The sequence below is a fragment of the Actinoplanes sp. NPDC051346 genome (assembly GCF_040682215.1).
Lineage (GTDB): Bacteria > Actinomycetota > Actinomycetes > Mycobacteriales > Micromonosporaceae > Actinoplanes.
Window position 1 is genome coordinate 225,759 of sequence record NZ_JBFBAJ010000010.1, and the last position, 89,272, is coordinate 315,030.

76 protein-coding genes and 10 pseudogenes are annotated in these 89,272 nt (G+C 68.4%); 39 read left to right on the forward strand and 47 right to left on the reverse strand.

All coding sequences use genetic code 11. The annotated features are described in order from the left end of the window. Positions 1–73 precede the first annotated feature (73 nt). Entirely contained in the window at positions 74–790 is a 717-nt protein-coding gene (locus AB0M36_RS25060) for a GAF and ANTAR domain-containing protein (RefSeq protein WP_364161444.1), read from the forward strand. Between the two features lie 37 nt (positions 791–827). After that, positions 828–1,559 (forward strand): GAF and ANTAR domain-containing protein, encoded by a 732-nt coding sequence (locus tag AB0M36_RS25065; RefSeq protein WP_364161446.1) that lies wholly within the window; start codon positions 828–830, stop codon positions 1,557–1,559. A 101-nt stretch (positions 1,560–1,660) separates the two neighbouring features. Here AB0M36_RS25065 and AB0M36_RS25070 read toward each other — a convergent pair whose 3' ends face one another. From AB0M36_RS25070 to AB0M36_RS25080, 3 genes are all read right to left on the reverse strand, one after another. After that, positions 1,661–1,858, reverse strand: a complete 198-nt coding sequence (locus tag AB0M36_RS25070) for a hypothetical protein (protein ID WP_364161448.1) — start codon at positions 1,856–1,858, stop codon at positions 1,661–1,663. A gap of 505 nt (positions 1,859–2,363) precedes the next feature. Then, positions 2,364–2,819 (reverse strand): universal stress protein, encoded by a 456-nt coding sequence (locus AB0M36_RS25075; protein WP_364161450.1) that lies wholly within the window; start codon positions 2,817–2,819, stop codon positions 2,364–2,366. A gap of 127 nt (positions 2,820–2,946) precedes the next feature. Continuing rightward, positions 2,947–3,444 (reverse strand): hypothetical protein, encoded by a 498-nt coding sequence (locus AB0M36_RS25080; protein ID WP_364161452.1) that lies wholly within the window; start codon positions 3,442–3,444, stop codon positions 2,947–2,949. Positions 3,445–4,010: 566 nt separating this feature from the next. Here AB0M36_RS25080 and AB0M36_RS25085 point away from each other — a divergent pair. From AB0M36_RS25085 to AB0M36_RS25130, 10 genes and pseudogenes are all read left to right on the forward strand, one after another. Beyond that, positions 4,011–4,838 carry a slipin family protein gene (locus tag AB0M36_RS25085; protein ID WP_364161454.1) on the forward strand — a complete coding sequence of 276 codons (828 nt, stop codon included), beginning with the start codon at positions 4,011–4,013 and terminating at the stop codon, positions 4,836–4,838. Beyond that, positions 4,838–7,243, forward strand: a complete 2,406-nt coding sequence (locus tag AB0M36_RS25090; RefSeq protein ID WP_364161456.1) for a phosphoketolase family protein — start codon at positions 4,838–4,840, stop codon at positions 7,241–7,243. The genes AB0M36_RS25085 and AB0M36_RS25090 overlap by 1 nt, the downstream gene beginning before the upstream one ends. A gap of 38 nt (positions 7,244–7,281) precedes the next feature. Beyond that, the gene (locus AB0M36_RS25095; RefSeq protein WP_364161458.1) at positions 7,282–8,283 is read left to right on the forward strand and encodes a nitroreductase; all 1,002 of its coding nucleotides are present in this window, start codon (positions 7,282–7,284) and stop codon (positions 8,281–8,283) included. Between the two features lie 67 nt (positions 8,284–8,350). After that, positions 8,351–11,065 (forward strand): cation-translocating P-type ATPase, encoded by a 2,715-nt coding sequence (locus tag AB0M36_RS25100; protein ID WP_364161460.1) that lies wholly within the window; start codon positions 8,351–8,353, stop codon positions 11,063–11,065. Positions 11,066–11,076: 11 nt separating this feature from the next. After that, positions 11,077–11,409, forward strand: coding sequence for a cupin domain-containing protein (locus AB0M36_RS25105; protein ID WP_364161462.1), 333 nt, complete (start codon positions 11,077–11,079; stop codon positions 11,407–11,409). 43 nt (positions 11,410–11,452) lie between these two features. After that, positions 11,453–11,692 carry a universal stress protein gene (locus tag AB0M36_RS25110; protein WP_364161464.1) on the forward strand — a complete coding sequence of 80 codons (240 nt, stop codon included), beginning with the start codon at positions 11,453–11,455 and terminating at the stop codon, positions 11,690–11,692. Next, positions 11,653–12,450 (forward strand): annotated as a pseudogene (locus AB0M36_RS25115) (universal stress protein); the annotation flags it as partial. The gene AB0M36_RS25110 and the pseudogene AB0M36_RS25115, both read left to right, overlap by 40 nt. Next, positions 12,432–12,893, forward strand: coding sequence for a hypothetical protein (locus tag AB0M36_RS25120; protein WP_364161466.1), 462 nt, complete (start codon positions 12,432–12,434; stop codon positions 12,891–12,893). The pseudogene AB0M36_RS25115 and the gene AB0M36_RS25120, both read left to right, overlap by 19 nt. A gap of 539 nt (positions 12,894–13,432) precedes the next feature. Beyond that, positions 13,433–14,206 (forward strand): ATP-binding protein, encoded by a 774-nt coding sequence (locus AB0M36_RS25125; protein WP_364161468.1) that lies wholly within the window; start codon positions 13,433–13,435, stop codon positions 14,204–14,206. 311 nt (positions 14,207–14,517) lie between these two features. Beyond that, positions 14,518–14,853, forward strand: coding sequence for an STAS domain-containing protein (locus tag AB0M36_RS25130; RefSeq protein ID WP_364161470.1), 336 nt, complete (start codon positions 14,518–14,520; stop codon positions 14,851–14,853). Positions 14,854–15,443: 590 nt separating this feature from the next. Here AB0M36_RS25130 and AB0M36_RS25135 read toward each other — a convergent pair. From AB0M36_RS25135 to AB0M36_RS25145, 3 genes are all read right to left on the reverse strand, one after another. Further along, positions 15,444–15,755 carry a hypothetical protein gene (locus AB0M36_RS25135; RefSeq protein WP_364161472.1) on the reverse strand — a complete coding sequence of 104 codons (312 nt, stop codon included), beginning with the start codon at positions 15,753–15,755 and terminating at the stop codon, positions 15,444–15,446. A 557-nt stretch (positions 15,756–16,312) separates the two neighbouring features. Continuing rightward, a complete protein-coding gene (locus tag AB0M36_RS25140) occupies positions 16,313–17,113 on the reverse strand; it encodes a LuxR C-terminal-related transcriptional regulator (protein ID WP_364161474.1) in 801 nt (266 codons plus the stop codon). A 169-nt stretch (positions 17,114–17,282) separates the two neighbouring features. Continuing rightward, positions 17,283–18,056: a hypothetical protein gene (locus tag AB0M36_RS25145; RefSeq protein WP_364161476.1), complete on the reverse strand. Its 774-nt coding sequence runs from the start codon at positions 18,054–18,056 to the stop codon at positions 17,283–17,285. 282 nt (positions 18,057–18,338) lie between these two features. On the opposite strand from AB0M36_RS25145, the gene AB0M36_RS25150 reads away from it, so the two are divergent. The 3 genes from AB0M36_RS25150 to AB0M36_RS25160 all read left to right on the forward strand — a co-directional run bounded on the left by AB0M36_RS25150 (position 18,339) and on the right by AB0M36_RS25160 (position 20,839). After that, positions 18,339–18,743 (forward strand): hypothetical protein, encoded by a 405-nt coding sequence (locus AB0M36_RS25150; protein WP_364161478.1) that lies wholly within the window; start codon positions 18,339–18,341, stop codon positions 18,741–18,743. A 643-nt stretch (positions 18,744–19,386) separates the two neighbouring features. After that, on the forward strand, positions 19,387–20,199 hold the full coding sequence (locus tag AB0M36_RS25155) for a hypothetical protein (RefSeq protein WP_364161480.1): 813 nt from the start codon (positions 19,387–19,389) through the stop codon (positions 20,197–20,199). A gap of 172 nt (positions 20,200–20,371) precedes the next feature. Further along, on the forward strand, positions 20,372–20,839 hold the full coding sequence (locus AB0M36_RS25160; protein WP_364161482.1) for an NUDIX domain-containing protein: 468 nt from the start codon (positions 20,372–20,374) through the stop codon (positions 20,837–20,839). Positions 20,840–20,927: 88 nt separating this feature from the next. Here the strand turns inward: AB0M36_RS25160 and AB0M36_RS25165 are convergent, their stop codons facing one another. The 3 genes from AB0M36_RS25165 to AB0M36_RS25175 all read right to left on the reverse strand — a co-directional run bounded on the left by AB0M36_RS25165 (position 20,928) and on the right by AB0M36_RS25175 (position 22,243). Then, positions 20,928–21,089 (reverse strand): hypothetical protein, encoded by a 162-nt coding sequence (locus AB0M36_RS25165; protein ID WP_364161484.1) that lies wholly within the window; start codon positions 21,087–21,089, stop codon positions 20,928–20,930. A 255-nt stretch (positions 21,090–21,344) separates the two neighbouring features. Then, positions 21,345–21,698 carry a transposase family protein gene (locus AB0M36_RS25170; RefSeq protein WP_364161486.1) on the reverse strand — a complete coding sequence of 118 codons (354 nt, stop codon included), beginning with the start codon at positions 21,696–21,698 and terminating at the stop codon, positions 21,345–21,347. Further along, positions 21,632–22,243 carry a transposase family protein gene (locus tag AB0M36_RS25175; RefSeq protein ID WP_364161488.1) on the reverse strand — a complete coding sequence of 204 codons (612 nt, stop codon included), beginning with the start codon at positions 22,241–22,243 and terminating at the stop codon, positions 21,632–21,634. Before AB0M36_RS25175 ends, AB0M36_RS25170 begins: the two co-directional genes overlap by 67 nt. A gap of 706 nt (positions 22,244–22,949) precedes the next feature. On the opposite strand from AB0M36_RS25175, the gene AB0M36_RS25180 reads away from it, so the two are divergent. After that, entirely contained in the window at positions 22,950–23,402 is a 453-nt protein-coding gene (locus AB0M36_RS25180) for a hypothetical protein (protein ID WP_364161490.1), read from the forward strand. A 175-nt stretch (positions 23,403–23,577) separates the two neighbouring features. Here AB0M36_RS25180 and AB0M36_RS25185 read toward each other — a convergent pair whose 3' ends face one another. After that, positions 23,578–25,137 (reverse strand): EAL domain-containing protein, encoded by a 1,560-nt coding sequence (locus AB0M36_RS25185; protein ID WP_364161492.1) that lies wholly within the window; start codon positions 25,135–25,137, stop codon positions 23,578–23,580. 399 nt (positions 25,138–25,536) lie between these two features. On the opposite strand from AB0M36_RS25185, the gene AB0M36_RS25190 reads away from it, so the two are divergent. Continuing rightward, positions 25,537–26,274: a transposase family protein gene (locus AB0M36_RS25190; RefSeq protein WP_364161494.1), complete on the forward strand. Its 738-nt coding sequence runs from the start codon at positions 25,537–25,539 to the stop codon at positions 26,272–26,274. A 20-nt stretch (positions 26,275–26,294) separates the two neighbouring features. On the opposite strand, the gene AB0M36_RS25195 is transcribed toward AB0M36_RS25190, so the two are convergent. From AB0M36_RS25195 to AB0M36_RS25205, 3 genes are all read right to left on the reverse strand, one after another. Next, the gene (locus AB0M36_RS25195; RefSeq protein ID WP_364161496.1) at positions 26,295–26,678 is read right to left on the reverse strand and encodes a zinc ribbon domain-containing protein; all 384 of its coding nucleotides are present in this window, start codon (positions 26,676–26,678) and stop codon (positions 26,295–26,297) included. Positions 26,679–26,754: 76 nt separating this feature from the next. Continuing rightward, entirely contained in the window at positions 26,755–27,018 is a 264-nt protein-coding gene (locus AB0M36_RS25200; protein ID WP_364161498.1) for a recombinase family protein, read from the reverse strand. Positions 27,019–27,040: 22 nt separating this feature from the next. Next, entirely contained in the window at positions 27,041–27,280 is a 240-nt protein-coding gene (locus AB0M36_RS25205; protein ID WP_364161650.1) for a hypothetical protein, read from the reverse strand. Here AB0M36_RS25205 and AB0M36_RS25210 point away from each other — a divergent pair. Further along, positions 27,233–27,387, forward strand: a pseudogene (locus AB0M36_RS25210) (ADP-ribosylation/crystallin J1); the annotation flags it as partial. The gene AB0M36_RS25205 and the pseudogene AB0M36_RS25210 overlap by 48 nt on opposite strands. Before the next feature lie 353 nt (positions 27,388–27,740). On the opposite strand, the gene AB0M36_RS25215 reads toward AB0M36_RS25210, so the two are convergent. Then, positions 27,741–34,832, reverse strand: a complete 7,092-nt coding sequence (locus AB0M36_RS25215) for an RHS repeat-associated core domain-containing protein (RefSeq protein ID WP_364161500.1) — start codon at positions 34,830–34,832, stop codon at positions 27,741–27,743. Between the two features lie 809 nt (positions 34,833–35,641). Next, positions 35,642–36,967, reverse strand: coding sequence for a recombinase family protein (locus AB0M36_RS25220; RefSeq protein WP_364161502.1), 1,326 nt, complete (start codon positions 36,965–36,967; stop codon positions 35,642–35,644). 940 nt (positions 36,968–37,907) lie between these two features. Between AB0M36_RS25220 and AB0M36_RS25225 the strand changes: the two genes are divergently transcribed. Both AB0M36_RS25225 and AB0M36_RS25230 read left to right on the forward strand, forming a co-directional pair. Next, positions 37,908–38,135 carry a hypothetical protein gene (locus AB0M36_RS25225; protein ID WP_364161504.1) on the forward strand — a complete coding sequence of 76 codons (228 nt, stop codon included), beginning with the start codon at positions 37,908–37,910 and terminating at the stop codon, positions 38,133–38,135. Positions 38,136–38,493: 358 nt separating this feature from the next. Then, complete coding sequence (locus tag AB0M36_RS25230; protein WP_364161506.1) at positions 38,494–39,168, forward strand: hypothetical protein; 675 nt, start codon at positions 38,494–38,496, stop codon at positions 39,166–39,168. A gap of 581 nt (positions 39,169–39,749) precedes the next feature. Here AB0M36_RS25230 and AB0M36_RS25235 read toward each other — a convergent pair. The 6 genes from AB0M36_RS25235 to AB0M36_RS25260 form a co-directional block, all read right to left on the reverse strand. Beyond that, positions 39,750–40,622: a recombinase family protein gene (locus AB0M36_RS25235; RefSeq protein ID WP_364161630.1), complete on the reverse strand. Its 873-nt coding sequence runs from the start codon at positions 40,620–40,622 to the stop codon at positions 39,750–39,752. A 39-nt stretch (positions 40,623–40,661) separates the two neighbouring features. Next, a complete protein-coding gene (locus tag AB0M36_RS25240) occupies positions 40,662–41,981 on the reverse strand; it encodes a PLP-dependent aminotransferase family protein (RefSeq protein ID WP_364161508.1) in 1,320 nt (439 codons plus the stop codon). A gap of 3 nt (positions 41,982–41,984) precedes the next feature. Continuing rightward, the gene (locus tag AB0M36_RS25245) at positions 41,985–43,106 is read right to left on the reverse strand and encodes an alpha-hydroxy acid oxidase (protein ID WP_364161510.1); all 1,122 of its coding nucleotides are present in this window, start codon (positions 43,104–43,106) and stop codon (positions 41,985–41,987) included. Continuing rightward, positions 43,099–44,085 (reverse strand): alpha/beta hydrolase, encoded by a 987-nt coding sequence (locus tag AB0M36_RS25250; RefSeq protein WP_364161512.1) that lies wholly within the window; start codon positions 44,083–44,085, stop codon positions 43,099–43,101. Before AB0M36_RS25250 ends, AB0M36_RS25245 begins: the two co-directional genes overlap by 8 nt. 9 nt (positions 44,086–44,094) lie before the next feature. After that, positions 44,095–45,312 (reverse strand): cytochrome P450, encoded by a 1,218-nt coding sequence (locus AB0M36_RS25255; RefSeq protein WP_364161633.1) that lies wholly within the window; start codon positions 45,310–45,312, stop codon positions 44,095–44,097. Positions 45,313–45,374: 62 nt separating this feature from the next. Next, positions 45,375–46,658, reverse strand: coding sequence for an SGNH/GDSL hydrolase family protein (locus tag AB0M36_RS25260; protein WP_364161636.1), 1,284 nt, complete (start codon positions 46,656–46,658; stop codon positions 45,375–45,377). Positions 46,659–47,015: 357 nt separating this feature from the next. On the opposite strand from AB0M36_RS25260, the gene AB0M36_RS25265 reads away from it, so the two are divergent. From AB0M36_RS25265 to AB0M36_RS25275, 3 genes are all read left to right on the forward strand, one after another. Beyond that, positions 47,016–48,563 carry an AMP-binding protein gene (locus tag AB0M36_RS25265; RefSeq protein WP_364161516.1) on the forward strand — a complete coding sequence of 516 codons (1,548 nt, stop codon included), beginning with the start codon at positions 47,016–47,018 and terminating at the stop codon, positions 48,561–48,563. Continuing rightward, complete coding sequence (locus tag AB0M36_RS25270; RefSeq protein ID WP_364161518.1) at positions 48,560–49,783, forward strand: MFS transporter; 1,224 nt, start codon at positions 48,560–48,562, stop codon at positions 49,781–49,783. Before AB0M36_RS25265 ends, AB0M36_RS25270 begins: the two co-directional genes overlap by 4 nt. Positions 49,784–49,972: 189 nt before the next feature. Next, the gene (locus AB0M36_RS25275; RefSeq protein ID WP_364161520.1) at positions 49,973–50,653 is read left to right on the forward strand and encodes an SGNH/GDSL hydrolase family protein; all 681 of its coding nucleotides are present in this window, start codon (positions 49,973–49,975) and stop codon (positions 50,651–50,653) included. 134 nt (positions 50,654–50,787) lie between these two features. Here AB0M36_RS25275 and AB0M36_RS25280 read toward each other — a convergent pair whose 3' ends face one another. From AB0M36_RS25280 to AB0M36_RS25335, 12 genes and pseudogenes are all read right to left on the reverse strand, one after another. Beyond that, entirely contained in the window at positions 50,788–52,146 is a 1,359-nt protein-coding gene (locus tag AB0M36_RS25280; protein ID WP_364161523.1) for a hypothetical protein, read from the reverse strand. After that, complete coding sequence (locus AB0M36_RS25285; RefSeq protein ID WP_364161525.1) at positions 52,143–53,117, reverse strand: transketolase C-terminal domain-containing protein; 975 nt, start codon at positions 53,115–53,117, stop codon at positions 52,143–52,145. Before AB0M36_RS25285 ends, AB0M36_RS25280 begins: the two co-directional genes overlap by 4 nt. Further along, on the reverse strand, positions 53,117–54,088 hold the full coding sequence (locus tag AB0M36_RS25290; RefSeq protein WP_364161527.1) for a thiamine pyrophosphate-dependent dehydrogenase E1 component subunit alpha: 972 nt from the start codon (positions 54,086–54,088) through the stop codon (positions 53,117–53,119). The genes AB0M36_RS25285 and AB0M36_RS25290 overlap by 1 nt, the downstream gene beginning before the upstream one ends. 17 nt (positions 54,089–54,105) lie before the next feature. After that, positions 54,106–54,264, reverse strand: a pseudogene (locus AB0M36_RS25295) (DUF3050 domain-containing protein); the annotation flags it as partial. Positions 54,265–54,266: 2 nt separating this feature from the next. Continuing rightward, complete coding sequence (locus tag AB0M36_RS25300; RefSeq protein ID WP_364161529.1) at positions 54,267–55,190, reverse strand: phytanoyl-CoA dioxygenase family protein; 924 nt, start codon at positions 55,188–55,190, stop codon at positions 54,267–54,269. After that, positions 55,187–56,308, reverse strand: a complete 1,122-nt coding sequence (gene hppD / locus AB0M36_RS25305) for a 4-hydroxyphenylpyruvate dioxygenase (protein WP_364161531.1) — start codon at positions 56,306–56,308, stop codon at positions 55,187–55,189. The genes AB0M36_RS25300 and hppD overlap by 4 nt, the downstream gene beginning before the upstream one ends. A 68-nt stretch (positions 56,309–56,376) precedes the next feature. Next, positions 56,377–57,636 (reverse strand): beta-ketoacyl-[acyl-carrier-protein] synthase family protein, encoded by a 1,260-nt coding sequence (locus AB0M36_RS25310; protein WP_364161533.1) that lies wholly within the window; start codon positions 57,634–57,636, stop codon positions 56,377–56,379. Further along, positions 57,633–59,249, reverse strand: a complete 1,617-nt coding sequence (locus tag AB0M36_RS25315) for a class I adenylate-forming enzyme family protein (protein WP_364161535.1) — start codon at positions 59,247–59,249, stop codon at positions 57,633–57,635. Before AB0M36_RS25315 ends, AB0M36_RS25310 begins: the two co-directional genes overlap by 4 nt. After that, a complete protein-coding gene (locus tag AB0M36_RS25320; RefSeq protein WP_364161537.1) occupies positions 59,246–59,764 on the reverse strand; it encodes a beta-ketoacyl synthase chain length factor in 519 nt (172 codons plus the stop codon). Before AB0M36_RS25320 ends, AB0M36_RS25315 begins: the two co-directional genes overlap by 4 nt. After that, positions 59,761–60,990, reverse strand: a complete 1,230-nt coding sequence (locus tag AB0M36_RS25325; protein WP_364161539.1) for a beta-ketoacyl synthase N-terminal-like domain-containing protein — start codon at positions 60,988–60,990, stop codon at positions 59,761–59,763. The genes AB0M36_RS25320 and AB0M36_RS25325 overlap by 4 nt, the downstream gene beginning before the upstream one ends. Beyond that, positions 60,983–61,228, reverse strand: coding sequence for an acyl carrier protein (locus tag AB0M36_RS25330; protein WP_364161541.1), 246 nt, complete (start codon positions 61,226–61,228; stop codon positions 60,983–60,985). Before AB0M36_RS25330 ends, AB0M36_RS25325 begins: the two co-directional genes overlap by 8 nt. Beyond that, positions 61,228–61,494, reverse strand: coding sequence for an acyl carrier protein (locus AB0M36_RS25335; RefSeq protein WP_364161543.1), 267 nt, complete (start codon positions 61,492–61,494; stop codon positions 61,228–61,230). Before AB0M36_RS25335 ends, AB0M36_RS25330 begins: the two co-directional genes overlap by 1 nt. Positions 61,495–61,511: 17 nt before the next feature. Between AB0M36_RS25335 and AB0M36_RS25340 the strand changes: the two genes are divergently transcribed. Then, positions 61,512–62,117: a 4'-phosphopantetheinyl transferase superfamily protein gene (locus AB0M36_RS25340; protein ID WP_364161545.1), complete on the forward strand. Its 606-nt coding sequence runs from the start codon at positions 61,512–61,514 to the stop codon at positions 62,115–62,117. A gap of 35 nt (positions 62,118–62,152) precedes the next feature. Here AB0M36_RS25340 and AB0M36_RS25345 read toward each other — a convergent pair whose 3' ends face one another. Both AB0M36_RS25345 and AB0M36_RS25350 read right to left on the reverse strand, forming a co-directional pair. Next, positions 62,153–63,544 (reverse strand): AMP-binding protein, encoded by a 1,392-nt coding sequence (locus AB0M36_RS25345; RefSeq protein WP_364161547.1) that lies wholly within the window; start codon positions 63,542–63,544, stop codon positions 62,153–62,155. A gap of 840 nt (positions 63,545–64,384) precedes the next feature. Further along, a pseudogene (locus AB0M36_RS25350) lies at positions 64,385–64,685 on the reverse strand (EAL domain-containing protein); the annotation flags it as partial. A 15-nt stretch (positions 64,686–64,700) separates the two neighbouring features. Here AB0M36_RS25350 and AB0M36_RS25355 point away from each other — a divergent pair. After that, positions 64,701–65,021 (forward strand): hypothetical protein, encoded by a 321-nt coding sequence (locus AB0M36_RS25355; protein WP_364161549.1) that lies wholly within the window; start codon positions 64,701–64,703, stop codon positions 65,019–65,021. Positions 65,022–65,576: 555 nt separating this feature from the next. Here AB0M36_RS25355 and AB0M36_RS25360 read toward each other — a convergent pair. Then, positions 65,577–66,152, reverse strand: a pseudogene (locus tag AB0M36_RS25360) (IS110 family transposase); the annotation flags it as partial. A 368-nt stretch (positions 66,153–66,520) separates the two neighbouring features. Here AB0M36_RS25360 and AB0M36_RS25365 point away from each other — a divergent pair. After that, on the forward strand, positions 66,521–67,114 hold the full coding sequence (locus AB0M36_RS25365; protein WP_364161551.1) for an EAL domain-containing protein: 594 nt from the start codon (positions 66,521–66,523) through the stop codon (positions 67,112–67,114). A 76-nt stretch (positions 67,115–67,190) separates the two neighbouring features. Here AB0M36_RS25365 and AB0M36_RS25370 read toward each other — a convergent pair. The 3 genes and pseudogenes from AB0M36_RS25370 to AB0M36_RS25380 form a co-directional block, all read right to left on the reverse strand. Next, positions 67,191–67,368, reverse strand: a pseudogene (locus AB0M36_RS25370) (ISL3 family transposase); the annotation flags it as partial. 670 nt (positions 67,369–68,038) lie between these two features. Continuing rightward, a complete protein-coding gene (locus tag AB0M36_RS25375; RefSeq protein WP_364161553.1) occupies positions 68,039–70,426 on the reverse strand; it encodes an FtsX-like permease family protein in 2,388 nt (795 codons plus the stop codon). Further along, complete coding sequence (locus AB0M36_RS25380) at positions 70,426–71,154, reverse strand: ABC transporter ATP-binding protein (RefSeq protein ID WP_364161639.1); 729 nt, start codon at positions 71,152–71,154, stop codon at positions 70,426–70,428. Before AB0M36_RS25380 ends, AB0M36_RS25375 begins: the two co-directional genes overlap by 1 nt. Before the next feature lie 225 nt (positions 71,155–71,379). Here AB0M36_RS25380 and AB0M36_RS25385 point away from each other — a divergent pair, with 225 nt between their 5' ends. The 3 genes and pseudogenes from AB0M36_RS25385 to AB0M36_RS25395 all read left to right on the forward strand — a co-directional run. Continuing rightward, positions 71,380–72,576: a sensor domain-containing protein gene (locus AB0M36_RS25385; protein WP_364161642.1), complete on the forward strand. Its 1,197-nt coding sequence runs from the start codon at positions 71,380–71,382 to the stop codon at positions 72,574–72,576. Beyond that, the gene (locus tag AB0M36_RS25390; protein ID WP_364161555.1) at positions 72,561–73,208 is read left to right on the forward strand and encodes a response regulator transcription factor; all 648 of its coding nucleotides are present in this window, start codon (positions 72,561–72,563) and stop codon (positions 73,206–73,208) included. Before AB0M36_RS25385 ends, AB0M36_RS25390 begins: the two co-directional genes overlap by 16 nt. Positions 73,209–73,301: 93 nt before the next feature. Further along, positions 73,302–73,427, forward strand: a pseudogene (locus AB0M36_RS25395) (MbtH family protein); the annotation flags it as partial. A 274-nt stretch (positions 73,428–73,701) separates the two neighbouring features. On the opposite strand, the pseudogene AB0M36_RS25400 reads toward AB0M36_RS25395, so the two are convergent. From AB0M36_RS25400 to AB0M36_RS25410, 3 genes and pseudogenes are all read right to left on the reverse strand, one after another. After that, positions 73,702–73,890: pseudogene (locus tag AB0M36_RS25400) on the reverse strand (purine phosphorylase); the annotation flags it as partial. A 444-nt stretch (positions 73,891–74,334) separates the two neighbouring features. Next, the gene (locus AB0M36_RS25405) at positions 74,335–74,685 is read right to left on the reverse strand and encodes a hypothetical protein (protein ID WP_364161557.1); all 351 of its coding nucleotides are present in this window, start codon (positions 74,683–74,685) and stop codon (positions 74,335–74,337) included. Positions 74,686–74,696: 11 nt separating this feature from the next. After that, positions 74,697–75,221 (reverse strand): hypothetical protein, encoded by a 525-nt coding sequence (locus AB0M36_RS25410; RefSeq protein ID WP_364161559.1) that lies wholly within the window; start codon positions 75,219–75,221, stop codon positions 74,697–74,699. Between the two features lie 299 nt (positions 75,222–75,520). Between AB0M36_RS25410 and AB0M36_RS25415 the strand changes: the two genes are divergently transcribed. The 3 genes from AB0M36_RS25415 to AB0M36_RS25425 are packed head-to-tail and all read left to right on the forward strand — an operon-like array spanning position 75,521 to position 81,340. Continuing rightward, on the forward strand, positions 75,521–77,566 hold the full coding sequence (locus tag AB0M36_RS25415; protein WP_364161561.1) for a helix-turn-helix transcriptional regulator: 2,046 nt from the start codon (positions 75,521–75,523) through the stop codon (positions 77,564–77,566). Further along, entirely contained in the window at positions 77,559–78,209 is a 651-nt protein-coding gene (locus tag AB0M36_RS25420) for a hypothetical protein (RefSeq protein ID WP_364161563.1), read from the forward strand. Before AB0M36_RS25415 ends, AB0M36_RS25420 begins: the two co-directional genes overlap by 8 nt. Next, the gene (locus tag AB0M36_RS25425) at positions 78,209–81,340 is read left to right on the forward strand and encodes a DUF87 domain-containing protein (RefSeq protein ID WP_364161644.1); all 3,132 of its coding nucleotides are present in this window, start codon (positions 78,209–78,211) and stop codon (positions 81,338–81,340) included. The genes AB0M36_RS25420 and AB0M36_RS25425 overlap by 1 nt, the downstream gene beginning before the upstream one ends. 255 nt (positions 81,341–81,595) lie before the next feature. Here AB0M36_RS25425 and AB0M36_RS25430 read toward each other — a convergent pair whose 3' ends face one another. From AB0M36_RS25430 to AB0M36_RS25440, 3 genes and pseudogenes are all read right to left on the reverse strand, one after another. Beyond that, positions 81,596–81,925: a hypothetical protein gene (locus AB0M36_RS25430; protein WP_364161653.1), complete on the reverse strand. Its 330-nt coding sequence runs from the start codon at positions 81,923–81,925 to the stop codon at positions 81,596–81,598. A gap of 46 nt (positions 81,926–81,971) precedes the next feature. Further along, positions 81,972–82,394, reverse strand: a pseudogene (locus tag AB0M36_RS25435) (hypothetical protein); the annotation flags it as partial. Positions 82,395–82,883: 489 nt separating this feature from the next. Beyond that, the gene (locus AB0M36_RS25440) at positions 82,884–83,126 is read right to left on the reverse strand and encodes a hypothetical protein (RefSeq protein ID WP_364161565.1); all 243 of its coding nucleotides are present in this window, start codon (positions 83,124–83,126) and stop codon (positions 82,884–82,886) included. Between the two features lie 360 nt (positions 83,127–83,486). Between AB0M36_RS25440 and AB0M36_RS25445 the strand changes: the two genes are divergently transcribed. Beyond that, a complete protein-coding gene (locus AB0M36_RS25445) occupies positions 83,487–84,167 on the forward strand; it encodes a hypothetical protein (RefSeq protein ID WP_364161567.1) in 681 nt (226 codons plus the stop codon). Positions 84,168–84,185: 18 nt separating this feature from the next. Here the strand turns inward: AB0M36_RS25445 and AB0M36_RS25450 are convergent, their stop codons facing one another. Continuing rightward, the gene (locus tag AB0M36_RS25450; RefSeq protein WP_364161569.1) at positions 84,186–84,320 is read right to left on the reverse strand and encodes a hypothetical protein; all 135 of its coding nucleotides are present in this window, start codon (positions 84,318–84,320) and stop codon (positions 84,186–84,188) included. Positions 84,321–84,801: 481 nt separating this feature from the next. Here AB0M36_RS25450 and AB0M36_RS25455 point away from each other — a divergent pair, with 481 nt between their 5' ends. The 5 genes from AB0M36_RS25455 to AB0M36_RS25475 all read left to right on the forward strand — a co-directional run bounded on the left by AB0M36_RS25455 (position 84,802) and on the right by AB0M36_RS25475 (position 88,621). Beyond that, positions 84,802–85,680 (forward strand): hypothetical protein, encoded by an 879-nt coding sequence (locus AB0M36_RS25455; RefSeq protein ID WP_364161571.1) that lies wholly within the window; start codon positions 84,802–84,804, stop codon positions 85,678–85,680. A gap of 20 nt (positions 85,681–85,700) precedes the next feature. Further along, positions 85,701–85,967 carry a MoaD/ThiS family protein gene (locus AB0M36_RS25460; RefSeq protein WP_364161573.1) on the forward strand — a complete coding sequence of 89 codons (267 nt, stop codon included), beginning with the start codon at positions 85,701–85,703 and terminating at the stop codon, positions 85,965–85,967. A 50-nt stretch (positions 85,968–86,017) separates the two neighbouring features. Further along, complete coding sequence (locus tag AB0M36_RS25465) at positions 86,018–86,599, forward strand: TetR/AcrR family transcriptional regulator (RefSeq protein WP_364161575.1); 582 nt, start codon at positions 86,018–86,020, stop codon at positions 86,597–86,599. Between the two features lie 1,003 nt (positions 86,600–87,602). After that, entirely contained in the window at positions 87,603–88,058 is a 456-nt protein-coding gene (locus AB0M36_RS25470; RefSeq protein WP_364161577.1) for a hypothetical protein, read from the forward strand. Next, on the forward strand, positions 88,046–88,621 hold the full coding sequence (locus tag AB0M36_RS25475) for a DUF1697 domain-containing protein (protein ID WP_364161579.1): 576 nt from the start codon (positions 88,046–88,048) through the stop codon (positions 88,619–88,621). Before AB0M36_RS25470 ends, AB0M36_RS25475 begins: the two co-directional genes overlap by 13 nt. A 170-nt stretch (positions 88,622–88,791) precedes the next feature. Here AB0M36_RS25475 and AB0M36_RS25480 read toward each other — a convergent pair. Further along, positions 88,792–89,070: pseudogene (locus AB0M36_RS25480) on the reverse strand (transposase family protein); the annotation flags it as partial. A 2-nt stretch (positions 89,071–89,072) separates the two neighbouring features. Here AB0M36_RS25480 and AB0M36_RS25485 point away from each other — a divergent pair. Then, positions 89,073–89,272: hypothetical protein (locus AB0M36_RS25485; protein WP_364161581.1), on the forward strand; the 200-nt coding region annotated here is incomplete at its 3' end.

Consider the following 89,272-nt stretch of genomic DNA (forward strand, 5'->3'; position numbering starts at 1 on the left):
CGCGCACAGCGGTGTCCCCGCCGCCTCGGCGGCGTGTCGCCGTGTCAGCAGGGCGCAGCCTCCGGTGGCCACCATGGATGATCGCGCCGCCAGGATCCGCACCCTGATCGAGGGGGAGCCGCCCTCGCCGGGCAACCCCGGGGCGCTGCTGCGCCGGGCGTGTACCGCCGCCGCGGACACGTTGACCGCCTCGGGCGCCGGGATCAGCATGATGACCGAGGCAGGAGCACGTGGAATCTACGCCGCGTCCGATCCGCTGACCGAGCACATGGAAGAGCTGCAGTTCGTCCTCGGTGAAGGACCCTGCTGGGACGCGTTCGCCTCCCGGCGGCCGGTGCTGATACCTGACCTGGACCGCGAGTCACCGGCACGCTGGCCGATGTACACCCCGGCCGCCCACGACAGCGGCATCCGGGCGGTCTTCTCGTTCCCGCTGCAGATGGGCGCCGTACGCCTCGGGGTCCTCGACGTGTTCCGGAAACGGTCCGGGCCGTTGACCGGCGATGAGCTCGTCACCGCGCTCACCTTCGCGGAGGTGACCATGACGGCGCTGCTCGACCAGCACGAAGACGCCGCGACGAAGGGCCTCGAAGGCGACCTCGCCGAAACGGTCGAGCACCGCGCCGAGTTGTTCCAAGCCCAGGGCATGGTCATGGTCCAACTGGGGGTACCCATCGGTGAGGCCTCGGCGCGGATAAGGGCGTACGCGTACGCGCACGGACGCCGCCTCGACGACGTGGCCCGCGACGTGGTCGAGCGCAGACTCCATTTCGACCGGGACCTGCCATGACCGCACACTCGACCGCCAGCCAGCCCGGGAGGCAGGCATGATCACCGTATCCGCGCACAAGCTGGCGAAGATCTTCGTCGAGATCGCCGACACCCTCGTCGACGAGTTCGACCTGATCGACTACATGCAGACACTCACCGAACGCGTCACCGAGCTGACCGACGCGGCCGCCGCTGGCATGCTGCTCGCCGACCACCATGGCCGACTGGAATTCATCGCCGGCTCGGACGAAAACGTCACCCTGCTGGAACTATTCCAATTGCAGAACGAGGAAGGGCCCTGCCTGGACGCGTTCCACAGCGGCGAGCCCGTCGTCAATATCAGCCTCGGCGAGGCGGGTGCCCGGTGGCCCCGCTTCGCGCCACACGCCGCGGCAGCCGGTTTCCAGTCGGTGCACGCCTTCCCGATGCGGCTACGCCGGCAGGTGATCGGGGCGTTGAACGTCTTCGGAGACACCCCGGGCAGCGACTTCGAAGATGACGACGCCGCGATCATGCAAGCCCTGGCCGACGCAGCCACCATCGGCCTGCTGCAGGAACGCGCCATCACCCGCAGCGAGGCACTCACCGAGCAACTGCAAGGCGCCCTGAACAGCCGGATCATCATCGAACAGGCCAAGGGCGCCGTCGCGCAGGCCGCCGGGATCAGCATCGACGACGCGTTCACCGCCATCCGCGGCTACGCCCGCAGACACAACCGCCGACTGACCGAGGTTGCTCACAGCATCGTCACCGACCCACAAACCCTGCAACAGATCCTTACGCCATAGCCACCAAGGTCCGCCGACCGGGCGCATCTCTTGATGCCCACTGACATGGGCGCCTCACCTGCGCCGAGCCCCGCGGCTGCTCCGGAAGATCGTGGGATCGCTCATGATCGTGACGCCACGACGTCGCCGGGCGCCATCGCGTCCAGATCGATACCGAGCATCCGCAGCAGCGAGGCATTCTTGTCGGTGTCGATGAGCCCGGGGAATTCCCGGTCGACCCAGTCCGCTCGGGCGTGCAGTTGCCGGAAGCGCAGATCCGCTGTGACTCTGGCCTTGTCCACGTACGCGGGTGCAGTCATGTCTTTGTCCTTGCTGTATGCGGTGGTGGCAGACCTGCCAGGCGTGGTGGGCTGGCCACCACGGCGACGGCGAATGCCGGGGTTCCGCCGGCCCAGGCGAGACCGGCGGCACCCGCTAGCAGGATCGCTAGCGGCTGGGTGAACTGCGACAGCAGCTCGCCGGGCCAGCGCCGGCCGGTGCGCCAGGCCAGCTTCGTTGGGCCCGTACACGAGCGCGCCGGGCGGCTTTGCGACCAGCACAGCTAACCCGTGCGGTGAGATGCGCTGGTCCCGGAACAGTTCGGTGAAGGGCTCCCGCGCGTTCACCTCGGTACCGGCGCCGCCGGCCGCGATGATGCTCCCGGGTGCTGTCGTTGATGCGGTCATCGTCGAGGGCCCCCTCCACATGCCGGTAACGAACGATGCTGGCCTGCTTCGGCCAGAGCCGGTAACGAACGATGCTGGCCTGCTTCGGCCAGGGCCGGCATCGCATCCAGCGGAAGCGGGCCGACCCCCATCGCCGCGCCTATCCGGGAATGACGACCGTGGGGCACGTGGCGTGCTGGACGCAGTGCTGGCTGACCGAACCGAGCAGCATCCCGGCGAAGGCACCGTGACCGCGGCTGCCGAGGACCATCAGTTGGGCTCCCTTGGCGGCAGCCAACAGGACCTGCGCCGCCGGCCCTTCGACGACCCGGGTGGTGACCTGCACCGGGTAGTTTTCCCCGCCGAGCACCTGCGCCACCGTCTCGGCCAGAGCCTTCTCGGCGTACCTTGCGATGTCGACTTCGTCGATCCCGGTAGGCGTCCACCCGTAGGCGTAGGCGTACATGGGCGGCACCTGCCACACAGTGACGGCCTCGACGGTGGCGCCGGTCAGCCGCGCGTGGGCGAGCGCCCACCGCAGCGCTTCTCTGGCGCCGGCCGAGTTGTCGACGCCGACGACGATGCGGTGGTCGTGTACCTGTTCCTGATCGATCATGACAGACTCCGGAGATGAGGAACCCGCCGCTCGGCAGGGCGGGCTCGATGAAGGCGGTGGAACGGCGAGACCAAGCACGGAACGGCATGCGCGGTCCGGGCGCGCGGACCGCGCACGCCGATCGGGTCTACGTCAGCCAGGTGTTGCGCCGCACGAGCGGGAGCCCTGCCCACTGGCGGCCGAATCCCCAGGTCGTTCCGGTGCCGAGTAAGGCTAGGAGGACCAGTACAGCGGCGTAGACGAGGTGGTCGTCCATGAACGGGTTGGTGTCCGGTGGAAGGACGGCGGTCCACATCAGCACGGTCAGCAACGCGCCGGCGGCGGCGATCCGCATGCCGATGCCGAGCATCAGCGCCACGCCGATACCGAGCAGGCCGGTCATGAACAGCACGTCGACGACGGCGTTCCCGGCAATCGAGTGGTAGAAGCCGGCGAACGGGCCGGTCGCGGCCTTGCCGAGGAGCCCTACGGTGGGGCTGCCCCCGTCCAGCCACGCGTTCGCGGCGACGGTGCCGCGCCCGAGGTCGAACAGTTTGTCGAGGAATGCCCACAGGAACACCCAGCCGAGCGCGAGGCGGATGCCGGCCAGCAGGTACCGCGTCGCGGTAGCCGTTCGTCCGGTCATCGAGAATACGGTCTCCGGTACGGCGACCGAATGCCTTGCGCCCTGTTCCGGCTGCTCCGTGGCCGCCAGAGGGTTGGCCGGAGCAGAGGTTCCGTGATCATTGGCGATGTTGACCATCGCGCTCACATTCCTTCAGGTGTTCATGACGCATGATTGCGGCGCGTCCAGCGCGATCACGGATGGATCGGACAGCGGCGCTGCCTACTCAGGGTCTGCAACCGCGTCCTGTGCGGGCTTCAACGCGCCGTAGGTGAGAGTGAGTCGGAGAGGTCATCCACGATTGGTCGGAGACATCGAAGGCGGCGGAGGGCTCACGCCACCGGGGTCCCGGGCGACACTTTTCAATGTACTCTCACTTCGCCGGGCCTGCCGAGCCGGACGACGCCCTCCAGCGAATGGTGTGAACAGGGCGTACGGTAGAGGTGTCGCCCTGGACCCTCGGTGGCCGGTAGTTGGCCGTTGCGGGCATCTCGGCGTTTCTTCGCCTCCGCAGCGATCGGGTGCGTTCCTCGCTCAAACTTTTCTCGGGCACGACTATCCGGCTGCGGCCGAAGTCAGGATCCTCCATGTCATCCCTGTGGATCGCCGTCTTCATCTTTTTGATCCTCGCCCTCGCCGCGCTCGCCCTGAAGGTCGTCAAACAGTACGAACAGGGAGTCCTGTTCCGCCTCGGCCGGGTCATCGGCATCCGGCAGGCCGGCCTCACCGTGATCATCCCGTTCGTCGACGTGCTGCACCGGGTGAGCCTGCGCATCGTCACCATGCCGATCCAGTCACAGGGCATCATCACTCGCGACAACGTCAGCGTCGACGTCTCCGCCGTCGCCTACTACCGGGTCGTCGACGTCAAGAAGTCCGTCATCGCGATCGAGAACGTCGGCGCCGCGATCAACCAGATCGCCCAGACCACCCTGCGCAAAGTCGTCGGTCAGCACACCCTCGACGAGACGCTGTCCGAGACCGACCGGATCAACGTGAACATCCGGGAGATCCTCGACGTCGCGACGGAGGAATGGGGCGTCGTGGTCACCCTGGTCGAGCTCAAGGACATCCAGCTGCCGGAAAGCATGAAACGCGCCATGGCCCGCCAAGCCGAGGCCGAGCGGGAGAAGCGCGCGAAGATCATCGCCGCTGAGGGCGAAGCGCTCGCCGCCGACGCGCTCGGCTCCGCCGCGGACATCATGATGGCGCATCCGCTGGCGCTGCAGCTGCGTAACCTGCAAACCCTCGTCGAGCTCGGCGTGGACAAGAACAGCACCGTGGTGTTCCCGGCCCCGCTGATGAGCACCATCGGTGAACTCGGCACCTTCCTCGCCCGCGAGAACGCCGCGGCAACCACTACACCGCCCACGGTGCCGCTCAACGGCCAGCCCTGGCCGACGAAGGCGTCCTGATGACGGTGACCCGCATCGCCCCCCTGGTCGACACCTGCACCCTGTATGTGGCGCAGGGTGAGCCGCTCGGCGCCGTCGAGCTGCACCGCATCGACGCGTATTGGCGGGCCGCGAATTATCTGTCCGTCGGGCAGATCTATCTGATGGGTAACCCGCTGCTGCGCGAGCCGCTGCAACCTGCCCAGGTCAAACCGCGGTTGCTCGGCCATTGGGGCACCACGCCCGGCCTGAACCTGCTGTACGCCCACCTGTCGCGGATCATCGCCGCCCACGGCCGGGAGGTCATCTACGTGACCGGGCCGGGCCACGGCGGGCCCGGCCTTGTGGCGAACACCTGGCTGGAAGGCACGTACTCCGAGGTCTATCCGCGGATCTCGCAGGACACGATCGGCATGCAGCGGCTGTTCACCCAGTTCTCGTTCCCCGGTGGCGTCCCGTCACATGTCGCGCCGGAGACACCCGGATCGCTCCACGAGGGCGGCGAACTCGGCTACTCGCTGTCGCACGCCTACGGCGCCGCGCTGGACAACCCTGACCTCGTCGTGGCGTGCGTGATCGGCGATGGTGAGGCCGAGACCGGCCCGCTGGCGGCGTCCTGGCACTCGAACAAGTTCCTAGACCCGGTCGGTGACGGCGCCGTCTTGCCGATCCTGCACCTCAACGGCTACAAGATCGCAAACCCGACCATCCTCGCTCGTATCGGCGACGACGAGCTAGCGGCGCTATTCACCGGGTACGGCCACAAGCCCTACCTCGTCGCCGGCGACGACCCCGGCGCCGTTCACCAGCTGCTCGCCGCCACCCTCGACACCGTCTTCGACGAGATCGCCGAGATTCAGCGGGCCGCCCGCGAGGACGGCGTCACCGACCGGCCACGGTGGCCGATGATCGTGCTGCGTACCCCCAAGGGGTGGACCGGACCGAAGGTCGTCGACGGCCTGCCGGTGGAGGGCACATGGCGCGCCCACCAGGTCCCCCTGACGTCGGCCCGCGACGACGACGCCCACCTCGACGCACTCCATGCCTGGATGCGGTCCTACCGGCCCGAGGAACTATTCGGCGCCGACGGCGCGCCGCAGTCCTGGGTGGTCGACTGGCTGCCCCAGGGCGAGTTGCGCATGTCGGCGAACCCGCACACCAACGGCGGCCGCTTCCCCCAAGACCTGGAATTGCCCGACTTCCGCGACCACGCGGTCAAAGCCGGCGAAACCGCTGAAGCCACCCGGGTCCTCGGCGGCTGGCTGCGCGACGTCATGGCAGCGAACGCCGAGTACCGCAACTTCCGGCTGGTCGGCCCCGACGAGACCGAATCGAACCGGCTCGGCGCGGTCCTCGACACCACCGGCAAGGCGTGGCAAGCCCGCGTCGACGAGGTGGACCAACATCTGGACCGGCACGGCCGGGTCATGGAGATCCTCTCCGAGACCACCTGCCAGGGTTGGTTGGAGGGTTACCTGCTCACCGGCCGGCACGGGCTGTTCTCCTGCTACGAGGCGTTCGTCCACATCGTCGACTCGATGGTCAACCAGCACGCCAAGTGGCTCAAGACCACCCGGCACCTCGGCTGGCGCAAGCCCGTCCCGTCGCTGAACTACCTGCTCACCTCGCACGTCTGGCGCCAGGACCACAACGGCACCTCCCATCAGGACCCCGGATTCATCGACCACGTCGTCAACAAGAAGGCCGAAGTCGTCCGGGTCTACCTGCCGCCGGACGCCAACACCCTGCTCTCGGTCACCGACCACTGCCTACGCAGCCGTGACTACGTCAACGTCATCGTCGCCGGTAAACAGCCGGCTCCGACCTGGTTGGCCATGGACGACGCCGTCCTGCACTGCGCCCGCGGCCTCGGCATCTGGGACTGGGCGAGCAACGACGCCGGTGACCCCGACGTTGTTCTGGCCGCCGCCGGCGACGTCCCCACCGGCGAGATCCTCGCCGCCACCGACCTGCTCCGGCACAACCTACCTGACCTCAAGATACGGGTGGTCAACGTCGTCGACCTGATGCGACTGCAACCCGAGTCCGAGCACCCGCACGGCCTGCCGGACCCGGAGTTCGACGCCATCTTCACCACCGACCGGCCGGTCATCCTGGCCTACCACGGCTACCCCTGGCTGATCCACCGACTCACCTACCGGCGCACCAACCACCCCAACCTGCACGTCCGCGGCTACAAGGAAGAGGGCACGACGACCACGCCGTTCGACATGCTCGTCGTCAACGACATGGACCGCTTCCACCTCGTCATGGACGTCATCGACCGGGTCCCCGGCCTCGGCCGGCAAGCGGCCCTGCTTCGTCAGCAGATGGTCGACAAACGTACCGAACACCGCGCCTACGTCCGCCGTACCGGTGAAGACCTGCCCGAGATCCGCGACTGGGTCTGGGCGCCCACGCCGTGACCCGGCCCGCCGTTCAGCCTTCCAGGAGGGAATCCGCCATGACCGCCGACGCTGCGATCCGGGCCGCCGACACCCGCGCCGAGGCTCGGGCCCTGTCCGCCGCGGCCACCACCGCGGGCCACGCCCCGTCGATCCACAACACCCAACCGTGGCGCTGGCGCCTTACCGACAACCAACTGGACCTCTACCTCGACCACAGCCGTGGCCTGGAGGTCACCGACCCCGACTCCCGCCTCGCCATCCTGAGTTGCGGCGCCGCCCTGCACCACGCCCTGGTCAGCCTCGCCGCCGCCGGCTGGCACACTCTGCTCGCCCGCCTGCCGAACCCCGCGCACCCCGACCACCTCGCGCAGCTACGCCTCGACCACCGGATCCCGGTCATTCCCACAGCGATACGGCACCTGCAGACCATCGGCCTACGGCACACCGACCGCCGACCAACGCTCGCCGCCCCGATCGACGCCGACAAGCTGCACGCCATCGTCGCGGCCGTCGAATCCGCCGGGGCCGGACTGCACCTGCTGCGCCCCGACCAGGTGTATGACGTAGCTTCTGCCGCCGACCACGCCCAGCGCGCCGAGGCCGAGGACATCGCCTGGCGGGCCGAGCTCGGCTACTGGGCCGGCGGCACCCGCCCACGGGGCAGCGGCATCCCGGACGCCGCCATCGGCGACCGAGCCCCGCAGACCACCGTGCCCGGCCGCGACTTCGGACACCACGGCGACCTACCCATCTCCGACGCGCACGAGAACGCCGCCGCATTCGCCATCCTCTACGGACCGGAGGACGACAAGCTCGACTGGCTGCGCGCCGGCGAGGCACTCTCCGCCGCCTGGCTCACCGCCACCGAACTCGGCCTGTCGGTGCTGCCGCTGAGCGCCACGATCGAAGTGGCCGTCACCCGGGAACGCATGCGGGGCCTGCTCTCCGGCCTCGGCCATCCGCACCTCGTGCTGCGCTTCGCCACCAACGATCCAGCCGGCACCGCCGCCCCGCACACACCGCGGCTACCCACTGAGCAGGTGATCGAGCGAGCCTGAGCCGCTGAGGACACCACTCGACCCATACGGGTCGTCATCACCATCGCGACAAGGCGGCGATCGAGACATGACCGTACCGAAGCTGCATGCCTCACCGGAACTGGCCGGCGCCCCCGGCCCGCGCGGAGAGCCCGGGGCTGCTGGCCCCTCTTCGTCCGATGCCGTCGGCCTGTCGTCAGGTGAAGCCGCGGCGCGGTTGGCCCGCGACGGCGGCAACGTACTGCCGGCACCGCGACCGGTACCGCTGTGGCGACGGATCGTCACGCAGCTGCGGGATCCGCTGGTGCTGGTTCTGCTCGCGGCGGCCGGGTTCACTCTGGCGACCGCCGACTTCACCGACGCGGCGGTCATCCTGCTGGTCATCGTCGTCAACACCACCGTCGGCGTGCTGCAGGAGATCAAGGCCGAGCGGGCCATCACCGCCCTGTCGGCCCTGACCGCACCGGCCGCGCGGGCGGTCCGCGACGGGAGGCAACGCGAAGTTCCCGCCGCCGACCTCGTGGGCGGCGACCTGCTGGTCCTCGCGGAAGGTGACGTCGTGCCCGCGGACGCGTACGTCGTGGAGTCGGTCGCCCTGCTCGTCGACGAGGCCGCGCTGACCGGGGAATCCGTGCCCGTCGACAAGTCCGCTGCCGCCGCCACGGAAATGGTGGCGTCCGCGGCGACGGTGGTTTCGGCCGGCACCGTTGTCGTGCGGGGCCGTGGACATGCCGTCATCACCGCCACCGGTGCGGCCAGCGCCATGGGTCGCATCGCCGCCATGCTGGTCACCAAGCCCGGACTGACGCCGTTGCAGCGGCGCCTGGCCGGCGTGGGCCGGCAACTCGCCGTCGGTGCCTTGCTGCTCTGCACGGTGGTGCTAGCCCTCGGCCTGGTGCGGGGACAGCCCTGGCAACTGATGATCGTCATCGCGGTCAGCCTGGTGGTGGCCGCCGTGCCGGAGTCCCTGCCGGCCGTGGTCACCCTCAGCCTGGCCCTGGGCGCACGCCGCATGACCGCCCGCAACGCCGTGATCCGCAGGTTGCCCGCGGTGGAGACCCTCGGCTCGGTAACGGTGCTGGCCACCGACAAGACCGGCACCCTCACCGAAGGCACCATGGTCGTCCGCCAGTTGTGGACGACCCAGGGCGACGCATCCGTCAGCGGCTCCGGGTTCGCCCCTGATGGGCAGATCCACCGCGATGGGAACATCATCACGCCGGAGCAGGCACCCGACCTCGTGGAACTGGTGCGGGCGACGGTGCTGTGCAGCGACGCGTCGCTGCGAGCGCCCGGCTCGGACAACGACGACTGGCTCGCCGTCGGCGACCCCACCGAAGCCGCGCTGCTGAGTACCGGTGGCAAACTCGGCATCGACGTCGACGCGTTACACCAGGAGGTACCCCGGCAGGGTGAAGCGCCGTTCGACAGCGACCGCAAACGGATGAGCACCGCGCACCGGCTACCCGACGGCCGCATCCAGATCCTCTGCAAGGGCGCCCCGGAGGCACTGCTGAACCCGGCCGTCCTCACCGACGATCCCGACATGCTGCGTCAGGCCACCGACCGCGCCGAGACGTTGGCCGAGGGTGGGTTCCGGGTCCTCGCCGTGGCCCAGGCCGAGCGCGACACCGTCCCCGACGATGCCGCGGGCTATGAGCAGGGTCTGCGGCTGCTGGGCCTCGTCGCGATCCTCGACCCGCCGCGCGCCTCCGCGGCCGCCACCATCGCCGCGTGCCGCGACGCCGGCATCGCCCCGGTCCTGATCACCGGCGACCATCCCGCCACCGCCGCCGCAATCGCCGCCGACCTCGGCATCATCTCCGCCGGCGACGAGGTGGTCGACTGCCGTACCACCGACCCCGGCCCGGCCGCCGCGCGCGGCGTGCGGGTCTTCGCCCGCGCCACCCCGCAGCAGAAGGTCGCCATCATCGATGCCCTGCGCGACGCCGGTGAGGTCGTCGCGATGACCGGCGACGGCGTCAACGACGGACCCGCGCTGCACCGCGCCGACATCGGCGTGGCCATGGGCAGACGCGGCACTGAAGTCGCCCGGCAAGCCGCCGACCTGGTCCTCGCCGACGACGAACTCGCCACCGTCGTCGCCGCCGCGGAGGAGGGCCGCCGCGTCTACGCCAACATCCGCCGCTTCCTGCTGTACGCCCTGTCCGGCGGCGCCGCCGAGGTCGCCGTGATGCTCGCCGGCCCCTTCGTAGGCCTCGCGGTGCCGCTGCTGCCCGCCCAGATCCTCTGGATCAACCTGGTCACCCACGGGGTGCCGGGCCTCGCCATGGGCAGTGAACCCGCCGACCCGGCCGCGATGCGCCGACCGCCCCGCCCACCAGCCGAGACGGTGCTCGGCGCCGGACTGTGGCAACGCATCCTGCGCGTCGGTACGGTCATCTCCGCTGTCACCATCGGCGTCGGGATGTGGGCACACGCCACCGACCGCCCCTGGCAGACGCTGACATTCCTCGCCTTGGGCCTCACCCAGCTCGCCGTCGCCCTGGGATCACGCGCCCACCCCGGCACAGCGGCCAACCCCATGCTGTTCGCCGCCGTCGGCGCCGCTCTGCTGCTGCAACTCGCCGCCATCTATACCCCGCTACTGCGTCAGCTGCTCGGCACCGAACCGGTCACCGCCGCCGACCTGCTGATCGTCGCGGCTGTCTCCACCCTCGGCTACGCCGCCATCCGCCTCGACCGCCGCATCCACCCGACACCGCCCGCACCGGGTAAGGCCGGGAAGCCGCTCCGGCATCTCCGGAACCGGGCTGAGCCACCACCTGTACGACGACCTTGACAGGACATCCCATGCAGAAGTCTTCCCTGACCGCACTGGCCCGCGACCAGCTCGAGCTCGCGCACACCTCCTCCAGCGGCCGCAGCAGCTCCACTGTCTACGGCGGCCACGAGCACCAGCTTCGCCAGACGGTGATCGCGCTGACCGCCGGCAAGACGCTCCACGAGCACGAGAACCCCGGCGAGGCCACCGTCCACGTCCTGCACGGCCGGGTCCGGCTCGGCGCCGGCGAGACGTCATGGGACGGCGCACCCGGCGACCTGCTGATCGTGCCGGAGTGCCGGCACACGCTGGAGGCGCTCGAGGATGCCGCGGTGCTGCTCACCGTCTCCAAGCGCTCATGACCGCGTCGGAGCATCCATCAGACGAACCATCGGAAGGCAAACCATGACCAGCGCACCCATCCTCGTCGGTGTCGACGGGTCCGGCTGCAGCCTCGTCGCGGTCGACCTGGCAGTCCTGGAGGCCGCACTCCGCGGGCTTCCGCTCCGCATCGTGTACTGCGACCCTGGGCCGACCACCCCGCCTGGGCGCACAACGACACACCGGCGGGCGACCTTCCGTCCGCCCCGCGACAGGTTGTCCGGGCGGCCACCGACCGGGCGGCCACCGGCGAGGTGCCGGTAACAGGCGAAGTCCTGGCCGGGAACCCGACCACCGTCCTGATCCGCGAATCAGCCCACGCGCACGTCCTCGTGCTGGGACACCGAGGCCGGGGCGGCTTCTCCGCGCTGCTGCTCGGCTCGGTCGCGGCGACGGTGGCCGCACACGCCGCCTGCCCGGTCCTGATCACTCGCGGGATGCCGCCGACCAGAGGTGAGGTCCTGGTCGGTCTGGACGGCTCGCCAGCCGACGACGCCGCAGTCGGTTTCGCCTTCCATGAAGCGGCGCTGCGCAACGCGGACCTTCGGGCCCTCTACGCATCGAACGAACCGAACCTTACCGGCCCGCCGTGATGTTCCACGACGACGCCGCATCCGAACAGGACCGGATGCCGACCGAGGCACTATCGAGCTGGTCGCAGAAGTACCCCCAAGGTGGTGGCGCACCGACAACTGGTGACCGGCCGAGCGGCGCAAGAGCTGGTCACCGCCAGCGAGCACGCCCTACTCGTCGTGCTCAGCGCCCGCGGAAGCGGCGGGCTACCCGGCCGGCGCCTCGGCTCGGTCAGCCACGCCGTTCTGCACCATGTGGCATGCCCGGTTGTAGTCGTGCACCATACACCCCCACGACAGGGGACCAGGCGACCTGAACGCGCCTCCCCGGCTCCGCACTCGAGCCGCAAGTCAGCCACGCCTTGTGCGCGTACTGTCAGGGGTGTCTCCGCCCTGGACCCCGGCGCCTTTCCTCACGGCAGGGGTCGGCCATGGAAGCTTTCCAGGTAGTAATCTCACCCGACGTCATCGATGTCCTGCGTCATGAGCACGAGCAGATCCGACAGCTGTGCATCGACGTACAAGGGGCCGGGCCCGACCGGAAGAGGCGCCCGCTCGCCGCCCTGCGACAAGCCGTCCACCTGCACCAGATCGGCGAACTCACCGTTGCGCACCCGACCGTACGCAACAGCAGCCCGAACGGCGACACCATCGGCCTCGCCTGTCAGGTGAGGGGTGAACAGCTCGAACGGTCCCTCACCGAGCTCGGCCGACTCGGCGTCGAGCACCCTGACTTCGACGCCGGATTCGCGGCCTTGTCCGACGCGCTGCGCGACCACGCGGCGGAACAGGAAAGAGACGAGTTTCCGCTGCTGCGCCGCTACGTGCCCACGCAACGGCTGCACATGATGGCCAGCGCGATGCGGGACATCCGAACCATGGCCCTCGACTGAGACACGCCGCCCACCCGCAAGGGGACGTAGAATCGATCTCGCGAATCGACGGACCGGAGCCTATGGTACGCAGGTTGCGGAACTGGTTGACCAGCGGCGGGCGTTCGTCGGCGACGGGAGACTCGTAGTGCGCCGCTTGGCACGCGTCAAGATTGACCCGGAATGGGTGACACCTTCCGAGAAGTTGCCGGTCTATCATCAATACCCAGCGGGACGCACTCGCCTCGTCACCGCTTGCTACTCCAGACCACTGGTAGCGCACCACCGTCCCAGGTGGGTCTTGGAGTAGCCGTGACCGTCGATACTCGTCTCACTCGGTGCGTGCCGCACCTCTCGTCGCGGGCCTGCACTCGCCCTGGCAACGGCGCTGTTGCTCGAACCACCGACTCCGACTGCGTGGACCGGCTGGTCGAGAGCGTCACCATCGGCGACAGGGCCGCGTCCGGCGCTGTGGGCGGCACCCCGTGACCGCGCAACCGTCAAATGCTGAACCCCGGAACCCTCCGTACCTGTTTCCCCATGGCCACCACGCCGCGCCGGTGCAGATCACCGCGGACTTCGCCACCGCGGTGGTCGAGCTGAGTGTGCACGGCCGCTGGTCACAGCGCCTCGGCATGGACGTCTCCGCCGCAATCCGCAATTGCCTGGCCGAGCCGCCATCGGCGATCATCGCCGACCTGCACGACCTGGGCGATCCAGACGGGACGAGCATGCCGACATGGTTGGCCGCCCGCCGCGCGGCTGTCGTGCAGCAACCTCCGGTGCAGCTCGCGTTGTGCCTACCCACCACGGCGGGCCTGGACCGCCGGTTACGACGCGCCGGCGCCCACCAACATCTGCCTCTGTTCGCGACCATGCTCGAGGCCCGAGCCGTCGTCACGGCCCGGTTGCCGGTGGCGGAGCAGATGCAGACCCGGCTGCCCGCTCAGATGAGGTCCGCCCGTACCGCCCGTGACCTGGTCACCCGGGCGTGCGGCAGGTGGCACCTGCCGCGGCTGCTGCTCCGCGCCCGGTTGGTCATGTCCGAACTCGTGGCCAACGCCGTCGAACACGCCGGCACCGACATCTGGATCAGCGTGTCGCAACGCGGCACCGGACTACACCTGGCCGTGGGCGACGGTGTCGCCGACCTGCCACGGCTAAGGCACCCGGCGCCCGGCACTGCTCAGACGAGGTTGCCAGAACGAGGGTGGGGATTGCGGCTGGTGCATCTCGGCGCCGCTGCCTGGGGCGCCATGCCCGTCCCTGGGGGCAAGGTCGTCTGGGCCACCGTCCGCCCTCGCCACGACGATGTGGCTCAGACCGTTCTTTAGCAGATAGCCGCCGAGGACCAGCTTCGACCGGGCCGGTCGAGCGGTCCCTCCCGGAAATGCGCGGGACCAGCGCTCCAGTGACCGGGCACCATCCGGTGACATCCGGCCTGTCGCTCCGGATCAGTTCCCACACACGGTCCTGGTCTGCGTTACCGCGCTCCTCGTGGTGGTCGAAGCGGGATGCGCAGGGCTGGCATTCACCGGTCATGACTGGGGACCTCACGTCCGCCTCGGCACCGCCATGACGAGTTCAGACCCGGCACCACAGACGCCGGCATCCCACCGATGCTCGGGCTAGTTACCCCAGCGCTATGCAGGTGGCGGCCGCTCACCACCCAACCACCAATTCGGCCGTTCTGGTGTTGCGTGGCTCCCTAGACATTGACACCGCCCCGTCGCTGAAGGCGAACCTCAATCGGCTCGTCGAACGGCCCAGCCCTCGCATCGTCGTCGACCTGTCAGGCCTCGATTTCTGCGATTCCATGGGTGTCGGCGTGCTGGTGACGGCCCACGGTCGCGCCATGGAACGCGGCGGATGGGTGCGGCTCGCCGCCCCATCGCCCTTCCTGCGGCGCCTGCTCGACACACTCGGGCTGAGCGACTATCTATCTCTGCACCCCGATGTGGAAACTGCACTCAAGGATTGATGCTGACGGCGATGCAGCAAGCGCCAACGAATGTGCTGACCTGCACGATATTCCAGCAATGCCGCGACTGTTCGGGTGATTGTCAACGGCCACTCAGATCTCCCCGTAAACGGCCAGTTGTTTTCCCCGCTGTGTGACAGGTGATTGCAGCTGACAACCCTCGTACCGACCGACAAAGAAATTGCCGAGCTGACCGCAGCAGCCTCACCAGAAGACTGCGTCTTCCACGGCCGGAGCGGCGGCCGCAACTTCCGAGCCAGTCGGAACGAGGCGGCAGTGTCGAGGATCGGTGGCTTGGTGCAGCCTGAATCAGGGGCAGGGGTTCGTGAAATGGCGCTCGATCTTTTTAGATTGGATGCACTGCCGCGATCCGCGCTGCTGGCCTGCCATACCGCCAGCCGCTCAGCACAAGCGGCGCCGTAACTTCGGCGGAAGCGAGAGGCAGTCCAGCCGGCTTCGAGTCCCGTGCGGCCGGCACTAAATCGGTACCCGTGAGGTGTTGGCCACTCGCCGCCATCCAAGCGGCAGGAACTGCCAGAACGGGCCAGTAGTTTCACCTGCCAGTTCGTCGAGGGCCCGGTCGCCGATCGCTACGCGCGGGCCCGGACCTGCGTGGTCGACGGCTGATCAGCCGGGCCGTTGACGGCACCGGGGCTAGAGAACGACACCGAAGGCGCCGCAGGCTGGGAAGACACAGGTGGCGGCCACTGCGATGCCGTGATCTGCGCTCCGGTGACGGGCGGCGTGGGCGAGATCTGGTCGAGCAAGCGCTGCGCCATAGAGGCGTCGACTTCGAGGTCAGCGCTGATACGAACATCGGCGGCGGTCGCCAGGTCCACGACGTCGTCGCTGGTGAACGCATCAGCTCCGAGAGTGCTCAGCCGCCGCGCGAACTCCTGCATGTTAATCATCTGCAGCCTCAGCCTCGGGTTGCTATTGATCCACCGTAACCCCCGCCTCGGTCGGCGGTTCCCCCACCCACCGCCCGGGCTACTGCGGCCAACAGCGATGCCAGCTGCTCGGCGGTCCCCCATCTCTTCGGCGAGCCGATCGCGCACGGAGGCCGGCAGGGCCGCCACACTCTGTCCAACCCATGCTGGTCCGATACGCGCGGAAAAGTCGAGTTGGGTGCGTTCGAGAAGGTGATTCTACGCGGCCGCCCAGCAGCCGCGAAGGCCCGCGGCCCATGGCGGAGACAGCCTTCTGGTTTAGAGGTGCTACTCCCTATTTCAGATGCCTTCACCTGGCCGGAGTGCCACACTGCCGCCAGTGGAGAGCGTTCGGCACGCGACGTGCGGGAATACACTGAGCGTCCCTTTCCGGCTGGTGGAACTGCCATGAAACTTCAGAGCGATGTTCGGAGTGGAACCGGCTGAATGGCGTGTACCCGGTAACTCAATCTGTCGGTCGGCGTCGTCTCTTGTATTGCTGACGTAAGGACGAAAATCCAAGTTGTTGATTATCTGGAAATAAGGCCAATATCATGGGCGAGCAATACGGAACTCAGTCGGTCCTGCGTGCCGAGCTTGCGGTATAGCTTTTCCTGATGCTTAGTTACCGTACGGACGGTTATTCCCAGCCTCCGTGCTATCGCTTTGGCAGTAAGCCCTTCGGCCAACAAACCCAACACCGTTAGCTCGCGCGGGGTGACGCCAACGTCATCAGCTGGCATATTAACGGTAGGAAGCTCGCCGCTCTGACGCCCAATCCGAGACTCATGGAGCTTCTGCAACTCAGACGAATGTCGATCAATCCGAATTAGTAGAGCTTGTATCCGCTGGGCCAACTCCCGATCGGAAAAGGAAAAGTTTCGTCCTGATTTGCTGACAAGAAAGGCACGCAGCTCACCCCCGGCGGCGGGAACTGGAAGCGCTAACTGACGGCTTAACCCTAGTTGCGATCGGAGTTCGCTGCCGGTTGCGCTATTCCGCCAAGTTCGTTCCCCCACGAAATCATGAACGGTGGCAGGGGTCAGATTCCGCGTCGCTGAATAATAACGGGCAATGGGATGACGTGGCATATGCGTGTCTAACAGCGACTGCAGCGGCACCCTTTCTATTACTTCAGGCGAAAAGGCTTCCAGCTTGGCCGTGTTGATTTCAAGATCTACGCCTCGGTACAACCATGAGGCGTCGCCATGCAGCGCATCGGCGAGTTCCCTCGCCACAAGAGACCACCACGCAGGAGGGTTGGGGCAGTCCAACAATGCCATTATAAGATCAAGAATCTTCCTGTAGCCGCGGGCCGACATCTCACTCATGCCGATAGCATCCACCGCACGGAAGATCTTTTCTACGGGCCCTTCCTAATGTCAACGCCGCAGTCGGCCTTATCTCGGACAAAGTCCGCGGGCCTCACCTGGCAAGACGCCCAACCTAGCGCAGTCACTACTGCGCACAAGGTTGTAACTGCTTTGACGCTTTGAAAGTCTACGCAGTTTCCCACCTGGGCCGTGGATCAGGATGCCCAGACGGCAGGGGATTGATCTTGTCGCTGTCCCACGTTATCCGTTGATCTCGGCTGATGCGCATCGTCTCGAGATCGCTGTCCGCGACGAGTGCATCAATGCAGTCTTGACTCCCGCCTATGTAGGTCGTGAGGAGATTGACGTCGGTCGCTACACACCATGTGCGGTCCTCCGGCCACCACAGGTTGGCGCGCTGGTCCCACGGATTGGCGGCAAGCGAAGTGGTGGCAGCGGAGAGCGACCCAGAAAACAAAAGCATGCGTCGACCGGGTAGCTCCACCTTAGGCAGCTCGTCCGGTGACACTGCGAGCGCTCCCCAGCCCTCCCAGACCGCGAACCAGCAGTCTTGCGGCCCACGGGTCTGCTCGGTAAGTACGTCAGCTAGACGGGCGGCCTGGCGCAACGGCATCGAGCCTTGCGAGGGTGCCTGATCCCAAAGGCCAGGCTGGCTGTCCTGCGTCAAGAAGCGCCACGCTCCGGTGATGCTGGCCCACTCCATCGCTGGATGTGGTTGCCGCTGGTTGGCGAGGGCTACGACCGTCCAGCGCACCTCCTCTTTTTGCGCGCCCAGCAGGCGGTACGCCGGGTGGAAGATCCGCCCAAACGCCTCGAAGCCCTGCGGAATGAGCGAGCAGACCGTCTGCGCGGAGAAGGGCTGGACCCCGTCCACTATCCAGTCGCCGGGGTGCACGTCGTGGCTCAGCGTGAGGCTTCCGATATCCGGTGGGTTTTCCATGTAGGCAAGTTTGGCTGATACGGACCCCTTGAGGCGATCCTTTGTACGTAGTTCTTCCCATACCGCGATCACTGAACGGGGGGGCAGGCTGCGACGTAGCCGACGGACCCCCCGTCGGCATAGGCTGAGGAGGTCAAGTTGATAGGAGAATGGATCAAGAAGGGGTCTTCGGTCAGCGCGACCCTACTGGCTGTTCTACTTACGGCCTGCGGGCTCACGGCCAGCATTTCTACCGCCAGCCCTGCCAGTGCTGCGTCGCATGGACATCTTGAAGCATCGCCAGTGCCCCGCACCGCGACGATCAGAATTGTCGCATCCAGCGTGACCGAAGCCTCGGCAGCGGGTACGGTCCGCAATCAGGTCGAGATCATCTGCGACTTGCGTGTCGACTATCCACACAAATCTTCACATGTGCCCGGTACAGTGAATGTGGTCGGCAATGTCAACTGCACCGCTCCGGTGTCGGCAATCTATATGGCGGTCGGGCTCGCCCGTAACGGCTCCTTGGTTTCGGTCACCAATTACAGTAACAGCGGCCAGGCCTCTCTTCGAGGAAACACAGCGACCGCTTGTGTTAATGGCGCATATCAGGGAGTTGAGTCCGTGACCGTAGTCTTCCCGCCGGGATTCACGCCGCCGACGGCGAGCGGTACTGCATTGAGTCCCGGAGTCAGTATTGTCTGCTGATTCGAGCCAATCCTATGTCAACATGCGCGTAGTTCGGCTCAATGGGTCGGACTGAAGGAGCCCGCTCGAGGGTTGCCCAGTTCGTCGGTGGCGAGCTGGGCAACCGCATGCGGTGGGTGTTGCACCGCAGACCAGACCTGACCAGACTTCTCGAAGAACCGAGTAGATACGATCTCAGATCATTACGATACGTCACGCAGTTCATGAGTCCCGACAGGTTCCCCGCCGATCCCCGAGTCTCATGATGTCCGTGACAGAGGTCCTGAGGATTGCGACGGCGCGTTCGCCTCGGGCACGGATGGGGGGCGTCGGCCTTTTGCAGCCCTCTGCCGGCGAGTTGGCAGCTCGGCCGTGGGAGGATTCCAGGCTTCAGCCCGGTGAACGCGGTTGAGTCGGCCAGTATGCCTGGACCTGGCTGGAGGCACGGCGAATGCTCATCCGCGTGAGGCCCGCTGCGGCAACTCGTGGCAACGGAACCCCAGCCCCAACGTTGTCGCAGGTAGGTGCGGGTCCACCTCCCGGTCTTCAATCCGGTGGTGCCAAACGGTGAAAATGCCAAACCTCATGAGCATGATCCGTTTACTCTCAAGCCGCGACGTGCGCGCGCCTGTGCCGGCGAGCTCCCTATCTGGATAATGCCTGCATGTCGCATGTCGATCTCACCGTTGATGGATGGCTTGCCCTCTCCGATGCTGGTGCTGACGGCGTTGCCGCCGCTATCGCTCGTGACGTCGGGGCTGCGCTGGTGTCGATCAGCGCCCACAGCTACGTCGGCCGGAGTGGGCGGATGGCACTGTTCGAGCGTGACGGCATCCGGTACGCGTTGGTGCCCGGCGGCACGGTGGAGCTCGGTTGCGATCCTGCACGGTTCGTTCCCACCTCTCGCCAACTACAAGATTTCGCGGAGGCGGTAGCTGCGTACTCGGTACCCGAGCCGATCCACCGATTCCTGGCCGAACAGATGTCCCCCGCGCGCTGGGCAACCCTGCCGGCTCGGCTGGTCGCTGTGCGCTCGGTTGACGCCGACTGGCTGTTGACCGCCGAGCATGACGGCACCGACGACCACGAATCCGTTATGGCCCGGCTGGAGTGGCGAGGCCTGCGGCCGCCCACGCCGGACGAGTGGGAATACGACTGCGGTGCCGGAGCGACCACGCTGTTCCGCTGGGGCGACGAATACCCTGACAGCGAGCCCTACGGTGATGTCCCGCTGATCCAGAATCCCAACTTCTTCGGCCTCGTCATCGGCGATGACCCGTACCGGACGGAATTCACCACCGACCCAACAGTGCTATGCGGCGGTGACGGCGGCAGCGCGCTGTGCGGCGGCTATGGCGGGTTTTTGTCCTGGATCACCCTGGCCACCGCCTACCGCGACCCGGCCCTGGCCGAGACCATCTACGAGGGCTATCTCGTCGGCGAAACGCCACTGCGCCCCGTCCTGCCAATGCCTTGATTAGCCACGCTCATTTGCCGCCGATAACGCGCGGCCTTCGGGGCGTGCCCGGCCCGGGCGGGATGCGGCAGGTCATAAACACTGCATTTTGCTGCCAGGTGTTGACGGTCGCGGACGCGCGTGTCGTGGTTGCTCGATGCCGAGAGTCACGCCGGACCGCTACGGTGCTCCGATGGGAATTTCCCCGCACCTGGCCCGGCTGCGGTCGATGATCGGCCACGAGTTGATCCTGCTGCCGTCGGTATCGGTCATCGTGGTCGACGAGCAAGCGCGGCTCCTGCTGGTACGTCATGCTGGGCAACGCGACGGGTGGGCGGTGCCCGGCGGCGCGGTCGACGTCGGCGAATCCCCGGCCCAGGCAGCCGTGCGAGAGATCCGCGAGGAAACCGGCCTCCACATCAACCGGCTACGGCTGCTGGATACTCTCGGCGGTCCGGACTACGAGGTGACCTATCCCAACGGCGACCGAGTCGCCTACGTCACCGCTGTCTACCAGGCAGGTATCGCTGGCGGGGCGCCGGTTCCCGACCATGAGGAGATCAGCGAGCTGGACTGGTTCGCCCCGGCGCAGCTGCCTGGAGTCGATCTCAACCCGTTCACCCGGGCGCTGCTGCGGACCACCGGCTACCTCTCCACCTGACCGCGGCTAAACGACACGACGCGATGCACCCGCGTGTCTACACCACCCGGAGCTGCCGCGGTTCGGGCACCGATGGACGGCGGGGCCGTCACTTTCCGTCCGAGCTCCACACGCGCTCGAAGTCGGTGTCCGTAATCTCGAAGTCGCTCCAATCATCGCGGGAGTCGTAGAGGCTCGCTTCGCCGAGACCGCCGGCGCGGTCCTCCTGGTGACTGGGGCCGTAGCGCAGAACGGGGCCCGCGTCGTACATCTCGACCTGGCGAACGGGCAGCCGTCATCGCCGACCTCGAAGTACCAGACTGAGTGGCCCCAGCAGTCGAATTCATCGCCTCGGGTCTCGTCCCAACGACGGCGATAGAAGCGATTCGGCACGGCGGAAGAGTACCGCCGCGCGACGTCCTTTGCCGCAGATATGGCGCGCGGTGGCCGGGGACTGCATAACGCAGCGTTACGACCTTGTTCCCAATTGCGGATAGGGCATGAGCTGCGGAGACGTGGTTTCTGGTTACCAGGTGAGGCCGGAGGAGCGGTCGGATACGAGTCCAGCGACGGCGTTGATGGTGTCGGGTAGTAGTTCACGCCGGCCGGTGAAGCGTTGCAGCACCCGCCACCACTTGTGCTCGGCGATGGCGTGTTCGACCGGGATGCGCTGTGACGACTGTGCCGTGCGGGCGATCTGCCACTCGGTGTGACGTTCGGCAGGGGCGTTGGGCCGCGGCTCGAGCGGTGGGGCGCTCACTTGGTCGGGATGGTCGCGGGCCAAACCCTGATAGCCGGCATCGACGAGCAGATTCACCGTCGGATACAGCTCGAGTAGCGCCTCGATGCCTTCGGTGCGTGCGGCCGTGCTGTCGTGCATCGCCCGGGCCGGGTACTGCCGCACCACAGCGTCGCGCCGTGTTCGTCAGCGGCCACGGTCGTCTTGACGGTGTTCTGTTTCAGCTTGCCGGACACGAACGCCTTACGCCCGCAGCGCCCGGACCGGGGCCGGCGGACGCGGATCTCGGTGGCGTCCAGCCGCACCGTCACGCCCTCGGCCGCAGCATAGGCGAACACATCGGCCAGGGTGTGCAGCCGGACCCCGGACGGCACCGCGTAGCCACGCCCGGCCAGCAGCGGTCGGACCTGTCCGATCGCCCGGGTGATCGTGGACCGGTCGACCCCGAACACCACCGCGATCGCCTCATGCGGCAGACCCAGCCGCAGGTGGGCCAGGGTCACCAGGAGTCGGTCGGTGAACCGCAACGTGGGTCGGCGTCCAGCGCCGGCTGCCCGGCGGCGGCGCCCGCCCCGACCTGTGTGCAGCCGGCCTTCCCTGCTGGCCTGCCATACCGGGCGCAGCTCGGCTACCAGCAGGTGCAGATGCCGGCGGGAGATGCCGGTAAACGCGTGATGGCTGAACACTCGACGAGCCCACCGCATCGACACCGGCAGATCATCGCACCCACCTTCAAGGCCGAACCGGCGTATCTACTGTGCACAAGATCGTTACTGCGGCCGCTGGTGGGTCGCCGGCGGATGGGCCATCGAGGCGTTCACGAATTCTCCGCGTCGGCACGACGACCTGGACCCCAGCATCGCGCGTTCCGACGTCGGAGCGTTGCGCCAGCACCTGTCCGGGCGGCTTGACGTCTGGGCGGCGGACGATGGTGCCCTTCGCCCCCTCGTTGGCCAGAACGACCCGCTCCCTGCGACGTGCGGCAATCTATGGTTGCGGGCCAGCGGCGCGGATCCCTGGGAATACGATGTCATCCTCATGGACGTCACCTCGACGAGGTGGACGTTCAAGCGCTATGCCCGAATCAGCCTCCCGCTCGACGAGATTCTTTGGACCCGACAAGGCATCCCCTACCTCCGGCCGGAGATTCAGTTGCTCTACAAGGCCCCGGGCCTCAGACCGAAGGACCAGGCGGACTTCGAAGCCTGCCTGCACCTTTTTGAACCGGGCCCTCGGGCGTGGCTCCGGTCGGCGTTGGGCATCGCTCACCCGGGTCACCCGTGGCTGGCCCACCTCTAGGTCAAGAGCGGGCGATCGCCCGTCTCCGGCGCGGTGCTGCGCTGGTGGCCGCCTCGGGCGGAACGCTGCTGGTCCTGCTTCGGCGCCGGCGGCGTGAGCTTCCACCCGCTCGGGGCGCTGCTGGCCTTCCCCTCCGCGATCACTTACACGTTCTACATCCTGGTCGCCGATACCGCTGTGCACCGGCTGGCACCGGTGGTGCTGTCCGCGCTGGTGATGACCGGCACCGCGGCCAGCCTGGGCGTCCATGCGGTGTTCACCGGCGGAGTCGACCTCGACTTCGAGGCGTCGGGATGGTTCTGGCTCGGCCATATCGCCATGAAGTCCACGGTGGTGGCGATGCTGGCGGCGAAAACCCTGACCTCGGTACAGCTCGGCGGCGGCGCTCTGGTGCTGTCCTCGGTCGCTCTCCTTCAACTCCGCCGCACCCGGGCACGCCCTCCGGCTCAGCTCGTTGCAGAACCCGACCGATCCGCCTCGAGGAGGCCAGCGAGTGCTCGAGCCGGTCGGAACGGCTCCACGGAACCGACTGCGGTAGTGCCGTAGACCGCCGGTACTCGCCGACCCGAGCTCACCGACTTCCGGCGCGGCACGCCACATCGAGCCCCTGCTCTAACGATCTCGTGCGCAATGGCTGGATCGTGTGACCTGCCCGCGTTGAAGCCGGCTGGGGTCGAACAACGTGCCGTCGACGGCAACGCCGCGGTGGAGCGGCGTGCGGTTACCGACCGCAGGTGGGGCAACGGTGGTGGCCGGGCTCCGGTCGCTGGTCGTCAGCGGCTGGGTTGCGGGTGTCGGCGACCGTTGGATCGGTGGGCGCGCTGCCCGTGTCGGGGCCGAGGTGACCCGTGGGGTAGGAGAGGTCGGTGAAGATGCCACGGAACTGCTCCGGCGGTACCGGCGGACTCCACAGGTAGCCCTGGGCCAGGTCGCAGCCGAGGTCGGCGAGGTACTGGCGTTGTTCCTCGGTCTCGATGCCCTCGGCGACGACGGTCAGACCGAACGCCCGGGCCAGCGCGAGGACGCTGTTGACGATCGCTTCGTCGCCGGTGTCCTTGCCCACGCCTTCCACGAAACTGCGGTCGATCTTCAACGTGTCGACCGGCATCTGCTTGAGGTAGGCCAGAGAGCTGTACCCGGTGCCGAAGTCGTCGATCGCCAGTGCCAGGCCGAGGGACTTCAGTTCGGTGAGCGACCGGATCGCCTGTTCCGGGTTGTCGATCAGAGCGCTCTCGGTGATCTCCAGAACGAGTCGGCTCGGTTCCAGGCCGGCGGCGCACAGTGCCTCGGCGACGGTTTCGACGATGTGTTCGTTCGCGAGCTGGCGGGCCGACAGGTTCACCGCCACGTGCATGTCTGCCGGCCAGGTCGCCGCCTCCCGGCAGGCGGCGCGTACCACCCACCGGCCGACGTCGACGATCAGGCCGCTCGCCTCCGCGTACGGGATGAACTCGGCGGGCGACACCCGGCCGCGGTGGGGGTGTTGCCAGCGGATGAGTGCCTCCGCGCCGGTCACCCGACCGCTGCCCGGTTCGACGACAGGCTGGTAGACGACGGCGAACTGCTCGCCACTGAGGGCGTCGAGCAGTTCGTTGTGCAGGCGACGGTCGGCGTCGTACTGGATCAACCGCAACGTGCCGGAACGTAGGTCCCTGCGTTGCAGGACGCTCTGCACCAGCCGGGTGGTGCCGTCGGCACGGATGATGCGGTGGGTCAGGGTCTGGTCCACGCCGGGATTGTTCAGCACCTGGACGGCCGCCTCGATGCAGGCGGGCGCGTCGCCCGGGTGTACCAGGGTGAGCAGGTCGCGGCCGATGAGATCGGCCGCCGCGCACCCGTAGAGCTCCTCGACCATCCCCTCGACGACGCGGATCCTGTCTCCACCGTCACAGTCGACGCGTAGCCACGGCACCTCGACGGACAGGTCGATCGGGGTCGGCGGTCCAGCCACCTCGACCGTGCAGACCATGGCGTTGGTGTCCGGATCGTTCAACAGGTTCAGGTACCGCAGGCGGAGCGGCGTCCACTGGTCGACGCCACGATGCCGGATCGTCGCCTCGTGAACCGTGCCGGGTTCGAGCAGGGCGGATCTGTATGCGCTAGCGATTTGCGGCCGGTCCGCCTCGTGCACCCGGCCCAGGTCGCCGGTCCAGACCGGGCTGACCACCGCGTCACCCGCCCAGTCCGGCAGGGGGACCGGTCGCCGGTCGGCGCCGGCCACGCGGACCTGCCGCCCGGCGATGAACGTCCGCAGGGCGTCGGCAGTCCATCCGGTCGACATGTCCTACTCATCGGCAGCTACCTGGTCCCGTTGAGGGTATCCGGCCACGGTTCGGCGTTGTCGGGCCGGTGAACGCCGACGGGTGGCATGGGCGATGCTGCTGGCCCGTGCCGGTGACGAACGCGGTCGTGCCGTCGAATGCACCGGGCCGTCGGCGGCCGTCTTGATCTAGGATAGGGCGGTGTGTGACCGGCCGGTCGTCTGGTAGATCATCTTTGGGTGTCGATGCGGTGGGCTCGTCGGGTGTTGTCTCATCCGGCGTTCACGGGAGTATCCCGGCGGCATCTGTATTTGCTGGTCACCGAGCTGCGACCGTAGTGGTCGGCCGCTCGTGAGGGCCGGCTGCACATTCGTCGTGGTCGCGGACGACGTCGGGCTGCCGGTGCTGGTCGACGGGCGGTGCTGCGATTCACCGACCGGGTGGTGGCCACGTTGGCGTACTTGCGTCTGGGTGTGTCGCACGAGGCGTTGGCGGTCGCGTTCGGCGTGGACCGTTCGACGGTGACCCGGGCGATCGGGCAGATCCGGCCGCTGTTGGCCGACCGCGGCTGCGCGGTGGCGACTGGAGTGCGGTTGCGCACCCTGGCAGATGTGTTCGTCTACGCCGCCGCCGAGGGTGTCACGCTGCGGATAGACGCCACCGAGATCCGGGTCCGTCGTCCACGCAGTGGCCGGGGCGGGCGCAAGGCGTTCGTGTCCGGCAAGGCGAAGCAGAACACGATCAAGACCACGGTGGTCAGTGATGAGCGCGGTGCGATCCTGTGGTGCGGGGCGCACCGTCCGGGCCGGGTCCATGACGCCACCGCCGTCAGGATCGAGGGCACTGACATGCTCCTGCGGCATCATCCGACGGTGCACGTCCTGGTCGATGCCAGCTACCCGGGTCTAGCCAGAGACCATCCCAACCAGCTCACCGCGCCACCGGCGAAGCTACGGCCGGGAGCCTGGCCCGAGTTTCAGGCCCGCTACGAACAAGAGCGGAAAGCCCAGTCCTCGCAACGGATCGCGGTCGAACACACCATCGCCAAACTGAAGTGGTGGCGTCCGCTGCAGCGCTACACCGGCCGCCGCGAACTACTCCCCGAAACGATCGACGCCATCGCCGGGATCATCTCCGACCGGATCCACACCTGGTAACCAAGCCGAATCACCGCAGCTCAAAACACCGCACTATTGCGCACGAGATCGTAAAACCATGCAACACCCCAATCTTCGCGGGTGTTGCGTTGATCTGTTGAATCCGCCCACGATGATGATCTTCCGTTGACGCAACAGTCCGGCAAGTTCATCAGGTATGAGTGCTTCGGGTCGGCGCCAATGTGATGGGCGAACTGGATGCGTGCCTGCTCCAGAACCTGTTCCTCGCGTAGGTAGAGCGTCTTGGCGCGACCTGGCTGGACATCGCTGCCGCTGGTGCGACCGTGTCGGCAGCGGTAGCCGGCCCGGCCGTGCACCCACTGGCCTTCCAGGCGACGCCGGCACAACCCGCAGATCACCAGACCGGTGGGCTGGTAGCGGCGCGGGTTGCCGTCGTCCGGCATGTCGAGGGCGCTGATCCGTTGAGCGCGCAGGAGTCCTGCTCGCTGACCAGCTCCGGGTGCACCACGACCGTGGAGATCACCCACTGGTCGCGCTGGTTCCAGTGATGCGACGGCTTGCGACCGGGCGACCGACTGGTCTTGTCTCCCGGGTCTCGTGATGGTCAATGCCCTGCCGGTTCCACACCTGACGGCCGGTATAGCGCGGGTTGCCCAGGATCGCCGCGACCGTGCGCACGGTCCACGCCGTACCGCTGCGATGCCGGTTGCGGGCCCGGTCATGCGCCGACGGCGGCGGCACACCGTTCGCGTTCAAGGTCCGCGATCCCCGCCACACTGCCACCGGCTAGTCTTTGCGCAAACATTCACCGCACCGTGGGCGCGGTCTCCGGATCCGGATCGAGGCGGTGCAACCTCCTCCCCCACCGGGCGTGTGCTGAGTTCGGGTGCGGACCCGCGTCCACGAGCCGGTACCCGTAGGGAGGTCGGCCACCCAGGTGCCGGTCCTGGTCGCGGGCTTGGGCCAGCATCGCCGCCGTGGTCCGGAACCGTGTGCGACCCGATTCGAGGTTCGCCGCTCGTTCCTCGACCGGTACGAGGTTCATCAGGCCGGCGGTCACACGATCCTGGAGTATTGGATCCCGCCGAAGACCTGGACGAACTCAACGCCAACATCGTCGGCTCGATCGCCGTCGTCGCCGAGTACCGCTGAGCCCTCGCCGCCGTGCCGCCGATCAAACCCGCTGATCGACGGCACGGCACCGAATCACAGTGAGCGACGGCGCGGACACAGCGGCACGATAGTTAAATCGATCTTGGCGATATCTGACTCGCCGTTGCGCTTTACAACGAACCGATCGTGCGAGTCGGATCGGGGGAGGACTTGTCCGTATGAATCAGTATTAGCTGAGCGGTTTCGGGCTCCAGATTCGAATTCTGTGGCGCCCCAACGGTCTGCCGGGAACCAGGTCGAGGGGCTCGGGGCAGGTACCGCTGTGTGGCGTGATGCCGGCGGGCGGTGGATCGCGGCGACGCGGGAGCTTCTGCCCGCCCCCTGCGCCCACCTCACCACTGGGCGGCGGCGCAGTAGTTGACGGTCATCTTTGCTTCGCTACGGAGACCGGCCACCTCGGCAAGGTTGAACTCAAGGCCGAGGTCACCGCCCTCGTCGGCCTTCACACAGAACGCTAGCAAGCATGCCTTGGCTTCGGCGTGCGGCGAGTCGATTTCGCCAAACGGACCCTTGGTGATCCGTCGCGACAACTTCCCGCTGAGACCCGTCCCGGCGACCTCGGTACCCACCTCGGCCTGGAAGGTCCAGACGCCGCCGGCGTCCAGTTCCGCGAAAGGATCAATATCTAGCGACGCGCCGATGCCCGCGCCACCTTCCCAGGAGAATGAGAAGCCTTCGCTGGTGACGACGATTTTGACGCCCACGTACAGCATGTAGCCAGCGCCCAGCTCGACAGATGCGGTGCCGGTGCGGTCCGCACGGTTCACCGGGTCACCGCCCGCGTAGGCATAGAGGTTTGCCTGCCCACTCTTGAATCCGATCGGATCTTTCGCCGTCCACCGCCCTCTGTCCGGGTCGTAGTCGCGAGCGCCGTGCTGCACGAGGCCGGTAGCAGGATCGTAGAGGCCGCCAGCGAAGCCGAATGGTTGGAAGCCGGGTTGCGTGTCGCGGATGACGCGGCCCCAAGGGTCGTAGTCCATGTGTTGGGTGATGTCGCCGGTGGCGCTGTCGATGATGAGGCGGGGGCTGCCGAGGTGGTCGGCGACGATGCGGTAGGTGCGTCCGCCTCTGACCATGCACCCCGGTGCACCGTCGAAGTCTCCGTAGACGAAGCGGGTAACGACCTGGTTATTCGTGTCAAGTTCGGCGAGAGGGTGGAGTTGACCATCGTAAAGGAGAGCGGAGGTACGGGCGCCGTTGACGAGTCGGGCGACTCGGCGCCCGGTTGCGTCGAGGAGATAGTCGACACGGGTCGTGCCGGGCACTTCAGCCCAGATAAGGCGACCCAGGCCGTCGTGGCCGTAGCGGGTTGTGTCATCGGCGGGCGTCGAGATTCCCGTAAGTTCGCCCTCTGGCCCGTATGTCAGGGTGAGGTCCCCGTATGTGAGTGCTCGATCTTGGTCGTCGTAGATGGCGGTGAGCGTGGTGCCGTTGGTCGTGACGCCGGTCCGGTTGCCGTTGCTGTCGTAGTCATACGTCATGGTGGTGCCGTCGAAGGTGGCCGACTGCAGGCGACCCCGCTGGTCATAGTCGTAGGTGGTCAGATGGGTGGTTCCGGCAATGGTTTCCTGCCTACTCTTGATGCGCCCGAGAAGGTCACGGACGTAGGTGACGGCGTAGAGCTCCGTCGCGTTGTGTGCCACGCGGTGGCTGCTGAGCTCGCCGAATAGGTTGTGTTCCCAGGTGTCGGTGATGCCGCCCAGGGTTGCGCCGGTGCGTAGGCCGGTAGCGGGGTCGGTGCGGACCCTAAGGTCGCCGGCCTTGGTGAGAATGCCGTCGGCGTCGCGGACGATCCGAATTGGGGTTTCGTCACCGACCTGCTGTGCGACGACTAGGAATCTCGTGTCATAGACGTACTGGAGAGTGCCGACGACCGGTCCGGACCAGGTCACCCGGGTGGGAAGGGCGCCATCGTATTCGTAGGCCACCGTAATGCCATCCCCGGTGGTGGCGGAGGCAAGGTGGCGGGTTCCGTTGAGGTAGCCGTACTGGATCGTGTCCGTGCCGCCGGTGATGGTGCTGAGTCGTCCCGCTTCGTCGTAGTTGAGATCGGTGATCCGTCCGCCGGGACGTATGACGTGGGTGAGTTGACGGTCGGCGTCGCGGGTCAGCACGGTGGGCTCTGGTGCTGTCGGGATCGGCGGTGGCTGGTATGCGGCCAGGCGGCCGTTCGGGTCGTACTGGAACGTGTGGGTTGGCCGCCCGGGTGGGGTGACGGTGGTGATGTTTCCGGCGCTGTCGTATCCGAGTCGGGTGACGGTACCGTCGGGCACGGTAATAGTGGTGATGCGGCCCGCTGCATCGTGGTTGAGCGTGGTGGTCCGCCCGAGCGGATCGACGATTTCACTTGGAGTGTCTTGGGGCGAGTACCGGAAGAGCCATGTACGTAGATCGCCATCTGCGCCCCTGGTCACGGACGTTGGCCGTCCGCGAGGGTCGTAGTCGATGGTGAGCGGCATTAGCTGACCAGCGTGGACGATCTTCACATGCCCGAGGGCGTCCAGGGTGATGGTTCCCGTGCGACCTGCTGGCGAGGTAGCCGTGTAAGTACGGGCGGCGGCATCGAAGCGAGTTGTGAGCGTGTGTCCAGAGACAGTGATCCGATCGGTCAGCGCTAACAGGCTCAGCGGGTTCTGCGGGTCAGTGAGGGCGACAGTTCGGTCCGCCGCGACGCGTCGCATTAGGCCGCTGGGGGTCGTGGCCGTCCTCTCGGTGAGTAGCGGAGCCTGCATCTTCCATCGTGGATCGGGTCCGATCCGCTCGCTGTAAACCATCCCATCCGGGCGGGTCATGGAGCGAGACCCATCCATGTTGAGGTCATGGACGGACTCGTTCTCGCCGCAGCAGCGACTGATGCGTCGCTCGCCGCCGATCGCTGTGCGTTCGACCCGGTGGCGTGCCTCGCGCAGGAGCGGGGACAGGACAGTGACAGCGAAACCCTGATCGTCCTCAGTCCTGGCCAGCATGATCGATTTTCCGGTCACGTCGGTATCACGGATGAGACGGCCCTCCGGGTCGTAGCCGTAGCTCGACGCCGCGCCGGTGGGGTCGGTGAGTTCGGTCAGCAGGCCGCCGCTGTCGTAGCCGAGGGTGGTTGCGGCTTGTGTCGGATCGGTGACTCGAGCGAGATATCCGGCGGCGTTGATTTCCAGTTGGGTGCGCGTGCCATCCGGGGTGGTGATCGCGGTGGCGGTGCCGTCTGGGTTGCGTTCGATTCGGGTGTTGTTGCCGTCGCGGTCGCTGATGGCGGCGAGTCTGCCGTGCTGGTCGTAGTGGAATCGCCGCGTGATGGTGCCGGTGAGCGTGTCGTGGGTTTGGAGGTGTCGGCCGCCCGCGTCGAAGACGTACGCCTCGCTGCCGTCTTCGGCTGGCACGAGTTGCGTCAACGAGGCGTCTGCGATCGAGTTGCCGCTGGCGGCCATGGGTGCGGTTCGGATCCGGCGAATCCGGTTGCTGCCCTGCTCGGCGATGTGGAAGCTGCCCTCCGGATCAACGGCTACTGCCACCGGCATGAACAGTTGAGCTGCGGCGGCCGGTCCGCCGTCGCCGTTGACGCCGTGACTGCCGGTTCCCGCGATGGTGGTGATCGTTCCGTCTGTACCGACTCGGCGCACTCGTTGGCCGTTGAGCTCCGCGATGTAGAGACTGCCGTCGGGTGCGATTGCCACGCCGTACGGGGAATATAGCTGGGCGGCTTCGGCCGGCCCGCCGTCGCCGCTGAAACCCGCGGCTCCCGTTCCCGCGATCGTGGTCATGACTCCGTCCGGACCGATCCGACGCACCTTCGATCGGCCGGTCTCGGCGATGTAGACGCTGCCGTCTTTGCCGACGGCCACGCCGTGCGGCGAGTTCAGTCGTGACTCGGCGGCCGGCTCATCGTCGTCGACGCCGACGCCCGCTCCGGCGATCGTGGTGATGACTCCATCCGTGCCGACCCGGCGCACCCGGCTCGTGACGTAGTCGGCGAAGTACAGGCTGCCATCCGCACCGACGGCCACGCCATGCGGCGAGTGCAACTGGGCCTCGGTGGCCGGTCCGCCGTCGCCGCCGGTCCCGGGCACTCCTGTTCCGGCGATCGTGGTGATGATCCCGTCCGTGCCGACCCGGCGCACCCGGTGATTGCTTCCGTCCGTGATGTGCACGCTGCCATCCAGGGCCGTGGCCACGCCGCGAGGGTGATTGAGCTGGGCAGCGGTGGCGGGGCCACCGTCGCCGCCAAAGCCGGCGACTCCCGTTCCGGCGATCGTGGTGATGATCCCGTCGGGGCCGACTCGACGCACGCGGTTGTTCATCGCATCCGCGATGCAGTAGCTGCCGTCCGCGCTGAACGCCAGGCCGTACGGCACGCCGAAATCGGCCTGAGCGGCAGGGCCGCCGTCGCCGCTGAAGCCTCCCGTGCCAATTCCAGCGACCGTGGTGATGACAAAACCACTGGAGGCGGCCTGCCGGTGGGTGCCGTCACCCAGATGCAGGATCTCCTGATTCGGGTCGAAGGTGTGGTGGATATCCAGCGTCCAGCCGCCAAGTCCCTCAGCCCGCGGCGCGGTCCAAAAGTCGAGGACTCCACGCCACCGCTGATTGAGAGTGATCTCCTGTCGATCTCTGGCTCCGATCATGACGACATTGCCACCACCACCACCTGAACCGGAATAGACGGCGAAGGCGCGGCTGAACTCCCCGAACTCGCCGGGTGGCAGGTACACGGCGTTGTAGACGTATCCCAGGTTGGTAACAACGGGATGCGCCCCTTGCAGCGCCCGACCGAAGGCATCGGTGCGGTCGAAGACGAGCGTGTGCCGCTGGTTGGGTGCCGCGGGGAATGTTCGTTTGGTTTCCCGGCCAGCCACGTGGGCGGTGAGTTCGATACGTAGCAGGTTCGGTGGTATCGCCGGACCACTCAACGCCATGGTCAGGCTCCGCGTCTGACCGTGCACCCGGTCGCTGGCGTAACACAGTGTGAAGGGGGTTCCCGCGACGGGGATCTGCTCGCGTAGGACCTGGTTGTGCAGGTCGAGGATGGAGCCCCCGGATTGTTCACAGGCATCGGGCAGATGCAAAGGCAGGGGTTCTGGCTGGTCGGGGGCGGTGTCTTCGTTCAGGAGACCGTAAGGCCAGTTGTAGTCCCACGGCTGGGTGAAGTGCGGCAGCGGGATGCGCCACAGTTGCTGACCCGGCGAGTACAGCTGCGCGAGGTGAGTTCGTTCCTGCTCAGTGATGCCCAGTGCCGCCAACACGTCTGAATCATCGGCGAGGTTGTCGCCTGTGACGTCGAGGTCGGCGAGCCCGGACGTGATCGCCAGCACGGTGAGAACGCGACCGTTATCGGCCGGTATCCACTGGCCTGTGGCCCGAACGTAGCTGCCGGTAGGCACAATGCCGCCGGCTGGGAAGCCCAGGAAGTTCTCTGTGTAGGAGATCAACGGCGGCTCGAATCGCACCTCAACGGCGCCCGATTCGATGGCCTCGTCGACGCTGTACTCGATGGCATAGGTGTAGCCGGAGGTCGGCGGCAGCGGGCTGGGCATGCCGAGCGGTCCCCGGTCGCCAACCGTGAACTCGGTCGGTCGCACGTGCAGAGTCGACAGCGGCTGTTCCCGGCCGTCGGGGAACACCATGGTCGCCCGAGTGCCCGCCGGTATCAGCACCGTCGCCTGTCGCGTTCCGGAGTGATCCGTGGCGGTGCTGCCACGCACGACCTGCATACCGGCCTGGACGGACAGGTCGATCGCGGTGACCGCCGAGCCGACGGGTAGCAGGCACACCTCCGGGATCTCGACGTAGTCCTGCCACGGGACATCGGCGGGCCGATGCGCGAGCAGGTGGTCGGCCTTGGTGTAGGTCACGGTGAGCCGACCGCCGCCGTTGACTACCACATCGAATCGGCCGTCAGCGCGGCTCAGAGTCTGCCCGAATTCCGGGTGATCGAGGATGGCCACGGTCACCCCCGGCAATGGGTTGCCGTCGGGGGTGATCACTCGGCCGCGTAGGACCGCGGCACGCCGCGGCTGGATCGTGCCCGGTTCGACGCCAGTCTGAATCGGGTTCAGGCCGGTGTGCAGAAACGCGGTCGCATCGACCAGGCTGGTTATCGTGGTGGCAGGTAGGGGCGGCGCCACGGTGGCCGGGTCTGGCGGCAGCGCGCTCTGCACCGCCACTTTCGCTGCTGCGCTCACGTTTTCCGCTTGGTCGATGGAGACAACGTCCAAAGTGTCGCCCGGCAGGGTTTCGACCCGACAGGTGAAGGCGCCTTGGGCGGTCGCAGTCACCTCCGCCGCGTTCCCGGTGCGGGTGTTCGTCACCCGGACACGTACGTTCGGCTCCACGCAGCCATCTCCACCGGCAACTGAGGCAGAGCCGTCGGCCTCAATGGTGACGGTGATCCGCGTCGTGTCCGGGGAGGCCGGCGCGGCCGTGTCCAGGGATACCGTCATTTGTCGTTCGCCGCGGACCCCGGTTGCTGTCGCGATGGCAACCACGGCCAGGGTGTTGGTTCCCTCGGTGAGGGCGACCTCGGTGGTGAATCGGTGGTTAGCGTCCAGGCCGATTGGCTGACCGTTGAGCCTTACCTTCGCGGCTTCGCTGACCTGGCCGGTGATCGGCTGCTGGGGCTGGTTGGTAACCCGACCCGCCGATGGAGTATCGATGGAGATCGTGACGGGGCGGGCCTCCGTACGGAGCCGGACGCTGAACGCCGGCCCGACGTCCTGGCGATCCGGCCGACGCCCCGCCTCCCGGCTTTCGGCGAGTAGCGGTTGGCCCTTGTAGTCGGCGGTGAAGTAGACATCCGCGGTGCCCGGCTCCGACTTCACCTCTGGAACGGGGGTTCGCTTGAAAGCCGCCGGTTCGTAATCGATACGGAACCACCCATCATCATCGGTGAGACCGGTGCCCAGTGGGTCATCCTGGACCAAGTCAAAGTCGAAGGCCTTCACCCGCGCGCCCACTATGGGCGCGGCACCGTCGCTGGCGCTCAGCCGTCCGGTGATCACGTAGGCAGCGAGGCGAGCCCGCAGCTGTGTCCATGTCGGCGCCGGGATGGCATATCGCCAGTCCGCTCGTGCCTGGTTGTCATCCTGCTGCCAGACGGGGCTCAGCGTCACGACGATGCACTCCACTGCGCTGGTGGTTGCAGGTTCCGCTTGCCGTCCCGGCGGTGACGACGGACGCAACCCCACCTCCAGTAGGCCGCCGTCATAGACGGTCGTGTCGGAACTGAAGTCGAATTCGACCTTGCCGTCGTCGTCGGTAACGGCCTCGACGACGAGGTGGTCCGGTCTTGCCTCCGCTTCTCTGGAACCGAGAGTGCTGAATACCCCAGACGGGTGACCGGAGGGCCGGTAGAGCCGGACCGTGGCGCCAGCCAGCGGCTCGCGGTATTCCTGGCCGACGAGGGCATCCACTTGGCCGGTCAGCACGTATCTCATGCGAGTACCCCACTCTGCTTGTGGGTGTCCGCCCCGTTTGTGGCGGGGTGTGACGCCGACGGCCAACACAGCACCAGCCCACGCAAAGGACAGAGGTCCGATGAGGCGATGCACCTCGGCCGTGCGGCGGTGGCAACTGGCGCATTTGATCCGTGGAGATGTTGTATTGGGTCGCCAATGCCGATAGGAATCAGCAGTAATGAGCGTATCGGTCGCCACAAACGCCCCGACAGTCAGATTCACGACAACGCACTCTTCTCGGCTAAATGAGTGCTTCCATGCCACCTATCTGGCACCACGACTTGAGGCGCACAGGTCCAGGATGAGCACCGTTGACTACCTGAGGCCTGCCAACGCCTGGCCCTCACCAAACTTCGCCTAGCCGGGCGGCCCGTCCATGGCGCGTGCTGCACGTCCCACATCGTGCCCGACCCGCTCCTGCGGGCAAGGGAGCGACGATCCCGATCGGCCGGAGCCAGTGCGAGCCCTCGGCGTCAAGACGATCAGGATCCCCGCTCTGACTCCTTGCCCTCGGACCTCCAGTCGGGCCTTGCGGCGGCCGTGCAGCGCGCCGTGGCGGCCCGGCGGACCCACTTGCGCACCGAGGTCTCGGAGGCGGCCGAAGAGAACCGGATACCGGACAAGGCAACCCGGACGGTTCGAACAGTGGCGCGATGACGCCGTTGCTCGTCAGTCTCAAGAACCTCGATTGCCACAGGAACCACCTCGCGAGCCCTGCTCAGCCGAGGTGAAACCCCGTGGATGTCGCTCCCTCGAGGGATGGTCCACGAGAGGAAGAAGGGTAGGATTTAGTACATGAACACTGATGCCTTGTGGCATCGGTGCCACAGGTGGGGGTTCAAGTCCCCCCTCGGACACACATTAAGCACACGGCCGAGATCGGAAGACACGATCTCGGCCTTCAGTGTTTTCGCACCCGGCTTGTAGGTCATCCTAAGCCCGATGCGGCTGTAGAGCTCCGCCTTGTCGCGGGGGTCAGCCTCCCGGAGGACGCCGAGCAAGCTGCCGAGCCCGTCCACGATCGCCGCGATCTGATCTTCGTTGAGACGCTGGGGTGGCGCCGCGCTCACGGTGAGGGCGGCTGAAGCGGTCGCCCGAATGGTGGACGTCTCGCGGATCCAGCCGGCGATCAAGGCGGGGTCGCTGCCCGCTTCCAGCGCGGCCCGGTAGCGCTCGATCTTGGCGTCGCAGTCGGCCATCGTTCGCCGAAGCTGTGCGGTCTCGTCTTGGGCGCGGTGTGCGATGAGTTGGGCGCGGTAGTGGGCGTCGGCGAGGCTGCGCAGGTTGGCAGTGAGCGTGCTGCCGGTCAGTTCCCGGCGGAGAAAGCGGTCGACCGGGTCGGCGATTGTGTCTTCGCGCAGGTAGAGCACCGCTGGGTGCGCGACCTCGTGCTGGCGGACGAAGTCGCGGGACGCCTTGCAGCGGTAGTACAGCCGGCCGTGATTCGGGTTGCCGACCATGCTGCGGCCACAGAGACCGCACGTGATGAGACCGCGGAAGAGATACGGTCGCACGCTGCGACGGGGCGCTCGGCTGACCTGGCCGGTGGTGTCACGGGACCTGGTCTTTCCCTGTGCCTGCTCGTAGAGCTCGGCGGTGATGATCGGTGTGTGCGATTCCTGCTGGGACCACACCCACTCGCTGCGGTCGTTCCATCGTTGCTTGTTCTCGTGGCCGAGCGCGATGTCCTCGACATCGATCAGGACTTCGTCGGTGCGTTGCTTGTTCCAGACCTGGCGGCCGGTGTAGCGCGGGTTCAAGAGGATGGCGCGGACCGCGGTCGTCTCCCAGACCTCGGTATGGCGGTGCGGGTTGCGCCGGCGGTCGTAGACGGACGGGCACGGGATGCCGTCCTGCGTCAGACCTCGGGCGATCGTGGTCATGCCGCGTCCGGCGGTGTATTCCTCGAAGATCCGCTTGACGACCGGCGCGGTGACCGGGTCGGGTTCGAGTCTGTGTAGCCGCTTACCCTCGGCGGCCTTGCCGGGGTTGGGGTGCGGCCCGGCGTCGGCGAGCTGGTAGCCGTAGGGCGGACGTCCGCCAAGGAACCGGCCCTCCAACTCCGTCTGCGCCTTCATCGCCGACGCCAACACGCCGGTGCTCGTACACAACACGGACTGCGATCACATTGCCCTTGGCCTCGAAGACGTAGATGGCGAACCAGCATTGTTCGAGTTCGCAATGGAGCGCGAAGCATTGACACACAGAGAATGGCCAGGCAACGAAATGTGGTACGACAAACTTAAGAGCTACCTGAGCAGCGGCTCGAACAAGCGAATCTCATTCAACCTTGATGGAATCGTAGATCCTGTCGCCTCGGCACGCGCGGGAGCCGGTGTTGATCCAAGCATGTATGAGAACTTGACGAACTGGGAGTTGCATCAGGTAAGCCAAAGCCTGGACGCCTGGAGTCGAATTACATTCTATCGAGGAGGCAGCGTTGTCCCGAACCCATTCAAATAATACCGCCGATCCGTTCACCTCTAATCGCAGATTCAAGCTCTGGCGATACGGCATCGGTCACTCCCAGCTGCTACTACGCTCGATACCGTTCGAGGGGAAGCGGTGTCTCGATGTCCACTTCGAGAGCGTTGCCTGGATAAGCCTGCCGACTACTTTCGATGGCGTCGAGCTCAGACTAGGTTCTGCCACTGACCAGGATCTACCAAGGGGAGCCGCCGACTTGATCGATGAGAAGAACCCCTTATTGGTAAAGATTTCGCCACAAAGCCAGAGGACTTTCGGGTTTGTTATTTGCGGTCGAGTTGAGGCGGCCTACACAGCGTGGAGTCCAACGGCCGCCGATCTTGACAGCGAGCAAGAGATCGTCTGGAGCCTTCGCAAGAGCTGATGAGAAGTCGGCTGCTGGTCACGTGACTTCGAGGATCGAGGCGCCAGCCGACGTCCTGACCGGGACTACCGTCATCCTCTGCGACGTCAGCGGGTCCGCCGCGGTAGACGACGAATTAGACCACCGCCGTATCGGAAGCGGCCGTCAACGGACAGTTCGTCCGACCCACCAGGCAGGGCGCGCACCGGCTCAGCCAGCTCGACTTGACCATTGGCAACGGCCCTGATGTGGCCCGCTTCTTCTCGGCTGTGCTGGCTGACTTCCGATCGACAGGAGCAACCGACTGGGAGAACGGCACGCTTGATCATTTCCTCGATGGCCTAACGGCGTATGCCGACGCCCGTGTCGCCGAAGCGCCTGATCTTGATAGAGAGCAAGCCTCCTGGCGCTTGTTTGCCGCGATGGTTCAGGCCGCAACCGGGCATGAGTAGCGCACCACCCTGCCGCGTCGACCGCGGTGGCGCATGGGTTGAAGTGACGCACCGTGAGCTATGACTGTCGTCCCTGCTCCCGAGCAAACCACTGACATTCCCGACGATCGTGTGCTTCGTGCGGCGGTGGCCGCGTACACCTAGGCCCTTACCAGTCATCCTTGTCCGCGCTGGTTGCGACGAGGAGTCCGAGCCTGGCTGGGGCGCGGCGGAAATAGACTACCTCGACGCGCTTGACGCGGAGCAATTTCGTCAAGCTCGGCAGCTGATGGTGTGTGAATCTCATCGCTGACCATCCTTCGAGGTGTTTCCTGAAGCGGTGGGACCGCGAACCGGCAGACACACATGGCTGCAAGCATTGATCGACACCCCGTTCAGACCGCATATCCTGCTGACGGTCGCGTTCACGGTGGTATGCCTGGGGGTGCCGGGCCTTCGCGCGCTCGATCAGCTGGTGACGAGGGCCCACGAGGTCACGGAACAGCGACAACGCGGCGACATCCACCTCGACGCCATGAGGACGATGAACGCCACTGTGACGCGCTTCCTGACGCTGCTCGACGACTACCTAACCTCCGAACAGGACCGCCAGCCTGGCCGCGATGTCCTCGACGCTGCGCTCTATGAGGTGGAGAAAAGCGAAGGCGAATACGAGGCACGCGTCCTCACCCTGCACTTCTCGGAGATGTTTGCCGTCTCCGACTTCGCGAAGGCATGGGCCGAATGTCGTAAGGTGCTTCAAAACGACATGCTCTTACGGGGCGACCACCAGGGGGAAGAGGGCGCGGCGAACCGGGCCAAGCTTCGGGCGCTGTCGTACGACATCCGCCAGGCCACCAACAAACTGTCGGACGCCACGAGCCGGGTCGTGGCCGAGCGGAAGAGATCCGCACAGGAGGAGTACAGGTCGGCCTGGATCCACCTAACAGCAGTGGCTATCGCTGGCCTGCTGCTCGAGGCGGTGCTAGTGATCTGCGTCGTGACAGTGAGACAGCGAAAATCCGTCCGTCCGCAGCAAATCGGTCGAGAATGATGCGGTGCCGCTGCACGGCTACCGCGGGTTAGCGCACAAGTCACGTCGCCCAATACCGGCGGGCCGACCTCTACCAACGCTAGTGGTATCTCACCACGACTGAGCGAGACCAAACTGGCGCTCAGAGCCAGCCTGCGCGACAACGGATCCTGCCTCGATGGGCTCGGTCGGCGAACCTACGACAACGCGCTGATGGAGAACTTCTGGTCGACCCTGAAGATCGAACTGGTCTACCCCACAGCTGGTGGACCCACGACGAAGCCGAGAACGCGATCTTCAATACATCGACGGCTGGTACAAACACCCGCCACATCCAACGCGAACTCGGCCACCTCAGCCCAGACGAATACGAGTACGCCCGGCACGCAGACCGGGCCAGATAACCTCACGCCTGCCCCGACCGGAGGCAGGTCACCGGTCTCTCCATCAAAGCGGGGGCAGGTCCCCCTGACCACCGGAACGCTTGAGCCCGGAAGGGCTAGATCCGCGCTGAGTTACGGTCCGGCACGCTAGCTCCCTGGCACGATCACCGTGTGCTTACCTTGAGTGTTGAGCCTCGGACACGTTAACCCCCACCAAAGTCATTCACGTTTAGCGGATGGTTTTGGTGGGGGTTTTTCGCTGCCTGCCGCGGAATGCTCAGTCCGGTAAGAACTGGTTGGCCGGTCTCGCCCACGTCGTCCGCGGTCTCGGCGGGTTGGGCTTCCGCCGGCGTCGAGGATGATGCTGACCGGCGTGCACACGATCGTAATCCCGTCGACCCGCAACCCTCGGACAAGGTCCCGCAGTCCCACGTCGTCGGGGTCGACGCCCACGAGATGCGCGTACTGGACCCGGGCCTGCGCCACGATCTGATCCTGACGCACGTACAGCACCTTCGCCCGCTCCAACTCGACGTCACTCGCGCTGGTGTAGCCGTGCCGGCATCGGTACCGGGCCCGGCCGTGCGCCCAATGCCCCTCCAACCGCCGCCCGCACAACCCACAGATCACTATGCCGGTCAATTGATAGCGGTCGGTGCTTCCGTCATCCGCCAGCGGGAGCGCGCTGACCTGCTGCACACGCAGGAAGTCAGCGTCCCTGACAAGCGCCGGATGCGCGCCCGGCGGCGAGAACTCCCACTGCTCGCGCGGATTCCAGCACCGCGCCGGCTTACTCCCCCGCGGCCGGCTCGACTTGTCCTCCGGCCGCACCTCGTGATGATCGATCCGCTGCCGGCGCCACACCTGCCGCCCCGTACACCGCGGATTAGCCAGGATCGCCGCGACCGTCCGCAACGTCCAGGCCGCGCCGCTGCGGTGCGGATTCCGCGCCGGATCGGGCGCCGAGGGCGACGGCACACCCCGCGCATTGAGGGTGCGGGCGATCCCGGCAACGCTGTACCCGGCGAGACGCTGCGCAAAGACCCACCGCACCTGCTCCGCCGTGACCGGATCCGGATCCGGCCGCAGCAGACGCCGGCCCCACCGGGCATGCTGCGAGTGTTCCTCCCGTCACCGCGCGGGGGCCGGCATGCGGTCGAGTTCATCGGCGACGAGGGCCGCGAGGCGGTCCAGGCCGAGGTCGATCTGGTCCAGGGTGACCGCGCTGACCGACAGCCGCAGTGCGCCGACCGGCGTCGCGTCGTCGTAGAAGTGTGCCATCGGCGTCCAGAGCACCCCGTACCGTTCGGCGGAGCGACGCAGCAGCGCGTCATCGACCCGGAACGGCACGCTGAGCACCACGAAGAAGCCGCCGCCCGGGGCGGTCCAGGTCACTACGGAGGGCGGCGGGAAGCGCCGCTCCAGGCCGGCGAGCAGATGCCGCAGGTTGCGCGCGTACGCCGCCCGCTCCCGGAGGTTGGCGGTCACCAGCGAGCCGTCGTGCTCCAGCAACGCGCCGCCGATCATCGCTTGGGCCAGGGCGGAGGTGTTCACCGTGACCATACTTTTGATCTTGGCGAGCTGGTCGGCGAGCAGGCCGACAGTGCCGTCGACGCCGGCCACCCGCTGATCGGCCACCAGGTAGCCGACCCGGGCGCCCGGCAGCACCGTCTTGGCGAACGAGCCGAGGTAGACCACCCGACGTCGGGTGTCCAGCGCCTTCAACGTCGGCAGCCGGTCCTGGTCCCCGGCCGGGAAGAGACCGTACGGGTTGTCCTCGATCAGCAGCAGCTCCTGCTCGGCGGCCAGGTCGAGCAGCCGCCGCCGGTCGTCCAGACCGATGCTGACGCCGGAGGGGTTGGCGAAGTCCGGCATCACATAGCAGGCCCGGGGGCGCAGCCCCTCGTCCCTGGCCCGGCGAGCCTGCTCGGCCAGGTCGACCAGGTCGACCCCGGTCGGGCCGCCGGCCACGGGGCGCACCGGCAGGTCGACGAGGCGGGCCGCGCCGGTCAGCCCCACGTACGTGGGGGCGACGGCGAGCAGCACGTCGCGCGGCCCGGCGCGCAGCGCCCGCAACACCAGGAACATCGCCTCCTGGCAGCCGACGGTGACGACCACCGCCTCCGAGTCGACCTGCACGCCCTCGTCCACGGCCAGGTTGCGGGCGACGAGGTGGTGCACGATGCCCTTGGTGCGCCCGTACTGGAACAGGGTGCGCCGCGCTTGTGCCGGACTCTGGCCCTGGTCCTCGACGAGGTGGCGGCGGAACCGCTCCAGCCACCGCCGCGGCGCGTCGTCGTCGAAGAACTCTTCGTACGGCCGGCCGGCGGCGAGCGACACCGCGTCCGGCCAGTGCTGGGCGACTTCGTTCAGGAAGTTCATCGAGTTCAGGGCAGGGTCGTCGACCGCCGGGTGCAGGTCGGCGACGGTCAGGTCCACCAGTGTGTCCACGGCTCAACCTCCGGTCACGGTACGCAGTCGTCGGGCCTCGGCCGGGTCGGCGCAGCCGCTGAGGGTCAGCGCGTCGCGCCACTCGGCGGCGAGCAGGGCCAGCGCGGTCTCCACCCCGCCCCGGCCACCGGCGGCGAGCGCCCACAGCAGGGGCCGGCCGAGCAGCACCCCGGCAGCGCCGAGGGCGAGGGCCCGCAGCACGTCGCCACCGCCGCGTACGCCGCTGTCCAGCCATACCTCGGCACGGCCGTCGACGGCAGCCACCACCTCGGGCAGCATGCTGACGCTGGCCGGCGCCCCGTCGAGCTGCCGCCCGCCGTGGTTGGAGACGACCACCGCGTCCACCCCGGTCTGCACCGCCCGCACCGCGTCGCGCCGATCGAGGATGCCCTTGACCAGTAGCGGCAGCGCGGTCCGGGCGCGCAGCCACTCCAGGTCGCTCCAGCTCAGCGCCGGGGCGAAGAGCGCGCCGGTGTGCGCGGCGATCGCGGAGACCCCCGGGGTGCCGGCGTGGGCCAGTTCGTCCCGGCCCCGGGGCAGGTTCGCGGCCGTGACATGGGCCGGCAGCGCGAAGGCGTTGCGTACGTCGCGCAGCCGCCGACCCAGCACCGGCACGTCGACGGTCACCATCAGCGCGGCACTGCCGGCGGCGGTGGCGCGGTCGAGCAGGTCCGCGACGAGGCCCCGGTCGCGCAGCCAGTAGAGCTGGAACCACAGTGGGCCGTCGGTCGCGGCGGCGACCTCCTCGATCGAGACGCTGCTCAGCGTGCTCAGCGTGTAGGGCAGGCCGGCGGCGCCGGCGGCCGCAGCGAGCGCCGCCTCGCCGTCGGGGTGCAGCAGTTTCTGGTACGCCATCGGCGCGACCGCCACCGGCATGGCCTGCTCACGGCCGAGCAGACTCGCTCCGATGCGCGGGCTGCCCGCCCCGGTGAGTACCCGGGGCAGCACGGCGACCCGGTCCAGGGCGGCCCGGTTGGCGGCCCGGGTGATCTCGGCACCGCTGCCGCCGTCGACGAAGTCCCAGATCTCCGGAGCGAGTACGTCCCGCGCCAGCGCGGCGAAGTCGGCGAGGCAAGCCGGCGGGCCCGCGGTGGACGGCGCCGGAATGTCACCCGGGTCAGTCATCGGCCGGTCCTCCCGTCACCGTGGCCGCCGACCACCCGACGTCGGTATCGGGCAGGGCGAAACACTCGCGGAGGAAGGCCGCCGCCTCGGCCTGCGCGCGTCGGCCGGCGTCGAAAACGCCCGGCATGGCGAAGAAGCCATGGATCATCCCGTCGTGGCGGCTGGTCCGGGCCGGCACGCCTGCCTCGCGCAACCGCTGACCGTAACGCTCCCCCTGCTCGCACAGCGGGTCGTGTTCGGCGGTCACGACCAGAGCCGGCGGCAGACCGGCGAGGTCGTCGGCGAGCAGCGGCGAGGCGAGCGGATGGGTCACGTCTGCCGGGTCGGGCAGATAGTGGCCCCGGTACCAGGCCACGGAGTGCTGGTTGAACAGCATCGGGTCCTCGTCGGCGGCCGGCTGCCGGTCGGCCCGCTGGTCGGTGTTCGGGTAGACCAGCAGCTGGCCGGCGAGGCGGGGGCCGTCCGCGCGGGCCAGCAGGGTGACCGCGGCGGCGAGGTTGCCGCCCGCGCTGTCGCCCCCGACGACCAGCCGGCGCGGATCCGCCCCGAAATCGGCGGGGTGCGCGGCGATCCATGCGGTGGCGGCGTGGCAGTCGTGCACGGCCGCCGGGAACGGGTGTTCGGGAGCGAGCCGGTAGCCCACCGTCACCACCTGGCAGGGCGTGGCGTTGGCCAGCCTCCGGCAGATCCCGTCGGCGGTGTCGACGCTGCCGAGCGTCCACCCGCCGCCGAAGAAGTAGAGCAGGGTGGGCATCGGGCCGTCGCCGGCCGGCCGGTACACGCGCACCGGGATGTCCCCGGCGGGACCGGGCACCTGCGTGTCGCGCACCTGGCGCACCGGCTCGACGTCCCCACCGCCGGCGCGGATCGCGGCGAGGTCGGCGGCGCGGGCCTCGGCGAGGGTACGGGTGTACAACGGCGGGATGCCGGCCGCCGCCCGCGCGGCCCGGTACGCCACCACCTGGGGGTCGAGGGGCATGTCGGGCTCCTATCCGCCGGTCGAGACGAAGAGCTTGTCGATACCGCGCAGGAAGAGGCTCCCGCTGTAGACCGGCGTACGGGTGACCGCCAGGTCGGGAAAGCGGGCGAGGAGCCGGGGCAACGCCACCGTCCCCTCCAGCCGGGATACCGCCGCACCGAGGCAGTAATGCACGCCGACACCGAAGGCGAGCGAGGCCGGGCCGGACCGGCGCGCATCGAAGCGGTCGGGGTCGGGGAACCGGTGCGGGTCACGGTTGGCTCCGGCGATGATCAGCAGCACGTTCTCCCCCTGCCGCACCGGCACCCCGCCGAGGTCGGTGTCGTGCGGGGCGGCCCGGGCCAGGAAGTGCACCGGATTCTGCATGCGCAGCACCTCGTCGACGCAGCCGCGGGCCAACGCGGCGTCCCCGGGCAGCGACGCGACCGTGTCCGGGTGGGCCAGCAGCAGCGGCAGTCCGTTGCTGAACAGGTAGGCGGTGGTCCCGAAGCTGGCGTTGAACAGCACGATGAGATTACCGATCAGCTCGTCCTCGGTCAGCTCGACCTCGCCGGAGTCGAGCGCCTCGACCAGCCCGCTGATCAGGTCCTCGCCGGGGCAGCGGCGACGATGGGCGATCAGGTCACGGTAGAACGCCGTCAGTTCCTCGGCGGCCTGGTTGGCCCGGTCGAGGCGTTCGGAGGTCTTGCCGGCCACGTCCAAGAACTCGTCGATCCACGCCACACGCTGCCGGTACCAGGCCAGCTCCGCCTCGGGCAGGCCGATGAAGTCAGCCATCACCAACGCCGGCACCGGGTGTGCGAAGCCGGCCACGAAGTCCACCTCGGCGCCGCCCGCACCGGCCTCGGCGATCCGGTCCAGCATGCTGTCGACCACCCGGACGACCACCGGCTCCAGCGCACCCAGCCGGCGCGGAGTGAAGGTCTTCGCGAACACCGCCCGCATCCGGGTGTGCTCCGGTGGATCGGTGAACATCATCGAGGACATGAAGGTACGCAGGATCGGCTGCGCCTGCCAGCCCGGCGCGGCCCCCTTGCGCCACTCGGGGTCGCGCAGCACGGAGCCGACCAGGTCGTATCCGACGGCGACGGCAACGACGGTGCGGTGCTCGGGCCGGTCCCGGATCGCGCTGACGGGACCCAGCGCGTGCAGGGCCGCGTACCAGGGATAGGGGTTCTGCCGCCCAGGCTCGCTGTAGAGCCCGGACAGGATCTCGTCGACGTCCACGGTGGTGCTTCCTCCCAGGAACGGACGGCGGGGCGGCGGGTCGTCCGGCCGCCCCACCGGTGTCACAGACCGAGCAGACGCAGCGGTACGGCGTCCGCCATCGCCTTGTTGCCGGCGTCGTTCGGGTGGATGTGGTCGCCCGAGTCGTACGCCGGCAGCAGTCGGCTGGGCTGGGCCGGGTCGCGCAGCACCGCATCGAAGTCGAGCAGGCCGTCGAACTCGGCCGCGCCCTGGCCGCGGAGCCAGGCGTTGACCGCCTGCCGGGTCGCGTCCTTCTCCGGCGTCCACACGCCCGGGTTACCGTGCCCCTCGTACGGGGTGAGCGTCGCGGCGAGGCTACGCAGGCCACGCGCCTTGGTCTGCCGGTTGATCTGCCGCAGCGCGGTGATGATGTTCTCGGCGGAGTCGTCGGACATCCAGATGTCGTTGATGCCGAGGTGGGTCACCAGAGTCTTCACCCCGGTCTGCGGGAAGACATCCTCGTTGAGCCGGGCGAGGGCGTTCGGTCCCAGCTCGGGGTAACCGGGGAACCCGCCCGCGCCGGGCTCGGGCCCCTCGTGGTTGAGTCGGTTGCCAGCCAGGCTCAGGTTGAGCACACCGGGGGTGTTCACCTCCGGGCGGGCGACGACCAGCCGATCCGCGAGCAGGTCCGGCCAGCGCTTGTGGGCGTTGACGGTGCTGCCGTTGCCGTCGCCGATCGAGTCGCCGAGCACCACGACCGCGCCCGGGCTGTGCCGCCGCTGCACGTCGAGACCGGAGAGGAACATCCAGCAACAGTTGGGCCGGATGGTGAATCCGGCGCCGTCGGCGGTGGTGGTCAGGTCCTTGGCCCCGATGAACGTGGTGACCTTGGACTGGCCGTGGAAGGTGACCAGGCCGGTGAGCACCGGGAAGTGCAGGGTGACGATCAGTTCCTCCTGCTCCTGGACCCGGAAGTGCAGCGGGTCGCTGAGCAGTTCGGCGCCCTTGTTCATGGTGGCCGAGGTGGACCCGCCGAAGGTCAGCTCGCGCAGCGTGGCCGCGTCGATGTCGGACCGGTCGTCGGGCGTGCCGTTGTTCGGGCGGGCCACGGTGGCGTGCCCGACCTTGACGGCTTGCTCGCCGTAGAGGTTGGTCAGCCGCACCCGCAGCCGGTCGCCGCCGACCGTGGTGCGCACGGTCATCCGGATGCTCTGGTCGTTCAGGCCGGTGTAGGTGAGGCCGGCGGTGTTGCCGCGGGTGACCGCGGTGGCCCAGGTGCCCGCCCACTCCGCCCGCGGCGGACGGGTGCGCTCGGCGGCCGAGGGGCCGGCACTGGCTGTTATGGCTGGGGCGCTCACGACCAGCAGCGCAGCCGTGGAAGCTATGACGTGCCATCGTTTCGGGGTCGACATGGAACCTCCATCTGGGGCAGCCCAGGGCCGGCCCATGATCGCCCCGGCCCAGGCAATGGACGGAACCTAGCCGGAGGCTCTGACGAGCGTCAATCAACCTGATCGACATGATCAGATGTCCACTGTGTGGACTCCGCCGCCGTTCGGCTCTGTCCGTCGGCCCCGCCGCGTGCTTAGGCTCGAACGTGGCGGCGGTGCGGTCACCCTCTCGCGTGCGCCGGCGCGTCCGGGAATCGGTCCGCCCGCACGCCTCGGTCGGCCGGTCGCTGCGGGCGCCTGACGCAGGCCGCCGCGACGTTGACCACCACGCATCGACTGGGGGCCCGCACGATGACCGATCGGCCGACGACGTACGTGCACGACGCGCTGGAGCTGTTCGCCGGCTTCGGCGAGCGGGAGGCACTGGTCGGCGACGGCCGCCGGCTCAGCTACGCGGAGGTCGTCGCCGAGGTACGCGGCCTGGCCGGGGCACTCACCGCGCACGGCGTACGGCCCGGCGCGGCGGTGCTGGTCATGCTCGGCAACACCGTGCAGGCCCCGCTGCTCCAGCTCGCCCTGCACCTGCTCGGCTGCCGGACGATGTGGATCGCTCCGGTCACCTCGCGCCGCGAGATCGACGATTTCGCGCGTCGGGCCCGCCCCGACGTGTTCGTGCACGACGCCGACGACGACCTCGGCGCGCAGATCGCCGCCGCGCTGCCCGGCGTCCCGGTGCTGCGGCTCGGCGTGGAGCTGACCCCGGCCCCGGGCGGAGCACTGCCCGCTGCGGTGCCCGCACCCGAGTCGATCCTGCAGACCAGCGGCACCACTGGCACTCCCAAACTGGTGCACCACCGGGAGAGCTTCTACCGGCAGGTGCTCGCCCTGGCCACCGGGTTCCGCGCGGCCGGCCCCCCGCTGCTACGGCACCTGTCGCACTCGCCGATGTGGCTGGCCAGCGGCCAGATCACCACGCTGTTCAACCTTTTCACCGGCGGAGTGCTGTTCCTGCGCCAGCAGTGGGACCCGGCAGCGTTCGTCCACTCCGTCGAGGCCGAACGGCTCACCTCCACCTTCCTCACCCCGCCGATGCTCTATGAGGTGCTCGACCATCCGGCGCTGGTCGGGGCGGACTTCTCCACCATGGTCATGTTGAACGTGGGTGCCGGGCCCGCCGCGCCCGCCCGGCTGCGTCAGGCGATCGCCCGGTTCGGCGCGTGTCTGCGCATCGTGTACGGCCTCAGCGAGGCAGTAGTGATCTGTGCGCTGCCCGACCTCACCGACGATCCGGAGCATCCGGAACGGCTGCGCTCGTGCGGCCGGCCGTACGGCGACGTCACGGTGCAGATCCGTGACACCGACGGGCGGGTCCTGCCGGCCGGCGCGGACGGCGAGGTGTGGGTGCGCACCGCCCTCAGCTTCCACGGCTACCACGGCCAGCCCGAACTGACCGCCGAGACCCTGGTCGACGGCTGGGTGCGTACCCGCGACATCGGCCATCTCGACGCCGACGGCTTCCTGTACCTGGTCGACCGGCTGCAGGACCGGATCCTCACCCGGCAGCGCAGCTGGCCGATCTACTCCCGCCCGATCGAGGACGTCCTCGCCGCGCATCCCGAGGTGCGCGCCGCCGCCGTGATCGGCGTGAGCGACCCAGTGGCCGGTGAGCTGCCGTACGCGTACGTGGTCACCGTTCCCGGCGCGTCGGTCACCGGGGATGAGCTGATCACGCTGGTGACCGCGGAGCTGAGTGACACCTGGGCCCCCGGCGGGGTGGAGTTCGTCGACGCGCTTCCGCTCAACCGTGCGGCCAAGGTGGACAAGCAGGCCCTGCGCGCCCGGTACGCCGCCGGGCAACCGGGCAAGGCGGAGGTCGCGGCGACCGGTGCCACGCCGTGACCCCGCGTCGGGAACTCTACGTCCTGGTCGGCGCCGACCTGATCTCCAACCTGGGCAGCCGCATCTCCCTGGTGGCGATCCCCTGGCTGGTGCTGGAGACCACCGGAAGCCCGGCCCGGATGGGCGTGGTGGCGGCGGCGGAAGCCCTGCCGTACCTGCTCTCCAGCGCGCTCGCCGCCCCGTGGGCCGACCGGTTCGGCGTACGGCGCACGTCGATCGTGGCGGACGCGGCGAGCGCGGCGGTCGTGGCGTTGGTGGCGCTCGCGCCCTGGCTCGGATTCGGCGCCCTCGTGGCACTGGTCGCGGTGGCCGGCGGGCTGCGCGGCATCGGCGACCGGGTCAAGCACGTCATGTTCCGCCCGGCCGCCCTGCGCGCCGGGGTGCCACTGATCCGGCTGACCAGCGCGTACGACGGCCTGGTCCGCGGGGTGTCGCTCTTCGGCGCGGTGCTCGGCGGGCTGCTGATCGACGGGGTCGGGGTGACCAGGGCGATCGGGATCAACGCGGGCACCTTCGCACTCTGCGCCCTGCTGATCGCCGTCGCGGGCCGCCGGAGCGCCCCTACGGAGCAGGCTCCCCGGGAGAGCTACCTGCGGGCGCTGCGCGGCGGTTTCGCCTATCTGCGCACCGACCGTACGTTGCTGGCGATGTTGTTGGTGATCTCGGCACTGAACCTGTTCGCCAATGCCAGCGTCGCGGTCTACATCCCGCTCTGGGTGGCCGAGGTCTTCGGCGACCCGACCGGATTCGGCCTGGTGCTGGGGGTCTTCGCCGGAGGAGCGCTGCTCGGCAACCTGATCTTCACGGTCGCCGGGCCGCGGCTGCCCCGTCGGATGACGTTCGCGGTGGGAGCGGCGGTCAGCGGCGCCCCCCGGCTGCTCGCGTTGGCGCTCAGCGACGACCTGGCCGTCGTGCTCACCGTGACCTTCCTGTCCGGGGTGGGGATCGCCGCGGTCAACCCGCTGCTCGGCGCGGCGCTCTACGAGCGCGTGCCGGAGGCGCTGCAGACCCGGGTGATCGGCATCTCCGGATCGCTGGCGTTCCTGGGTCTGCCGGTGGGAGCCCTGCTGGGCGGCTGGACCGCCGCCGGTCTTGGACTGGTGCCGGCACTGTGGGTGATGGCGGCGGCGTGCCTGGTGCTGACCGGGACGCCACTGCTGGTCGGCGGGCCGCGCGTGGGTGGGCGCACCCCGGAGCCGACGGCCTCCGGTCAGCGCTGACGGCGCCATTCCGACGGCAGCCGTGGCGGTGTGCCCCGGCGGCGCCCGCCCGGGCATCGACGCCGGTGCGGCCGGCCGCACTACCCATCGTCGCCGATCGCCCCCGCCCTGACCGCGCTGCACCATCGGGCGTCCCCGACGTCCGCCGGTCATCTGGCTGGCGGACGGCAGGACCGGTACCGTTCCGACATGCCATCGACGCTGAGCGAAGTGACGGATCCGTTCTGCCTACGCGCCGGCGAGAGCGCCGACCTGCTCGGCGGCCATCCCTGGCGCAGGTTCGTGGTGCTCGGCGACAGCGTCGCCGAGGGGCTGTGCGAACCCGTCGCCGGGTACAGCGAGCTGCAGTGGGCCGACCGGATCGCCGCCGAGCTGCGCGCGGTCGCTCCCGCGCTGGCGTATCTCAACCTGGGCCGGCGCGGCCTGCGGGCGCACGAGGTACGCGCGCGCCAACTGGACGACGCTCTGGGCTTCGCCCCCGACCTGGCGCTGGTGGTGTGCGGTGGCAACGACGCCTTCCGGACGTCGTTCGTACCGGCGGAGGTGGACGTCGAGGTGGCCGCGATGATCACACCGTTGCGGCAGGCGGGCGCGGACGTGCTCACGGTCGGGATGTTCGACGTCTCGCACAGCCCGGCGGTGCCGCCCGCGGTGCGGCCCGGACTCGGCGAGCGAATGCGGTTGCTGTCCACACACACCCGGGCTCTGGCGGCCCGGCTCGGCTGTCTGCACGTCCACCTCACCGACCATCCGGCGGTGGCCGATCCGACGCTCTACAGCGGTGACGGCCGGCACGGCAGCGCCCGCAGCGACGCCATCGCCGCCGCGGAGACGGTACGCCGGCTCGGCGCGCATCTCGCCGGGCACTGACCGGCCCGGGCGCACCCGCCTCACCCCTGCGCGCGGCTCCGCGCCCCACCCACCCTGCACCGTGGCCGGGTGGCGGACCGGGACGACACCGACGGCGAGTCAGGTGCCCGGCCCGGTCTCGCCGCCGGGATCGGTCAGTCGATGAGCAGGACACCGGTGAGCAGGACTCCGCGCGCCAGGTTGAGCACTCCCTCGCTGCCGGGGTAGCCGACCCGGGCCAGCGCGCCGGAGCCGGTGCGGCCGAACAGATACGGGGCGATGCTGTACGGAACGTCGTCGGTGACCACCTCACCGGTCCCGATCTCCACGAAGTCCATCGCCACCCGATCGGCTGGCACGTACGCCTGCAGGATGTCGCCGCCCCGGGCGATCGCCGCGCGCACCCCATCGGCCCATGCCTCCGGGCTCAACTCCGGGCCGATCAGCACGTCGTGGCCGGCGGAACCGTCGGCCGGCTTGGCGACCAGGTGTGCCTGCTCGGCGAGAGCCCGGTCGAGCTCGGCGGCGGTCAGCGCCGCGGTGCAGGGGACGTAGCGACGGATCAGCGCCTGATCGTCGGCGGGAAGCTGGTCGATGTCCTCGTACAGCCAGGAAAAGTTGATCTTGTTGCCGAGCAGCCAGGCGGCGGCGCTGACGAACATCGGCAGAGTCCCGGCCGTCAACGCCCCGGACACCGCGTCCAGGCCGGCGCTCGGGGTGACCCGGTTGGGCACGAAGAGCCGGAACAGCGCGTCCACCGGCGCACCGTCCACCACCAACCGCTTCGCGTCGTCCAGCCGGGCCGTGGCGACCGGCGCGATGACCAGGTCGATGCCGAACCGGGCGGCCCGCGGGATCAGCGGCGACAGGATCCGGATGAAGGCGGCGGGGTCGTCCAGGCCCGGATAGTCGGCATCGAAATCCATCAGCAGGGCTACTCGGGCCCCATTGGCCAGCCCCAGCTCGTCACGGATTGCCAGGAAACGTCGGTCCAGGAGGGAGGGTGCGGGTCGAGCCGAGATCCCGTCGAGCAGGCCGCGCTGCCGGTACAGCGCGGCGAACCGCTCGATGACCGTGTCGGCGTCGAAACCCCCACCCAGACTGCTGTCGATGTTGTACTCGACGATCTTCGGCTCGCCGCCGGAGATCAGCACATCCGGGCGGTACGCCGCCAGCAGCGCCTCGGTCAGTGGCTCCTGCTCGTCGAGCAGCCGGGTGTCGCCCGGTGGCACGCCGAGCAGCGCCCGCAGCTCCCCCGCCGTCTCGGCCCGCCGCCGGCAGGCGTCCAGGATGAGCTGAGCGATCCGGTCGCAGACCTCGTTGAGTTCCCGGAACGAGTCGGCGGTCAGCACCGGCGGCCGGGCCAGCCGCCACCGTGGGTTGTACGTCGCGCGCCCGTGGAAGATCCGTTCCGACTCTCGCGCGCCGGCGTCGACCATCGCCCGCCGGACCGGCTCGGGCAAGCTCTGCCACGCCTGCCCGGCCGGCGGCCACGGGTATTTCACATCGATCATGTTCCGTCCTTGGTGACGAGGTGGATGGCGGTCGTGAGGGCGGCCCGGCCGGGCTGCACGGCCCGGTCCAGCCCAGGGGCGAACGGGAGCACCGCACCGTCCGGGCGGGTGACCCGGCGGGGTGGGGCAGCCAACGGCAGCCGTTCCACGACGCTGGCGATGATCTCGGCGGCGACGCCGCAGGACCGGTTGGAGTCGTCGACCACCACCAGCCGCCCGGTCCTGGCCACCGATGCGCACAACCCGTCGAGGTCGAACGGGTACAGCGTGCGCGGGTCGAACACCTCCACCGACACCTGCCCGGCCAGCTCCTCGGCGACGGCGAGCGCGTCGTGCACCAGGTGCCCGACGGCGACCACCGTGACATCGTCACCACGGCGACGGACCAGGCCCCGGCCGAGCGGCACCGGACCCAGCTCGGCGAAGTCGACGTCCTCCCGCACGTCCAGCGCGCCGGCCGGGGCGAAGACCACCACCGGATCGTCGTGCCGGATCGCCGAGACCAGCAACCCGTACGCGTCGGTCGGCGTCGCCGGCACCGCGGTGACGATGCCGACGTGCGCGAACAGCGCGTACGGGTGGTCGGAGTGCTGCCCCGCCCAACCGGTACGCGAGCCCGAGCCGGGCACCAGGTAGGTGACCGGGGCGGCACACTGGCCCCCGGTCATCAGGGGGAACTTGTGCGCGTGGTTGACGATCTGCTCGAAGACCAGGAAGAGCAGCGACGGGATCTGGAACTCCACCACCGGACGCATGCCCGCCAGCGCCGCCCCGGTCGCGAAGCTGGTGAACGCCTGTTCCGACAGCGGTGTGTCCCGCACCCGGTCCGATCCGAAGCGTGCGAACAGTCCTGCGGTCACGTGCGAGGCGCCCACCCGGACATCCTCGCCGAGCAGGAAGACCCGCTCGTCGCGGGCGAGTTCGTCGGCGAGCGCCCGGGTGAGCGCCCGCCGGTACGACAGCCGGGGCATCAGGCACCTCCCGGGCGGGCGGTCAGCCCACTGGCGTACAGATAATCGAGCGCCCCGGCCGGATCCGGCTCGGGGCTGGCCAGCGCGAACGCGACTGCGGCGTCGAGGGTGGACTCCACCTCGGCGTCGACGGCTGCCCGCTCGGCGTCGGACAGCCGGCCGCCCTGGATGTCGACCGGGTCCCGGGAGCGTCCGGCAGCCACCTCCTCGGGCGGGCGGTAGTCGAGGCGTACCTCGTGCTCGAAGGTGTGGTGCGCGTCGAAACGGTAGGTACGCGCCTCGATCAGCTCGGGTCCGCCGCCGGCGCGCATCCGATCCACGGCGGCGGCCGCCGCCACGCACACCCGCTGCGGGTCCTGGCCGTCGACCACGACGGCCGGGATGCCGAAGGCCTCGGCGCGGCCGGTGATGGTCCCCGCGACCGCGCCGTCGACGGGCATGGTGGTGGCGTAACCGTTGTTCTCGCAGACGAACAGCACCGGCACCCGCCAGAGCGCGGCCAGGTTGAACGCCTCCAGCAGCATGCCTTCGTTGACCGCGCCGTCGCCGAAGAAGCTCGCCCCGACGACGTCCTCGCCGCGCTGCCGGCGCGCCCACACCGCTCCGGTGAGGATCGCCCCGGCCGCGCCGACGATGGCGTTGGCGCCGAGCACCCCGACCGAGAAGTCGGCGGCGTGCATCGACCCGCCCCGGCCCCGGTTGAGGCCGGTTTCCCGCCCACACAGCTCGGCCATCATCCGGGCTGGGTCGGCACCCTTCGCGAGGACATGTCCGTGCCCGCGATGGGTGCCGGTGACCAGGTCCGTCCCCCGCAGCGCGGCGCACACCCCGGCGGCGATCCCCTCCTGACCGAGGTACGGGTGGATGCCGCCGACGATCGTCCGGGCCCGGACCAGCTCGATGGCCCGCTCCTCGAAGCGACGGATCAGCCGTACCATGCGGTAGAGCCGGACCGGGTCGGCGTCGGTCACGTGTGTCGTCCCTCCTTCACCGCGAAGACGTGGTGCTCCATGAAGGTCACCAGCGCCTCGTGGGTGTCGAGGTCGGCGTAGAGGGGGTGCTTGACGACCACGTCGCGGCGGTCGGTCACCGCCCGCTCCAGCCGTTCGATTCCCGGGTGCGTCTTACCCCAGTCGTACCGTGACATGTTCAGCCTCCTTGCGGGGCAGGCTCGCGCCAGATGATCGGGCAGTAATCGGGGTCGGCGTAGTCCGGCCGTCCGTCGTCGGTGCGGCGGACCAGGACGTCGTGGTTGTAGGTCGCGTGCGTACCGTCCGAAAGCGGGAACTCGCGCCAGGCGTTCGCACCGTCCTGCAGGTGCAGCGAGATGGCACGTCGGGGCCGCGCGCTCACGTTGGCGCCGCTGCCGTGGTAGGTGCGGCAGTGGTGGAAGCTCAGGTGTCCCTTGGGGATCACCATCGGAATCTTGCGGATCTCCGCGCCGTTGTGGGCCGCGTTCTCGGCCAGCATCTCCTCCAGCTGGCCCCGGTCGCGCTCGGCGAAGTGCCGCACCACGGTGTCGTCCGCGCCGATCTCCGACCAGCGGTGCGATCCGTCGACCATGGTGATGGTGCCCATCTCCACGTCACAGTCGTGGAACGGGATGAACGCGGTGAGCATGTCCTCGGACGAGGAGGACGCCCAGTAGTGCTTGTCGAAGTGCCAGGGCACGATGTTCGACGGCTCGCCGGCGATCGGCGGCTTGTAGATCAGCGTCGATTGGAAGATGCGAATCTCCGCGGCGCGGGCCAATCGGGCGGCGACCGCCCCGAGCAACGGCTTGCGCAGGATCGCGCCGATCGCGGAGTGTTCGTAGTGGACGTAGTCGTTGTGCCGCTGCACCGACCCCTTGGCCGGCTCCCAGTAAGCCAGTTTCGTTGGCCGTACGGGCAGGGTGCGATCGCGTTCGCCGTCGTAGTAGCGGTCGGTGGCCGCGGTGAGCGCGTCCACCTCGTCGTCGGTGAACAGCTTCTTCGACAGATACCAGCCGTGCGCGGCGTAGAAGCGCACATCCTCGTCGGAGGGCAGCAGCGCCCGCTCCTCGGCGGTCAGTGTCGGATGGGTGGTGGTCATACCCCAACTCCTTGAGCCGTGCCGGCCGCGACGGCGGGGGTCGCCCCCGCCGCGGCCAGCTCCCGTTCCTTGGCCTCGTAGAGGGCCTTGATGTTGCCGCTGCCGAAGGTGCGCGCCCCGCGCCGCTCGATGAGTTCGAGGAAGAGGGTGCGTCGCACGTGCATCGACTCGGTGAAGATCTGCAGCAACTGGCCACCATGGTCGTGGTCGACCAGGATGCCCAGCTCGCGGAGCCGGTCCAGCGGCGCGGCGATCGCACCGACGCGTCGTTCCAGATCGTCGTAGTAGGTGGCCGGGGTCCCGGCGAAGCGCACCCCGCGCTCGCTGAGCGCACCGACCGCGGTGACGATGTCGTCGGTGCGCAGCCCCAGGTGCTGCACGCCGGCGCCGTGGTGCTCGGTGAGGAAAGCGTCGATCTGCCCGGGCCGGCGCGACGTGTCCGGTTCCAACAGCACCAGGGTGACCCGTTCGGAGCGGCTCTGCACCACCGTCGAGTTCATCGCCTGCCCGGCGACCTCGATGTGTTCGGTGAAGATCTCCCGGAAGCCGAAGACCCGCGCGTAGAGGGCCACGGTGTCGGCGAGTTGACCGGGCGGCACACAGACCGCCAGATGGTCGATGTCGCACACCAACTGCTGCCCGGCACCGGACCCGGTTCGCGCCGGTGGGATCGGCTCCACCGCCCCGGGCAGGAACACCGACCGGTCACCGCGGCGTTCGACGAGGCGGTGCACCACGTCGCCGAAGCCGCCGACCTCCGCGGTCACCACCTCGGCGGCCGCGCCGGTCCAGGTACGCGGCGCGCTCAGCCCGGTCGCGCCCCGGGACACCAGCTCCGCGTACGCGCCGGCGGCGTCACCGACCTCCAGGGCGACCACGGCGACGCCGTCGCCGTGCCGGCGCACGTACTCGGTGGCGGGATGCGCGGCACTGAGCCCCGTGGTGAGCACCATCCGGATGTCACCCTGGGTCAACAGCAGGGAGCGCTGCCCGTCGAGCCCGGTCTCCGGGCCCCCCTGTCCACGCAGGTGGAAACCGACGGCCGTGCCGAAGTAGAAGGCGGACTGTCGCGCGTCCCCCACGTACAGTTCGATGTGGTCTATGCCATGTATGTCCATCTATCTGGGCCCTTCCTTGTTCCCCGTAACCGCTGCCCGGGCGCGTGCCGCCCAGGGTGGAGCGTCGATCAGCCGGGCGCCCCGACCGCCCGCGCGCGCGGCGCGGCAACGCGCCGCAGCAGGAGGCTGACGTTCTGACCGCCGAAGCCGAACGAATTGGTCAGTGCGAACTCGGTGCCGCTCGGCCGGGCCTGACCTCGGATGTGGTCCGCCGGGCATTGCGGGTCCGGGTCGTCGAGGTGGTACGTCGGGGGCAGCACGCCCGCGCCGAGCGCCAGCGCACAGGCCGCCGCCTCCACCACCCCGGACGCGCCGAGCAGGTGCCCGGTGAGCGCCTTGGTGGAGCTGACCGGCACCCCGTCGGCGCCGAAGACCGCGGCCAGCGCAGTCGTCTCCGCGACGTCCCCGAGTCGGGTGCCGGTGCCGTGGGCGTTGACGTAACCGACGTCGCCGGCCGCCACTCCCCCGGCGGACAGCGCCCGCCGCATGCACTCGGCCGCTGCCACGCCGTCGGGGCGGGGCGCGGTCAGGTGGTACGCGTCGGTCGTCGCCCCGTACCCGATGATCTCCGCGTAGCCGGTGACCCCACGCGCGGCCGCGTGTTCGGCGCGTTCCAGCACCAGCAGCGCCGCCCCCTCGGCCAGGACGAACCCGTTGCGCCGGCGGTCGAACGGCCGGCTGGCCTCGGTCGGGTCGGCCCACCCGCGGGCGAGGGCCCGGGCGTTGCCGAAGGTGTCGGCGAAGGTCGCGAACAGCGGTGCCTCGCTGGCCCCACAGAGCACCACGTCGGCCTCGCCGGCGCGGATCAGCCGGACCGCGTCGGCGACCGCCTGGGCGCCGGAGGCGCAGGCTGTACCGACCGACGAGCTGTAGCCGCGGATGCCGTGGGTGATGGCGATCCGCGCGGCCGGCATGTTCGGCAGGATCCCGGTCAACAGGTACGGGCTGACCGCCGCCCGCCCCCGCTCGGCCCGGGCGATCACCTGCGCCTCCAGGGTGGACATGCCGCCCACCCCGCCGACGATCACCCCGATCCGTCGTGGGTCGACGTCCCGGCCGACCTCGATGCCGGCGTCCGCGAGCGCGTCGGCGGCGGCGAGCAGCGCCAGCACCACGACCCGGTCCAGCACCCGGGTCTCCGGGCCGGAGGCGACCGTACGGGGGTCGATCGCCGGCAGCATGCCGGCGACCTCCAGCGACTCCCGCGCGGGATGCCCCTCGGGCGGGCGGACCAGCCCCGACCTGCCGCCGGTCACCGCATCGAAGGTGGCCGCCGGGCCCCGCCCGACCGGGCTGAACAGGCCCATCCCCGTGATGACCGCGGTCACGACGGGGCCTCGCTCAGGTAGCGCTCGCGCAGCGCCACCTTTCGGACCTTGCCGGTGACGGTGACCGGGATGTCGTCGGCTCGCACCGGCAGCACCCGGCGCAGGGTCGCCCCGAGGTCCGGGCCGAGCGCCGCGCGTACCGCCGGGTCACGGTTCCGCTCCGGGTCGGCGCCGGCGGCCAGTTCCAGCAGGACGTCGGTGACCACCGTGTCGCCCGCACGGACGATGACCACGGTGCAGTCGGTGACATCCGGACAGGAGGCGAGGATCCGCTCCTCCGACAACGCGGTGAAGAACCACCGGCCGTCCCCGGCGTCGACCGAGTCGACCGCCCGGTCCAGATGGTAGTAGCGGCCATCCGCGTCGGCGCGGACCAGGTCGCCGGTGAGGTACCAGCCGCGCAGCCGGGAGCGGTAGGTGGTGAGCGAGTCGTTCCAGTAGCCGCGGAACAACGACGGGGAGTCGATACCGAGCCACCCCACCTGCCCCGGGGGAAGCTCGTTGCCGTCCGGATCGAGCACGGCGACCCTGGCGAACTCGTACGGGCGGCCCACGCACCGGCCGTACCGGTCGGAGTCGGTGGTGTGCGTGACGTGGAACATCGAGTGCCCCATCTCGCTGGAACCGAGCCCGTCGATGAAGACCGAGCCGCGCACCCGGGTCACTCCGGCGCGGGTCATCACGTCGCGGGAACCGACCGCGACCAGCCGGCGCACGTGCGGCTCGTGCGAGCAGTCACCGGTGTTGAACCACAGCCGCACCGAGGCAAGGTCGTACCCGGACAGGTCGAAGCGGGCCAGCTCCGCCCAGGTGACGGAGAAGCCGAACACCCCGTCCGGACGCCACCGCTGGATGGCGTCGAGCACGCGCTCACCGCCCTGCTCGGACAACAGGAACATCTCCGCCCGGTTGCCCAGCGCCTGGTTGACCATCAGCACCGTCGCGGTGTGCGGGGCGGGCAGCGCGCTGAGGATGCGACCGGTTCCCTGAGCCTGCGGCATGGACAGCAGATGCCGGGTGGCGGCGAAAAGACTGGCGTGCGAGTGCAGCACCGCCTTGGGCACGCCGGTCGTCCCGGAGGTGTGGGTGACGACGACCGGATCGTCGTCGTGGTGACGGTAGTGCGCGGGGGCGGCGGCCGGGTCGCCACCGCCGGCCTCGGCGGGCCGGCCGAGCAGCGGCGCGCCCAGGTCGTGACCGCCGAGCAGATCGGCGTGCGCGGCGTCGGCGAGCACCCCGACGGCCCGCAGTCGGCGGATGTACTCGGCGGCGATCTCCGGGCGCAGCTTGCCGTTCATCAGCGCCGGGACCGCGCCGAGGCGGGCCAGGGCCAGGAAACTCAGCACCATGTCGGCGGCGCCGGTCGCCCAGACCGCCACCGGGTCGCGGGGGCGAACGCCCCGCTCGTGCAGCCATGCGGCCCGCGCGGCGATCCGCTCGTCGAGCTGACCCAGGGTCAGCGGCTGTTCGGCCGGGTGACCGTCGACGGCCGTGTCGAAGGTCAATCCCGGTCCCTGCGGATCCGCCCCGTGCGCCAGCACCCGGGCGAGCACGTTGCCGGCGCCGATCTCGGTGTCAGCCGCGAGCGCCCCGCGGAGTCCCTTGGTCCTCATGAACCTGTTCCTCCCCCCATCAGCATCGCGACCGCCCCGGTGGGGGTCCCGTCGGATGCCTGTTCGATCAGGACCAGCAGCGCCTCGTCGGCGTCGCCGTCGTACAGCAGCAGTTCCGCCGCGGCGGTGGCATCGGCCCGCAGGTCCTCCGTGGTGCTCAGGCACACCACCGGGCCGTGCAGCCCCCAGCGCGCCGCGATGTGCCCGGCCACGCTGTTCGACACCGACTGGAAGAAGAACAGCGGTCCGATCCGGCCGCCGGCGTCGACCGTGGCGCGGACGTGCTCGGCGCTGGGCCGGTCCCCCGCCACGCTGGCCAGCACCACCGCACAGCGCACCTGCGGCGGTGCGGGACGCTCGCCGTACCGGCGGGTGAGGCACCGCTCGGCGACCGCCGCCGCCAGCGGATGAAACGTCGAGTGCACGAACCCGGGCAGCGGCGGCGGCGCACCGTCGCCGGGTTCGGGCCAACGCGCCTCGGCCAGCACCCCGGGCGTCGCCGCCTGCGCGTTCACGGCGCGCCCAAAAGCAGGGCGGTGTTCGCGCCGCCGAAGGCCGCGTTGAGGCTGAGCGCGTACGGGCTGGCGACCGGACGGGGCGCGCCGGTGACCACGTCCAACGGGCAGGCCGCGTCGGGTCCGAGCCAGCCGGCGTTGACCGGCAGCTTGCCGTGCCGTAGAGCAAGCACGGTGACCACCAGTTCGAGCAGGCCGGATGCCTCCAGCGCGTGTCCGTGCAGCGACTTGGTGGAGCTGACCGGGATCCGGTCGGCCCGGTCGCCGAGGGCCAGCCGCAGCCCCGCCGCCTCAGAGGCGTCGCTGAACCCGGTGCCGGTGGCGTTGGCGTTGACGTAGCCCACCGCCTCGGCCGGCAGTCCGGCACGGCCCAGTGCCGCCCCGATCGCCCGCGCCAACCCGCGTCCGGCCGGATCCGGCCGGCACGGGTGGTACGCGTCTCCGGCCCGCCCCCAGCCGTACAGGGTCGCGACCGGCTCGACTCCGCGGCTCCGGGTCGCGACCGTGGACTCCAGCACCAGCGCGGCCACGCCGTCGCCGAGCAGCAGGCCGGTGCGTCCGACGCTGAACGGGCGGACCGCCCCGTCGACGGCCAGCGCCCGGCCGGCGTCGAAGAGCGCAAACTGGTCCGGCTCGACGAGGTAGCCGGCGGCCACCACGACCCGTTCCCGGTCGCCCCGCCGGATCATGGCGGCGGCGTCGGCGACCGCCGTGCTCGCCGAGACGCACGCGCTGGCATAGGTCCTCGTCGGACTGCCGAGCCCGCACCGCCGGGCCAGGCGCGCGACGAGTTCGGGCGCCGGTCGGCCGGCGGGTCCGACGCCGTCACCGGGGCCTCGGGTCGAGCCGCCGGTGACCGTGATCCGGCCGCGGTCCGCGGTCGGAGCTGTCCCCGTGCGGACTAGCCGGTCGGCACGGAACGCGCCAGGTTGGGACGACGGGCCACCGTGGGTGGCCAGCAGCAGCGCCGACTCCGCACGCTGGACGGAGGTCAGGCCGGCGGACCGGCAGGCGGCGTCGATCGCGACGGCCAGTTCGTCGGGCAGCGTCCCGACATCGGGCAGGGTCGCCGCGACGGTCACCCGGCGACCGGTGGTGTCGAAGCGGCGTACCGGCCGAAACGCCGGCGCTCCCCGGAGCGCACCGGCGAGCTGCGCGTCGGTGCCCCGGCCCAGGGCGCTGACCGCGTGCATTCCGGAGATCGGTACGGGCTCCCGCTCACCCATCCGCGGGACTGGTGAGCGAGCCACGGAACACCGTCAGGGCGTCATCGACGGTGCGGACCCCGGCGAGTTGGTCGTCGGTGAACTCCATCCGCCGTCCGTAGCGTTGCTCCACCAGGTGTACGAGCCACGCGAGTTCCAACGAACCGATCCGGTGCGGCACCTGGTCGACCGGCTTCGCGGTCAGTTCGGCGAGCATGCCCACCAGGTCAGCTCGGTCCAGGTCGGACTGCCCGGACATCAGCGGCTGCCGCTGGTCGACCCGGCGACCCGGGCGGCGACCATGGTGGTGAACTCTCCGACGGTCATCAGCGCGAGCTTCTCCGACTCCTCCTCGGCGAACTTCACCCCGTAGCGGTCCTCGACCCGCACGGCCAGGTCGGCCAAGGCCAGCGACTCCAGATCGACCCCGGACGGACCGAGGGTGGTCGCGTCGTCGATCTCCTCGACGTCGTAGTTCATATCTTCGAGCTGCTCGATGACGAAGGTACGGACCTCGTCCCGCATGGCTTTAACCTCTCTATATGGGCGAGCTACCGGTGTCCGGTCAGGACACCGTGCACGTATGGATCAGCGGTGGCTCCGGCGATCGGCCGGAGGCAGCACGGCGGCTGTTGCGGCGCGCGGGGTCCGCGCTGCTCGGCCGGACGGAACGGGACGTCGTGGTCGGACACGCGCCGGACGGCCGCCCCCGGGTACGGGCCGGGGCCGACGTGCTGGCGGTGAGCGTGAGCCACGGCGACGGCGTGGTGGTGGTCGCCGCCCGCCGGGCCGGGGCGGTCGGGGTGGACGTCGAGCGCCACCGCCCGTTGCCCGCCGTGGCACTGGCCCGCCGCTGGTACGCCCCGTCGGAGGTCACCTGGCTGCGGAGCCTGCGCGAGAGCGACCGGGCGGACGGTTTCCTGCTGCTCTGGACGGCCAAGGAGGCGGTCGGCAAGGCACTCGGCCGAGGGCTGCGCGACGGTGGGCTCCGACGCCTCGCGCCGGTGCCCGGGAAGCCCCGCGCGCTGCTGCGCCCGGTGCCCGGGCTGGCGCACGTCCAGGTCGGGCATCCGGCGGGTCCGCCGGGGCTGGTCCTGGCCGTTGCGGTTGCCTCGCCGGCCGGCGAGGTGTCGGTGCTCCTGCGGTAGCCCGGGCAGGCGCGGCCGTCCACCCGACGGGCCGGTCATGGGAGCGCCGCCCGCAGTACGGGCACGGCACGCACCAGCTTGCCGGTGGTGGTCCGGGGCAGTCGGTCGAGCAGGTGCAGGGTACGCGGACGTTTGTAGCCGGCAAGCCGTTCCGCCAGCAACTCCTCCAGCGCCGCTTCCGACAGCGGACCGTCGGGCTGCACATAGGCGGTAATGCCGTCGTCCTGAACCACCACCGCGGCGGCGACCCCGGGCAGCGCGGTGAGGGTCGCCTCGACCTCGGTGAGATCCACCTTGAGCCCACCGACGGAGACCTGCGAGTCGAGCCGACCCTTGATCGTGACAAGCCCGGTGGCCGCGTCGACGATCCCGGCATCGCGGGTGTGCAGCCAGCCGTCGGCCCACCGGCCGGGGTCGGTGAGCCCGACATACGGCGAGGCGGGGCAGCTCACCTGGAGTTCGCCGCCGACCACGCGCACCTCGATGCCGGGGGCCGGCACGACCGCGGGCCGGTTCCGGCCGTACAGGTCGGTGCCGATCACCCCGACCTCGGTCATTCCGTACATGTTGCCCAACGGGACGCCGAAGCGGTCGGTGAAGGCCTGCACGGTCGCCGCCGGCACCAGTTCCCCGCCCGTGGTCATCCGGATGAGCTGCGGGAGTGGACCGTCGGCACGGCAGGAGGCAAGCAGTCCGATATGGAACGGGACGCCGAGCACGGTTGCCGGGGTGTTCTGCGCGCGGATCGAGGCGAGGACGGCGTCGCCGACGAGCCGCTCCGGTCCGACCAGCTCGACTCCGGCGTGCAGCCCGTAGAGCAGGCCACCGACCAGGCCCAGCACGTGCACCATGGAAGGCAGCAGAATGATCCGCTCGCCCGGCAGGGCGACTCCGTCGATACGGGTGTAGCGGCGCACCTCGGCGATCAGGTCCGCGGCGGTACGCCCGATCACTTTGGACGGACCGGTGGAGCCGGAGCTGAGTTGGATGACCGCGTGTCCGCTGACGGCCGGGTGCGCGGAGAAGGGGACGACGCCCTCGGTCACCTCGACGAAGACGCGCAATGCGCCACCGCCGCTGCGCACCGGCGCGACGACCACCTGCGGGGTGAGGCGCGCCAGCGCCCGGTCGACCTCGTGGTCGGTGAGGCGGTGGTCGAGCAGGACCGCCTGGGCGCCGAGGCGCCAGGTGGCGAGCAGGTTCACCACGTACGCCAGGGAGGGGGGCAGCCGCAGCGCCGCAGCACCACCGGCACGTAGCCCAGCGGCGGTCAGGCGGGTCTGCGCCGCGCCGATCAGGTGACGCAGGGTGCTGCGGTCGACCGGCTCCGGGAGGCGCAGACAGATGTCGGCCGCGGGCCCGGCGAGCAGCACCTCGTCGACCCAGGACGGGTCCAGTACCGCAGCATTCTTCGTTGGACAATCCATTGTCACTACTGCCCACCGCCCAGCGTCAATGAGGGCGCAATCAGCCCGTCAAGTGCATCTTTCGGGGTGCTGCCGGAACCCTACGACAGCTCCGCAAGGCATTGCTAGATCCAAATGGCTAGATCAAAGACGCGGCCGGTCGGGTTGTCGACGCCCGTTCGGACAGGCAAGATCGGGCGTGTACGTCGATTGTGATACCACTGTGGACGCATCAGCCTTATTCGCCCGGGACGCATCGGATACACCCCACCGATGCCTGACAATGCGGCTTCCTGGATTATCCGGACACCCGCCCGTCATCTCTTCGATCGTCCCCGACGGGGACTGCTCGATCGCTCGGTCCGGCATGACTTTCTGCCCCTGGGGTCTACCCGCTCATCCGAGGTTGCCGGGTCGACGATGACCGGCAACCCCGCTGCGAGGAAGTGTCGAGCCGCGCGGTACGCCTCCTTGAGGCGGTTGCCTCGCTGAGCGTTGGGCAGCTGACGAAGCGACAGCGAATCGCCCCTGAGGACTCGCGTGCGCGGTCAGACCAGCGCGCCCGGGCATCGGCCGATCTATCCAGGCCCGCGCTTCCACCGAAAGTGCACGATCCCGTGCAGCAATGACGCGGCGGGGCGGGGACTGTAGTGCGGGCGTGACGATCGGTCGTTCATGGCGTCGGCCCGGGCGCGCGAAACGTCTCGCGGTGCCCCACGACACCTGATATCCACGAGCTGCCTGCGTGATCGGCCCACACCCGTCCACCATCAGGCGCGCCAAGCGCAGGCGTGGGCGGTTCCTCGACAGCTCCACTCCACGGCCGGAGGCCATGATCCGTCTACGACTCGGGTCCAGTCGTCACACAAGTTCGACTTGTTCGATTCTGTAAAATATTGACGCTGAAGTCCGTTTCCGGTACGGATTTCCGAAGAAGTAGCCTTGAGCCAGCCGGTATCCCATGCGTTCGAGTTCTGCCGCCTGCTCAGCGGTCTCCACGCCCTCGGGCCACGGCTGTGAGGCCCAACCCCTCGGCGACCTGGATGAGGGCCTGAGCAATGACCGCATGCCGACCTGCCATGGTGATGGTGCCTACGAAGCTCTTGTCCGCCTCGAGTACGTCGACCGGCACACTTTGGAGCAGCCCAAACGACGAGTGACCGCCCGGGTGCTGGCGGTGCAGCTGCACGAGAAGCTGACCGCCCACGGGCTGGCATGTACCCGCCTGGAGATCGCCGCGACCACGACCGACGGCCAGGAGCTCTCCCGGGTACGGCGCCACGACGGCCTGCTCACCGTCCAGGCGATCGCCGACCGGACCCGCTGGCAGCTCGACGGGTGGCTCACCCGGCGACGGCTCGCCGCCCCCATCACCACCCTCAGGCTCACCCCGCACGGTGTCCTGCGGCAGGCCGGACTGCAAACCAATTGTGGGGTGAGCCGGGCGCCGACCGGGACCGAGCACACCGCGCGATGCACCGCGTCCAAGGCTTGTTGAGGCCGGAGGCAGTGCTGGTCGGCGTCCAGTCGGGTGGCCGCACACCCGAAGCGCAGGTCACGTTGGTGCCGTTCGGTGACGAGCGCGTCGGCGCCCGCCCGGACGGGCCGTGGCCCGGGGTGCTGCCCGCCCCATACCCGGCGGTGAGCATGCCCGCGACCGCGGTGCGGCTGCTCGACGCCGCCGGTGAACTCGTCACGGTTGGGGCGCGGCTGAACATGTCGGCGCCACCGGCTGCCGTGCAGACGGGCGACCGGACCGTGCCGGTCGTGTGGTGGCGAGGGCCGTGGCCGGTCATCGACCGCTGGTGGGACACCGACGCCCGGGCGCCGCGGCGTATGGATGCAGGCCGTCGTGCAGGACGGGACCGCGCTGCTGCTGATGCTCGCCGGCGGCCAGTGGCAGCTCGTCGGCCGGTTCGGCTAAAGCGCCAGCGATGGGATTCACCAACAACCCCGACATGCCGTGGCGCGACCTGCAACGCCACCTCGCCACCCCCGGACCTCCCGCAGTGGTGGACCCGCTCGCCGACGCCGACGGCGGCGACTCGCCTGCCTTGCGGCGGTCGGCCTTGCGCAGCCCGGACGGGCCGCCACAACGTGACAGCAGCTCCAGGACGGCCTTGTGCTGGACCGTCGGCCCGAGGACACGTTCAAGGGCGGGGTGGATCTGCGTGAGCAGGCCGCGAATGCGATTAGCGACGCGGGTCGCTTCGCCGGCGAGGTCGTCGTCGTAACCGACCAGGACTTCCAGCTCGACGAGGGTGTCGTCTCCGGCGTCGACGCGGCGCAGCGTGTGCGGCAGGGTCCGGGCAGCGTCCGCGATGACATAGGCGTCACGGGCGTCAGTCTTAGCGTTGCCGGGGTGCAGGTCCGCGATCCGGCGCATCGCTAAGCCGGGCAGGTAGGCGACCTGGTGCCCACACGCCCGGGCGACCGCCACCGGCAGCGCGCCGATCGACGCGGGTTGGCCGACCACAACAAGCACCGTGCCGTGGCGGGCGAGCTTGTCGAACACCTGCCGCAGCCTGGCCTCGGTGTTGACCAGCGCTGCGTCGTGCAGCCGCTTGCCGTCCGGTGCCAACGCGACGGCGTGGTGGCCGTCCTTGCCGACATCGAGTCCGAGGAACACTGGTAATCGCCGTGCACATCGCCTCCCCGCGACGTTCTTCCTCGGTCGTCAGTCAGGCGTCGACTGCCGGCAGCCACGTTACGAAGAGACCTACCCCAACGGTGCGGGTGGCCGTGTCCCTATCAGCGGTCCGTCGGCGCCACCCGGCCCGGCGACAACACCCCCCGGATCATCCATGCGACAGGCCTGCTGATACCAGCGGGCGCCGCGCTTCCAGGGCTGGCTGCTGCTGAGCCTTCGTGGCGGCGACTTCATCACCGCCACGAATGACCGGGAGGCACAGAATCTGATCGACGTCGCGTTGACCGCCGCCGACGTCACCGGCCCGCGATGCACTGGTCGCTGCGCTGTGGCGCGTTGCGGATTGGGTGCGACCGATCAGGCTCGGTCGGTGCCAGCCGAGGGGCGGGCATGGCGAAGCAGCGTACGGACGTCGGCCGGCAGATCGCCGACCTTCTAGGTACCGCGTGGCGATGAACGTCTCCCCCGGCACGCTGCTCACCGCCGAGTGCGCCGCCCTGCTGTCCCGGTTGCCGCTGGAGCGTGTCCTGCTGGAGCTGTCCGAGCACGACCCGGTCGACGACTACGCCGCCCTGACCGCCGCCTTAGCGCCGCTTCGGGCCCGCGGGATGCGGCTGGCGATCGACGACGTCGGCGCGGGCTTTTCGTCTCTGCGCCACATCGTCCTCACCACCCCCGACGTGATCAAGCTGGACCGCAGCCTCATCGATGGGGTCAGCACCGACCCGATCCTCACCACCCTGGTCCGGTCACTGGTCGAATTCGGCCGTGGCTGTTCCGCCCGCGTGGTGGCCGAGGGGGTCGAGACCGCCACCGACGCCGCGACCTTACTTGCTCTCGGTGTGCACTACGGTCAGGGCTGGCACTTCGGCCGGCCGGGCACCGCCAGACAGCTAGCCGACCGGTACCCGGTCGTCGCCCTGCCGCTCCCCGCCGCCTGAGCCGCGCGACGCGTCAACTGCGGCGGGTCAGCGAGGTGTATGCGGGCCTACCGCGAGTTTCGCCGGTAACCGTGCCCCCTGCCCGGCCCGCCAGCTTGTTGAACACAGCCTGGACCTGCCTGGCCAAGTGGGCCGTGCGCCGCTGGTATCGCTGCAGGACTCCGGGCAACTGCTCGCGGAACGTCCGGCGGCAGCCCCCGGGACGGGCAGACTAGCCGCCGAACCCGGACCGCGTTCACCACGGGGCGCCCATCGGGATCGTTACGCACCTGATTCTGCCCGCGGGGCCCTGACGGCCGGGAAGAGGCCGAGTTGGGCGACGGACACCATGCGGGCGCCCCTGCCGCTACGGGCAGGGCGCGGAACTCTGCTCGGCTGTCAGGGCCGGCGCCCCGACCGTCTTGGAGGCGCCGCAACGGAGCCCGGCCATGACGGCCGAGCAGAGGAGACCAGGGACCAGCGCACGTACGTCTCCCGGGTGGTGCCGTTACGGAGCCCGGCTGACAAACGGAAGGAGGACGTGGCCGTCATCCACACCCTGCATCGAGCCGCGCACCGATCGCCGCAATCAACTGAAGCCAGATACTCGGTCGCAACCATGAGTTAAAGGCAAATGCAAGGTCCGCCGCGTCATCCGCCTGACCGACCCACCGCCGCTCCCCAACCGTCTCCAGCAGCCGTCGGCGGCCAGCGCGCTGGCGGTCGTCAGCCACCGAGTGGACGACCGCAGATCGCCGATAGACACGTGATTCCTCCCAGGTTCTTGTCCGCGAACAGCAGACCGCTGGGGGCTACGTGATTTCTATAGCTGTGCGGCTTCCGTGGCGCTCTTCCTTATGGCGGCATGACGCCCCGGGGACAGCGACGGGGGTGCACCGTCCCCGGGCTCGGCAGCGGAACCGGCCGGCACCGGTTCCGCCCGGCTCAAGCGGGTCGCGGTCGGATGACGTTCCAGGTGACGGTTCCGCTGGCCGCGGCGGCCATGGCCAGGGGGCCGAGAATGGCTGCGGACACGACCGCGCCGTTGAGGTGCGGGGTGACCGATGTACCGGTGACCTGCGAGAGGCCGGCTGCCAGTCCGACCAGCGGCGGCAGCGTCACCAGCAGGCCGAGGCCCACGCCGACGAGCACCACCAGGACGGTCTCTGCCAGCACGAACGACAGCAGTTGCCGGAGGGTGCCACCCGCCGATTTCATGACCGTGAAGTCGGTGCGACGCCCGAACGCTGACATGGCCATGCTGTTGGCAACGGCCAGTCCGCTGTAGCCCACGGCGACGGCGATGAGCATGGCGGCGAGGCTGTTCGTCAGGCGCGCATCGGTGTTGTAGTCGGCCAGCGCGTAGGTTTGCGCATCGTGCAGCGCCGCTCCGGGGCTGACCTGGCTGGGTGCGTCGCCTGCCGGGATGAAGATGGTGTCGGTGAGCGCGCTGGAGTCGTGCTTCCGCACCGTTGCGCGGGCCATGACGAAGGCACCGCGGGCGGGGTCGTCGGGCAGGACCTGTGCGATGCGGATGTCCTCGAGGCGGCCGTCGACGAAGCGGACGGGCACGGTCTGGCCGGGGGTGACGCCGAGGGACTTCGCCATGGTGGCGCCGAGGACCGCTGTCCGCGGGTCCGAGGACCACTGCGGATCGCGCGAGCCGAGGGCCTCCACGACCGTGGTCTTGCCGCCGTTGCCAGGCACGAAGACGCGGGTGACCACTAGCGCCTTGCCGACCGGGTTCTCCGCCACGATGTCGTCGCTGAGCCCCGGGGTACCGTCGGTGTCGATGAGGACTTGGCCGGCGAGCTTCTTGGTCTCGCCCGCGGGGTAGGCGCTCCCCATCGTCTCGACCATGCCGCTGATCAGGACCGCGAACCCGACGGCGGCGATGATCGGTGCGGCGGTGGACGCGGCGCGCCGGGTCGCGTTGAGGATCTCCGCCCGGACGAGCATCGGTCCGGCGCCGGTGGAGCGGCGGGCGAACGGCGCGGTGAGCAGCCGTACCGCCGGGCCGATGACGACAGGGGCGAGCAGCGCGGCGGCGACGATGAACGTCATCGCGGCGACCATGGCAGTGTTGATCCGGTTGTCGGATCCGGTGACCGCGGTCAGCAGGGCAAGCAGCACACCTGCGCCGAGCGCCACCAGGCCGGTGATCAGCCGGGCCCGGCCGATCACCGTCTTCTCGACCTCGGCGTCCTGCAGCGCCTCCAGCGGCACTACCCGGGACGCGGTCCGGCTCGCGGCCCAGGCACCGACGACCGCTACACCGGTTCCCACCGCAGCGGCGGTCAGCAGCGGCCAGGCTGACACGGTGATGGAGAAGTCCGGTGGAGCCACGTCGAGGTGCATGAGGATCGCTCGCATGAGCGGGGCCGCGGCGAGGCCCAGCAGGCAGCCGGCGACCGATCCGAGCGCACCGATGACGGCCGCCTCGCCGAGAATCATGCGGCGTACCTGCCGGGGTTCGGCACCGATGGTCCGCAGCAGGCCGATCTCCCGGCGCCGCTGGGTCGTGGCGAGCACCAGGGTCGCGGCGACCACGAATACCGTGACGAACAGGCCCAGGAGCGCCATCGCCGCGATGAGCTGGGTACCGAGAAACCGCTTGTGCGCGATGAACTCCGGTTCGAGTTCGCCACGGTCGTCACCGGTTACCACGGTCGCGTTCGTGTCGGACGCCCGGCGGGCCTGCGAGACGATGGTGTCGATCGAAGCGTCGCGGGCCGGGAGCAACCCGATGGCGCGTACGCCCGGGTCGCGCTGGGTGGCGACGTCGTCGGTGAAGAAGAAGCCGGGGCCGTCGATCACGCCCGACACCGTGAAGTCGTGTCGGCCGTCGCTCAGGTTGATCGAGAGCTTGGAGCCGGGCTTGACGCCGAGCGCGGCGTCGACCGCCACCTCGTTCGCGGCCCGCGGCTGTGCGCCGGCCGTCAGCGAGTATGGCGCAAGCAGGGTGCTTGACCAGCCGTGGCCGGCCTCCAGCGCGCCATCGTCGAGCACCGGGCGGTTGTCGACGAAGGCCTGCGCGTAGAACGCCCGGTCCACGATCACGTGCTCCACGCCGGGGATCGCGGTGAGCCGCTGCGTCAAGGTGGCAGCGTCCGTGTCGGACCAGGGAATCCGGTCCTCGGGACTGCCGTCGACGTCGACGGCCTGCGGCGGGATGACCAGTGCCGGGGTGCCGGCCAGCCGGGGCTGGACCCGGGGCCGGGCCGAGTCGTAGGTCACCAGCGTGACGGCGATCAGGCCGACGCCGACGACGACGGCGAGAAAGGTGGCGACGAAAGTGCGCCACCGCTGCCGGACGTTCGCAAGGACCAACATCACGCCTCCAGCCGTGCCATCTGCGCGGCGATCAGAGCCGGGTTGGACGGGTCGACCGGCTTGAGTGCGACCCGGTCGGCCAACTGCCCGTCCTTGAGGAAGACGACGACGTCGGCGTACGAGGCGGCTACCGGGTCATGCGTGACCATGATGGTGGTCTGGTTCTTGTCGTCGACCAGACGGCGCAGAAGCGTCAGCACCTCCCGCGAGGTGCTGGTGTCGAGGGCGCCGGTCGGCTCGTCGGCGAACAGTACGTCCGGACGGGTGATCAGCGCGCGGGCGAGCGCGACCCGCTGTTGCTGGCCGCCGGAGAGCTCACTGGGCCGGTGACCCGACCGCTCCCCCAACCCCACCTCGGCGAGCGCCTCGAGCACGTCGGTGCGATCGACGCGCCGGCCGGCGAAGCGGAGCGGGAGCTCTACGTTCTGCGCGGCGGTCAGCGAGGCCACCAGGTTGAACGCCTGAAAGACGAATCCGATGTGCTCGCGCCGCAGAATCGTCCGCTCGCCCTCGTCCATGGCTCCGACGTCCTTGTCCGCGACGAAGATCTGTCCCTCGGTGGGTCTGTCGAGGCCGGCCGCACAGTGGAGCAGCGTGGACTTACCGGAGCCGGAAGGCCCCATGATCGCGGTGAAGGTGCCGGTCGGGAAGCCGACGGACACCCGGTTGAGGGCCGTCACCGTGTGATCGCCGCTGCCGTATACCTTCCGGACACCGAGGAGTTGCACCGCTGTCGTGGTGGATGCGTGCCTGGTCGTCGTCATGACGGAATCTCATCGCACCGGGGCGTTTCGCCGCATTGATCGCGACTCTACTTTTCGAGGTAGAGCCTGCACTACCGCGCACCGTCGCAGGCATGACATACGGTTGCCGTGTCCAAGTCGTCCCAATCCGGGAAGGAGGGTACCGTGCCCGGCAGCGATGTCTGGCGCCCGCGAACCGCGCTGCAGGCTATGGCGCGAGAGCCGTTTCGCTTCCTGACCTCGGTATGGCCATGGCGCGCCCTGTTGTACCTGCTGTCCGGCGTCCTGGCAGGCGCAACGACGTTCGCGGCCATCGTCGCGATCGGGTTCCTCGGCATCGCGTCGCTTACGTTCGCCGTCGGCGCCGCTCTGCTGCTGCTCGGGCTGCTGATCGGCCTTCCGGTGGCTCGACTGGAACGCTGGCGTCTACGGCTGGTCGACCTCGACGTCACCCCGGAGCCACACCGTACGTCCGGCGGCGGCCTGTGGCAGTGGTTGCGGACTCGGCTGAGCGAACCGGCCACATGGCGGGAGTTCACGTTCACGCTGATGGCGGCGACCGCGCTGCTGTGGCTGGACGCCGGGGTCCTGGGGCTGGCTTTCGTTCTCCCCGCGTTCTGCATCTCGGCGCCGTTCAATGATCCGGTGACGTGGCCCTGGGCGGTGCTGGGCGTCATGCTGATCGCCGCCGCGCCGTATTCGATCACGGCCTGGGCTGGCGCGCGGGCGGCACTGACCCGCGTCATCCTCGCTCCCCGCCACGAGGAGGTCGCGGCACAGCTCAAGGAAGTCAGCATGTCCCGGGCGCGGCTGCTGGACGCTTTCGATGCCGAGCGGGCGCGCATTGAGCGGGATCTGCACGACGGCGCTCAGCAACGTCTCGTCTCGCTGAACATGTCGCTGGGGACCATACTGCTGGATGTTCCCGAGGGCTCGTCACTATACCGGCAGCTGCTCGCAGCACAGGAGCAGCTCACGCTCTCCCTCACCGAGCTGCGCAACCTCGTACGCGGGCTGAGTCCCCGCGTGCTGACCGACAACGGTTTGGCAGCGGCGATCGAGGAGGCGGTCAGCCGGTGCCCGCTGCCGGTCACCGTCGACCTGCAGACCTCGGGCCGGCTGCCCCCGAAGGTCGAGTCGGCAGCGTACTTCGTCGTCACGGAGGCCATGGCCAACATCGTCAAGCACAGCCAGGCGAGGACCGCTAAGATCATCAGCCGCTACCACGCAGACCAGTTGACGTTGGAGATCTGGGACGACGGCGTCGGCGGCGCGGATGTGGGGGCCGGGACCGGGCTGAGCGGTCTCGCGGACCGACTGGCCGTGGTGAACGGACGCATGCGACTGTCCAGTCCGGTGGGCGGTCCGACTCTTCTGCTAGTGGAGATCCCATGCCGCTCCGGGTAACGCTCGCTGAGGACTCCTCCCTGCTCAGGGAGGGGCTGGTGGGCATCATGGAGCGCTTCGGTCACGAGGTCGTCGACGCGGTCGCCGACGCCGACACGCTCGTGGCGTCTGTAACGAAAACGCGGCCGGACATCCTCATTACCGACGTGCGCATGCCGCCGGGGCACGGCAACGACGGGCTGCGAGCAGCGATCCGGCTACGCAAGGAGTTGCCGGGCCTTCCGGTGCTGGTGCTCAGCCAGTTCGTCGATCAGTCCTACGCGACCCAATTGCTGGACTCGGACGAGGGCGTGGGCGTCGGATACCTGCTGAAGGACAGGATCTCCGCGGTGGTGAACTTTATGGCCGCGATCGACCGGGTCGTCGCGGGTGAGACGGTGGTGGACCCGGACGTCGTGCGGCAACTCCTCGGCCGTCGCCACGATCCGCTGCGCACGCTGTCCGGACGCGAGCGCGAGGTGCTGGCCCTGATGGCCGAGGGGCGCTCCAACGCCACCATCGGCGCTCTGCTGCACATCAGCGACGCGGCGGTTAACAAGCACATCGGCAACATCTTCGGGAAGCTCGACCTGCCGACCACGACGGACGGACACCGCCGTGTGCTAGCCGTCCTGGCGTTCCTGCGCGATTGAGCTGCGATAGCCGGCGCCCACGACCATAGATTCGCTATAGGCACGCGAAGGACTCTCGGCAGGACAGATCCGCCCGACTGCGAGGTGTTCACCATGCCGAACCCGTTCGAGAACGACGACGCGCCCTACTTTGTGCTGGTCAACGACGAGGGACAGCATTCTTTGTGGCCGACCTTCGCGGAGGTCCCCGCCGGCTGGCGAATCGTGTTCGGTGAGGATGCGGACGGTGAGCACTCGGACTCGGCCGACGTGGCCGGCCCACGCCATTCCGGCGCTTTCCATCTCGATCGCGGCGGCATCGTTGTAGTGCTCGCTGAGCTGCTGGGCCAAGGGTCTCGTGCGGGAGTTGAGCACGACCTCGCCGGCAGCGATCGGTATGAAGTGGACCGCTGGCCTGCCCGGGAGCCGTTGGAAGTCTCGCGCGACGAAACGGGGCTCGTTGGAGCAACTCGTGGTCAGCGTCGAAACAACGCGGCCGTGCGCGAAACCGGTCGTCCTGCTCCTTGCCGCCATGGACGGCGAAAACGCGCGTCGCGACGACCACCGCACCAAGCTCGAGCTTGTCGTCAAGGGCACCGGCGACGCCGACGAAGAGGACCGCCTCCGGCCGGAACAGCGCGATCGCGCTTGTGGCGACCAGGGCAGCATCGAGGTTGCCCGGCCCGACCTCGACGATCGCCACCCGGCCGGCCCCCAGCGTGCCGACCTCGAACTGGGTTCCCGCGCGGGGCCTCAAGCGTCACACTTAGAAACGTCCAGGACCTGCGTCAACAGGTGCCGTACTCAAGGTGTCCACCCGCTGGGGGACGCCTTGCGGACGGAAGAGGGTAGGATTTAGCACATGAACACTCGATGCACATGTTGCATCGGTGCAACGCGTGGGGGGTCAAGTCCCCCCTCGGACACAATTGATCAAGGCGTGAGCTGCGGCCTCGTGGTCGCACCTATTTCTTGTAGCGGCGTCTTGCCAGCTCATCGACGTGGGCGTGCAAGTCGCTCCTCGACACAGCGGTAAGCCACACGGACAGGGAAGATTTTCACGTCCAGGGGTAGGGTGTGGCTCTTCGTCACCGCCCCTTACGGCTACTCGTCAGCTGACGCGTAGCGGTCGCCTCCACGTTCTTGCTCAAGATTGATCGAGCGCTGAACGAAGCAGTTGCGCCAAGGCGTGCAGGAATGCGGCGGCCTCGGCGTCCGAGGGGTGGTCCAGCGCTCGGTTGCCGTCGCCCTCGACCAGGCGTAGCAGCGTGCCTGGGACGTGCTCGTCCTTGAGTACCATCTCGACGGCCTCAAGGTCCTGCCGGACCGAGGATGCGTCAGTAATCACGGTCCGTCGAACCTCTGCATAGATCTCCTCCGTCCCGTCGCTGTCGGCCACGTAGGACTGCATAAAGTGGCGCATTCTGTACATCGCCGGGCGCCACCTTTGCTGCCCGACCCGCGCGCGCAGCGGATCGGGAAGATCCTGGCTCTCCATGGGAACTCACGCTAGCCCCACGGGTAGGCGGAAAGGATGAACGGCGTGGCCGTAACCAATCCGGGAGCGAGGCGGATCAGAACGTTGAACCTGGTGGTCTCGCCGTACCGCGCCCGGCGGGGTCCCGTGCCGTACATTCCGCTGTTGAAGTACCCCCGGCCGATGCGGTAGCCGGCGTCGTAGTCGCCCTTGTGCAGGTGCCCAAGCGCAAGGTCGGCGCGGATGGTCTCCCAGTTCAGCCGGACGTAGGCGTCAACCTCGCGGTTTATCGTCGACAGGTCCAACCACTGGTACGACCTCGTCACGCTAGCCGCCCAGGGAAGATCGCCGTAGATTCTGCCCTCGATGGTCTTGGTACGCGGGTCGCGCCGCAGCGGGATGTCTGGCCCATGCCGGTCGATGGTGTGCGCCCCTCGATCGCGGTAAGCGTCGTCGTTCGCGGTCAGGTCAAAGTCCGGCGGTTCGTTGCCGAGCTGGTAATACCGGAGCGTGGTCGCGGAGTCGGCCGCGAAATTGATCATACTGCGCTTGGACATGCTCAATCCCGATCATCCTAATGATCACCGTCCAGTCGATGGATGACGATCAAGAGAAACGTGTGCGATGCAGAATCCGCTTTGGACTCTTTCGCTTGGCTGAAGAGGAGCTTGAGCAGGGAGTTTCACTTCGTCGAGCGTTCGGGAAGCTCCGGGATGAAACAGGACGGCGTAGCGCTGCGGCATGCGAATTCGTACGCTGTCCCAGAACGTCTGGCACCGGCGGCGGGAGGTAGATAACACTGACCACGACGCCGACACTTGATCTTTCGGCCATCGGATCATGGCAGCAATTCGCCATGTTTCTCAGTCAGCTCAGAGATCGTTCCGGGCTTTCATACAGCCAACTGGAGCGGATGACCCGGGATGACGCCCGCCCGCTGACGAGATCCACACTCAGCGAGGTACTCCGCGGCAACCGCCCGCCACAGAAGTCGCTCGTAGAGAGCTTGCTCGCCGCCTTGCAGTCGCCCCTGGGCGAACGCGCGCGAATCATGGACACTTGGGCGAGGCTGACTGAGAGGTCTCAGGAGTGGCGGACCAATCTGCTGCGGTTCGTCGACTCGTCTCCTCGCGAGCTCGGCGTTCACGCCGGGATCAGACCGGCGACCAGTCCGGGAGAACTGCCGGGGTACGTCATGAGGTCGTTCGACCCAGAGCTTCGACGGCTGATCGAGGACGGCACGCGACGCGGGTGCTTCGTTGTCCTCGTCGGTGGATCGTCGACCGGCAAGACTCGCTCGTTGTACGAGGCGGTACGGAATGTAGCCGGGGACTGGGGGCTGGTGCAGCCGTCGGATACAGGCGACATCTACCGATTGCTAGAAGATTCGGATCGCCCATCCATCGTCTGGCTCGACGAGCTGACTCGATTTTTCCGTTCGACGCCGGAACTTACTAAGACTCAGCTGGCAAAGCTTCGACGGATAGGCCACATTATCGTCGGGACACTGTGGTTCGAGGACTACACAGCAAGCCAAGCATCACGCGTCGAACGAGCCGTACTCGAATTCGCGGAAATGATTGACGTGCCGCGCTACCTCGACGCGGACGAGTGTGAGAGAGCAAGAAGACTCGCCTCCACTGACAGCAGTATCAGCGCCGCGCTTAATTCCGGCGACGATGGCATGACTCAAGTGCTCGCCGCCGGCCCTGAACTGTTGCGGCTGTGGCATCACGCACCACCATATGCGCGGGCGGCCATCGAGGTAGCGACGGACGCACGCCGGCTCGGGATCCTCACCCCGTTGTCTCGGGAACTACTGCTCGAGGCCATGGCTGGATACCTGGGCGAGGGTGACCGCGTCACCCCTCCCGAGAGCTGGTGGCAGGAGGTCACCTCCTACGCGGAGCGGCCCATCAACGAAACCACGGTGGCGGCGCTGATCCGGGTGGCCGGCCGCTCACCGGGGACACTGGCCGGATATCGTGCCGCCGACTACCTGGCACAGCACCTGCGTGTCCAACGGAGATCTCGGTGCCCGCCGGAGAGTTTCTGGATAGCGCTGATCGACCGGCTCAACAGCGTTGAAGACATCCGTCGTCTCCGCGACGCGGCGGCTGCGCGGATGCGCTACCGCCTCCAGGAGAAGGCACTCCGCAAGCTGGCCGCTCTCGGCGATCAGCAAGCCCTCGTCGACCTCACATTCCTGCTCGTGCGCCAAGACCGCATCGGCGCGGCGGTCTCCGTGCTGTCCAGCCGCTTGGGAGACCGGCCGGCCGAGGATGCGCTGGCCGAAGTGTTCCTTCTCCGCGGCCGCGCGGACGCCGTAGAACTGAACGAGCGGGCGGATCTGCTGTGCGACCTCGGCGAGAGAGCCAGCCTCCGAGGGAGAGCCGACCAAGGCGACGCGACCGCTGCCGACGATCTCGCCGACCTGCTCGCCGAACGCGGCGAACTCGCGGAGTTGCGGCGGCGAGCGGACCGCGGTCATTCCCTGGCGGCGGATCTGTTGGCGGAGCTGCTCGCCATCCATCGGCGGACGGACGAGTTGAGCGTCCGAGCAGCCGCAGGCGATCAAGCTTCACTGACGCGGCTCAATCGCCTTCGAGACGACGCGTCGAGCGTGAAGCCCGAGATCCAGCAATTGCGGGAAGCGCTGGCCCGAGGCGAGGTGGCCGTCGCCGAGCGACTGACCTCGTTGTTGTTCGAACTAGCCGACGAGCCGGAACTACGTGCCGAGGTTGACGCAGGCACGCCCTACGCGGCGGACCGGTTGCTTGCTCTGCTGGCGGTCAATTCATGTAACGACCCCGAGGCTGCCGCCGAGGTCGTCAAGCTACGCGCTCTCGGAATGCACTGCGACGGAACCTTGGCTCTGACAGAAGGACAACATCATGCCTGATGACGACATGACGGCCGCGGAAAGCGCAATCCTCATCGTGCTTATGGCCGAGGCCAGAGAAGTGCTCAATACCGAGTTGAAAGAGTGGTACGGCCTCGACGTGCGGAAGGAACAGCGCGAGAAACTCACGGCCAAGCTGCATTACATCGCCAGCAGGAAGAGCGGACGCACGTATGCGTTGCAGTTGGCGGACGACGGCTGGGTCAGGGTCCAGAAAGATCTCGACTTCACGCTTCGAGGAGCCAGTGCCCTGAGCTCCGGGCTGAAGGCGCTGCAGAAGAACCTGCGCGATCGGGTCCTGGCCCGGGCGGAGTGCGCAAGTTTCACCGAGCTCTTCGCCGTGAAGGATTTACGAGCCGTCGAACCGCAACGTGCGTCCCGCGCGGCGCTGCGCCTGCGCATCATTGCAGCCTACGAGGCCCTCGCCGACGAGCCGCGGACATTCGTGAGCTTAACCCGGGTGCGGCCGTTCTTCGCCGACGTGCCGAGGGAGGCTCTCGACGAAGCCCTGCGCCGACTGGCGGCGGAAGACGAGGCCAACATCGTGCCCGAGTCGAACCAGCGCCTGCTGTCGGAGGCGGACGTCAAGGCTTCTCTGCGCATCGGGGGCCAGGACAATCACCTGCTGGCGATCGGCGTGTGATGCAGGAGGCGGAACGCAAGGCGCTCGCCTCGCTGCGGTTCGACTGGGCGCCCGTACCTGATGATTTGTGGAAACCCTTGCCTTTCCACGTCGAAGGCCTGCACGTGCCGATCCTGAACGAGGTGGTTGCCGGGATAGACGAGGCCGCGACGAGTGCGGCGGGCAGCCCGATCGGCCTGGTCCTGCAGGGCCAGCGCGGATCCGGCAAGACGCACCTGCTGGGATCGGTCAGGCACTTGGTGCAGGAACGAGGCGGCTATTTCTTTCTGGTAGGCATGCTCGATGCCGAGGCGTTCTGGGAGAGCGTGCTGGAGGCGATGCTGGACGGGCTTGCGCGGCCGGTGCCCGGCAGCCGGCAGACCCAACTGAATCTTCTGCTGCGACGGCTGTCGGCCAAGGTCGGTGCGCCCCGCGCGGCGCGACGTGCCGTCATGGGTGAGACGGACCTGACCCGCCCCGCGCTCGACGAGTTCATCGTGGGCCTCGGCGAGTTCGATCGGCAGGTCGCCCGCAACAGCCAGGAGACGGCGCGAGCCCTAGCTCTGAGCGCCTCGGCGGACATCGGCCATCGCGATGTCGCCGAGAACTACTTCACGTCCGGCGACGAGGCCGAACCCGGCGAGCGCAACGCGTGGGGCATGCGCCGCGCATCGCGCAAGCCGCAATCAATCGTGCAGGATCTGTCCTGGCTCATCGCGTTGACCGGACCGTCGGTCATCGCGATCGACCAGATCGACACGCTGGCCGCAAAGTTCGACATCACAACCGACCCGAGGTCCGGTGTGCCGGCGCTTCTGCGGCCGGAAGACGCGCGAACGCTGGCAGTGATGGCGGACGGACTCATGTCTCTGCGGCAGGTGACGCGCCGCGCCCTCACAGTCATCGCCTGCCTGCCGGCCACGTGGGCCATCATAAATCGCACTGCCGTCGACTCCGTGACCGACCGGTTCCGGCAGACTGCTCAACTTCGCCGGATCAATGATGAAGGCCTCGCTCAGGCGATCATTGAGAAGCGTTTCCGTACCCGGTTCGACGAGATCGGTTTCGATCCGCCCTTCGATTCGTGGCCCGTTGCGCCGGACGCGTTCGCCAACGTTGGGTCGTTCACCCCGCGCGAGCTACTGATCAAGATCGACCAGCACATCCGGACGTGTACGGCCAACGATCACATCGAGTTGCTTCATCGGCTCGGAGAGCCGTCGGAGGCCAGATCGGCCCTGCACCACCGGGGATCGGAGGCCCTCAGTTCCGGCAAGCTGGCTCGGCTCGACGAGTGGTTCGCTGAACTCAAACAGCAGGCGGACGACTTGACTCCGCTCGAGGCTGCCCACGAGGACGAGAAGATGCCGGCTCTGCTCGCGGCAGGGCTGACAGCATGGATTCTGGAGCGCGGCGAGGCCGGCGCGGCGTTCAGTGTTGATCCGCCGCCGAGTGCGCATCCACCGCTGCACGCGAGGCTCCGGCTGGCCCTCGACGAGGAAACCGAGGACCAAGTGCACTGGTGCTTCCGCGCCGCGAGCGATGAGCACCACTTCAACAGGGCGGTCGCTCTCTTGAAGAAGGCGACCATTGCCGCCGCGGCCGAAAGGACATCCGGGAAGCGCAATCTCTACATGCTTCGCGCCGGCGAGTGGTCGAAGGGCGCGAAGACCCGGCTTGAACTCGGCAAGGTGTCCGGGACCCTGGCGCTGGACGCCGAGGACCTGAGCATTCTTTCTGCCCTTCAGGTCATGCTCAGCGCGGCAACGGTGGAACTGCAGGGCTGGCTCATGGAGCGCAAGCCGACTCGCGATCTGAAATTCCTTCAGGAGGCGCTGGCCGATGTCGAGAGTTGGTTGCCTTCGCGGCCGGAGGCGCGAGGGGACGACGTCGCCCACGATGACGTGCCGAGCTTTACCATCGGCTACGACCACGGCGACGACGCGGCTATCGCGCTACCCCTCGAGGCGCTGCGCAAGCACACCACCATCTTTGCCGGTTCCGGTTCCGGCAAGACCGTCCTGATCCGGCGCATCGTCGAGGAGTGTGCCCTTCACGGCGTTTCCGCGATCGTGCTGGATCCTAACAATGACCTCGCACGGCTCGGCGACGCCTGGCCTGAAACACCACATTCATGGCGGTCAGGTGATGAGGAGAAGGCCGCTGAGTACCTCGCGCACACCGATGTCGTCGTCTGGACGCCGCGACGCTCTTCCGGCCGGCCGCTGAGCTTCCAGCCGCTGCCGGACTTCCCGAGCGTGCTCGACGACAACGACGAGTTCAACGAGGCAGTGGAGGCCGCCGTCGCGTCACTCGAGCCGCGGGCAATGGTGACCGGCCGGGCCACCAAAGCACACCTGGGGCGGGCCGTGCTGCGTAAGGCCGTCGAATACTATGGCCAACACGGCGGCACCCGCCTGCAGGGCCTCATCGACACGCTGGCCGACCTGCCCGACGGCATCATCGACATCGACGGCGCCGACAAGATCGCCGCCGGCCTCGCTCAGACACTGACCGCCGAGATGGTGAACGATCCGCTTTTCGGCGGTGAAGGCACCGCTTTGAACCCCGGCGTGCTGCTCACACCGCCCGAGGGCAAGCGCGCCCGACTCTCGGTAATCAGCATGGTCGGCCTGCCGTCGGAGGCCGTACGCCAGACTTTCGTGAACCAGCTTCAGATGGCGCTCTTCTCTTGGATCAAGCGGCATCCGGCCGGTGACCGGCCGTTGCTCGGTCTCCTCGTCATGGACGAGGCGCAGACGTTGGCACCGGCGAGCCCGATGACCGCCTGCACGCAGAGCACGTTGGTGCTGGCCGCCCAAGCGCGTAAGTACGGCCTCGGGCTGATCTTCGCGACGCAGGCCCCCAAGAGCCTGCACAACCGGATCCCCGGCAACTCCGCGACACAGCTTTACGGACTGCTGAACAGCCCCATTCAGATTGAGGCCGTTCGGGAGATGGCGAAGGCCAAGGGCGGAGATGTGCCCGACATCTCACGCCTGACGGCCGGGGAATTCTACCTAGCGGATGAGGGAAGCTCGCCGCGCAAGATCAGGACACCGCTCTCGCTGAGTTACCACCCGCGCAGTCCGCTGACGATCGAGGAGGTCATCGATCGATCGCGCAAAGGCGACACCGCGTCGGATCGGTAAGTCTTGTGCCCCCGACTCCGCGCGAGACAGCGTCCCCTTGGGCAAAGCGCCGATCGGCGGCGAGCCGCCGGTGAATCGGGCGAGGTGGAAGGGATCTTCGCCGAGCATCGCGCCGCGCTGGTTCAGGTCTTCCAGCGCACGACGCGCTGAGGCGCACAACAGATAAGGCTCGCGCAGAAGGCAGTTCACGACGAGACGGCCAGCTCACGGGCTGCGATCACCGTGTGCGTATCTCGAGTGTTGATCTCGGACACGTTAACCCCCACCAGAGTCATCCCATCGAGGGATGGTTTCGGTGGGGGTTACCTGTTTCTTCAGGTCTCGCGGTTCGAGGCCGAGTGTGTCCAGGCCGCAGACGATGACCATGTCCCGCGCCGGGACATAGGTGAGCAGATCCTGGCCATCGGCCAGAAACGGCAGATCGGCGGCGCCGCTTAACCGGTAGAGCAGTTCATCGACGATCCGGCGTTCGGGCCAAAACACGTTCCGTCCGCGTTGATCGCCGGGCCGCGCGCTGGTCCGGCCGGGCGTCGACGAGGCGGTAGCCGTATGGTGGCCGGCCGCCGAGATGACGGCCCTGTTCACGGGCCTGGGAACACATCGCACGGGTGGTTCGCCGCCGGGCCCGTAGCACCTCCCGTTCGGATTGGTGGCCGAGCAGCATGAGAAGGGCGCGGTGCGTGGGATCAGCCAAGTCAACAAGACCACCCACTTCCGGAAGCCATACCGTGACGCCGTGCGCACGGAGGTAGGGGATGGTCTGCAAGGCCAGACGGCCGGCGAACGCCCGCTCGTACTCACCGATGACCACTGCGTCGAACCGGCGATCCGACCGCGCCGCCTCGGTGAGCAACTCGGCTGCGCCGGGCCGCTCATTCCAGGCAAGGCTGCGGGAGTAGCCGGTATCCGAAAGAACTCGACAGCGATGCAACCCCGGTATCCAGTCAGCTGGACTGCGATGTCGAGCTGCCACTCCCGCGACGACGCCGGGTCCTGATACCCATCGGTGGAGATTCGCCCACAAAAGGCGAACCGTAATGCAGCGCCACGCCACACACGACGCCGAGCACGGCTACGGCCCTCGCCCGACAACCGGTCCAGCCAAAAGGCGAACAGGTCGTCCGGTGCCGCAGCGGCCGTCATCGCGGATGTGACCATCGTTCGTCACCAATGCCCGAGAAGCAGATACGCCGCCGGGGATACCCGGACCGCCGGCAGTGTCACCTGACTTCGGCGGCTCTCACCCGCAAGAGTGACCGACTCACCACGGCGCCTTCGAAGAAGCGTGGACGCCCGCTCCGCTCCGCGAGCGAACTCACGTACATTCTTCTGCCGAAACAACGCGTGCTCGGAAGAGACGCTCTCCCAGTTCTATCTGCTGGGATTGCCCTCCCATGACGCTGAAGACCGATATTTCGGGCCTGACACGCTGGGGCCAGGTCCGACGGAATGTGAACCGTAAGTGCGGAAACGGACCGTGTGAGCCTGCGGAGGACCAAGGATGACGAGCGGCTTCGGCGCTCCGACTCAAGCCAGCGGCACTTCAACGTCTACCACGGGCCGTCATGGTACGCCTGCTCGAGCAGGCTGTTACGCACACGAGCGTGACCTTCACCTTGAGATCCAGCGAGATGTCAACCGGCTCGTGGTCGTAGACCTCCTCGACGAACGGAGCGCTCATCACCTCCTGGTCGCGCTGCGACGAGGCCAGCGCCTCGGCCCGTAGCGACACATCCGCTCCGATGCGGCGAGCGAGGCCATCCGCCGCGTCACGCTCTCGCAGCATGTGCGGCAGAGTCGTGTTGCAGAATGTCACCATGACCCGGGTGTCCGGATCAGGCTCCCGCGCACCGCCCCGACGTGACGGGGCCCGGTGGCGGAGCCGACCAAGTAAACCGAAACCCCTCTCTGGCCCGGATCTGGTGGTTACAGTTCCTTTGTCCACTCCCCCTGGATGGAGCATTGCTGCTCAATGCAGGCAGCATGCGTTTATCTAGTGAAGGGAGCCTCGATGACCAAACTTCCTCAAGCAACGGAAGAATCGCCGACCACGCCGCCCGCCTCATTGCTGCGGGGAGGGAAATCCGCACCGCAGCCGTCGTCGATCCTGGCAGAGGAGGGGGCAGCCGGCTTGTCAGGAGTCCGCATGGTCGACGACGTCCAGGACCTCCTCGGGGACCTCAGGGAAGCGCCGACAGCCCTGCTAGGTGGAACGTCCGCACCACCAGCGGCTCCGCCTCCGTCGGTCCCGGCCCGAGAAGCGCCGTTCCCGCCGTCACCGAACCCCGCGGGTGGCCCCCCTCCACCGCCACCGCCGGCTCCCTATCCGACCCGGCCGACGGTCACTGCCGCGCCGATCAGCAGGAATCGTATCGACGAATGCCTCGACAGCGCGAAATATTGGGCAATTCGCCTGCCTAGATACGCCAATGAGATGCAGAGCCGCGCCGACGGATACGCCATTGCCGCCGCAATTCTCAGCACCATCACGAGCCTCGCCATATGGGGGATTCTGACCGAATCCAGTTCGTGGTGGACGAAGGCGCTGGCCTCTGCTGCCGCTCTTGCGGCCGCCGCGGCGGCGATCCTCCCGAGAGTCAAGAACTATCCGGAGGCGGCCGGCAAGGCGAGGCAGTTGGCGACGCAGTACGGCACCATCAAGGGCCGGTTGGTGGATGCCCAGGTCTGGAGTTCCGCCAACATCGCCGAGGACACCGCCCTCCGGCAAGTGGTGGAGGAATTCGAAGCAATCAAGAGCGGCAAGGATTCGCTCGTCCCCTACCCCAAGAGGTACATAAACGAGCGCCACCCGGAGGCCAAAGCGTAACCGGCTGACCCACCGCCGTCAGAGCGCCACGGCCGCCGCGTCGACGCCGGGGAGGAACCCCGCCGCTGCCCGGCGGCCGATGGTGCCGATAGCATCCCGGATCGCCTGCCTCACCCGAGCGTCCGGCTCGACCAGCAGCCGGTCCCGGAGCACGGTCAGAACGTCCGCGGCCCGAGCGCCGCAGCCATCAGCGCGGCGGGTGGCCTCACGCCGCACCGGCAGGCGCTCATCGCGGAGCAGAGCCGCCAGGCGCGCGACGACAAGTCCTCTTGATACTCCGCGGTCGACATGCGTCCGTAGAACGCGAACCGCAGCGAGCCGGTCGGCGGCCGATCTGAGTTCCCCCGGTTCGGCGGAGCTTCTCAAGCATGATCGACTGATCATGGGGAGGAAGCATCCGTGCCTCGTGCGCAGCGTCGACGACCTCACGACAGCGATGATCAAACCTAGGGCATCCAAGGCAGGGGTCCTGCGACGCCTGGCGCGGGACTGCTGAGCTGCGCGTTCCTTCCGGGAGTTCCTCGATGCTGTGACACGAGGTTGACCATTGTGGATTTTTCCGCCTACGCTGGTAGACAGAACGTTCTATCTAGTCTCACCTCTGGACCCGAGCGCCCGCTTTGGGAAGGTGTCAATGCCGCGTACCGTGCAGTCCGAGATCGTGTACGACTCCAGCTTCTTCACGCCGGTGCAGATGCAACCGCGCAGTGTGCTCTCCATCGGCTTCACCAACTGGGCCCGGTGGGCGTCGCAGCACCTCGTCAGCTTTCCGCAGCTGGTCCGGCGGTACGGGGTCAGCTTCGTGGTCGTCCACCTGCGGATCGAGTACCTCGCCCCGTTCCGGTTCCTCGACGGCGACCGGGTCCTCGTCTCGACCGGTGTGCAGGTCGACACGACCGGCCGCTACCTGCACGTCACCTCCGAGGTGACCAACGGCGACTACGCCATCGCCCGGGCGGAAAGCTATGCGCGCTGCGTCAGGCTCGACAGCGACCGCGGTTTCGGCGCCGAGACAGGGCGAATTCCGGACGTGCTCAGCGCCCTGTTCGACGCCGACGAACAGGGCGCTCCCCCACCGCCGCGCGTCCTGCACGAGTCGCTCGAGGCATTGGAGACAGGACACCCGGCGGTCGCCGCGGCCGCCAATCCGGTCGTCATGCATCGCGGCCTGTGCGAGGTCGCCGACCAGTGGAGCTTCGTGGAGATCCCGGCACAGCTCGGCGCCGCGCGGGAGACGCTGGTGGCGCGGCACGGCGGCCGGATCCCGCGGATCAGGTCCGGACTGACCAGTCCGGTACGGTGCATCGAGATCGAGCTCATGCGCCCGTTCTTCCTGCTCGACGAGGCGACCTTCGCGGCCGCCGCGCACCACGTCGACGACTCCGTCGCCTTCTCCCACCGGCTGCTGGGCCGCGACGGCCGCCTGCACGGCCTCGCGCTCGAGACGTTCGACGCACCGGTCGAGCCACCTGCGAACGCGCTACGGGCGCCTCACGATGACACCACCCACTGACCGATCACCGGAGGGAATCCATGCACATCCGCCTGCCCGGCACACTGCTGCACTACGTCGGCCACAGCGACGCGCTCACCTACGACGCGCGCACCGTACGCGACGCCCTGTCCACCCTGGTCGAGGAGTATCCGGCCCTGGGCCTGGTGCTGCTCGACTCGTCCGGCCAGGTGCAGCGCTTCCACAGCCTGTTCCTCAACGGCGAACAGCTTCGCCACGACGAGCTGGACCGGCCCGCCGCCGCTGACGACCGGCTCGAGGTGCTGACAGCCATCGCGGGCGGTTGACGCCGGCGGCCCACGCCGCCGGCCCGGGTGGTCCACTACCCTTGGCCGATATGGCGAAGGCACCCACCGCACCCGATCGGCGCTCGTCACCCGCGCGGCAGCGACTGCTCGACGCCGCGGCGCGGGTGTTCTACGCCGAGGGCATCCACGCCGTCGGCGTCGACCGGATCATCACCGAGGCGGGCGTCACCCGGGCGACCTTCTATAACCACTTCCGGTCCAAGAACGACCTCGTCGTCGCGTACCTCGACGAGCGGGACCGGGCCGTACGGGCGCGGGTTGCGGCCGCAGTCCCCGACAGCGACGATCCCCGCGCCACGCTGAGCGCGCTCGCCACCGGGATCACCGATGAGATGTGCGAGCCCGGATTCCGGGGGTGCGCCTTCATCAACGCCGCCGCCGAGTATCCCGACCCTGACCATCCGGTCTCGCGGGTGATCGCCGGGCACCGTGCCTGGTTCCGGACGGCCCTCGCCGAGTTCCTCACCCGGGCCGGGCATCCGGAGCCGTACCGCGTCGCCGGAATGCTCTTCATGCTCCGCGACGGTGCGATGGTGAGCGGACATCTGGAAGGCCCCGAGACCGTCCGAGCGAACTTCACCGATGCGGTTCTCGGAGTGCTCGAGCACTGAGGACGCCGGGCTGTAGTCGTGGAGTGCTCCGGCGCGGGAGCTCAATAGCCTCGACACGCCGCTCAGTGGTGGAGCGGTGCCGCGAGCATCGTTTGCTGTCTCGACGGTGGGACGAACTTGTCACCGCTCCAACGGTGCTCCTTGGACACGGGACCGCTCAGTACCAAACCCATGGACCGGTGAACTTCAAGATGCCAGCCCATACGTGCAGGCGCACGCGTTTGCCGTTCGTCAGTGAGGTGGCAAAGGGACCGTGGTGGCCGAGGGTCGCTGCACTGTTGCCGACGGGATACACCACGGAGCCTGCTACCTCGGCTTCGAAGTAGACGTTGCACGGAGTGCAGTTGTTGTTGGCGATGATGTAGAAGTCGAGGTACCCCTGTGTGCCTTGATTGCTGCTGCACACATTCATTCTCCAACCGGCTTGACTAGTCAGATAACACCCGCCCCCGCTCGCTGCCGCCGGGCTGGCCGAAACGAACGCGCCAGTGAGGCAAAGAATCACTGCGGCGACTGCCGCAAGGCCGGTCGCAGGACGGGGATCGGCATCCCGCCCCGCTGGTGGCGCGCTGCCTGCCCCGTGCCTTCTACCGGCCCGGCCCTAGTCCGGCAAGGGCGCTCCGCCTGCGGTCCCGCCACCGTCGCAGCCGACGGGCGGGTGGTGGCGTGGCAGCCGGTGGCGGGTCCGGGGCGCGTCCCTTGCCGGTCTGCGGGCTCGCGGGGCCTGTCGGCGGTGGGGTCAGCGCCCCCCACCTGCGGGCGCCGGGGCTTCAGTCCCGGCGCTTGCGCCTCTCGGCGCCATCGTTATCCGCTTCGCCGTCCTGGGGCGAGGTAAGGGGTGGGTTCTTCGCGCGTGGGTGCGTGCTGGTGCGTTCGCACGCGCCTACCACGAGGAGTTGTCTTTGATGATTGACGATGCTGCTGACGGGCCGGTTGCGCTCCGGCCAGTCACCGATCTGCTGGGGGTGGTGCCGTATCTGATCGGGTTCCGCAGGACAGTGTGGTGGCCCTGTTTCTCGATTCCGGCAACGGCGTCGTCTTCGCGGCACGTACGGAGGCCGAGAACAAGCCGGCACCGTTGGTAGAAACCTTCACCGACGCCGCCGCGCGCCACGAGGCGACCTCGCTCATCCTCATCGGGTTCGACGCGGCCGTAGCGGGCGATGGTCTTGTTGAGGACCTTGTCGTCGGCGGCTTCGACGGTGCACAGTGGCCATCGACATGCGCAAGCTCATCGTTGGAGCGACCGCTGCTCGGACGTCGGCAGACAGAGCCCATCGGCTACGCAGGTGATGATTGCCGCTCCCTCGACGTGTCCGGATCTGCCGAGATGAGTGCGTTCGGCCACGCCGGGTCCAACGTTCGTTTTGCAATTTCTTTGACCGACACTCGAGTCATTATGCGCAAGGCGGAGGCAACTTTACGTGGCCTTCGGTCGTGGGTAAAATGGGTGAGGTGAAGACTTTCCTGATTCTTTTGCGCGGCATCAATGTCGGAGGCAAGAACAAGGTTTCGATGGCGGAACTGAAGAGGTGCCTGGCAGGGCTCGGGTTTTTCGACGTCTCAACTTTTATTGCCAGCGGCAACGTTGTCTTGACCTCGGACCGGAACGCCGACGAGATAGCGGTCCAGATCGAAGCGGCGCTGCCCAAGGCTTTCAAGCTTGACAGCGAACTCATCAAAGTCCTGGTCCTCACGCGTGATCAACTCCAGGCTGTCGTCGACGACAGACCGAAGGGCTTCGGCGATCAGCCGGACAAATATCACAGTGACGCGATTTTCCTGATGGGCATCGAGGCCGCCTCGGCGATGCCGATATTCAATACGCGCGAGGGCGTCGACAGGGTGTGGCCGGGTAATGGTGTCATCTATTCGGAGCGTCTCAGCGCACAGCGAACAAAGAGTCGGCTAAGCTCGATGATGACGTCACCACTCTACAAGTCGATGACTGTTCGCAACTGGAGCACAACAGTCAAGTTGTTGGAAATGCTCAATGCCAGAGGTGCCCACGCGGAGGGGTAGCGTCGCACTCCGCCCATTGCCGGATGTCCGGATCTGCCGCAATCCGCACGTGCCGGCGTCCCGCGCGCCGTCACACTGCATTTTGGCCCGATCGGCACTGCGCGGTGCATGCTCATGTCGATGAGGAGCACCGCATCCGGCTGAGGCCGCTTCGAAGGCGGCAATGGGTCGGCCCGCTCGCCGCGGGCGCGGATCCGGGCATGCGCACGGTTGACGGTCTTCTGTCGGCGGGACAGCTTCGGCCGGTAGCGGTGGCGTTTGAACGGTGTCCGGACGCTGCCGCGGGCACCCTGATACGCCTTGTCAGCGAAGGTCATCATGTTCGCGCGGGTCAACGCGGTAGCGAGGTTGTGGGTGCGGGCCGCGGTCAGGTCATGGACGGCGTCGGGCAGGGCCGCATCCGCGATGACCTGCACGTTCACGCCGTGACGTCGGTGCCTCCCGGGCCAGCGTGCCCACGATCACCCCGGCCGGTACGGTGATCAACCCAGGCCGGAGGCTATTCCTGTTCGATCTCGGCCAGGTCGGCCGGGCAGGGCCGTTGGGCGTAGCGGGGCGGCCGGTTCAAGGCCGCGTCCGGTCAGGGTTTGAGGACGACCTTCTCGCAGTTCTCTTGTTTGTTCTTGAAGATGTCGAAGCCGCGCTCGGCCT

Bases quoted from the DNA above. Each gene is read 5' to 3' on its own strand.
- AB0M36_RS25285 (WP_364161525.1), bottom strand. From the start codon at position 53,117: ATGCCCCGGCTGTCGTACCGGCGGGCGCTCACCCGGGCGCTCGCCGAC.
- AB0M36_RS25185 (WP_364161492.1), bottom strand. From the start codon at position 25,137: ATGTCGACCGGATGGACTGCCGACGCCCTGCGGACGTTCATCGCCGGG.
- AB0M36_RS25465 (WP_364161575.1), top strand. From the start codon at position 86,018: ATGGCGAAGGCACCCACCGCACCCGATCGGCGCTCGTCACCCGCGCGG.
- AB0M36_RS25160 (WP_364161482.1), top strand. From the start codon at position 20,372: ATGGGAATTTCCCCGCACCTGGCCCGGCTGCGGTCGATGATCGGCCAC.
- AB0M36_RS25195 (WP_364161496.1), bottom strand. From the start codon at position 26,678: ATGCCGGACGACGGCAACCCGCGCCGCTACCAGCCCACCGGTCTGGTG.
- AB0M36_RS25280 (WP_364161523.1), bottom strand. From the start codon at position 52,146: ATGATCGATGTGAAATACCCGTGGCCGCCGGCCGGGCAGGCGTGGCAG.
- AB0M36_RS25375 (WP_364161553.1), bottom strand. From the start codon at position 70,426: ATGTTGGTCCTTGCGAACGTCCGGCAGCGGTGGCGCACTTTCGTCGCC.
- AB0M36_RS25110 (WP_364161464.1), top strand. From the start codon at position 11,453: ATGACCAGCGCACCCATCCTCGTCGGTGTCGACGGGTCCGGCTGCAGC.
- AB0M36_RS25215 (WP_364161500.1), bottom strand. From the start codon at position 34,832: ATGAGATACGTGCTGACCGGCCAAGTGGATGCCCTCGTCGGCCAGGAA.
- AB0M36_RS25475 (WP_364161579.1), top strand. From the start codon at position 88,046: ATGGGTGAGGTGAAGACTTTCCTGATTCTTTTGCGCGGCATCAATGTC.
- AB0M36_RS25135 (WP_364161472.1), bottom strand. From the start codon at position 15,755: ATGCAGGAGTTCGCGCGGCGGCTGAGCACTCTCGGAGCTGATGCGTTC.
- AB0M36_RS25165 (WP_364161484.1), bottom strand. From the start codon at position 21,089: ATGTACGACGCGGGCCCCGTTCTGCGCTACGGCCCCAGTCACCAGGAG.
- AB0M36_RS25140 (WP_364161474.1), bottom strand. From the start codon at position 17,113: ATGAGTGAGATGTCGGCCCGCGGCTACAGGAAGATTCTTGATCTTATA.
- AB0M36_RS25390 (WP_364161555.1), top strand. From the start codon at position 72,561: ATGCCGCTCCGGGTAACGCTCGCTGAGGACTCCTCCCTGCTCAGGGAG.
- AB0M36_RS25415 (WP_364161561.1), top strand. From the start codon at position 75,521: ATGTTTCTCAGTCAGCTCAGAGATCGTTCCGGGCTTTCATACAGCCAA.
- AB0M36_RS25440 (WP_364161565.1), bottom strand. From the start codon at position 83,126: ATGCTGCGAGAGCGTGACGCGGCGGATGGCCTCGCTCGCCGCATCGGA.
- AB0M36_RS25325 (WP_364161539.1), bottom strand. From the start codon at position 60,990: ATGGGTGAGCGGGAGCCCGTACCGATCTCCGGAATGCACGCGGTCAGC.
- AB0M36_RS25275 (WP_364161520.1), top strand. From the start codon at position 49,973: ATGCCATCGACGCTGAGCGAAGTGACGGATCCGTTCTGCCTACGCGCC.
- AB0M36_RS25385 (WP_364161642.1), top strand. From the start codon at position 71,380: ATGGCGCGAGAGCCGTTTCGCTTCCTGACCTCGGTATGGCCATGGCGC.
- AB0M36_RS25130 (WP_364161470.1), top strand. From the start codon at position 14,518: ATGCAGGTGGCGGCCGCTCACCACCCAACCACCAATTCGGCCGTTCTG.
- AB0M36_RS25075 (WP_364161450.1), bottom strand. From the start codon at position 2,819: ATGATCGATCAGGAACAGGTACACGACCACCGCATCGTCGTCGGCGTC.
- AB0M36_RS25330 (WP_364161541.1), bottom strand. From the start codon at position 61,228: ATGTCCGGGCAGTCCGACCTGGACCGAGCTGACCTGGTGGGCATGCTC.
- AB0M36_RS25460 (WP_364161573.1), top strand. From the start codon at position 85,701: ATGCACATCCGCCTGCCCGGCACACTGCTGCACTACGTCGGCCACAGC.
- AB0M36_RS25250 (WP_364161512.1), bottom strand. From the start codon at position 44,085: ATGCCCCTCGACCCCCAGGTGGTGGCGTACCGGGCCGCGCGGGCGGCG.
- AB0M36_RS25345 (WP_364161547.1), bottom strand. From the start codon at position 63,544: ATGGATTGTCCAACGAAGAATGCTGCGGTACTGGACCCGTCCTGGGTC.
- AB0M36_RS25105 (WP_364161462.1), top strand. From the start codon at position 11,077: ATGCAGAAGTCTTCCCTGACCGCACTGGCCCGCGACCAGCTCGAGCTC.
- AB0M36_RS25340 (WP_364161545.1), top strand. From the start codon at position 61,512: ATGGGCGAGCTACCGGTGTCCGGTCAGGACACCGTGCACGTATGGATC.
- AB0M36_RS25335 (WP_364161543.1), bottom strand. From the start codon at position 61,494: ATGCGGGACGAGGTCCGTACCTTCGTCATCGAGCAGCTCGAAGATATG.
- AB0M36_RS25265 (WP_364161516.1), top strand. From the start codon at position 47,016: ATGACCGATCGGCCGACGACGTACGTGCACGACGCGCTGGAGCTGTTC.
- AB0M36_RS25155 (WP_364161480.1), top strand. From the start codon at position 19,387: ATGTCGCATGTCGATCTCACCGTTGATGGATGGCTTGCCCTCTCCGAT.
- AB0M36_RS25445 (WP_364161567.1), top strand. From the start codon at position 83,487: ATGGTCGACGACGTCCAGGACCTCCTCGGGGACCTCAGGGAAGCGCCG.
- hppD (WP_364161531.1), bottom strand. From the start codon at position 56,308: ATGGACATACATGGCATAGACCACATCGAACTGTACGTGGGGGACGCG.
- AB0M36_RS25100 (WP_364161460.1), top strand. From the start codon at position 8,351: ATGACCGTACCGAAGCTGCATGCCTCACCGGAACTGGCCGGCGCCCCC.
- AB0M36_RS25070 (WP_364161448.1), bottom strand. From the start codon at position 1,858: ATGACTGCACCCGCGTACGTGGACAAGGCCAGAGTCACAGCGGATCTG.
- AB0M36_RS25060 (WP_364161444.1), top strand. From the start codon at position 74: ATGGATGATCGCGCCGCCAGGATCCGCACCCTGATCGAGGGGGAGCCG.
- AB0M36_RS25420 (WP_364161563.1), top strand. From the start codon at position 77,559: ATGCCTGATGACGACATGACGGCCGCGGAAAGCGCAATCCTCATCGTG.
- AB0M36_RS25205 (WP_364161650.1), bottom strand. From the start codon at position 27,280: ATGAACCTCGTACCGGTCGAGGAACGAGCGGCGAACCTCGAATCGGGT.
- AB0M36_RS25085 (WP_364161454.1), top strand. From the start codon at position 4,011: ATGTCATCCCTGTGGATCGCCGTCTTCATCTTTTTGATCCTCGCCCTC.
- AB0M36_RS25410 (WP_364161559.1), bottom strand. From the start codon at position 75,221: ATGTCCAAGCGCAGTATGATCAATTTCGCGGCCGACTCCGCGACCACG.
- AB0M36_RS25425 (WP_364161644.1), top strand. From the start codon at position 78,209: ATGCAGGAGGCGGAACGCAAGGCGCTCGCCTCGCTGCGGTTCGACTGG.
- AB0M36_RS25145 (WP_364161476.1), bottom strand. From the start codon at position 18,056: ATGGAAAACCCACCGGATATCGGAAGCCTCACGCTGAGCCACGACGTG.
- AB0M36_RS25405 (WP_364161557.1), bottom strand. From the start codon at position 74,685: ATGGAGAGCCAGGATCTTCCCGATCCGCTGCGCGCGCGGGTCGGGCAG.
- AB0M36_RS25095 (WP_364161458.1), top strand. From the start codon at position 7,282: ATGACCGCCGACGCTGCGATCCGGGCCGCCGACACCCGCGCCGAGGCT.
- AB0M36_RS25170 (WP_364161486.1), bottom strand. From the start codon at position 21,698: ATGCACGACAGCACGGCCGCACGCACCGAAGGCATCGAGGCGCTACTC.
- AB0M36_RS25300 (WP_364161529.1), bottom strand. From the start codon at position 55,190: ATGACCACCACCCATCCGACACTGACCGCCGAGGAGCGGGCGCTGCTG.
- AB0M36_RS25315 (WP_364161535.1), bottom strand. From the start codon at position 59,249: ATGAGGACCAAGGGACTCCGCGGGGCGCTCGCGGCTGACACCGAGATC.
- AB0M36_RS25455 (WP_364161571.1), top strand. From the start codon at position 84,802: ATGCCGCGTACCGTGCAGTCCGAGATCGTGTACGACTCCAGCTTCTTC.
- AB0M36_RS25080 (WP_364161452.1), bottom strand. From the start codon at position 3,444: ATGACCGGACGAACGGCTACCGCGACGCGGTACCTGCTGGCCGGCATC.
- AB0M36_RS25090 (WP_364161456.1), top strand. From the start codon at position 4,838: ATGACGGTGACCCGCATCGCCCCCCTGGTCGACACCTGCACCCTGTAT.
- AB0M36_RS25120 (WP_364161466.1), top strand. From the start codon at position 12,432: ATGGAAGCTTTCCAGGTAGTAATCTCACCCGACGTCATCGATGTCCTG.
- AB0M36_RS25245 (WP_364161510.1), bottom strand. From the start codon at position 43,106: ATGACTGACCCGGGTGACATTCCGGCGCCGTCCACCGCGGGCCCGCCG.
- AB0M36_RS25065 (WP_364161446.1), top strand. From the start codon at position 828: ATGATCACCGTATCCGCGCACAAGCTGGCGAAGATCTTCGTCGAGATC.